Below are 114,969 nucleotides of genomic sequence, written 5' to 3' on the forward strand. Positions count from 1 at the left end.
GCCAGCGGCAGTTCGTGCGCGTTCCAGGGTGCCAGGCTGGCGGCCTGCAAGGCGTCTTGCAGTTTGCGCTGGCCCAAAGCGCTGTCAAACTGCCATGCAGGCCGCGCCGTCAAAAACACTGCGCTGCCATGGCGCAGCCGCGTGATACGGTCTTCGAACGCCGCTGTGACTTCGGCGCTGTAGGTCAATTCGCTGGGCGCGATGCGCGAGACCCAATCTGCCACCTCGTCAGGCGCGCACTCTGCCAAAAACACCACGCCTTGGGTCACCGACAACCAAGCCAGGCCGCAGCGGTTGCGCGGGCCTTGGTGCACCGCCATCAGCATGGACTCGCTTTTTTCGTTGAGCAGCTCGGCGTCCGTCAGTGTGCCGGGCGTCACCACCCGCACCACCTTGCGCTCCACCGGCCCCTTGCCGCCCACCTCGCCGACCTGCTCGCAAATCGCCACCGACTCACCGGAGCGGATCAGCTTGGCCAAGTAACCCTCCACCGCATGGAAGGGCACACCCGCCATCACCACTGGCTGGCCTGCCGACTGGCCGCGCTGCGTCAGGGTGATGTCCAGCAAGCGCGCCGCCTTCTCAGCATCGGCGTAAAACATCTCGTAGAAATCGCCCATCCGGTAGAACAGCAGCGTGTTCGGGTGGTCCGCTTTGAGGCGCAGGTACTGCTGCATCATAGGCGTGTGCTCCGCCAGCGCAGCCAAATCAGCAGGCTGGGGCGCTGTGTCGTGGACGGGTGGGGGTGCGGGCTCGGGGCGCGGATTTTTCACGGCGCCATTGTCCTGCATGGCGGGGGGGTGCATGCCGCTGCGCCTGTGCAGGTAGTGGCGCAGCTTTGGCGGGCAATTGGCTGGCTGGCGCAGGAACAGCGGGTCACAATCCGCGCGATTCACCGGCCCACCCAGTATGCAATAACCAATAAAGATGCCCGCCATGCCACAGCAAGCCATACCCCGTTGGAAAAGCATCGTCCTCACCTTTGTGGTGGTGTACCCCTTGCTATCTGTGTTGACCTACGGGCTTGCGCCGCATCTGGCATGGCTGCCCGGCTGGTTGCGTACGGCGTTGATGGTGGCGGTGATGTGTACTGCGCTGTCGTACTGCTTGCCCGCGCTGAACCACGCACTGCGCGGCTGGCTTCAACCTAAGGAAACCCAATGACACCACTGCGCACGGTACGGAGTACACACCGGGGCATCCAACACGGGCCCATATGGCGGCTGGTGGACCCCACCGGTTTGGGCCAAGCGCTCAAGCCCTTTGTTTTCCTCGATTTTTTTCATGCGACGGTTCAGCCCGGCTTCGGCTTTGGCATGCACCCGCATTCCGGCATTGCCACGCTGACCTGGCAACCGGACTGCGATGTGCGCTACCAAGACACCACCGGGCAAAGCGGCGTGCTCAAGGCCGGTGGGCTCGAATGGATGAACGCCGGTGGCGGCGCCTGGCACCAGGCCAGCTTCGAGACCGGCGGGTCGGCGACCGGTTTTCAGTTGTGGGTCGCCATGCCGCCGGGGGTGGAGGAGGGCGCATCGTTTGGGCAGTACGTGCCGCCTGGTGCCGTGCCCACTGCCGCCATCGACGGCGCTCGCTTGACGGTGTTGCTGGGGGAGTTGCAGGTCCGGGACACGGTGCTGCGCAGCCCCATTGAGTCGCACCACGCCATGCACTACTTCGTACTCGACTTGGCGGCGCACGCCCGTTGGCGTTACACCCCGCCTGCCGACCACACCGTGGCCTGGGCTTTTGTGTTTGGGGGTCTTGCGTCGCTGGGCGGAGCCACCGGCTCGCAGGCTCTGTGGATGCTCAGTGACGCGGGCGATATCGAGATCACCACGGCCGACGCACCGGCCCGGGTGCTGATCGGCTCGGCGCGCCCGCACCCGCACGATTTGGTTGTGGGCCCCAGCTCGGTGCATACCAGCGTAGAAGCCTTGCGCAAGGGGCATGCGCGCATCCGGGTAATCGGCGCTTCCCTGGCGCAACAGGGGCCCTAAGGCCGCTGCGCCGCCGGTCGGGGTGGCGGGTTTGCGCAAATGTCGGTTCGCGGACGGAGTGGCACGGGATTGTGGTGGGCTGATGAAACAGTCGCGCCGCTTCGGCACCTTTCGCTTCCCCATTTCCACTTACTTTGGAGTTCTCCCTTGCGCACCACCAACCACACCCAATTCAAGATCGACAACACCGCCCTGGTCTTGGTGGACCACCAGGTCGGCACCATAGGCTGGGCCGGCGAGCTGGCCGGACCCCACGAGCAGGAGCAACTCAAGATGTGGACCCGCGTCATCGCCCGCTTTGCCAAGAGTGCGGGCATGCCGGTGGTGCTTACTAGCAGCCTGGAGGCCGAAGCCCAAGGCCCCTTGCTGCCCGAATTCAAGGACATCTTGCCCAGCGAGTACGCCGCCCGAGTTCAGCGCACGGGCGTGATCAACGCGTGGGACGACCCGGCCTTTCGCGATGCAGTGCGTGCCACCGGCAAGACCAATCTGTTGATGGGCGGTCTCACCACCGACGTCTGTCTCGTGCCGCCCGCGCTGTCGGCGCAGGCCGGTGGCTTTTCGGTGGTGGCGCTGCTCGACATTTCGGCGGCTTGCACCAAGACCGCTGCACAAAACTCGCGCGACTTGCTGCAAAAAGCGGGTATCGAAATCATGGCCGTCACGCCGATGATCACCAGCCTCTTGGGCGATTACACCAGCCCGGCATCGGCCGGATTCTTTGAAGCCTTCGGCAAAGAAGGCGTGTTCGCGGCCTTCGCTAAGGGAAATCTGCGCTGACCTACACCGCGCGCTCGCCACCCCCCGGGGCTTGGCGAGGTGTGCCGCAGCGCGGTGTCCGTGGTGTTGCGTGCAATAGGTGGGTAGGTCGGACTCGGCGCATGTCATTTATCTGTCATTTCTTTGTGCAACATTTCAACAACTGTTTAACTATTGAATCGAGGTACAGCATGCGGGTTGGCATCAATGGCATGGGACGCATTGGCCGTTTGGCTTTGCGTTCGGCGTTCGGTGCGGCAGAGCGTCAGGCGGATGACCCGCGCGCTGCGAATCGTTTGGAGGTGGTGCACCTCAATGAAATCAAAGGCGGTGCGGGGGCCATTGCCCACTTGCTGGCATTTGACTCGGTGCAGGGCAAATGGCGCGAGCCCATCCAGGCCCAGGGTGAGCATGCCCTCGCCATTGGCGGCAAGCAGCTTTCCTACAGCGCCCATGCCGCGCCTGCCGAGATCCCATGGGGCGATCTGGGTGTGGATCTGGTGCTGGAATGCACCGGCAAATTCCTGACCCCCGAGACCTTGCAAGGCCACCTGGACCGTGGCGCCAAGCGCGTCATCGTGGCGGCACCAGTCAAAGTGGGCAATGTGCTTAACATCGTGGTGGGTGTCAACCACACCTTGTACGACCCGGCGCAGCACCGCATCGTGACCGCCGCGTCCTGCACCACCAACTGCCTGGCGCCCGTGGTCAAGGTGGTGCACGAGAGCTTGGGTATTCGTCATGGGCAGATCACCACCATCCACAACCCCACCAACACCAACCTCGTGGTGGACGCGCCGCACAAAGACCTGCGCCGCGCCCGCAGCGCCATGGAAAGCCTGGCACCCACGACCACCGGCAGCGCCACTGCCATTGCGATGATTTACCCGGAACTTAAGGGCAAGCTCAATGGCCACGCGGTGCGCGCGCCGGTGCTCAATGCCTCGCTGACCGACTGCGTGTTCGAGCTCCAACGCGAGACCACCGCCGAAGAGGTCAATGCCCTGTTCGCGGCCGCTGCCGCCGGTCCGCTGGCGGGTATTTTGGGTTATGAGACGCGCCCGCTGGTGAGCGCCGATTACGCCCGAGACACCCGCAGTTCCATCGTGGATGCGTTGTCCACCATGGTGACCGACGGCACCATGCTCAAGGTCTACGCTTGGTATGACAACGAGATGGCTTACGCTTGCCGGATGGTGGATTTGGCCTGCCACATGGACGCAGCAGGCCTCTGAGATGGAAGGCAGCACCCAGCCAGTGATCCCGTCGGGTAGCGGCGCGCGCAATTACGCCATCGTCACCAGCGCGTACTGGGGTTTCACCCTGACCGACGGCGCCCTGCGCATGCTGGTGCTGCTGCACTTTTACAAACTGGGTTACTCACCGTTTGCCTTGGCGTTTCTGTTTTTGCTGTACGAGGCAGCGGGCATTGTGGCCAACCTGGTGGGCGGCTGGCTGGCCACGCGTTACGGCATTGCGCGCATGTTGGCAGTAGGTCTGGCGACGCAAATCAGCGGCTTCTTGCTTTTGTCGGCCTTGTCGCCCAGCTGGGCAGCGGCCTCCGCCCTGGCCTGGGTGGTGGTGGCGCAAGGTGTGTGCGGTGTGGCCAAGGACTTGACCAAGACGGCCAGCAAATCGGCGATCAAGCTCACGGCGGGCGAGGCCTCGGGGCAGCTCTTCCGATGGGTGGCGTGGTTCACCGGCAGCAAGAACGCGATGAAGGGCATCGGCTTCTTTCTCGGTGGGGTCTTGTTGGAAGTGATGGGCTTTCAGCACGCACTGTGGAGCATGGCGGCGCTGCTGTCCGTGGTGCTGCTGGGCGTGTTGCGGTATGTGCCGCGCCTGATGGGTAAGAGCAAGGCGTCGAAGTCGGCCAAGGAGCTGTTCGCCAAGAACCGAGGTATCAACTTGCTGGCCGCTGCGCGCGTGGTGTTGTTTGGCGCACGGGACGTGTGGTTTGTGGTGGGCGTGCCGGTGTTCCTGTACGCATCGGGCTGGTCACAGCCCATGGTGGGTGCGTTCTTGGCCCTATGGACCATCGGTTACGGCGCGGTGCAGGCGTTTGCGCCGCAGCTGGTTCGCCGCAGTGACAACGGCTTGCGTACCGAGGTGCCTTCAGCGCGGCTGTGGTCGGCCTTGCTGGCGGTGGTCACCATCGCGTTGGCTTCGGCAGTAGCACTTGATGTTCCCCACATGGAGTGGGTGGTGGTGGGGGGCTTGGCGCTGTTTGGCTTTGCCTTTGCTGTGAACTCCTCGGTGCACTCCTACTTGGTGCTGGCCTACGCTGGTTCGGAAAAAGCCGCGGAAGACGTGGGCTTTTATTACGCCGCCAATGCGGTGGGACGATTCATTGGCACCTTGCTTTCGGGGCTGCTGTACCAATGGGGCGGTTTGTTGTACGCGCTGGTGGGCTCGGCCTGCATGCTGGTGGCCTGTTGGCTATGCACCTTGGCGTTGCCCACAGTGAAACCCGTAGAAAGGATGGCGCCATGACGGAATCGGACGTGGTGCGCGCACTCGGCGCTTTGGCGCAGCAATCGCGCTTGCAGATTTTCAGGGCGCTGGTGGTGGCGGGCGAGGGCGGCTTGACGCCAGGGCGGCTGTCGGAGTCTTTGGGCCTGCCCAGCACCGGCCTGTCGTTTCACCTCAAGGAATTGACGCACGCCGGGCTCATTACCCAAGAGCGCGATGGCCGCCACCTGATTTACCGCGCCGCCTTTTCCACCATGGACGAGGTGCTGGCCTACCTGACGCAGAACTGCTGCGCAGGTCAGCCCTGTGAACTGACAGACCGCACAGCGACCTGTGAGGGGTGCTGAGACACCCCCAAACGGTCACTTGCAAACCACACTTTTTCGTTCTTCTACTTCACCTTCTGAGGAGTGCTTTATGGCCAATGCGTTCATGAATGTCTTGTTTATCTGCACCGGTAACTCGGCCCGCAGCATCCTTGCCGAGTCCTTGTTAAACCAGTTGGGTGGCGGCAAGTTCCATGCTTACAGCGCGGGCAGCCACCCGGCGGGCTTTGTGCACCCCAAGGCGCTGGCGCTGCTGGAACGCAATCGGATGCGCACCACCGATTTGCGCAGCAAAAACTGGGATGAATTTGCCGCCAACGGCGCGCCCACCATGGACTTTGTGCTCACCGTGTGTGACAAGGCGGCCGGCGAAGTCTGTCCGGTGTGGCCCGGCCAGCCGATGTCGGCGCATTGGGGCGTGGCCGACCCTGCGGCCGTGGTCGGCACCGAGGCGCAGATAGACAAGGCGTTCAGCGATGCTTTCATCGTGTTGCAACGGCGCATTGCGCTGTTCCTCAACCTCCCGATCGACAAGCTAGAGAAGCTCTCCTTGCTGAAGGAACTCCAGGCCATTGGCAAAGTGCAGGCCGAATGAAGGACGCCGCCATGGGCCTGTTCGAGCGCTACCTGTCGCTGTGGATTGCGTTGGGCATCGCTGCGGGCGTGGGTCTGGGCCTGTGGTTTCCTGGCGCGTTTGAGGCCATCGCGGCCATCGAGTACGCCCATGTGAACTTGGTGGTGGCCGTGCTGGTATGGGCCATGATTTACCCCATGATGGTGCAGGTCGACTGGGCGGCCGTGCGCGATGTGGGCAAGCGCCCGCGCGGTTTGGCGCTGACCTTGGTGGTGAACTGGCTCATCAAACCCTTCACCATGGCCGCCTTGGGGGTGCTGTTTTTCAAGTATGCGTTTGCGCCGTGGGTGGATCCGCAAACCGCAAACGAGTACATCGCCGGAATGATTCTGCTGGGCGTGGCCCCCTGCACTGCCATGGTGTTTGTGTGGAGTCAACTGGTGAAGGGCGATGCCAGTTACACCCTGGTGCAGGTTTCGGTGAACGATCTCATCATGGTGGTGGCGTTCGCGCCGATTGCTGCGTTTTTGTTGGGCGTGAGCAGCATCGTTGTGCCCTGGCAGACCTTGATTCTGTCCACGGTGTTGTACGTGGTCTTGCCGCTGGTCGCAGGCATGGTCACCCGGCATGTTGTGCAGCGCCAGTCCCCCAGGGCGCTCGCCCACTGGGTGGCGGCTTTCAAGCCTTGGTCGGTCGTGGGTTTGGTGGCGACGGTGGTGCTGTTGTTTGGCTTTCAAGCCCAGACCATGGTGCAGCAACCGGCGGTCATTTTGATGGTGGCCGTGCCGTTGGTGTTGCAGTCGTACGGCATCTTTTTCATCGCATGGTGGGGCGCCAAGTGGCTGCGCTTGCCGCATAACATTGCAGGCCCGGCGTGCCTGATTGGCACATCCAATTTTTTTGAACTCGCTGTGGCGGTGGCCATTTCCTTGTTTGGCTTGAACTCGGGCGCCGCCTTGGCCACGGTGGTGGGGGTGTTGGTGGAGGTCCCGGTCATGCTGTCTCTGGTCGCATTGATCAATGCTTGGCGGCCGCGCGTGGCGCAATCCGACGAGGCCGGTTGAGCCTATAAGCGCTCGCGTTCTGCATGCGGCTTAGCCATCCCACCACCACGGTTCTCAAGCTGGGCAGCGCGCAGACGCTGGCCTGGGCCTCAAGCTACTACCTGCCCGCCATTCTTGGTGCTGCCATGGCACGCGACTTGGGGTTGGGGGTGGCCACGGTGTTTGCGGCGTTTTCGGTGGCTTTGGTGGTGTCGGCGATTTTGGGCCCGCGCGCGGGGCGGGCGATAGACGCTTGGGGAGGCAGGCCGGTGTTGGCGGTGAGCAACCTGGTGTTTGCTTTGGGCCTGGCCATGCTGGCGCTTGCGCAGGGCAGCGCCATGCTGTTTTTGGGTTGGGCGGTGGTGGGCGTGGCCATGGCCGGTGGCTTGTACGAGGCCGCGTTTGCCAGCTTGGTGCGCATTTACCGAAGCGACGCGCGCAGCGCGATCACAGGCATCACCTTGATCGCCGGCTTTGCCAGCACTGTGGGCTGGCCGATCTCAACGGCTCTGGAGAGCTGGATAGGTTGGCGCGGTACCTGCTGGGCTTGGGCTGGGCTGCACTTGTTGATCGGGCTGCCCTTGAACCTGTGGCTGCCCCAGCGCGACTTGGGTCGGACAACGCTGGAAGTCCAGGCGCCACAAGCCCCACCCGTATCGGGCCCGGCAACCCAGCCAGACATGTCTGCGACATCGCCGGTGCCGCGCAACACGGTGTACCTGCTGGCCTTGGTGTTCGCGATCACCTGGTTCATTAGTACCGCGATGGCGGCGCACTTGCCCGCCTTACTTGTGCACAGTGGGGCCGGGATGGCCACGGTGGTCTTGGCCGGTGCGCTGATGGGACCGGCGCAGGTGGCCGGGCGGCTTCTGGAGTTCGGCCTGCTGCGCCATGTACACCCGCTGCAGAGTGCGCGCCTGGCTGCTGCCTTGCACCCCGTGGGCGCGGTGGCATTGGCGCTGCTGGGTGCTCCGGCGGCGATTGGGTTTGCCTTGTTGCACGGCGCAGGCAATGGCGTGCTCACCATCGCCAAGGGGACGCTGCCTCTGGCTTTGTTTGGTCCCCAAGCCTATGGCGAACGCCAGGGCCTGTTGATGGTGCCCGCGCGCCTGGCGCAGGCTTTGGCACCGTGGCTGTTCGGGTTGGCCTTTGCGCGCTGGGGCGCCAATGCGCTGTGGCTATCGGTGGTGCTGGGCAGTGTGTCGTGTGTCGCGTTGTGGCGCATTGCGCCGTTGCAGCGGCGCTAGCGTGGCGCAGGTGCGGCTTGGGCGTGGCGGGGGTGCTTTGCAGTGCGGTCCGGTGCGGTCCGGCGCGGCGCAGTGGCCCCTGGTCGGACCCCGATATTCCCTGCATAGAATCGGACCCGCGTTGATTCCAATGAAAGAAAACCCATGACCACGATCCAGTTGGTGGGCGCCATCCTGTTCGGCATTGCCCTGGTCCACACTTTCTCGACCAAGTTCTTTGAGTGGCTGGCCCACCACCGGCCCAACCACTCTGGCCTGTGGCACCTCTTGGGCGAAGTCGAGGTGGTGTTCGGCTTTTGGGCGATGGTGCTGATGGTGTCCATGGTGGCCATATTGGGTACCACCGAGGCAGCCGCCTACCTGAACTCGCGCAACTTCACCGAGCCGATGTTTGTGTTTGCCATTGTGGTGGTGGCCGGCAGCCGCGCGGTGCTGACCTTGGCAGGCAAGTTCGTCACCGTAGTCGCCAATGTGCTGCCCTTGCAGGGGGGCATGGGCTTTTACTTTGTGGCGCTGTCGTTTTTGCCCTTGATGGGCTCGCTCATCACCGAACCAGCCGCCATGACGCTGGCCGCACTCATGTTGCGAGATCGCATTTACGGTGTCGGCGTGTCCACGCGCCTGAAGTACGCAACCTTGGGCGTGCTGTTTGTCAATATTTCAATTGGCGGCACGCTGACCTCCTTTGCTGCGCCTCCGGTGCTGATGGTCGCTGCCAAGTGGAACTGGGATAGCTGGTTCATGCTGACCCACTTTGGCTGGCGCGCCGCCATTGCGGTGTTTGTCAACGCTTTGGTGGTCACCGCGCTGTTCCGTACCGAATTGAGTGGGCTGCCAAAAAATGTGGCTTCCACTGGAACTTCCATGCCCGCTTGGGTGATGGCGGTGCATGTCGCGTTTTTGGCTGGTGTGGTGGCGTTTGCGCACCACCCGGCGGCGTTCATGGGTTTGCTCTTGTTCTTTATCGGCTTTGCCCAGGCCTACCCCAAGTTCCAGGACGACCGCTTGTTGCTGCGCGAGGGCTTGCTGGTGGCATTTTTCTTGGCAGGCTTGGTGGTGCTGGGCGGCCAGCAGCAGTGGTGGCTGGAGCCGCTGTTGCGGGGCATGGATGCGTCCACCGTGTACTACGGCGCCACCGCACTGACCGCAGTGACTGACAACGCAGCCTTGACCTACCTGGGCTCCCTTGTGGAAGGGTTGAGCGATGAGTTCAAGTACGCGTTGGTGGCCGGTGCGGTGACCGGCGGCGGCCTGACCGTGATTGCCAACGCACCCAACCCAGCGGGCTTTGCCATTTTGAAGGGCAGCTTCGAAGACGAGGCCATCCATCCCCTGGGTCTGTTTATCGCCGCGACGCCCCCCACGCTGATGGCAGTGGTGGCTTTTCGCATGCTTTGATCGAATACAGTTACCGCATTCCCATTTCACTTTCAGAACCTTTGCAGGAGCCCTGCCATGCCGGCCGAAAAATCCAAGATCATTTACACCCTGACCGACGAGGCGCCTTACCTGGCCACCGCCTCGTTCTTGCCCATCGTGCGCGCGTTTGCTGCACCGGCGGGCATCGATGTCGCGCAGGCCGACATCTCGGTGGCGGCGCGCATCTTGGGCGAGTTTTCGGACCATCTTGAAGAGTCGCAGAGGGTGCCGGACTACCTTGCCGAACTGGGGCGGCTGACCTTGCTGCCGTCGACCAACATCATCAAACTGCCGAACATCAGCGCCTCGGTGGGTCAGTTGACCGCCTGTATCAAGGAGCTGCAAAGCAAGGGCTATGCGGTGCCTGACTACCCCGAGTCACCCAAAACCGACGAAGAGAAAGCCATCCGTGCGCGCTACTCGCGCTGCATTGGCAGCGCGGTCAACCCGGTGTTGCGTGAGGGCAATTCGGACCGCCGCGCACCCAAGGCGGTGAAGGAATACGCCCGCAAGAACCCACACTCGATGGCCGAGTGGAGCCAGGCCTCGCGCTCGCATGTGTCGCACATGCACAGCGGGGACTTTTACCACGGCGAAAAGTCCATAACCCTGGACAAGCCACGCGAAGTGCGTATGGAGCTGATCACCAAGTCAGGCAAGACCATGGTGCTCAAGCCCAAGGTGGCGCTGCTGGACCGCGAGGTGATCGATAGCATGTTCATGAGCAAGCGCGCCTTGCTGGAGTTTTACGAGAAGGAAATCGAGGACGCGCACAAAACCGGCGTGATGTTCTCGCTGCACGTTAAGGCCACCATGATGAAGGTGTCGCACCCCATCGTGTTCGGCCACTGCGTCAAGATTTTTTACAAAGACGCGTTTGCCAAGCACGCCAAGCTGTTTGAGGAGCTGGGTGTCAACGTCAACAACGGCATGGCCGATCTGTACAACAAGATCGCCAACCTGCCGCAATCTAAGCGTGACGAAATCAAGCGCGACCTACACGCCTGCCACGAAGGGCGCCCCGAGTTGGCGATGGTGGACTCGGCCAAGGGCATCACCAACTTCCATTCCCCCAACGATGTGATCGTGGACGCCTCCATGCCTGCGATGATTCGCAACGGCGGCAAGATGTGGGGCGCTGACGGGCGGCTCAAGGACGTCAAGGCGGTGATGCCGGAGTCCACATTTGCCCGCATCTACCAAGAAATCATCAACTTCTGCAAATGGCACGGCGCGTTCGACCCGCGCACTATGGGCACGGTGCCCAATGTCGGCCTGATGGCGCAACAGGCCGAAGAGTACGGCTCGCATGACAAGACCTTCGAAATCAGCGAAGACGGCATCGCCAACATCACCGACATCAACACCGGTGAGGTGCTACTGAGCCAAAACGTCGAGCAAGGCGACATCTGGCGCATGTGCCAATGCAAGGACGCCGCGATCCGCGACTGGGTCAAGCTGGCGGTCACTCGGGCGCGCAACTCCGGCATGCCGGTGGTGTTCTGGCTTGACCAGTACCGACCGCACGAGGCGCAGCTCATCACCAAGGTGAAGATGTACCTGCACGAGCACAACACCGCAGGCCTGGACATCCAGATCATGAGCCAGGTGCGCGCCATGCGCTACACCTTGGAGCGCGTCATCCGTGGTCTGGACACCATCAGTGCCACCGGCAACATCTTGCGTGACTATTTGACCGACCTGTTCCCCATCATGGAACTGGGCACCAGCGCCAAGATGCTGTCCATCGTGCCGCTGATGGCCGGTGGCGGCATGTACGAAACCGGTGCTGGCGGCTCGGCCCCCAAGCATGTGCAGCAACTAGTGGAAGAAAACCACCTGCGCTGGGATTCGCTGGGCGAGTTTTTGGCGCTCGCGGTGAGCCTGGAAGACTTGGGCATCAAAACCGCGAACGAGAAGGCCAAGGTGTTGGCGCGTACCTTGGACGCAGCGACCGGCAAGCTGCTGGACAACAACAAGAACCCTTCCCCCAAGACCGGGCAGTTGGACAACCGCGGTAGCCAGTTTTACCTTGCGATGTACTGGGCCCAAGAGCTGGCAGCGCAGACCCAGGACGCCGAGTTGGCGGCGCGGTTCGCCCTTGTGGCCAAGGCATTGACCGAGAGCGAGAAGCAAATTGCCGACGAGCTGGCAGCCGTGCAAGGCCATCCGGTCGACATCGGCGGCTACTACATGCCTGACCCAGACAAGGTGCAGACCATCATGCGCCCGAGTAAAACGTTCAACACCATTGTGGGCAGTCTCGCGGCCTAGTTGTCGGTGCCATCGGCGCGGCCTGACAATGCTACGCATACAGTGCTCCGGCGTAACGGGCAGTGCCCTGTGTGGAGCGCACCGGTGTGCCGGCGTGCCCCGGTGGGCAGACCGTACCATCCGGGGCTATGCATATCCTTGACCAAAATGGCTGGCACCGCCGTGCCACCTTCCTGCATTTCCGGGCCTTTGAGCAGCCTTATTTCAACCTCTGCACCGAGCTTGATGTCACGGCGCTTAAGGGCTTCCTGGCGCCCCTGGCCGACAAGCGGTTTTTTCTTGCCTACCACTACCTGGCCCTGCGTGCCCTCAACAGCGTAGAGGAGTTTCGCCACCGCCTGCAAGGTGACGACGTGGTCGTCCATGACACCGTGCACGGCAGCACCACGGTCTTGCGCTCGGATGACAGCTTTGCATTTGCCGACCTGGTCTTGCATGACGCCTGGGAGGTGTTTGCCCTACACGCCGCCGCCGCCATTGCGCAGGCACAGGACACGCGCACTGGGTTCAGCCCGACCCAGGCGGAAACCAATGTGGTGCACTTCAGTACCTTGCCCTGGGTCCGGTTCACCGCCTTGAGCCACCCGCAGCGTACGACGGCGCCCACCGCGATTCCCAAGATCTCCTTTGGCAAGCTGTCTTGGGATGGCGATCGGTGGATGCTGCCGCTGTCGGTGGAAGTGCACCACGCATTGGTGGATGGGGTGCATGTCGGGCGCATGCTGGAGCGTTTGGAGGCGATGCTGTCGCAGCCACACGACCTTCTGGCGGCGCCACCCGCGCCTTTGGGTGCATAGCCTCGCTTCACCAGCCCACGCGCTTTTGCGTCGCGGGACCATCGCGGTCTAGCACCCCATGGTCCACCGCCTGAATCCCCATGGGCACAAAGGCTCTTGCAGCCCTCGGGTGTAGCGTCCCGCAGGGGACCCTACCATGGGCCACATTTACAGGAGTGCCACGATGAAATGCCCCACCTGCCCGGATGCGACCTTGGTGATGACCGACCGCCAGGGAATAGAGATTGATTACTGCCCCCAGTGCCGCGGCGTATGGCTGGACCGCGGCGAGCTTGACAAAATCATCGAGCGCGGCGCCCAAACTGCGCCACAGCGAGCTGCGCCACCCACCCAGCCGCCCCAGCAGCATTACCCACAGGCCACCCGCCATCCCGACTTTGAAGACTCTGACTTCAAACGGCGCAGCCCCTATGGCTACCGCAAGCCCAAGTCCTGGTTGAGCGACATCTTCGATTAAGCCGTCATCACCCGCTGTGTGGGGATGTGCCCTGCGCTAGGCAGGCCGCTAGCCGGGATACGCATGCATCTTCGTCGGCACCGTCGAACCAGTCCATCCACCCTGTTTCGCGCTGCTGTACCCAGGCCAAAAACGTGGCAACGCCATCGGGTTGCTGTGCCAAGTCGGCAAAGGTATCGAAGCCCGATTCTAGAAAACGTTGCAAGTTGCCCAAGCCCGACGCCAGCGCCGGTTTGCGCATGAGTTTGAGCATGAGCCGCAGGCCGGGCAAGCGGGTCAGGCGCTCCAGTTCTTTGCCGGTTTGCACCACCATTTGCAACTGGCGGGCCCGCTGGGCAGAGGCTGCCATCTGGCGCCACGCGCGCACGTAGCGCAGCGCCTGCGGCGTGTCGAACTCCAGCGGCTGCTCCATCCAGGCTCGGGCCAGCGCACAGTCCAACTCTTCGGTGAGCACATGCAACTGGGCCAGCGTCGTGGCAGTGGCGACCACCTGCTTTGGGAACAGGGTTTGCAAAGCGTCCGCGATGCGGGCGAACTGCGCGTCGCGCTCGGCAAAGTCGTGCGCGCCATACAACTCGCTCAGAAAAAACTGCGTCGCCGCGCCGTAAGGGCCTTGGTCCAGCAGGTCGGTGTAGGTGCCGGCAAATCGCTGTGCTTGCAATTGCTTCACGGCACGCAGCGCCTGGCCCAAGGCGGGCGAATTCTGCGCTTGGGCGCGCAGCGCCGTTACTCTCGCGATTGCATCCCGAATGGTGTGAGCAGCGTCCATAGCGCCGAACCGAAGGCGTCCTAGGTCAGCGGTAGAAGGCCTCGACAGCGCCCTTTATCTTGATCAGCAATGGGCGCCCGTTGCGGTCCCGTGTTTTGCCCGCTGGTACCTTGATCCAGCCTTCGCTGATGCAATACTCCTCCACGTCGTTGCGCTCCTTGCCGTTGAGGCGGATGCCAATCTCGTTCTCAAAGACCGCCGCTATATGGTGCGGGCTACGTGGGTCCACCGACAGGCGGTCGGGTAGTGTGGGGGGCGATGGGGGAAGGGGGGTAGGGGTGTCGCTCATTCGGTAGTTTCCAGTGCGGCGCAGGAGCCTGCGCGGTGGACGGAATTATGCGATGTCCCCAAAGATTTACTGGCGCGCCACGGGAAGTGGCGCGCCAGCATGGCGTGCGCTTACTTGCGGCGCGCCGGTGCTTTGACCGAGTTCAAAGCGGTGTCCACCACGGTGGCGGCTTGCTTTTCAGCCAGTTCAACGGCTTTCTTGGTGGCGGTCTTGGCGGATTCGACTGCGTGCTGGCCGGCGGCCACAGCGGTCTTGATCACGGCCACCACGGACTCGCTGCCAGCGGGTGCGTTCTTGGCCATGTCGTCCAGGGTGGAGACCATGGCTTTTTGGCTTTGCGCGGTCTTTGCCTCGACTGCTTCGGTCAGAGCGGCGCCGGTTTCGCTGGCGATGGCGTAGACCGAGCGGCTGTACGCCACCGAGCGCTCTGCCAGGGGCTTGACCCAGGCGGCCTGCACCGCCAGGGCGTCGGCGGGGGTCTTGGCGGCAAACACCGACATCAGGTCGGCGCTGCTGTCGAACACCACCGACTTGGTGGCGGCCATATTCAGTTCCACCAGCTTCTCAAAGCCGGCCATTGCGGTAGCGGCCAGGGTTTGCGCTTCGGCCAGTGCAGCTTTGTTGGCGGCCAAGAGGTTGTCGATATTGAGTGTGGTCATGTGATGCTCCTAAGGGTTGAAAGAACGACTTGGTGCACCGCTTGAACAGATTATGTTGCAGTGCAGCATGTCCGCGATGTTAGCGTGTTCGCCAAGCTTGGCAAGTGGTTTTTTGTTGCATTGCAGCAACTTAGAGGTGGTCGTCTAAATCCCAGGGTTTCGGCCGCGGTTTGACGGGCTACCGATCGCTGGCTTCCAAGGGTGCGGGCCTTTGGCAGCGTGCTACACGCAGCTGGTTCCAAGGCATGATTTGCGCACAGCGGATACAGAGATCTGACACAAGGAGGGTAGAGAATCGCTACCAGCGCACAGAGCGCGGGCCTTTGCCGATTGAGAATCTGCGTTGGCGTACCCTTGTCCCACCTCGACCTCACCACCTGAGCCCGCGCCATGACCCAGCCTACTCCCGTTGTTTCCCGCATCCCCCGCGTGCCTGACGAGCAACTCGCGCCCGACGATGTGGTGGCTGCCATTCGCAAGCGCCGTGGTGGCACGCTGCTGAACCTGGACCGCATGTTGCTCAACAGCCCAGCCTATGCCGTGGGCTGGAACACCTTCATGGGCGCGGTGCGCACCAGCCTGTCGCTGGACCCCAAGTTGCGCGAACTCGCAATCTGCGCGGTGGCGGTGCTCAACCGCGCAGACTACGAGTGGGTGCAGCACGCGCCCGAGCTGCTGCAAGCGGGTGGCACCCAGGCCCAATTGGACCGATTGGCCGATGTAGACGCCGCCGCCCAAGACAGCGCACTGTTTGACGCCGCCGAGCGCGCCACTCTGACGCTCACCATCGCCATGACCCGCCATGTGCAGGTCAGCGACGCCTGCTTTTCCCAGATCCAGGCGGCCTTGCCCACGCCGCAAAGCCAAGTGGAACTGGCAGGCGTGATTGCTGCTTACAACATGGTGTCGCGCTTTCTGGAGGCCTTGCAGGTGGCACCGGAATGAGGCATGGACCACCTCTAGGCGTGGTCTTGTGCTGATGGAGGCCACCTACCACCGAACACCATGGACAAACACTACCTCACACCCTTGTTTTCGCCGCAGTCGATCGTGGTTTTCGCCGGCAACGCCGATAAACCGCAGGGTCGAAGTGTGCAGGCACGCCAAGTTCATGCGGCGCTGAAGGCGCAAAGCTTCCAGGGCACGCTGGCGTTCCTAGACATCCACACCACTGGCACCCTGGCTGATCTGGCACAAAGCCGCGCTGACCTGGCCATCATCGCCTTGGCCCCGCACTTGGTAGCCGACGCGCTGGAGATTGCCGGGCGCATGGCCTGCCGATGCGCGCTGATCGTCTCCAGCGGCATTGGTGCGGAACCCGCTGCGCAGCTTAAGAAAATTGCCAAACGCGAGAACGTGTTGCTGCTGGGCCCCAATTCCATGGGCCTGCAAAACCCGCGCCTAGGGCTTAACGCCAGCACGCTGGGGCCGCTTGCAGCCCAAGGTACGCTGGCCTTGGTGTCACAGTCGGGCGCTTTGACCACCGCGATGCTGGATTGGGCGCACAGCAACGCCGTGGGTTTTTCAACGGTGGTGTCTTTGGGGGCCAACACGGCGGTGGACATTGCCCAGGTGCTGGATTACTTGGCCAATGACGGCAACACCCAAAGCATTTTGGTGTACCTGGAGGGCATTGCCAACGCGCGCCAGTTCATGAGCGCGCTGCGCAGTGCTGCCAATGCCAAGCCGGTGATCGTGCTCAAGTCCGGGCGCAAACCCGCCGGCAACGCGGCGGCGCAAACCCACAGCGGCGCCATTGTGGGCAGCGACGATGTGTTCGACGCTGCCCTTCGCCGTGCCGGTGCGGTGAGGGTCGGCTCGTTTGTGGAGCTGTTCTCGGCGGCCAAATGCCTGGCGTCCAGTTACCGGCCGGTCGGACAGCGCCTGGCCGTGATTACCAACGGCGGTGGTCCTGGCGTGCTGGCGGCCGATGCGCTCAACCACATCGGTTTGCAATTGGGCCAGCTATCGGCTGAGACCGTGAAGCGCCTCACGCCCTTGCTTGCCTCGCTGGCGACCTGCACTGACCTGGTGGATCTGTCGGAAGAGGCCACGCCCGAGCACTACCGCGCAGCCACTGAAGCCGCTGACAAAGATCGCACGGTGGATGGTGTTCTGGTGCTGTTTTCTCCCAAGTCCGGCACATCGGCCACAGCGGTGGCCCAGGCGGTGGTCCAAGTGAAGACGACCATGGTCAAGCCCTTGCTCACCTGCTGGATGGGAGACGCCACTGTCGCCGCCGCCCGCGCTGTGTTCAACCAGGCGGCGATCCCCACGTTTCGCACGCCCGAGGCGGCGGTGGGGGCCTTTGGCAACATCGCGACCTTCTACCAAAACCAGCGCCTTTTGCAGCAGACGCCACCGCCCTTAAGCGCCTTGGCCAAGCCCGACATCGAGGGCGCGCGCTTGGTCATCGAGACGGTGTTGGCGGAGCGGCGCAAGGTGCTCACCGAGATGGAAAGCAAGACCTTGCTGTCGTGTTTCCACATTCCGGTGACTAACACCATCCTTGCGCGCAGTGCCAATGAGGCCATGATGGTGGCCGCGCAACTGGGCTTTCCGGTGGCACTCAAGATCGCGTCGCCCGACATCAGCCACAAAAGTGATGTCATGGGCGTTGCGCTCAACATCACGAATGCCGCCAGCGCCCGCGACAACTACAACGACATGGTCGAACGGGTCAAGCGCTTGCAGCCCGACGCGACCATCAGCGGCGTCACCGTGCAGAAAATGGCCAACGCCCGGCGTGGCCGCGAGATTTACGTGGGACTGGTTACCGACGAGCCGTTTGGCCCGGTCATTGTGTTTGGCGCTGGTGGCTCCATGATCGAACTGTTCAACGACCGCGCGATGGAACTGCCGCCATTGAACCAGTTTCTGGGGCGTCGTTTGATTGACCGCTCGCGCGTCGCCGAAACTCTGGGCGCATGGCGCGGCGCCAGCGCGGTACGCATCGAGGCGTTGGAGCAGGTGCTGCTGCGCGTGTCGGAAATGGTGTGCGAACTACCCCAGCTGCGCGAGATGGACATCAACCCCATCATCGTGGACGAGAGCGGCGTGGTGGCTGTGGACGCGCGCATCGTCATCGACAGTGCGCCCCAGGCCAGCAGCGGCTTGGCCAGCCACTACAACCACCTCTCCATCCTGCCTTACCCAGCCCGCTACGAGCAAGAGCTGCCCTTGCGACGAGGCGGTGAATACACCATCCGCCCCATCCACCCCGACGACGCCGAGATGCTCAAGCGCCTGGTGCGCGAACTGTCACCGCAAAGCCGCTACTTTCGCTTCGTCTCGTCCATGGCCGAGTTGCCGCCGCCCTTGCTGGCGCGCTTTACCTTGATCGACTACGACCGTGAGATGGCGCTGGTGGCGGTGGTAAAGGAGCGCGTGTCCGACCCACAAGGCAATATCGAAGAGACCGAGCGCATCGTGGGCGTGTCTCGCTACGTCACCAACCCCGACCGCGCCAGCTGCGAGTTTGCACTGGTGGTGGCGGACGACTTCAACGGGCAAGGCCTGGGTTCGAGGTTGATGGAAAGCATCATGGAAGTGGCGCGCGAAAAAGGCCTGTCTGAAATCGAAGGCTTGGTGCTCACCGGCAACAGCGCCATGCTCAAACTGATGCGCGGCCTGGGGTTTACCGTCAAAGCGTATGCGGAAGACCCGGACTTCAAGCTGGTGTCGCACGCGCTTTAGGACTTTCTCAGCCCTAACTAGGTGGCTCAAATGCAGGCAACTGCAGAGCCCTAATTTCGATGTGTTTCGTATACGATATACGTAATACCAACGAGTCAACGATCTCCACGTCCCGCCCCATGTTCCCCTGGCCCACCGAACACCCCGCCGAGCAGTTGCACAGCCTGCGCACCACATCGCTGGCCAAGCTGGTGCGTGACGATGTGCTCGCGGCCATCTTGGATGGTGCCCTGGCGCCGGGCCAGCGCATCAACGAACCCGATGTGGCGGGGCGACTCAAAGTGTCACGGGTGCCGGTGCGCGAGGCGCTGCGCGAGTTGGAGAGTTCAGGGGTGGTCGTCTCGCGCAAGCACGCTGGGGTGTTCGTCCGCCAGCTCAGTGCCTCGGAGGTGCGTGACCTGTACCAGCTGCGCGCGCTGCTCGACGGATTTGCCGGGCGAGTGGCTGCCATGCTGCCCAAGGCCGCACGCGATGCGCTCATTGGCGTGCTCGATGGCGCCACGGCCGCGATGAAGTCCGCGCTGCAATCTGCTGACACCAAGCGCTACTACGCCGAGAACCTGCGCTTTCATTGGGCCATCGTGGAGGCCGCAGGCAACCCCCAGATGGCCGAGGTCTACCGCGGCATCGTGCAAAAGCTGCACATCTCGCGGCTCAAAAACTTGTCCGACGATGGTGGCAAAAAGGCATCGATTGCCGAGCACATCGCCATCGTCAAGTCGCTGCGCCAAGGCGATGCGCCGAACACCGAGGCGCGCATGGCCGCCCACGTGGAGGCGGCACTGGCACGATTGCAAAAGTCCATTTCACAAAAGTCAATTCAACCGGAGACCCCACCATGAAACGTCGCAACCTACTGCAAGCTGCTTCCGCCCTGGGCCTGATGCCGTCCCTGGCCGGCGCCCAGACCGCTTACCCCAATAAGCCCATTCGCTACATCGTGCCGGTGGCCGCTGGTGGTGGCAGTGACATGGTGGGCCGCACCGTGACCGAACGTTGGAGCGCGCTTCTAAGACAAAACTTTGTGGTGGACAACCAAGCCGGAGGCGGGGGTGTGATTGCCTGCCAGGCTACCGCACGCGCTGCGCCCGACGGTTACACCTTGTTGCAAGGCTACGTCGCCACCCATGGCACCAGCCCGGCCACCCGCAAAGTGCCTTATGACCCAGTGAAGGACTTCACCGCCATCGGCATGATCGGAGCCACGCCCAATGTGCTGGTGGTCAACGCCTCCTTGCCGGTGCGCAATCTCAAGGAGTTTGTGGACTACGTCAAAAGGAACCCGGCGCGTCTGAGCTACGGCTCGGCAGGGCAGGGGTCGCTCACGCACCTGACGATGGAGCTGTTCAAGCAGCAGATCGACTCGTTCATGGTCCACATTCCCTACCGGGGCGTGGCGCCTGCTTTTACCGATCTGATTGGTGGTCAGACGCAAGCCATGTTCCCGGGTCTGGCCGCCGCAGTGCCCCATATCAAGTCGGGCCGGGTGCGACCGCTGGCGGTGACTGGGCTGGCGCGCCACCCGCAGTACAGGGACATCCCCACGCTCGATGAGTCCGGCTTCAAAGGTTTTGATGCGCAGCAGTGGTACGGCGTCGTAGGCCCGGCCGGCATGCCTGCACCCATCGTGCGCCAGCTCAACGAAACTCTGGCTACCGTCCTCAAAAGTCCGGACCTGCGGGAGAAGCTCTCGATCGAAGCCATTGAACCCATGACCATGGCACCTGAGCAGTTTGCCGCCTTCATCAAGGCGGAAATCGTGCGCTGGACCGCACTTGCCAAGGCCCGCAACATCGAACTCGAAAGCTGATCCGATGGCCCGCAATACCCAGGTCGCAGCCGACCACAACGCACCGCCTGTCACGCAAACATTGGCGAACTTCGTTGCCAACCACCCGTCCAAGGGCTGGAGTGAGGCGGTCGAGCACGAAGCGCACCGCACCTTTTTCAACTGGCTGGGTTGTGCCGTGGGCGCAGCGCAGCATGAATCTGCGGACGCAGCCCTGGCAGCGGTGCAACTGCTGCAACCCGCGCCCCAGGCCAGTGTGCTGGGCCGTTCCACCCGGGTGGACATGGCCAGCGCGGCGTTGGTTAACGGCATCACCTCGCACACTTTTGACTTTGACGACACCCACCTCAAAACCATCATCCACCCGGCAGGTCCCGTGGCCTCGGCTGCGCTGGCCCTGGCAGAGCACCAGCAGCGCAGCGGGCGCGAGTTGATCGACGCTCTGGTCTTGGGCATTGATGTAGCCTGCCGTGTGGGCAATGCGATGTACCCCGATCACTACGACCGGGGTTGGCATATCACCGGTTCCACCGGCACCTTGGGTGCAGCCGCCGCCTGTGCGCGCCTCTTGCGGCTCAATGCCCACCAGACGGCCATGGCGCTGGGCATCGCGGCCTCGCAACCCATCGGCGTGCGTGAGCAGTTTGGCACCATGACCAAGCCTTTCCACCCCGGCGCTGCGGCCCGCGCCGGTCTGATGTCGGCTTTGTTGGCCCAACAAGGCTTCACCGCCAGCCCCAGGGCGCTGGAGGCCCCGCGCGGCATGATGCAAACCGTCTCCACCAAAAACGATTGGCGCGAAATCAGCGACCAATTGGGTGAGCGCTTTGAGATCGCGTTCAACACCTACAAGCCGTTTGCCTGCGGCATCGTGATTCATCCCAGCATCGACGCATGCAGCCAGCTGCGCGCGCGCGGTGTCCGTCCCGAGCAGGTGCAGCGTATCGACCTGCGGGTGCATTCGCTTGTGCTGGAACTCACTGGCAAAAAGGAGCCCGCCGACGGCCTGCAGGCCAAGTTCAGCGTGTACCACGGCTGCGCGGCGGGCTTGACCTTTGGCTGCGCCGCCGAAGAAGAGTTTGCCGACGCCATTGTCAACCGCGAAGACATGGTGGCGCTGCGCCGCAAGGTGGTCGCCACCGTGGACGACTCGATTGCCGAGGCCAGCGTCGATGTGACCGCCACACTGACCGATGGCAGCACCGTGCATGTGTTTGTTGAGCATGCGATTGGCTCCCTGCAAAACCCGATGACCGATGCCCTGCTGGAAGCCAAGTTCCACGGCCTGGCCGACCCGGTGCTGGGCGGCGCGCAAACCCAGTCGCTGGTGTCCGCGTGCTGGGCATTGGGCGGTGCTGCCAGTGTGCAAACTGTTGTTGGCTTGGCCAGGCCAGCCGCATGAGCGCGCGCGCTGCAACCGGCCTGCGCCCGCACATCGTGGTGCTGGGCGACGCCGAGCAGGCCTTGCGCCGCTTGGGCGATTGGTCCGCTATCGACGCGGTAGCCGATGTCACGGTGCACAGCCAGCCTTTGCAGGACGCGCCCTTGGTGGAGGCGCTGCGTGGTGCGGACGTGGTGGTGCTGGTGCGCGACCGCACGCCGTTTTCGGCCGAGCTGCTGGCGCAGTTGCCGCGGCTGCGTTACTTGGTGTTCACCGGCACGCGCAACACGACGCTCGACCAAGACGCTCTGGCGGCGCGCAACATCCCGGTGGACCATACGCAGTGGGGTCCATCCAAAGACAGCACCTGTGAAATGACCTGGGCGCTGATCCTGGCGGCCAAGCGCCAGATTGAGCAGCAGACGGCGATGCTGCGCAGCGGCCAATGGCGCAGTGCGCAGGCGCAGCCGCTCGCTGGTGTCTTGCACGGCGAGACCTTGGGCTTGGTGGGCTTGGGCGAAATTGGTTCCCGGGTGGCCAAAGTGGGGTTGGCCCTGGGCATGCACGTCGTCACCTGGAGTCCCAACATGACGGCCGAGCGTGCCTCTGCGCACGGTGTGCAGTCGGTCAGCCTCGAACATCTGTTGGCCAAGTCGGCGGTGGTGAGCTTGCATTTGGTGCCATCGGCTGCCACCCGCCAACTGATCAACGCCGAGCGGCTGGCCACCATGCGGCCAGACAGCCTGCTGGTCAACACCTCGCGCTCGGCCCTGGTCGATACTAACGCGCTGGTTGATGCACTGCGCGCAGGCCGTCCGGCCTTTGCCGCCCTGGACGTGTTCGATACCGAACCGCTGCCGCACGACGCGCCCTTGCGCAGCCTGCCCAACGTGCTGCTCACACCGCACCTGGGATTTGTCACCGAGCCGGTGTTTGCGCAGTTTGCCCGCGGTGTGGTGGAGCATCTGCAGCGGTGGCTGGGTGCCCAGGGACACTTGGCTCCATAGGACTCAACGCTTCGCACGGCCGTCCAGGGGAGGCGGGCAACGCTCTGGCTATAATGCTGGACTCACCGATCCTCTGGCTGGCCAGTGCAGGCCCGCAACATGCAACCTGTTGCGCCCAATCCCGGGCGCGGCGCGGCCAAGATCACGAAGGAAACCATGAACCTCATCCAAACCCTTGAGCAAGAAGAAATTGCTCGCATCGGAAAGAATATTCCGGAGTTTGCACCCGGCGACACCGTCGTGGTCAACGTCAGTGTGATCGAAGGCACGCGCAAGCGGGTCCAAGCCTATGAGGGTGTGGTCATTGCCAAGCGCAACCGCGGTCTCAACAGCGGCTTCATCGTGCGCAAGATCTCCAGCGGCGAAGGCGTGGAGCGTACGTTCCAAACGTACAGCCCCTTGATCGCCAGCATCGAAGTCAAGCGCCGTGGCGACGTGCGCCGTGCCAAGCTCTACTACCTGCGTGACCGCAGCGGTAAGTCGGCGCGTATCAAAGAAAAGCTGCCAGGCAAGAAGGCCGGCGTCTAACAGCGCGGCCAGCGCCCACCATCCTGAACCGCCCCAGCCTAAGCTGCGGCGGTTTTTTCATTGTTCCATGGCCGTTTTTGATCCTACTTTGGTGCCGGTGGTCGCTACCGACACGCACCTCGCGCCTGTCGACGCAAGTCGGCTGCAGCCCAGTGCGCTGCGCCAACGCTTTGCCGAGCCACCCATATGGGATCCCGAGGTGCGCACCGAGGCTCGGTTCTCTGGTGGCGCCTTGGCCGCTGCGGCAGTGCTCATTCCCTTGGTTCAGCGCGACGAGCTGTCGGTGCTGTTGACCCTGCGCACCACCGGCTTATCCAGCCATTCGGGCCAGGTCGCCTTCCCCGGCGGCAAGGTAGACCCCAGCGACGCAGATGCGGTAGCCACCGCATTGCGCGAGGCGCGCGAGGAGGTGGGCCTGGAGCCGCAGTTTTTAGAAGTGATGGGTTGCCTGCCCATCTACACGACCGGTAGCGCGTTTGTGGTTACGCCGGTCGTGGCCTTGGTGCGTCCAGGCTTTTCTATTGTGCCCAACCCCCATGAGGTGGCCGATGTATTCGAAGTACCGCTGCGCCACCTGATGGACCCGGCCAACCACCACCACCATGTGATGGACTGGGAGGGCGAGCAACGCGGCTGGTTGTCGATGCCCTACCAAGACGGCGGCACCCAACGCTTCATCTGGGGCGCCACCGCCGGCATGCTACGCAACCTTTACCGCTTTGTGCAGGCCTAGCCGCCTGGTGCTGTAGGGCGTCGGTATGATGCTTGCATGAGCTTTGTATCGATTCTCATTGCCTTGCTGCTGGAACAGGCCCGGCCCTTGGGCCAGGTCAATCCAGTCCACAACACGAACCGCGGTTGGGTGCGCTGGGTGGTCAGCAGTTTCGATGCCGGCCAGGTGCATCACGGTTGGCTGACCTGGTCGATTGCCGTGTTGGTACCGGCGCTGCTGGTCTGGGCAGTGCACTGGGCCGTGTCGTCCACCTTGGGTTGGGTGGCTGCTGCGGTTTGGAACGTGGCGATTTTGTATGTCACCTTGGGTTTTCGGCAGTTCAGCCACCACTTCACGCAAATCCGCGACGCGCTCTACTTGGGCGATGAGGCGCAGGCACGCACCCTGCTGGCCCAATGGATGCGCATCGATGCCAGTGAGCTGCCCCGCAGCGAAATCGTGCGCCACGTCATTGAGCACTCGGTGCTGTCTGCGCACCGCCATGTTTTTGGCGTGTTGGCGTGGTACTCGGTTCTGGCGGCTTTGGGCTTAGGGCCGGCAGGCGCGGTGGTTTACCGCGTTGCGGAGTATTTGGTGCGCTACGCCAACCGGCCATTGCGTGCTACCAGCGTGCCCATCAGCGCGCCTTTGCAGGCCTGTGCCAACCGCGCCTGGTATGTGATTGACTGGCTGCCGGCGCGCTTGACCGGTTTGGGTTTCGCCTGCGCTGGCAGCTTTGAGGAAGCAGTAGACAGTTGGCGCCAGCAGGTTGCTAAATTCCCTGGCGACAACGACCTGGTGGTCACTGCTGCCACGGCCGGTGCGGTGAACGTGAAGCTGGGTCCCCAAAGCAATGAAAGCACCGGCCAAACACCCCAGCCGATGCACCTGCGTGCGGTGGTGGGCTTGGTGTGGCGCACCGTGGTGATGTGGATGGTGCTGCTTGCGCTTTTGTCCGTGGCGCGCTTGGTGGGCTAGCGAGGCTCAGTACCGGGACTGTGAAAGCTCCGCAAACAAATCGCTGTAAATTTTGTGCCGCTGGCGGCTGATGGCGCCGCTCAATCCTGGTGCACTCAGCGCTGCCAACACGCCGCAACCGGGCTCGTGCAAATGGGTGCAGTTGTAGAACTTGCAGTGGTCCGCGTGTGCTTGCAGGTCCGGCATCAGTCCTGCCAAGTGCTTGGGCTCGATGTGGTGCAAGCCAAACTCCTGAAAACCTGGCGAGTCAATCACCGACGTAGTTTTGGCCGCATCCACCCAGTACCAGCGGGTGCTGGTGGTGGTGTGCCGTCCCGATTGCAGGGCGGTCGATATCTCGTTGGTCAGTGCCTGGGCATCGGGGCACATCCGGTTGATCAAGGTGCTTTTGCCCGCACCGGATGGGCCCAGAACCAGCGTCGTTTTCCCCTGCATGATGTCTATCAGACCTTGTACCTCGGTAGTCGCTGAGCCGGGGTCGCGCGGTTTGAGAGCCAGCGGCACCACGGTGTAGCCCATGTCGCGGTAGGGGCCCAGGCGCTCCCAGGCGCGCGCAAAAGGTCCGGCCAAGTCACTCTTGTTCAATGCAATGACTGGTGCAATTTTTTCGGCCTGCGCCGCAATCAGCGCGCGCGCAAGTTGCGACTCGGAGAACTCGGGCTCGGCGGCTAAGACGACCAGTACTTGGTCCAGGTTGGCTGCAAACGATTTGGTGCGTACTTCGTCCTGCCGGTACAGCAGGTTGCGCCGCGGCTGCACCTGTTCGATGGTGCCCTCGTCTTCGCTGGCTTGCCACCACACCACATCGCCCACTACTGTCTGGCTTTTTTTTCCTCGGGCATGGCAGATGAGGCGGCGCCCCTCTGGGGTTTCTATCCAAACATGGCGGCCGTGGCTTGCAACAACGCGGCCGGTTTGGAGAGGCATACTGGCCACAGAGGGGCTGCTTAAGGAGAGGGCGGTGGCGCCGCCAGCGCGTCCACCAGCGCCGCGCATTGCAGGTCCAAGGTCGAGATGCCCTGGACGTCGTGGGTGCGCCAGCGCACGCTGCAGCTGCTGTACTGCACCAACAGTTCGGGATGGTGGTCATGGCGTTCGGCCAAGTAGGCCACTGCATTGACAAAAGACAGGGTGCGCAAAAAGTTCTTGAACTGGAAGGTTTTTTCGATGGCGACGTCTGCGCCATCGCCAAACAGCTTCCAACCATCCAAGCTGGCCAAACCGGCAATCACTTGGGTGGCTGTCAGCGCGGCGGGTGGCCGCGCATTGCCCATCGCTGAGGTCGGTTGAACCATGACTCAGCCCCCCGCTGCCATGCTGCGCATGCGGCCCAGCCGCTCCGAGGCAGGCGGGTGCGAGTAGTAAAACCGCACATACACCGGGTCGGGGGTAAGGGTGGACGCGTTGTCTTGGTAGAGCTTGAGCAAGGCGTTGGCCAGGTCTACTCCATTGGCTTGCTGGACAGCGTAAGCGTCGGCTTCGAACTCGTGCTGGCGCGAGAACTGCGCAAGCAGCGGCGCAACAAAGGTGCTCAGCAGCGGTAGCACCAGCATGAACAGCACGAGCGCCAGCGCGCTGTTGCCGCCATCCATATTGGGCAACACCCCCAGACCGGTGTAGAACCAGACCTGTTGGGCTAACCAACCCAGCAGCGCAAAACCCACCAGGCTCAGCCCAAACATGGACAGCATCCGCTTGGGCACATGCCGGTGCTTGAAGTGCCCCAGCTCGTGTGCCAGCACCGCATCGACTTCCGCCTCGGACAGCTGGGCCAGCAATGTGTCGTAAAACACCACCCGCTTGGAGTTGCCAAAGCCGGTGAAGTAGGCGTTGGCGTGGGCGCTGCGCTTGCTGCCGTCCATCACATAAAAGCCTTGGGAGCGAAAGCCGCAACGCTGCATCAGCGCATCCACCCGCTGCTGCAGCGACGGGTTGTCCAGCGGCTTGAATTGGTTGAACCACGGCGCGATCCAACTGGGGTAGACCCACAACAACAGCAGGTTGAATGCCACCCATACGCACCAAGTCCACAGCCACCAGGATGCGCCCAGTGAGCCCATCATCCACACGATCAGGGTGACCAAGGGCAGGCCAATGACCAAGCCCAAAACGGTGGATTTGGCGAAATCTTGCAGCCACAGCCTGGGCGTGGTCTTGTTGAAGCCAAAACGCTGTTCGAGTACGAAGGTGCGGTACAGCGCAAAGGGTAGATCCAGCGCCGAGCCGACCACAAAAAAGCCGACCATCACAGCCACCTGTTGCGCAAGCCCGGGGTCCATCCACTGCAGCAGTTGGCGGTTGAGCAAGTGCAGGCCGCCTAGCAAGGTCCAGCCCAGTAACACCGCCGCGCCCCAGGCTAGCTCCAGCACGGACAAGCGGGACTGCGCGATGGTGTAGTCGGCAGCGCGCTGGTGGGCAGCGAGCGAAATGTGCTGCGCAAAAGCAGCAGGGACTGCGTCGCGGTGCGCGGCCACGTGCCGCATTTGGCGGCTGGCAAGCCAGAACTTCAGCACGACGCTGGCGCACAGGGCAAGGGCAAATCCAATTGAAAGGGTGGTGGAGTAATTCACGGGCAACAGTTCCTGCATGGGCGGGGAGTTTAGGCCATCGGTGACAATGCGCTGATGGCTGATACCCAACCCCTGCTGCCCAAATCCGACACCAACCTAGTCTGGCTGGACTGCGAAATGACTGGACTGGATCCAGAGCGCGACCGCATCATCGAGATTGCCGTCGTGGTCACCAGCTCCGACCTCAGTGTGCGCGTGGAGGGCCCGGTATTCGTGGTGCACCAAAGTGACGCTCTGCTTGACCAGATGGACGCCTGGAATAAGGGCACCCACGGCAAGAGCGGCCTCACAGATCGGGTCAAGGAATCCACCACCACAGAGGTGCAGGCAGAAGAGGCTTTGATTGCTTTCATCAGTCGCTACGTGTCTGCCAACGGATCGCCGATGTGCGGCAATACCATCGGACAGGACCGGCGCTTTTTGGTCAAGTACATGCCCCGCTTGGAGGCGTTTTTCCATTACCGCAACCTCGACGTCAGTACCCTCAAGGAGTTGGCCAAACGTTGGAGCCCGCAAGTGCATGCAGCGTTCAAAAAGCAGCAGCGCCACACCGCATTGGCCGATGTGCACGAGTCCATTGACGAACTGGACCACTACCGCCGTAATTTTTTGCGCATAGCCTAAGTACAAACCCGGATTCGTGCGATACTCGCTGGCTTCGCTGTCATCCGCAGCGTTGTTCCACATCTCCCTTCATTCACCGGGCCCGGCTACATGGGCCCCACGCGCTGAGTACACCCTTGACGGGTCAGCGCCGGCTCCGTTTGATGGTTGATGTTTTTTAACCATTGACGGAGCACCCGCTTTTGCGGCGCTCGCGTGTGAGAAAAAATATGACTGACGCATTCGATGCGGCTGGCGATACTGCGCCTGCCGACCACTTTTCCACGACTTCAGACGGGACCTTTGTAGCGCCAGCCGCCGCAACTGATGCGGGTTCTTCCGCCGCCGCCGCCGCCACACTCCAGGGGTCGAGTGCGGCCGACGCGAGCGAGGTGCCCGATGGCCCCCAAGCGCCCGAAGCCCCCAACGGTTTCGTCACCATGGGCCTCGCACCCGAGCTGGTACGCGCTTGCAAAGACCTGGGTTACACCCAGCCCACCACCGTGCAGTCCAAGGCCATTCCCATGGCGATGGCCGCCGTGGGCACCGACTTGAAAACCACCAAGTTTGTGGACCTGATGGTCTCCAGCCAGACTGGAAGCGGCAAAACCGCCGCGTTCTTGTTGCCGGTGCTGCACACGCTGTTGGCACAGCAAGCCGCTGCCGAAGCCGCTGAGCGCGCCGAGTACGAGCAATCGGTGGCCGATGCGGTGGCCAAGGGCGAGGCACCACCCAAGCGCGCCAAGCGCAAAGACCCCACCAACCCCCGCAACTTCAAGGCTGCAACGCCGGGCGCCCTGATCGTCTGCCCCACCCGCGAACTCGCGCAGCAAGTGGCGCACGACGCAATTGACCTGGTGCAACATTGCCGTGGCCTGCGTATTGCCAACATCGTGGGCGGCATGCCGTACCAGCTGCAAATTGCCAAGCTGCAAAACGCCAATTTGGTGGTGGCCACGCCAGGGCGCTTGCTGGACTTGCAGCGCTCCATGCAGATCAAGCTCGACCAAGTGCAGTTCCTGGTAGTCGACGAGGCCGACCGCATGCTCGATCTGGGCTTCTCGGACGATCTGGCCGAGATCAACCAGCTCACCATCTCCCGCAAGCAGACCATGATGTTCAGTGCCACCTTCGCGCCGCGCATCCAGCAACTCGCTGCCCGCGTCATGCGCGAGCCCCAGCGCGTGACCATCGACAATCCGCAGGAAAAGCACGTCAACATTCAGCAAGTGCTGTTTTGGGCGGACAACGCACAGCACAAGCGCAAGCTGCTCGACCACTGGCTGCGCGACACCAGTATCAATCAAGCCATTGTGTTTGCCAGCACCCAAATCGAGTGCGACGGTCTGGCCAACGACCTGCAGCAAGACGGTTTCTCGGCAGTGGCTTTGCACGGTGCCCTCAGCCAGGGCCTGCGCAACCGCCGCCTCATGGCATTGCGCCAAGGACAGGTGCAAATCTTGGTTGCCACCGACGTCGCCGCCCGAGGCATCGATGTGCCCACTATCAGCCACGTTTTCAACTTTGGCTTGCCCATGAAGGCCGAGGACTACACCCACCGCATTGGCCGCACCGGCCGCGCTGGTCGCGACGGCCTGGCAGTGACCTTTGCCGAGATGCGCGACCGCCGCAAGATTTTCGACATCGAAGCCTACAGCCGCCAGCCCCTCAAGGTAGACGTGATCCCCGGCTTGGAACCCCAGATGCGCGCGCCGCAAGAGCGTGCGGGTTTTGCTGGCCGTGGACGCTCTAGCGAGTTCCATTCGCGCGACCGCAAGTTTGGTGGCCCACGCGAAGGCGGATTTGGCGGTGGCAACCGTGGCTTTGCCGGCAAGCCCGAAGGTGGCAGCCGGGACTACAGCGGTGCGGCCCGCGAAGGCTTTAGCTACGAGCGCAAGGGCGGCTTCAACGACCGTTTCGCTGGCCAAGGCGCAGCGCGAGGCGATGCCCGTGCGCCGCGCGCTGACTTCGGCGCACCGCGCGGCGACTTTGCTCCTCGTGCTGGCTTTGCACCGCGTGGTGATGCTGCGGCGCCTCGCGGCGACTTTGCTGCACGCAAGCCCGCATTCGGCAAGCCGGCTGGCTTCGCCAAGCCCGGCAACGGTGGCAAGGTGTTTGTGCCCCGCGACGCTAAAAAGCGTCCAGTGCGCAACGCGGACTAAGCCTTTGCGAAGTGCCGCGCGGCACTGACAAAAAAGGCGGACCGGGTGTTTAACCCGGTCCGCCTTTTTCTTGGGAGTGTGTTCTCTTCGGGGGAGTTTTCACCTCCATACGTGGGCGCTGTAGGGTGGCACCGCCGGATAGGCGGTGGCCCCCACGGCCCGCTTCACATCAGCAAATGCTCGCCCGCGTTGTCGCCGCCCAGCGTGACGTAGTTGACCTTGCGGATGTCCATCAGTTTTTTGCCACCGGCGTAGCTGATCGAGCTTTGTACGTCTTGCTCCATCTCGATCAGGGTGTCGGCCAGCTTGCCCTTGATCGCCTCCAGAATGCGCTTGCCTTCCACGTGCTTGTACTCGCCTTTGTTGAAGTCACTGGCCGAGCCGTAGTACTCCTTGAATAGCTTGCCGTCGACCTCGACGGTCTGGCCCGGTGACTCCTCGTGGCCCGCAAAGAGCGAGCCGATCATCACCATCGAGGCGCCAAAGCGAACGCTCTTGGCGATGTCGCCGTGGTCGCGGATGCCACCGTCGGCGATGATGGGTTTGGTGGCCACCCGCGCGCACCACTTGAGCGCACTAAGCTGCCAGCCACCCGTGCCAAAACCTGTCTTCAGTTTGGTGATGCAAACCTTGCCTGGGCCGATACCCACTTTGGTCGCGTCAGCGCCCCAGTTTTCTAGATCAATGACCGCCTCGGGCGTGCCCACATTGCCGGCGATGACGAAGCTGCCGGGCAATTTTTCTTTGAGGTAGCCGATCATGTTTTTCACGCTATCGGCATGGCCGTGGGCGATGTCGATGGTGATGTATTCGGGCGTTAAACCTTCAGCTACCAGCTGGTCTACCGTTGCGTAGTCCGGCTTTTTGACGCCCAGCGAGATTGATGCGTACAGGCCCTTGGCGCGCATGTCTTTGGTGAACTGGACGTTGTCCAGGTCAAAGCGGTGCATCACGTAAAAGTAGCCACTCTGCGCCAGCCAGATACAGATGGATTCGTCCACCACGGTCTTCATATTGGCGGGCACCACCGGCAGGCGAAAGCGCCGACTTCCGAGTTCCACGCTGGCGTCGCATTCCGAGCGGCTTTCCACGCGGCATTTGCGTGGCAGCAGCAGGATGTTGTCGTAGTCAAAAATTTCCATCGCCCAAGCTCCATCAAGTTCAATCGGTACGGGGCGCTTGGAGTGGAGCCGGCAAAAAAATACCGGGCTGCACATGCTTGGGCCCGGTGATTGATTTTACGCACTGTTCCTACAATCGCCGCATGTTCCTTTTCACGGATGCGCCTGGCGATGCGCCGTCGCCCTTGCTGGCCACGCTCAACGCAGAGCAGCGCAGCGCTGTCACCCTGCCGGCCGAGCATGCGCTGATTCTGGCAGGCGCCGGTTCGGGCAAAACCCGCGTGCTGACTACCCGCATTGCCTGGTTGCTGCACCAAGGCCTGGCCACGCCGGGCGGCATCATGGCGGTGACGTTCACTAACAAGGCCGCCAAGGAGATGATGACGCGGCTCTCGGGCATGCTGCCAGTCAACGTGCGCGCCATGTGGATAGGCACTTTCCACGGGCTGTGCAACCGCTTTTTGCGCACGCACTGCAAGGCGGCTAATTTGCCTTTGACCTTCCAGATTCTGGATATGCAAGACCAGTTGTCGGCCATCAAGCGCTTGTGCAAGCAGTACGCCATCGACGACGAGCGCTTTCCACCCAAAGAGTTGCAGTGGTTCATCGCCGGCTGCAAGGAAGACGGCATGCGCCCCGCAGCGGTGCCAGTGCGCGATGCCTTGACACAAAAAAAGGTCGAGATCTACCAGCTCTACGAAGAGCAATGCCAACGCGAGGGCGTCGTGGATTTTGGTGAGCTGATGCTGCGCTCCTACGAGCTGCTGCGCGACAACGCACCCATCCGCGAGCACTACCAGCGGCGCTTTCGGCACATCCTGATTGACGAGTTCCAGGACACCAACAAGCTGCAGTACGCCTGGATCAAGATGCTGGCAGGCAAGGGCGTGGAGGGCGAGGACCACCACACAGGCGGTGCGGTGCTGGCCGTGGGCGACGACGACCAGAGCATTTACGCGTTTCGTGGCGCGCGTGTGGGCAATATGGCCGACTTTGTGCGCGAGTTCGCGGTGCAGCACCAGATCAAGCTGGAGCAAAACTACCGCAGCTACAGCAACATCCTGGATGCGGCCAACGCGCTGATTGGCCACAACAGCCGCCGCCTGGGCAAGAACCTGCGCACCGAGCAGGGGCCTGGCGAGCCGGTGCGGGTGTACGAGGCGCCCAGCGATTTCTCAGAGGCGCAATGGATGGTCGACGAGATGCGCCAGCTCGTGCGCGACGGTGTGGAACGCAAGGAAATTGCCGTGCTGTACCGCTCCAACGCGCAAAGCCGGGTGATCGAGACGGCGCTGTTCAATGCGGCCATTCCCTACCGTGTGTACGGCGGTTTGCGCTTTTTCGAGCGCGCTGAAATCAAGCATGCGCTGGCGTACTTGCGCCTGCTGGAGAACCCCAACGACGACACCAGCTTCATGCGTGTGGTCAATTTTCCAGCCCGCGGTATCGGCGCGCGCAGCACCGAACAGTTGCAAGACCTCGCCAAAGCCTCGGGTTGCTCTTTGCACCACGCAGTCAGCGCGCTCAGCGGGCGCGCTGGAGCCGCCATCGCGGGCTTTGTCGCCAAGATCGATGTGCTGCGCGAGCAAACCATAGGATTGAACCTGCGCACCATTGTTTCGTTGGTAATCAGCGAGAGTGGTTTGCTGGAGCACTACCGCACCGAGCGCGAAGGCGCCGACCGGGTGGAAAACCTGGAAGAGTTGGTCAATGCCGCCGAAAGCTTTGTCATGCAAGAGGGCTTTGGCCGCGACGCGTCCGGATTGGAAGCTGAACTTACTCAGAGCCCCGCCAGCCAGGGCCTGGGTTCTTTGGATCTGGTGGCGGATGCGTCCACACGTGCGTATGAAGACAACCTGGAAGCACCCGGCGAAACCGGCGAAACCCCTAGCCCCTTGGCCGCCTTTTTGGCCCACGCCGCGCTGGAGGCGGGCGACAACATGGCGCAAGCTGGCCAGGACGCCATCCAGCTGATGACGGTGCACTCCGCCAAGGGCCTGGAATTCGATTGCGTGTTCATCACCGGCATGGAAGAGGGCTTGTTCCCGCACGAGAACGCCATGAGTGACCGCGATGGGTTGGAGGAAGAGCGGCGACTGATGTACGTGGCCATCACCCGGGCGCGGGCGCGCCTGTACTTGTCGCACTCGCAGACCCGCATGCTGCACGGGCAAACCCGCTTCAACCTCAAGAGCCGTTTTTTTGACGAATTGCCCGAGGTTTGCCTCAAATGGCTCACACCCAAGCGCCAACCCGCTACCTCAGCCTATGCACTGGGTGGCGCCGGGCGGGCGTGGAGCGACGATGGGGGGTATGGCAGCGGCGGCTATGGAAGAAGTGGCGCTAGCCATGGCAGTGGGTACAGCTATGGCGGCGCAAGCAGCGCATACAACAGCGCGCGGGTGGGGCAGGGCGACAGCGCCTCGCCCAGTCAACGAAGCGCTGACGCGCCGGTGCCGCGCAAGGACGCTTCAAGCCACGGCTTGCAGGTCCGGCAAAAGGTCTTTCACGGCAAGTTTGGCGAGGGCACCGTCCTCACCCTCGAGGGCGCGGGCGATGATGCCAGGGCACAGATCAGTTTTGCCCGCCATGGCACCAAGTGGCTGGCCCTGAGCGTGGCCAAACTCACCCCGGTGCCTTGAGAACTCGGCAGCACAAGAACCGACATGCGACACCCTGCTGAAGGCGGAACTTTCGCGAGCTTCAGCTTTCACATGCGCTTGCCAGTGGCAGCGCTTGCCCGCCGCGCCAAGTTCGGACACTACGGAAGTTGGAACACTTGAACCGAGCGCGCCAGCGTGGCTGCGCTGCCGTTGAGTTCGTTGGACGAGGCCGCCGACTCTTCCACCAAGGCCGCGTTTTGCTGGGTGACTGCATCGAGTTGGGTCACCGCCTCGTTGACCTGGGCGATGCCGGTGGCCTGCTCTTTGGTGGCGCTGGTGATGAGTTGGATGAGCTCGCTGACCTCACGGACCGTGACGACCACCCGGTCAATGGTTTGGGTCGCTGTGTGCATCTGCTGCGTGCCCGAGGCGATGTGATTGGCAGATTCGGCAATGAGTTCGCGGATCTCCTTGGCCGCCACCGCGCTGCGCTGGGCCAGGGCGCGCACCTCGGAGGCCACCACCGCAAAGCCCCGGCCTTGCTCACCGGCGCGCGCTGCCTCGACTGCGGCGTTCAGTGCGAGTATGTTGGTCTGGAACGCAATACCCTCGATCACCCCAATGATTTCGCGCACCTTACTGGATGACACATCGATCGCCCGCATGGCCTCGCCCACTTTGTGGACGGCCGAGCCACCGTCGTTGACGATGTCGTTGCTCTCGGTGCTTTTCTCGGCGACCTGCGCCGCGGTGTCAGCGGTTTGGCGTACGGTGCTGGCGAGCTGCTCCATGGACGCCGCAGTCTCTTCCAAGCTGCTGGCCTGTGACTCGGTGCGGGCTGACAAGTCCAGGCCGCCTGAGGCGATCTCCGCCGCCGAGCGGGTGAAGCTGCTGATCTCTTGGCGTACATCGCCCACCACTGCCTGCAAATTGACCTGGATTTGGCGCAGGCTCTTGAGCAGTGGTCCTAACGGCGGCGGGTAGTTTGTTTGTACGCTGGAGCCCAGATTGCAGCCCGCTAGCGCGTCCGCAAACCCCTGCGCCTGGGTGAGGGCACCGACCACCCGCGATTGAAACCAGACCAGCACCGCACCCGCGCCTACCAGCAATGCCACCAGTTGCACCACCGCGTCGGTGACCGATGTCTGGCCCAATGCAAGCGGCGGCGCCATGCCCAGCAAAATCATGCCGCCCAGGGCCAGGCCCAGGCGCGTTCCCAGGGCCATGCGTGCCCAACGCCCCGCGAGGCCACGCAGTCCGCGGTAGTGCACCTCGCCACCCTGCAACTCAAAGGGGCACTTGGCACCGTCGGTGCTGGCGCGCATTTGGGCGTACAGCGCTTCGGCGGTGGCAACGTCTTGGCGGCTGGGCTTGATGCGCACCGACATATAGCCTGTAGGTTTGCCGTTTTTCAAGGTCGGTGTGACATTGGCTTGAACCCAGTAGTGGTCACCGTTCTTGCGGCGGTTTTTCACCATGCCCGTCCAGGGGTGGCCGCGGCCGATGGTGGCCCACATGTCTTTGTAGGCCTGCGGCGGCATGTCGGGGTGGCGCACCAGGTTGTGGTTTTGTCCGATCAGCTCGTCGTAGGTGAAGCCGCTGACCTCGACAAACGCGTGGTTGCAGTGGGTGATGACGCCTTTGGTGTCAGTCATGGACACCAGCATCTTGTCTGCAGGGTAGTCGTACTCGTGTTGCGTAATTGGCAAGTTGGTGCGCATATCAACCCCTATGTCGTTATGGACATTCTAGGCTTGGCCGCAGGGAAAAAATGCACAAAAAAAGGCAAAAAAAAGACCACGCCAAGGCGTGGTCTTCTGAGGCTGAACTATCTGGCTTTGCTTAGGTGCCGATGACGCCGCCGTCCTTCTTGCGAATCACCACCGTGGCCGAGCGGGGGCGGCCGCCGGGCTTTTTGTCAGGCCAGTTGGAGATGGCACCGGGCGCCTTGGGATCGCTGCGCTCGGTGGGGCTCTCGCCGGGGTGCTGCACGTTGATGAACATGGTTTTGCCGTCAGGCGTGCCGGTGGCGCCGGTGATTTCGCCTCCGGACGGGCCGGTCAGGAAGCGGCGAATTTCGCCGGTGCGTGGATCGGCAGCCAGCATCATGTTGTTGCCCAGGTTCTTGAGGTCGCCCTTGCCCATGGCCGAGGTGGACATGTCAGTCTGAATCCACAGCACGCCACGTGCGTCGGTCCACAGGCCGTCCGGGCAGGCAAACATGTCGCCCTTGACGTTGCCCTTCGCGTCGGCGCGCTCCAAGCTGGGGTCACCGGCCAACACAAAGTGGTTCCACACGAAAGTGGTGCCGTTGAAGTCGCCATCTTCCTTCCAGCGGATGATGTTGCCCATGGTGTTGTTGGCGCGGGGATTGGCAGCGTCCACTGCGGGCTGCTTGTCGCCACCGCGGTTGCTGTTGTTGGTCAGGGTGGTGTAGACCCAGCCTTGCTTGTCCACGTCGATCCACTCGGGGCGGTCCATTTTGGTGGCGCCCAACAGGTCGCTGGCCTGGCGCGACTTGATCAGGACTTCACCCTGGTCGGCAAAGCCGTTGGCAGCGGTCAGCGGGCCTTGGCCGTGGGTCAGGGCAATCCACTGGCCTTTGCCGTCGGAGTTGAACTTGGCCACAAACAAGGTGCCATGGTCGAGCAGGGTGGCGTTGGCGGTGGCGCCACCTGGTTTCATGGTGTCGCGGCTGACGAACTTGTAGATGTACTCAAAGCGGGCGTCTTCGCCCATGTACACCACGGCGCGGCCGTCTTTGGTCATGGCAACCGTCGCACCCTCGTGGGCGCCGCGGCCCAAGGCGGTGCGCTTGGCGGGGGTGGAGCTGGGGTTGAAGGGGTCGATTTCAACGATCCATCCAAAGCGGTTTGGCTCGTTGGGGTTTTTGACCGCGTCAAAGCGCGCATCATGCTCGTGCCAGCGGTAGCCGCCGGCGCCGCCCTTGCGCAGGCCCCAGCGCTTCTCATGGTCGCTCGGGGTGTCGCCACCGCTGAAGTAGTTGATGAAGTTTTCTTCCGCCGTCAGGTAGGTGCCCCAGGGGGTAATGCCGCTGGCGCAGTTGTTGAGCGTGCCCAACACACGGCGGCCGGCTTTGTCAGCGGCGGTTTGCATCAGGGGGTGACCGGCTGCTGGGCCGGTCACTTCGCACGGGGTGTTGGCGGTGATGCGACGTGCCCAGGGGGAGGGCTTGACCACTTCCCACTTGCCGCCTTTGTCTTCGATTTCCAGCACCGACACGCCATGGGCTGCTTGGGCCTTGCGCACTTTCTCAAGTGTCCAGGTGGCCATGCCGTCGGTGAACAGCAAGCCTTCGTCAGTGTATTCGTGGTTGATCACCAGCAGGCCGCTCTTGGAGCCGTCTTGCGAGAAAAAGTGCATGCCGTCGTGGTGCATGCCAATCTGGGTTTCTTGCTGGGCGGCGGTGTTGCTGCCGTCGTCCTTGAAGGCGTGGTTTTCGCCAGACAGGCCGGCCGGGTCACCCCAGGGCGCAAGCACTTGTGCGGTGTAGCCTTCTGGCACGACGATCATGTCGGCAGTTGACACAGGAACGCTCTTGAAGCCCAGCAGCGGGCCGCCCGACATGCCATTGGATGCGCAAGCTGTCAGTGCTGCCGCACCGCCCACAGCGCTCAAGGGAGCCAGCAAGCCACTGGTCAGGGCGCCCAGACTGCCGCGCAGCACCGTGCGGCGTGAGGGTCCGGATACGTCATGAATGCTGGGGTTGGAGGAGCGGTTGCTGTCCTCCATCTTGGAGAAGTCTTTTGCCATGAGTGCCTCTGCGGTACGGTTGGTTGCGTTCAACGGTTGTTCAACGTCGGAACGGTTTTTACCGCCGCGGTGTGTCAGAAATGTGACAACCACATGGCAAAGGTCCTAATAACCGGAATGGCTGCCGTTGCCCTTGCGCCCGCTAATCTGCCAGGCGGTGCGTTGCCCCACCAGTTGGGCCAGGAATTCGAGCTCTTCGTCGGTGTGGTTGACCGCTGGTGCGCGACGCAGCGCTGCGCCAGCGGGGGCGCTGGGGTCGACCCAGAAGGCGTCGTGGTACTCGGCCTGGCTGAGCTTGGTGCTTGCGCCGACCGACAGGTTCACCGTACCGTAGCAAGTGCAAAAGTACTCGCGTCCATCCTTTTCAGGCAGCACCTCGGTGTACACCCCGGTGCCGCGGATGCCAGCAGTCACCGTTGGAGTAAGCACCTTGCGCTCGGAGCCCCGGCCCCACACGCTGGCCACCGCGCCAGTGACCAAGCGCAAAACACCCACCGCATCGGGGGTGCTGCCGCGTTCGGTGGAAAGTTTGGTGTTCTGGCGGACCAAGATCGACGAGTTGCCCAATACCACCACCATGCTGCTTTTGGGGCCAGTGGCCACGGTGTCGCCAACTTGAATAATTTGGCCTGGCAGCAGCCGGGTGCCGTTGACCATTGCGTCGCCCTCCACACGGACGATGTTGCTGCGGCCCTGCGCCAAGGCTGCGCCATACCCGCCCAAAGCCGTCCATGCTGCTGCGGCTTGCAAAAACTGACGCCGCTTGAACCAGCCGAGTTCGTCTTCAGTGCGGCCCTGCAGGGTGTGCTGGCCCATCGTTGTCTCCTTCTGTGATCTCGAAACTTCCCAGGTAGCTGAAGTAAATCGAGGTAACGAACATGCTAGCCATCAGCATCGCGGTAGTAAGCATCAAAGCAGACGCCCAATCCGGGTTGCCGAAAATGAGCGCTATCACTGAGATGACCATACCCATGCCCATTAACACCGCCAGCCACACCGCCAGCCACGCCACGCCGTAGACCAAGTAAGCACCCAGGTTGCGCAGGCAGGCCACCAGGCTGAAAAACAGACTTTTGAGTGGACTCACGCCGTGCCAAAACACCAATGCGGGCGCGTGCCAGAACATCAGCGAAAGCGGCAGGTACAGCGCCATGGCCAGGATCAGCGCCACATCAAAGTTTGGATCTTGCAAACTCTCCATGGAGAGCACTTCGCCCAGCAGGTACAAGCGGGCAAACCTGCCGCCGTCTACCAGAGAGCATATGCCCAGCACCAGCAAGAATCCGAGCGCATACAGAAGACCGAGCAGGAGCATGGCGCGCAGCTTTTCTGGCCCTGCCCGAAACCCACTCAGGATGACCAGGGGCATCGGGAACTTGCCTGCGTGGGCCTGCTCGGTGGCAGCCATCAGGCCCAATGTGGCGCCGGGCAGTATCACCAACGCCAGCACACTGCCAAAGAAGGGGACCAAGCTGCGCACAGAAATGACCGCCATGAAGATAAAGAACAGACCCGCAAGGGCCAGGGGCTGGCGGAAAAAGGTTTTCATTCCGGTGGTGGCCCAGACCCAGCCTGCACTGGCAGGCGCTATGCGAAGTTTCATGCGGTGGCGCGTTCAAGTTGGTCCGTGCTTGCCAGCACAGACAAGGACAAGGGGTGCGCGATGCGCTGACGCAGCACCCGCTCGAAGTGGTTCGGGTCGTGCGCCTTGAGCATGCTGGCCTCGCGCGGCAAGTGCAAGTCCCACAGCCGTGACAACCAAAACCGCAACGCGGCCCCCCGGGCCAGCGCCGGTAGCAGTTGGCGCTCAGGTGCCTGCAGCGGCCGCACCGATTCGTAGGCTGACAGCAGCGCCTTGCACCGCGCCACATCTGCCGCGCCGCACGTCAGGTCAGTGCACCAATCGTTAAGGCACACCGCGATGTCGTACAGCCAGGTGTCCACGCCTGCAAAGTAAAAATCAAAAAAACCCGTGAGCCGGGGGCTGCCATCGTCCGAGGGTTGCGTGTCGAACATGGCGTTGTCGCGGAACAGGTCGCCGTGGATGGGGCCGCGTGGCAAAGCGCGGTACGCTGCTTGCGCGGCGACATGGTTTTGGTAGGCCAGTTCGCTGCGCATCAGGTTGGCTTGGGGCGCATCCAAGAAACCCAACACCGCAGGCGCCGTCTCGTTCCACCACGACAGGCCGCGCAAGTTAGGTTGGTCCATGGGGAAGTCCCGTCCGGCCAAGTGCATGCGCGCCAGCATGGCGCCGACCTGTGTGCAGTGCCCGGCTGTCGGTGCGAGTTCACTGCGGCCCGCCAAAAGATTGACCACCGCCGCCGGCTTGCCCCGCAGTTCGTGAACCACATCGCCATCGGCATTGGCGGCGGGGTCGGGCACCGGAATACCGTGCACCGCCAAGTGCTTCATCAGCCGCAAGTAAAACGGCAACTGGTCTGCACTTAAGCGTTCGAACAGCGTCAAAACATAGGGGGCTTGGTCGGTGGTGGCGAAGTAGTTGGTGTTTTCAATACCACCAGCGCAGCCCTGCAGCGTGTGCAGGGTTCCAAGGTTGAGCGAGAGCAAAAATGCTTTGGCTTCGTCAAACGGGACTTCTGTGTAAACCGCCATTCGCGAATTGTAGGCTCGCCCAACTGCCCCATCGGGCACAGGCAAAATGGGCTGTATGCAAGAACCCCGAAAAACCCTTTTGTTGATTGACGGCTCCAGTTACCTGTACCGCGCGTTCTTCGCCGGCGGCGACAGCATGAGCGTGAACTTGCCCGACGGCACAGTGCAAAAGACCGGGGCGATCCGCATCCTCATCAACATGCTCAGCAGCCTGCGCAAAGAGGTGCACGCCGAATACGTGGCCTGTGTGTTTGACGCCAAAGGACCGACCTTTCGCGATGCGATCTACCCCGAGTACAAGGCCCAGCGTGCACCCATGCCAGACGACTTGCGCTCCCAAATTGCCCCCATCCACGAGGTGGTGCGTTTGCTGGGCTGGCCGGTGCTCGATGTGCCTGGCGTCGAGGCCGATGACGTGATTGGCACCTTGGCCATCGCGGCGGCGGCCCAGGGCGTGGAGGTGGTGGTGAGCAGTGGCGACAAAGACCTGGCGCAGTTGGTCAACCCGCACATCACGATCATCGACACCATGAACGGCAAGCGCCGCGACCAAGCCGGGGTGGAGGCGGAGTTTGGTGTGCCAGCCCATTTGATGATCGACTACCAAACCTTGGTGGGCGATGCGGTGGACAACGTGCCCGGTGTCCACAAGGTGGGACCCAAGACCGCTGCCAAGTGGCTGCAGGAGTACGGCTCTTTGGAGAACCTGCTGGCGCACCAAGACGATATCAAGGGCGCTGCAGGCGATAACCTGCGCAAGGCGCTGGACTGGCTGCCCACGGCGCGCACCCTGCTCACCATCAAGACCGATTGCGATCTGCAAGACTATGTGCCCGACTTGCCCCAGTTGGAAGCTCTTCGCGTGCGGGAGCCATCGGTAGACGCCTTGCGGGCGTTTTACGAAAAGTACGGCTTCAAGGGCTTGGCCAAGTCCTTGGCTACTGCGGGCGAGGGTGCCACCGCAGCCTACCCCAGCAGAGCAGCCATCCAGCCGCGCACCGATACCCAAAACCCGGGCCTGTTTGATGCCCCTGTGCAATCCGTTCCCCTGCGGCCCCGTGATAGCGACACCCGCTACACCACGGTGCTCAGCTGGGACCTGCTGGAGCATTGGCTGGAACGCGTGCAGGCCGCCGAGTTGACCGCGCTGGACACCGAAACGACTTCGTTGGACGAAATGCGGGCCGAAATCGTAGGCATCAGCGTCAGCGTTGCGGCGGGCGAGGCGGCCTACATTCCGCTGGCCCACGATTACCCCGGCGCACCGGAGCAGCTGCCGCGCGAGGCGGTGCTGGCACGATTGAAGCCCTGGCTGGAGAACCCGCAGGCACACAAGCTGGGCCAGCATGTGAAGTACGACCGCCATGTGTTTGCCAACCACGGCATCGAGGTGCAGGGCTATGCCCACGACACCATGCTGCAAAGCTATGTGCTGGAAGTGCATAAGCCCCATGGCCTGACCAGCCTGGCCGAGCGGCACCTGGGCCGCAGCGGCATCACTTTCGAGGACCTGTGCGGAAAAGGCGTGAACCAGCTCACCATGAACCAGGTGGAGATTGACAAGGCCTCGGACTACGCCTGCGAGGATGCCGAGCAAACCCTGGCCGTGCACCAAGTTCTGTGGCCACAGCTCACGCAAGACGACAAACTGCGCTTTGTGTACGAACTGGAGATCGCCAGCAGCGAGGCGCTGTACCGCATGGAGCGCCACGGCGTGCTGATCGACGCGCCCACCTTGGCCGCGCAAAGTCAGGCCTTGGGCCAGCGCATCGTGCAACTCGAGACCGAAGCGCATGAACTCGCTGGACAGATATTCAACCTCAGCAGCCCCAAGCAAATTGGCGACATCTTCTTCACCAAACTCGGATTGCCGGTGGTCAAGAAGACCGCCACCGGCGCGCCTAGCACCGATGAAGAGGTGCTGGAAAAACTGGCCGAGGATTTCCCGCTGCCTGCCAAGATTTTGGAGCACCGTGGGCTTGCCAAACTCAAGGGCACCTACACCGACAAGCTGGCGCAGCTGGCGCTGCCCCGCACCGGTCGGGTCCACACCCATTACGCGCAGGCGGTAGCAGTCACCGGTCGGCTCTCGAGCAACGATCCCAATTTGCAGAACATTCCGATTCGTACGCCCGAGGGCCGCCGGGTGCGCGAGGCCTTTGTCGCCCCGCCAGGCTCGATGATCGCCAGTGCCGACTACAGTCAAATTGAGCTGCGCATCATGGCGCACATCAGCGGCGATGTGGCCCTGCTGCGGGCCTTCACCGAGGGGCTGGATGTGCACCGTGCCACCGCGGCCGAGGTGTTTGGCGTGGGACTGGACCAAGTCAGCAACGAGCAGCGCCGCTATGCCAAGGTGATCAACTTTGGCCTGATCTATGGCATGAGCGCGTTTGGTCTGGCCCGCAACCTGGGCATCGATAACACGGCGGCGAAAAACTACATCACCCGTTACTTTGAGCGCTACCCCGGCGTGAAGGACTACATGGACCGCACCCGCCAGGAGGCCAAGGAGCGGGGCTATGTGCAAACTGTGTTTGGCCGGCGCCTGTACCTGCCGGAGATCAACTCACCCAATGGCCCGCGCAAAGCCGGCGCCGAGCGCGCCGCCATCAACGCGCCCATGCAAGGTACTGCCGCCGACCTGATCAAGCTGAGCATGGTGAAGGTGCAGCAGGTGCTCGATGCAGAGCAGCGCGCCACCAAAATGATCATGCAGGTGCACGACGAATTGGTGTTCGAGGTGCCGGAAAGCGAGGTCGACTGGCTGCGCACCGAAGTGCCTCGTTTGATGGCTGGTGTGGCCGAACTGAAAGTGCCCCTGCTTGCAGAAGTGGGCGTTGGCCTCAATTGGGATTTGGCGCACTGACGATGCCGTGCGCGATTTACTTGAACTTTGTTTATGCCATCTGACTGCACCGCTGCGACCGTTTGCTCGCAGCAAGTTCGTTTTTTGCTGCCCGAGCTTCTGCCTGCTGCGGCACTGCCCTTGAGGACCCGGGTATGACCCTGCTTGCGATCGTCCTGGGCACGTTGACTGCTGGCATTGGCAGCGTCTGGCTGGCAGCCTTGCTGAGTTTTGGCGTATTGGCACGCTTTACCCAGCACATGCTCAGCTTGGCAGCGGGCGCGCTGCTGGCCACGGCATTCATGCATTTGCTGCCGGAGGCGTTCGAGAGCCAGTCCAGCGCACACGACCTCTTCCTGGCGCTGCTGGTGGGTTTGGTGTTCTTCTTCCTGCTAGACAAAGCCGAGCTGTGGCACCACGGGCACGAGCACGGACACGGACACGGACACGGCACACACCACCATGGCATGCACGGTGACGGCGCGCACCACCACCACGCTCTAAGTGCCGCTGATGCCAAGCCTCCAGCCAACCCATTGGCGGGCGGCAGTTGGGCGGTGTTGGCAGGCGACAGCGTGCACTGCTTTGGCGACGGCATCTTGATTGCCTCTGCTTTCATGGCCGACATGCGCTTGGGACTGATTGCCTCACTGGCGGTGCTGGCCCACGAGGTTCCGCATCACATGGGCGACTTGGTGGTGTTGCAGGCTGGCCCCCGCAACCGGCGTACTGCCTTGGTCAAAGTGTCCATGGCGGGTGCAGTGACCGCGCTGGGTGGTTTGATCGGTTACTGGCTGGTAGAGCAACTCAGCGACTATTTGCCCTTCTTTTTGGTGGTGGCCTCCAGCAGCTTTGTCTACGTGGCGCTGGCCGACTTGATCCCCCAACTGCAGAGGCGCTTGACCGCCCGCGAGACCGCGGCGCAGATCGGCTGGCTGCTGGTCGGAATCGCGCTGGTAACGGTCGTGAGCGGCTTGGCCCACGCACATTGAGCCGTGCGGCCAAGCGGTCAGGGTGAACCCTGTGCTTTAGCGAGCGAGGTGCGCCGCTTCAAGAGCGGCACGGCTGCACGGCTTATCAGCCCTGAGCAACCGGGCGGCTGGGGTCGCTGCACCAGTCGCTCCAGCTCCCGGCGTACAGCGCGCTAGGGCCGAAGCCCGCAATCTCCATGGCCAAAATGTTGGGCACGGCGCTGACACCGCTGCCGCAGTGGTGCACCACCTCTGCCGGGGAGCGTTGTCCTAGCAGCGCGGTGAACTCTGCGCGCAGCTCTGCCGCAGATTTAAACAGGCCATTGGGTCCCAAGTTCTGGGCAAATGGACGGTTCAAGGCGCCGGGAATGTGGCCTGCCACCGGGTCGATCGGTTCCATCTCGCCACGAAACCGGGGTGCCGCGCGGGCGTCCACCACCGTCTGGCCGGGCTGGCCCAAGCGACGCTGCACCGCCACCGCATCCACCAGCGTGACCAGCGCAGGCTGCAGCACAAATTGCCCTGGCATGCGAGGCGCCGGTGTGCCACTTTCGGTAGCCCCGCCGATGGCCTGCCACGCTTGCAAGCCACCATCGAGCACGGCTACTTGCGCATGGCCAGCCCACTTGAGCATCCACCACAGACGGCCGCAGTAGTTGGCGCCTTGGCGGTCGTAGACCACGGCTTGCAAGCCGTTGCCAAAGCCGCAGCTGGCGAGCCACGCGGCAAAGGTCTCGCGGGCTGGCAGCGGGTGGCGTCCGCCGGACTGGGCGCCGGTGGCAGCGGGGTCGCCCTTGGCGCTCAGTGCGGTGTCCAAGTGGGCGAATACCGCGCCAGCGATGTGCACTTCTTGGTACATGGCCGGTCCAAGCTGGGGCTGCATCAGGTCGGAGCTGCAGTCGAACACCATGCAGGGCAGTTGGCTGGCAAGCAGTGCCTGCAGTTGGGTGGCGGAGATCAAGGTGGTGTACATGGCAGGACGCTCCTAAGGGTGGTGGTTTGGCCGTTTGGCTGGTGGGCGCACGCCGGGTTCAATGCGCCTCGGCGGGCGTATTGGGTAGCGCTCGGGCGCGCAGCACGGTGGCTGCGATGCCACTGGCCACGATGGTGGCAATGCCCAGCAGTCCCACGGGGTCGATGTCGTCCCCAAACAGGACTAGGCTGTACACCACCGCAAACACGATGCCCGAGTACTGCATGCTGGCCACCACCAAGGTGGCGCCTTTGCGGTAGGCGCGCGTCATGCACCACTGGCCCATGGAGGCCAGCACGCCGATGGGCACCACCCAGGCCGCGTCTTGCCAGCGGACCTGGCTCCACGGCGTGATGCCGGTAATGCCAATGCCGACCACACCGATCAGCGCGGATCCAACCGAAAAGTAAAACACGGTGCGCTCGTCGGGCTCCCCCGCGCGGCCCAGCGCCGTGACTTGCATATAGGCCAGCGCCGCACTCATGCCCGAGAGCAGCCCAACGATGCCGGCAAACATCTGGTTGGCGTCCAGCGTGGGGCGCAAGGTAAGCACCACGCCGACAAAACCGAGCACCACGGTCAGCAGCAAGGGGCCTTGTTTCTCAGATCGCCCGTACAGCAGCGCACCGCCCACGATGAAGGCCGCAACCCAGATCCCGCTCATGTAGTTCAGCGTCATCGCTGTGGCCAGCGGGAGGTGGGCAATGGCGTAGAACCACGATCCGAGTGACAGCACCCCGATGGCGCTTCGGGTCAGGTGCATACCGGGCACCGGTGTGCGCCACGGGGTGCCGCGCGCGCGCATGATGATCGCCATGAAAACGATGCTCACCAGGCCCCGGTAGAAGACCAGCTCAAAGGTGTGAAAGCTCTGTGATGCGTACTTGATGCCTACGGCCATCGTCGCAAAAAAGAACGAGGCCCACACCATCCAGAGCGCTTGCATCAGTACCCCCGCGCCATCTGGTGTCGGTACCAGCGGTGGAAGTGCTGCATGCCGTCTTCCATCGGGCTTTGGTAGGGCCCCACTTCGTTATCACCGCGTGCGCGCAAAGCGGCCCGACCCGCGTCCATGCGCTGTGCTATTTCGTCGTCTTCGGCGCAGGTTTCCATGTACGCCGCTTGCTGGGCTTCGACGAACTCACGCTCAAACGCGGCGATTTCTTCGGGGTAGAAAAACTCCACCATATTCATGGTTTGGTCGATGCCCATCGGGTACAGCGTGGAGACGGTCAGCACATGCGGGTACCACTCCACCATGGTGTGCGGGTAGTAGGTGAGCCAGATGGCGCCTTGCTGGGGCGGCGCACCGTTGCGGTAGCGCAGCAGCGCCTCGTGCCAGCGCTCGTACACCGGGCTGCCTGCTTTGCCCAGGCGGTTGGCCACGCCCACCGTTTGCACCGAATAGTTATCTTGAAATTCCCATCGAAGGTCGTCGCACTGCACGAATTGGCCCAGGCCCGGGTGAAACGGGCCGACGTGGTAATCCTCCAAGTACACCTCGATGAAAGTCTTCCAGTTGTAGTTGCAGATGTGCATTTCGACCCGGTCGAGCACGTAGCCACCGAAGTCCAACTCGGCCCGGGGGCCAAGTTGCGCCAGGTCGTCGGCCACGCTGCGCCCGGCCTCGAACAGCAGGCCATTCCACTCTTGCAGCGGGTAATTGGCAAGGTCCAGGCAGGGGTCGCTGGCAAAGTGGGGAGCGCCTAGCAGGGTACCGCTGCGGCTGCCTGCCGTGCCGCTGTGTGCGCCGCTGTAGGTCCAGCGGTGCAAGGGGCAGACGATGTGGCCACTGGCGCTGTGCGCCGTGTTGCCTGGCCCGGCGTGCAGCAGCGATCCGCGACCGTTCAGAATGACCGCTTGCCGGTGGCGGCACACGTTGGAGATTAGCTCGATGCCGCCCGCATTGCGCACCAGCACACGACCGCCTTGTTCCTGGGGCAGTACATGGTAGTCCCCCAGCCGAGGCACGCTCGTCGTGTGGCCCACGTAGCGTGGGCGGCTCTGAAACAGGGTTTGCATTTCCTGCGCGTATACCGCTGGGTCGCCGTAGCTATCCACGGGCAATTGGTCCAGGTGGGCAGCGAGCGCGGGAGGTGAATCGGACATAGGTGGGCTTGCCAGAAGACGGTTTCCAAGGGGGGCGGGCATCCCGAAAAGCAGGGGCGGTGGCGGGGTCGCGGATTTTACCTGCGCCCTGTGCGTCGACCTGCGCAGGCTAGGCCCTACAATGAAACTCGACTTTTTCGACCCTATCCAGACCCCGTTATGCAACAGGAATCAGCCCTTTCTGGCCAGTCCGAGGCCGACCCACAGGACGCGCTGCCGGCCAGCTACGAGGCTGCCATCAGCGAGCTCGACCAGCTGGTGGTGCGCATGGAGTCCGGTGGTCTGCCACTGGACGAGTTGTTGTCGGGCTACCAGCGCGGCGCGGTGCTGCTGCAGTTCTGCCAAGAGCGGCTGCGCACCATTGAAGACCAAATCAAGGTGTTGGACGACGGAGTACTCAAGACGTGGAAGCCGCAGTGATGGGCTCGGATGTGCCTTTCGACAGGTGGATGCAGCAGCGACTGGCGCAGGTTGAGGAGGCCTTGGGGCAGTGGGTGGCGGTATCGCATACCAACGCATCCTCGCACGCGGCCCCTGCCGAATTGGTCCGGGCCATGCGCTACGCGGTGCTCGACGGCGGCAAACGCTTGCGTCCACTTCTGGTGCTGGCTGCCTACGAGGCGGCAGCATCAGCGTTGCCTGTCGATACCGCCGTTGAAGGGCAGATGGCGGCACTTCGGGCGGCTTGCGCGGTGGAACTAATCCACGCGTATTCCCTGGTACATGACGACATGCCCTGCATGGACAACGATGTGCTGCGCCGTGGCAAGCCTACTGTGCATGTTCAGTTTGGTGAAGCGGCGGCGCTGCTGGCGGGCGATGCCTTGCAGGCCTTGGCCTTTGAGCTGCTCACGCCGCAAGACGGCTCGGTTGCGCCTGCCACTCAGGCGCGTCTCTGCGCTCTGTTGGCCCGCGCTGCCGGTAGCGCCGGTATGGCCGGTGGGCAGGCGATTGACTTGGCCAGCGTGGGTCAGCCGCTGGATGAACTTGCGCTACGCCAGATGCACCAACAAAAAACCGGCGCACTGCTTTTGGCCAGCGTGGTCATGGGCGCGCAGTGCGGCGGGGCGAATGCGCAGGCCTTGGACGCTTTGCAGACCTATGGCAACGCCTTGGGCCTGGCGTTCCAGGTGGTAGATGACATTCTCGATGTGACGGCCGACTCCGCCACCTTAGGGAAAACTGCCGGCAAGGACGCCCAAAGCAACAAACCCACTTACGTGGCCCTCATGGGTTTGGAGCGCTGCAAGTCGCTTGCCCAGACCCTGCTGGAGGAGTCCCTGCAGGCGCTCAACCGCAGTGGCTTGCCCCAGACGCTGGCGCTGCGCCAACTGGCCGACATGGTGGTGTGCCGGACCCGCTAGTGCGGCATGACCTTAGATTTTGAAGACCGAGAACGCGATGCCCAACACGCTCTATCCCTTGCTGGAAACCATCAACAGCCCCTCCGATTTGCGACGGCTCTCGCGCAACCAACTGCCTGCGCTGGCGGAGCAGTTGCGTGCGTTCTTGCTGGACTCAGTGTCCAAAACCGGTGGGCACCTGAGTTCCAACTTGGGAACGGTTGAACTCACGGTGGCCCTGCATTACGTGTTCAACACGCCGCACGACCGTCTGGTGTGGGATGTGGGCCACCAAACCTACCCGCACAAGATACTGACCGGCCGGCGCGACCGAATGGGCACGCTGCGCCAGCTGGGCGGGCTCAGCGGCTTTCCACAGCGCACCGAAAGCGAGTTCGATACCTTTGGCACCGCCCACTCCAGCACTTCGATCTCGGCCGCACTGGGGATGGCCCAGGGTGCCAAGATTCGCGGTGAATCGCGCCATGCGGTGGCCATCATTGGCGACGGCGCGCTCACTGCGGGGATGGCCTTTGAAGCGCTCAACAATGGCGGGATCGCTGATTGCAATTTGCTGGTGGTACTCAACGACAACGACATGAGCATCAGCCCGCCGGTGGGCGCGCTCAACCGCTACCTGGCCCAGCTCATGAGCGGGCACTTTTACTCCGCCGCAAAAAATGTAGGCAAGACGGTGCTCAAGGGCGCGCCACCTTTGTTTGAGTTGGCCAAGCGACTTGAAGAGCAGGCCAAGGGCTTGGTGGTGCCAGCCACCTTGTTCGAGAAGTTCGGCTTTAACTACATCGGCCCGATCAATGGCCACGATCTTGAATCGCTGCTGCCGACGTTGGAGAACATCCGCCAGCTCAAGGGGCCGCAGTTCTTGCATGTGGTCACCAAAAAAGGCCAAGGCTACAAGAATGCCGAGGCCGATCCGGTCGCCTACCATGGCCCCGGCAAGTTCGACCCCCAGGTGGGTTTGCAAAAGCCGCTGGTCGCGCCCAAGACCACCTTCACCCAGGTGTTTGGACAGTGGCTGTGCGACATGGCGGCAGCCGACCCAAGGCTGGTCGGCATCACCCCCGCGATGCGCGAAGGCTCTGGGCTGGTCGAGTTCGAAAAGCGCTTTCCCGAGCGCTACTTTGATGTCGGCATTGCCGAACAGCACGCAGTGACATTTGCCGCCGGATTGGCCACCGAAGGGCTCAAGCCAGTGGTGGCGATCTACTCCACGTTTTTGCAGCGCGCCTACGACCAGTTGATTCACGACGTAGCTATTCAGAACCTGCCGGTGGTGTTTGCCCTGGACCGCGCCGGTTTGGTCGGCGCCGATGGAGCCACCCATGCCGGCGCCTACGACATTGCGTTTCTGCGCTGCATCCCGAATGTGAGCGTGGCTTGCCCTGCCGACGAAAACGAATGCCGCCAACTGCTCAGCACGGCGTTCGCCCAGAACCACCCGGTGGCCGTGCGCTATCCGCGCGGCGCGGGCACGGGGGTTGCCACTACGCCCGATTTGAACGTTCTCCCCTTCGGCAAGGGCGAAGTGCGTCTGCAGGGCAGCGGTGTCGCCATTTTTGCCTTTGGCACCTTGCTGTACCCGGCGCTGGAAACCGCCACCGCATTGGGCATCACCGTGGTCAATATGCGCTGGGCCAAGCCGCTGGACACCGAGTTACTCCTGCAAGTGGCCCAGACGCACGCCGCCTTGGTGACGCTGGAGGATGGCGCCAACATGGGCGGCGCAGGCAGTGCGGTGTGCGAGGCACTCAACGCCGCAGGTGTGGTCAAGCCCGTGTTGCAACTGGGCTTGAGCGACACCTTTATTGAACATGGCGACCCAGCCAAATTGATGGCAATGCAGGGCTTGGATGCGTCGGGTATCCAGGCGTCGATCGAAAAGCGGTTTGGTGACTTGCTGCGCGCGGCACGGGGCTAAGCGCCTGAGGCGCACTGACCTCATTTGGGGTCCACCCACCCACTTGCGCGATGGCTTAGATTTGGCCAACTTCAAAAGCATGGTGGAAACCATGTACCCGCGGGCCACGCCTGCCAACGCGTCCCCTGTGGCGGCATTGGAAAGCCCTGGTCCTTGGTGGGCCGTTTGACCAGCTATGGCTCTCGGCGCATCGCGACAACCCACCGTCAGGCCTATGCCGTGTCCTCAGTAGATGTCTATCTGTTCTTGGTTTCTGGGCTTCGCCGCTTCACGCAAACCCCAGAAACATCCTCACAGGTAAGCGCATTTTGCCTGCGTCCCCCCCAACTAAGTCAACAGCCAAAGTGAAGGGTTGGGTCGCACAGAGTCAGTTCAGGATCCGCAGACTTTCAGCGCCCACGCTAAATGTCGCAGCGGCCTGGCGGATCTTTTCTTCCGTCTCTGCTTCGCTAAGTACACCTTGCTCTTTCAGATACTCAAATTTTCTCTTCTCGCTGTCGAAATTGCTCTCCAGGTCGATCTCACCGTAAAGAGCTCGTAGCTGCGATTTACGGCGTTCCATTAGCTCCTTTAGCACACGGTCGTGTGTCTTGCCGTCTTGAATGACCCATACATTGCCGCCATCGAACCCAAGAACTGTGTACTTCACTCGAGTAAAACGGTAGATGGCTAAGCATGCCAATCCGAGTACCAACCAAAAGCCTCTTCCAGCTGCGCTTCCTCCGGCGGCAATGGCCGTTCCGATGTCGAAGACGCCTATGCCACACCAGATATAGCCAACGTTTCTCCACCAACTGTTATCCTCAATTTTGGTAGAGGTCTTCAGTGGCAGGTTGACGTAAGCGACATCAATGTCGCCGGAGCCGGACTTATCCCTGTATGCGAAGTTCAAGAACTTCTCTTTGAACTCGAATGTGTGCACATTCGAGAGCCGCTTTTGTTCAATCTTCATGATGTGATGCGAGTTTGTTGGATGTGAAGTATGGCGGGTTTTTGGCGTCAAAAAAAGAAGGGGACTTCTTGGTGCTGAACTCAATCTTCCGTTGAGGTCCGGTATCACACCACCTGCGCCGAAGGTGGATGCTGCAGTTTGAAATGTGCCATCTGGTCGGTTAAACACGACGCTCCAAACTCCGCTCTGCATTTGTCCCACCGCAGAGTGGGTTGGACCATACCGCTCAACGCGTAAATCACCGTCGCATCCATGTGCATCGCAAGAGTGCTCCCATTCCTTCGATTGAGGGGGAGTCCAAATACCCCATGCTCAATTGATCGGTCAATCGACGAACTCCACTTCATAAACCGAGACGGTTGCAGGTGAAAAGTCGATTGCGCGGGGATTGGTTGGTATCTGGCTCGCGAAAAAGACCAGCCAAACCTTTTTCGCTGTTGTCTTTTCGACGGGGACCCCGTCAATGAAACTGACAGCGTAAGCTGAACTTCGGACTGTTGTGGCGAAATTTGAAAAGTTTGATCCGCTTGTTATCACCCGCGAGCTGCCACCAAACTGGTCAATGACTTGTTGGAGACTTCGCGATCCTCCCTTTCCCGTGGAACGGCTATTGGAAACCAATAGTTCACTGGCCTTCACGATCTCAAGTGGCGACTTGTCAACGCATAGATTTTGCAGATCGCAAGCTATCCCGGTCCCTGGTGCCAAAAAGACGAACTTGGTGAGGCCGTCAGGCGGCCGCGTGTAGGCAGCAAAAACGGAAGGATTCGCATTGTGCAAGCCAAGTTCCAAGGTAAATGGTTTTCGCTTTGTCTTGATGGAACGTACAGGAGGAGGTGACGCTTCAACCAGCCGCATGAAGTTGCGCCGGACAACACTATTGGTAGCTGGATCTGGAGCACACTCCGCCCTGGCTGAAAGCCCGCTCAGGTCGATGGCAATATCCTTCTTCTGGTCGGACTCGGATTGCACTTTCACCGAGGCTTTCGCAAAGCAACTGCACATTGCGTGGAGTGGACGGGTGGCAGCCTCCAATCCGGTGCGAACGTCGGCGGGGATGCTTTCGGAACCAATGCCAGTCATCGTGCTGTAGTCAGCAACGGCCCTCTGGACTAGACCTTGAACGCAGCCAGCCTCAAGAGTACGACTGAAAAAATCTTGTAGGTCGTTGTCGTCTGCCAATGCAGTACCAGCCAACCAAAGTAGCGGAAGAATGAGCCTCTGTTTCGTTAAGGTAAGCATGGTCTAGAAAAATTGACCTATGGAGGCACCACGGCCAGCCCCTCCATCGCCCTTACTGCGGAGAAAACACCAACAGCATCGGATGGATGGTCAGTATCTCGATACTTGGCGTACCGGTTCTGTACTCTGCTTCGTCACGGCGCGCTTTGGTCAATACCGTCAAGGGGGTGAGGCCGAGTGCGTTGGACATGGGCCGAGTCGCAGTGATGCGCTTGAAAGTCGCGACTTTGCCTTGCGTTGCTTTCGCATCTAGGAGAAACGGCCAGAAGTTTCGGAAAGCTAGTATCTGCACCGGGCATCTGCCAAGCTCTTGGCACAGCTGTTCAATCTCGCGCGAGTGTTTGCCAAACAGCATCGAAAGCGTGTTGGCATCGGGTCGGATATCCATGTAGCTCCCGCTGAGCAGCACATCTTCCATCGGGTACCCCGCTCCACCCATGCCACTGGACGTGATGGCGAAGCGCTTGCTTGCAAGGTACAAGACATCGCTGACATCTCGCACGTTGCCGATGCTGGGTTTACAAGCTTCCGAGGACACCTCGATTTGAAAGGGTGCGCTGCGTAGCGAATACATGGGCGTCGCACCCATAAGCTGGGGCCGAATCTCAATGCCGTTTTGCAATATCTTGACCGTGCAGTTTGCGGTGGTTGCGGTCGTTGAAGCCGGTTCGGGGCGACTTGGACTGGCAGCCTTTTCGGTGGTGGTGCAAGCGCTCAAGCTTGCTATGCACGCCAAGCCTGCGGCGAGTATGCGATGCCTCGCGGTGTTTATCATCGTCGATCCCCTCGGTGTCTTTTGTTGTGCATACCGAATGCAGGCGGCTGATGGTGCTGCCCCGCTTCGCTTCGCGTGCCCGCTAGGCCAACTATATTCCTAGAGCCGAATCACCCACCATGACCGACCACCCCAACCCCATCACCATTACCGAAGCGCCGCCCGAGGCAGGGCACGAGATCGAGTCGCAGCTGTTGCGCGACCTGCGCAGCGAGTTACCGCAAGCCACCAACACCGGTTTTGTACTGACCGCCACCGACCCGCACGGCGCGTTGGTAGGGGGCATAGTGGCAGGCACCAGCTACGGGTGGCTGTTGACCAAGTGCCTGTGGGTGGCGCAGGGCCACCGCAACGCGGGTTTGGGGCGGTCCTTGATGGCGCGTGCCGAAGACAAGGGCCGGGCACTGGGCTGCCACGCCGCGTGGTTGGATACCTCCAGCCCGGCTGCGATGGCGTTCTACACCCAACTCGGCTACACACCGTTTGGGCGGCTGGCCAACCACGCCGGCCAGCGTCCCGCCACGCACTGCCGTTGGTTCATGCAGAAGGCGCTGTAGTGCACGCTTAGCGCTGCATGCAAAATCCATATGAGCTAAGCCCCATCATCAAGAAACGCTGGTGTGAGCCCCGTCTTTTTTGGAAGGCGCCCGATGTCTGAAATATCCATCAATGACCTGTCTTTGCGCGGTCTGAATAACGAGCTGCTTGCGAGTCGGCAGCGGCGTCTTCGCGCGGTCATGCGCAGCCGGGGCGTAGCCGCCGTGTTGACGGCAGACCCGATCAACATCCTCTACGGCTGCGGTGTTCGCAACATGACCGTTTTTGGAATGATGGGCCCTTCCAGGTTCTTGCTGTTGTTTGCGCAGGGCCCCTCCATACTGTTCGAGTTCGCTGGTTCTGAGCACCTTGCAAATGCGCATCCCACTGTGGATGAAGTGCGGCCAGCGCCCGGCATCACAGCGAACTCGGGGCCGGGCTATCGCAAAGCAGCGAAAGCGTTTGCCGCTGAAATTGCGCAGGCTTGCAGGACCCACCTGGGGCATCAACTGGGTTGGGGTGCTGCACTGGCGGTCGAGCGGGTTGAGCTTCTTCTGGCAGATAACCTGCGGCTCGAGGGCATCTCCTTGCTGGACGCTACCGAGGTGTTCTTGGAAGCCCGGCGAATCAAGCAAGCCCAGGAGATTGAGGTGTTGCGCGAGGCGGTCCAGCGCGTTGAACATGCGGTTGCTTGTGTGGAGCGGGCCCTTCAAGCCGACAAAACCGAAGTCGAGGTGTGGGCAGCCTTCCATCAGGACTTGATTGCTGGCGGCGGCGAGTACGTGTCAACCCGCTTGCTGCAAAGCGGCCCCAATACCTTCCCGTATTTTCAAGAAGCCGGGGAGCGGGTTGTTTGCGATGGTGACTTGCTGTGCATAGACACCGATGCCATCGGTTATGGCGGTTACGCAGTGGACTTGTCGCGGACATTTCTGTGCGGGGATCAAGAGCCGACAGTAGCCCAGCGCACGCTCTACCGTCGCGCCCATGAGCAGCTGAACCATAACGCCGCACTGCTGCAGCCTGGCCGCAGCTTTGAGGAGTTTGCAAAGCTGGCATGGGTGGTTCCCAAGGAGCATCGGCCCTACGGCTACTACTGCCTGCTTCACGGCCTGGGCCTATGTGGCGAACACCCGTATGTGCCGATTCACCAGGAAGGTGAACCGTATCCCATGCCGGGCACATTTGAGCCAGGCATGGTGGTGTGCATCGAAAGCTACATCGGTGAACCGGCCGCCGCGCAGGGTGTGAAACTTGAGGATCAATTTCTGATTACGTCTAACGGAGCCCAGCGCCTGACCACTTACCCGTTCGACCAACGATTCTTGCGCTAGCTCGGCCCGCCTGGCGAGGGCACGTGCCTCCTATTCGAGCGTCACACCCACACCGTACTCCAGCGCCGCATCCACCAGCGTGTGCAGCTGGTCGTAGGCGTAGGTGCTGAACACCAGCATGTCGAAGCTATCGGCGCCCAGGCGGTGCAGCACGCAGGGCACATGGTGGGTGCCGGTGAGGCGCACTTCGCCCACCGGGAAAGCATCGGCGCGCAAGTCCAGCGCAAACAGCTTGTTGAGCACGGTCTGGCACCGCGGGCCTTCGATGTGGATGCGGCAGCGCGCGTGGCTGAGGTCGGTCACTGCGCCAATGTCTGCGGCGATGGCCTGGCGCAGCTGCGCCGTCGGGTTGCCGGGCTCTGTGGACAGCAGCAAAAACTCTTCGGGGCCGGTGCGGGCCAGCAAGCCGAGCGGCGTGCTGGCGGTGAGACCGGTGCGTTGCGGCACGTTGCCAAAGACCGAGGCCAAAGCCGACAGCAGGCCGTTGATGCCGCTGATCCAGGTGCTAACCAGCACGACGCCGGGCAGCAGGCCTGCGTTGATGCGCACGCCGATCTCACCAGAGCGGTTAGGCCGCTCGCCATCAGCGTGGCCGGCAAACGGGCTGCGGGCGGCGCTGCGTACCAGCGCGGCGTTGGGTTGCGCGCCCACTGGGGTTGCTTGGGTATCAGCCACGGTAACGGGCTCCTTCTGGGTCGAGGAAACAGGGCTCCACCACTTTGAGTTTGTACTGGCGCCCGTGCACCGGCGAGGCCGCGATCACCGTCTGCCCGACGCGGCTTGTACCGCCTTGCAGCAGACCCAGCGCAATCGCTTTGCCCATGGATTTGCTATAGGTGGTGGAGGTGATATGCCCGCGGCCATGGCCCCGGATGGCGTCGTCGGCAAAAAACAAAATGGCACCGTTGTTGGGTGGCTCGTTGGCGTCCACCGCCTCCAGGCCCACCAACGTGGGGCGGTCCGGGCGCACCAGGTTCTCGCTGCGCTTGAGCGCGCCGCCCCAAAAGGGTTTTTGCGCGCTGGCCATCTTGCCTGCGCCCACATCGTCCAGCGTGGTGCGGCCGTCCATTTCGGAGCCAACCACATGGCCTTTCTCAATGCGCAGGGAGCCCAGCGCCTCCAAGCCGTAGGGCCGCAGCTTCCAGGGTTTGCCGGCTTCCATCAAGTGCGTCCAAACCGCGTTGCCGTAGTGCATGGGCGTGTACACCTCGTAGGCCATTTCGCCCGAGAAAGTCAGCCGAATGATGCGCACGCTGACGCCGTCTAGCGCACCGTAGGCTGCACCGCTCAGGCGGGCATCGAGCACGCCCATGAACGGGAAGTTGGTGTTGTCAAAGTCCAATGTGGGAAACGCGCTTTGCAACACCGCGCGCACCTGCGGCCCGGCCACGCTCATGGCCGCCCACTGGTCGGACACCGAGGCCACGGTCACGCGCAGCTCGGGCCACACCACCTGCAGCAAAAACTCCAGGTGGCTCATCACCCGCGCGGCCTGCGCGGTGGTGGTGGTCATGAAGAATTCGGTGTCGCTCAGGCGGCTGGTGGTGCCGTCGTCCATCACGATGCCGTCTTCGCGCAGCATGAAGCCGTAGCGGGCGCGGCCCACGGCCAGCTTGGCAAAACCGTTGACGTAGACGCGGTTCAAAAACTCGGCGGCGTCGGGGCCTTGCACGTCGATCTTGCCTAGGGTGGACACATCGGCCATGCCCACGCCCTCGCGCACGATCTCCATTTCGGCCTTGTAGGCGGAAGACAAATCGGCACCGTGGGTGTTGAACCACAGGGGGCGCATCCAGTAACCGGCCTCCATCATCTGGCCGCCGTGGGCCAGGTGCCAGTCGTGCATGCTGGTGCGCCGCACCGGCGCGAGGTGGCCGCGCACGCTGCGCCCAGCCAGGGTGCCGATGGTGGCGGGCGTGTAGGGCGGACGGAAAGTGGTGGTACCCACCTCGGGCAGGCCCAAACCGCGCCGCGCGGCCATGATGGACAGCGCGTTGAGGTTGGAGGTTTTTCCCTGGTCGGTGCCCATGCCCAGCGTGGTGTAGCGCTTGAGGTGCTCCACCGACTGGTAGCCCTCCAGGTGGGCCAGGTCGATGTCGTCCACCGACACATCGTTCTGAAAATCCACAAAGGTTTTGTCCACCGGTTTGGCGGTGCTGATGGGGCCTACGCTGACAAAGCCGGTGTGGGTGTCGTGCCCCTGCGGCCCGGCGGGCGCTTCGCCCACCAAAGATTTGCCGCATACCGCTGCTGCTTGCGCTGCGGCCTGCCAGCCGCTTTGGATGGCGTCTGCCACCGTTTGGGTGCCCACCATGCTGCCCGCGCCAAAGTGGCCACGGTCAAAGCCGCCGGGCACAAAGCTGGCAATTTCGGCGCGGTACACCGGGCGGATGTTGCGGTGGGATGTGAGGTGCACCGAAGGCGTCCAGCCGCCGCCCATGGCGACCAGGTCCACCTCGTGGTGCACCAGCGGCCCGGTGGTGGCGCCTGTGGCGGCATCCAACTGCGCCAGTGCGCAGCGGCGCACGCGCTGGCTGCCCTTTGCTTGTGCGATGGCGGTGCGCAGCAGCACCTCCACACCTGCCGCCTTGGCCTGCGCCATCAGCGCGGCGTCGGCACTGGCGCGCATGTCAGCCAGCGTGACTTGCGCACCGGCCCGGGCCAGCGCAATGGCATCGGCGTAAGGCGCGTCGTTGTTGGTACCAAACACGGCGCGCTTGCCCGCCATCACGGCATAGCGGTTGGCATAGGTGCCCACCGCGCCGGCCAGCATCACGCCGGGGCGGTCGTTGCCGGCAAACAGCAAAGGCCGCTCCAGCGCGCCTGCGGCCAGCACGACGCTGTTGGCGCGCAGCACATGCAAGCGTTGGCGCGGCACGCCGGCTGCCGCGTCGGCCATGCCGGGCGCGCTGCGCTCGATCACGCCCACGGTGTTGCCGTCGAACAGGCCAAAGGCGGTGGCGCGGGTGAGGAGGCGCACGCGGCCGGTGTCGGCCAGGTGGGCGAGCATTTGATCGCGCCATTGCGCTTGCGCGCTGTCGGTAGCGCTATTGAGCAGCGAGCCACCCAAGGCAAAGTCTTGTTCCACCAGGGTGACATCCAAGCCCGCGCGGGCCGCACCCAGCGCGGCGCTCAGACCAGCCGGGCCAGAGCCCACCACCAGCACATCGGGAAAGCCATGGTGCCAGTCGTAGCGGTCAGGGTCGGGCAACTGGGTGGCCTTGCCCAAGCCGGCGGCTTTGCGGATGAAGTGCTCAAAAAACATCCAGCCCTTGAGCGAGGGCATGAAGGTCTTGTAATAAAAGCCCGCCACAAACACATCGGAGAGCAGGTTGTTGACCGCCATCAGGTCAAAGTGCACCGAGGGCCAAGCGTTCTGGGTGCGCGTGACCAAGCCGGTGTGGGTTTCCAGCACGGTGGCGGCGATGTTGGGCTCGGTGTGCGCGCCGCTGCCAACGGTGAGCAAGGCGTTGGGCTCTTCCACGCCAGCGGCCAGAATGCCACGCGGGCGGTGGTACTTGAAGGAGCGCGCCACCAGGTGCTTGCCGTGCGCCAGCAAGGTGGCAGCCACGGTGTCGCCGTGCAAGCCGGTAAGTGCACTGCCGTCGAAGCTGAACTGCACCGGCTGCGCGCGGTCAATGCGGCCGCCAGTGGGAATGCGAAAGGCGCCTGCGTCGTTGGGTGCGCCGCTCATACCGATGCTCCGTTGGCGGCTGCGTTGGCTGTGGCATCAGCCACCGCGCCGGGCCGGTTGCAGCTTGCGCCCTGGGTGGCACCGATGGCGCGCTGGCGCGCGGGCAACACCTCCAAGATCTCGTGCGTCACGGTGTTGCGCCGTACCACCAGCCAACGGCGGCAGGCCAGCGTGTGCTGCCAGAACTCTTGGTGCACGCCCTTGGGGTTGTTGCGGGTGTAGACGGCATCGACCCAGCCCGCGTGGTTTTCTGCTTCCAGGCCGGGATAGGCTTTGGTGGCGTCGCCGAAGTAGGAAAACTCTTCGTGGTCGCGGATGCCGCAGTGGGGGCAGTGGATTCTTAGCATCGGTAAGTCGCCTGTAACTTGTGTTCTTGCGATGGCCCAGGGCCGGGGTTTCGGCCCGGCGGCCGACTCACTTTTCTTTGCTTCGCCAAAGGAAAGTAAGCAAAAGAAAGGCGAGCCGTGGAACGTGCCCCTGCGGGGGTGAAGGGGCGGGGGGGTAGGGGGGAAACCCCCACCGGGTCACTGCAAATGGTTATAAGGCCCATACCCCGCCTCATCGATATACCGCCCCTTCTCAAACCGGTCCATCGTGAAGCCAGCGTTGTAGGTGTGGGGCGCGTCGTTGGCAATCGTGTGGGCAAAGCACCAGCCTGAAGCTGGGGTGGCTTTGAAGCCGCCGTAGCACCACCCGCCGTTCAGGTAGAGCCCAGGCACCGGTGTGGTGGTGATGATGGGGCTGCCGTCGGGCGTCATGTCCATCACGCCGCCCCAACTGCGCAGCAGCCGCAGTCGTGCGGCAAATGGCACCAAGCTGACCAGGCCTTGCATGGTTTCGCCCCAGTTGGCCAGGTTGCCGCGCTGGGCGTAGGAGTTGTAGCGGTCAATGTGGCCGCCAAACACCAGCCCGCCTTTGTCCGACTGCGACACGTAGAAGTAGGTGGCGCTCCACACCACCACGTGGTTCACCACAGGTTTGATGGACTCGCTTACAAAGGCCTGTAGCACGTGGCTCTCGATGGGGAGCTGCAGCCCGGCTTTTTGGGCCAGCACCGAGGTGTGGCCGGCCACCGCAATGCCGACCTTGCCTGCGCCGATGTCGCCGCGCGTGGTCTTCACACCCACGATGCGTTCGCCCGACCATAGGTAGTCCAGCACCTCGCAGTTTTGGATGATGTCCACACCCATCTGGTCCGCTGCGCGGGCATAGCCCCAGGCAACTGCGTCGTGGCGGGCGGTGCCTGCGTCGGGCTGCAGCATGCCGCCGTAGATGGGAAAGCGCGCCTGGTCGGAGTAGTCCAGGTATGACGCTTCTTTCATCATCTCTTCGCGGGTCAGGATCTCGGAGCGGATCCCGTTCAAGCGCATGGTGTTGGCGCGGCGTACCAGTCCATCCAGCGAGGCCTGAGAGCAGGCGGCAAACAGGTAGCCGCGGGGCGAGAACATGACGTTGTAGTTCAGGTCCTCCGACATGCCGCGCCACAGCTCCATGCTGTGCTCGTAGAACGGGGTGTTCTCTTGCATCATGTAGTTGGAGCGCACGATGGTGGTGTTGCGCCCCACGTTGCCCGAGCCGACGTGGCCTTTTTCCAGAATGGCAATGTTTTTGATGCCGTGGTTCTTGGCAAGGTAATAGGCGGTGGCCAGCCCGTGGCCACCGGCGCCTACGATGATGACGTCGTAGTTCTTCTTGGGCTCGGGGTCGCGCCAGGCGCGTTCCCAGCCCTTGTGGCCGCCCATCGCATGCTTGAGCAGCGACCAGATGGAGTAGCGTTCACCCGAGCGTTCCACCATGGCTCACATCCGCATGCGTTTGGCTTCGGGGTCGAAGGGCGGGTCCATTTGCAGGCGTGCTGCGCGGCGCTCGCCCAGGATTTCAATCTCCAGTTGCATGTCGGGCTTGACCAGCTCGGTCGGAATGTAGCCCTGCGCCAGCGACTGGTTCACATAGTGGCCGAAGCCGCCGGAGGTGACCCAACCGACCACCTTGCCGTCCACCCAGATCGGCTCATCGCCCATCACGTCACAGTCGGTGGCGTCTACCACCATGAAGATGCGCGTTTTCTTGGGGCCGTTGGCCTTCTCTTGGATGGCAGCAGCTTTGCCGATGTATTCGTGCTTGTCGAGTTTGACGAAGCGGTCCAGACCGGCTTCGAACGGGCCGTAAATCGGGCGGAACTCGCGGAACCAGGTGCCGAAGTTTTTCTCCAGACGCAGGCACAGGAGCGCGCGCATACCGAAGTTTTTGAGCCCCAGGTCTTTGCCTGCCGCATGGATGCTCTCGAACAGGCGGCGCTGGTATTCCGGAGCCACCCAGATTTCGTAGCCCAGGTCGCCGGTGTAGGTCACGCGGTTGACGATGGCTTTCACGGTAGCCACTTCCATTTCGCGGTAGTCCATGAACTTGAAGGCTTCGTTGGACACATCGTCGTCGGTGAGGCGTTGCAGCAGTTCGCGCGACTTGGGGCCCGCAATCGACAGGCCGATCAGCTTCATGCCAAAGGGCGTGATCTTGACCGAGCCGTCCTTGGGCAGGTACTGCTCAAACCAGCGCATGTGGTAGACCTGCGCTTGGGAAGACCCCCACATCATGAAGCGGTTCTCAGCGGCCTTGGCGATGGTGAAGTCGCCGATGATCTTGCCGTTGTGGTTGAGCATGGGGCACAGCTGCAGGCGGCCCGTTTTGGGCAGCGTGTTGGTCATCAGGCCTTGCAGGAAAGCCTCGGCGCCGGTGCCGGTGATTTCGTACTTGGCGAAGTTGGCAATCTCTGTCACGCCCACGGCCTCGCGCACCGCTTTGCACTCGGCCTTGATGGGCTCAAAGTCGTTGGAGCGGTGGAAGGACACGATGTCTTTGGCCTCTGTTCCGGGTGGCGCAAACCACAGCGGTGTTTCCATCCCCCAGGAGTCGCCCATTACCGCGCCTTGCGCAATGAAGGTGTCGTACAGCGGGGTGGTTTGCAGCGGGCGTGCTGCGGGCAACTCTTCGTTGGGGAAGCGGATGCGAAAGCGGCGCGAGTAGTTTTCGCGCACTTTGGCGTTGGTGTAGGTGCGGGTGGCCCAGTCGCCATAGCGCGCCACGTCCATGCCCCAGATGTCAAAGCCGGGGTCGCCGTCGACCATCCAGTTCGACAGCGCCAAGCCCACGCCACCGCCTTGGCTGAAGCCGGCCATGACGCCGCAGGCGCTCCAGAAGTTGGTGCGGCCTTGCACCGGGCCGACCAGCGGGTTGCCGTCGGGCGCGAAGGTGAAGGGGCCGTTGATCACGCGCTTGATGCCTGCGTGTTCCAGCGTGGGGAAATGTTTGAACGCAATTTCCAGCGAGGGCGCAATGCGGTCCAGGTCCGGCTGCAGCAACTCTTGGCCGAAGCTCCAAGGCGTGGTTTTGGTGGACCAGGGCACACCGGCCTGTTCGTACACGCCCAGCACCATGCCTTTGCCCTCTTGGCGCAAATAGCTCTCGGCGCCGAAGTCGATCACATGGCCAATCTCCTTGCCCATGCTCTTGTTGAACTCCACCACCTCGGGGATATCGTCGGTCACCAGGTACATGTGCTCCATGGCCAGCACCGGCAACTCGATGCCCACCATGCGGCCCACCTCGCGCGCCCACAGGCCACCAGCGTTGACCACGTGCTCGCACTCGACCACGCCCTTGTTGGTGATGACGCGCCAGGTGCCGTCGGGCTTTTGCTCCAGGCTCTCCACCTTGGTTTGCACTTCGATGGTGGCGCCGCCAATGCGCGCCGCCTTGGCGTAGGCGTAGGTGGTGCCGCTGGGATCGAGGTGGCCTTCATTGGGGTCGAGCAGGGCGCCCAAAAAGTACTTCTCTTCGATGAAGGGGAAGTAGTTCTTGGCCTCCTTGACCGAGATGATTTCGGTCTCCATGCCCAGGTAGCGGCCACGCGCCACCGTCATCTTCAAAAACTCCATGCGCTCGGGCGTGTCGGCCAGCATGATGCCGGGGGACTTGTGCAAGCCGCAGCTCTGGCCCGAAATGCGCTCCAGCTCTTCGTACAGGCTCACCGTGTAGCTTTGCAGCATGGCCACATTGGGGTCGCCGTTGAGGGTGTGAAAACCACCGGCTGCATGCCAGGTGGAGCCGCTGGTGAGCTGGTCGCGCTCAATCAGCATGACATCGCTCCAACCCTTTTTGGTCAGGTGGTACAAAACCGAGCAGCCGACGACGCCGCCGCCAATAATTACTACGCGCGCGTGGGATTTCATTTGGTTGGAATTCCTTGTTAGACAGAAATGATAATTGAGAAAAAACTATGAAGAGCGCAAAATCGCAAGCAACGTTTGCTTCGATTGATCAGAAATCTTAGTTACGTCGGTGCCGTTTTTTACACGTAATAAAACTGTGTTTCTCCAACCTTCCCAGCCATTTTCGGGAGATTCATAAAATTCCAACATCCACTCATCTTTATTGGTGCAGGCAAGAATCAGGTATGTCTGAGTGACAGGTGGCGTGACGAGAAGCGGCCCCCAGTTTGTGCCCAGATTTTGAAACCAAACCTCAAGTTGCCGCAGTTGGTCAGAAGTGAGAAGTACAGTTTTGGGAGTTCCTGGAGTTCCTGGAGTTACCCTGAGGTCACGGTCTCGCTTAAAACCTTGGTCATAAAAATGACCGCCGCTGAAGCTAGCGGTTTTCAGATGGGGCACACTCGTACAGGCACTCGCCAAGCACGCGAAAACCAAAGCAAGGAGAACTCTGGCATTTAGAACTTGCAGTCCTCTTGACATAGAAATAGTTTTCATCGCTAAAGTGACCACTAAAGTAACTCAACGCTATTACAGGCGGCAACTCAACTAAAAATCAGTAGGCGCGCCACCTTCTTCGGTGCGCTTGGCCACAAAGGCCTCCAACTCCTCAGCGATCGCCGGGTCCATGGGAGGGCGCTCGTAGGCGGCCAGTTCCTTTTGCCAAATAGCGTTGGCTTTTTGGTAGGCGGTGGGGCTGCCGGCTTCTTGCCAGGTTTCGAAATTGCGCCAGTCGGAAATCAGCGGCGAGTAAAACGCGGTCTCGAAGCGCTCCAAGGTGTGCGCGGTGCCGAAGTAGTGGCCGCCGGGCTCCACCGAACCAATGGCGTCCAGGGCCAAGGCGGGCTCGCTGGTGTCCAGCGGTGTGAGGAACTCGGCCACCATTTGCAACAGGTCGCAGTCGAGGATGAACTTCTCAAACGAGGCCGTCAGACCGCCCTCCAGCCAGCCCGCGCTGTGCATGATGAAGTTGCCGCCGCCTTGGGTCAGCGCCCACAGCGAAAACACCGACTCGTAGGCCGCTTGTGCGTCCACCGTGTTGGCGGCGTTGACGTTGCTGGTGCGGTAGGGGACACCGTACTTGCGGCAGAGCTGGCCACCCAAGAGCACCGCCTTCATGTACTCGGGCGTGCCAAAGGCGGGTGCGCCGGTTTTCATGTCCACGTTGCTGGTAAAGCCGCCATACACCACGGGCGCGCCTTTGCGCACCATCTGCGTGAACGCAATGCCGGCCAGGGCTTCGGCGTTTTGCTGCACCACGGCGCCCGCGATGGTGACCGGGGCCATGGCACCGGCCAGCGTGAAGGGGGTGAGCATGATGATCTGGTTGCGCGAGGACATCTCGATGATGCCTTGCATCATGGGGATGTCGAGCTTGCGCGGCGAGTTGCTGTTGATGATGGAAAACAGCGAGGGCTCGCGCTCCAGTTGCTCGTGCGAAATGCCGCGGGCGATGCGCGCAATCTCGATGCCGTCTTGGTTGCGCTCTTTGCCCAGCGAGTACACATGAAAAGGCTTGTCGGTCAGCGTCGCAATGTCACGCAAACACTCGAGGTGTCGCACCGAGGCATGGATGTCAACCGGCTCGACGGGATAGCCGCCGGTGCAGTGGATGATGTCGTAACGCTGTGCCAGCTTGACCAGGTTGCGAAAGTCTTTCTGGTTGCCCGCGCGCCGGCCGCCTTGCATATCGCTGCAGTTAGGCGGGCTGGCCACCTGCGCAAAGGCGAGGTTTTTGCCGCCAATACGGATGTTGCGCTCGGGGTTGCGCCCATGCAGCGTGAACTCCGAGGGGCAGGTTTTGATGGTTTCCAGAATCAGGTTGCGGTCAAAACGCACCCGCTCGGAGCCATCTTTCACGTCGGCACCGGCCTGTTTCATGATGGCCCGTGCGCCTTCGTGCAGCACGTCGATGCCCAGCTCTTCGAGCACCCTCAGCGATGCGTTGTGGATGGATTCAAGTTCGTCTTCAGAGACCACCGGGGTGGGCGGAAAACGGTGTTGGAGCGACCGGTACTGCGCGGTTGAGAGTGCTGGGCGCACCGTGCCGCTGCCGCGACCCGCTCGCCGTCTTGGTGACGCACTGCGCGCGCCAACTTCACCCGAAATTTCGTCACTCATAGGGGGCACTCCAAGGGCTGGTTAGATATCGAAAACGATTATCTGGTCAAAGGAAAGCTGCCCCGAAGTGATGTTTTTGCAGTGTTCGCATGACTTTTTGTAATGCCGGCTGCGGGCGGCAAAAGCGGCTCAGGCCAGCTCGGCAATCATCTCGATTTCGACACAGGCGCCCATGGGAATTTGCGCCACACCAAACGCGCTGCGGGCGTGGGCACCACGCTGGCCAAACACCTGGCCGATGAGTTCGCTGGCGCCGTTGGTGACCAGGTGCTGCTCGGTGAAGCTGCTGGTGGAATTGACCAGTGACATCAGCTTGACGATGCGCTGCACGCGGTTGAGGTCGCCCACGGCGGCGTGCAGGGTGCCCAGCAGGTCGATGGCCACGGCGCGGGCGGCGAGTTTGGCCTCATCGGTGGCCATGGTGTTACCCAGTTGGCCGACCCAGACTTGGCCGTTCTTTTTGGCGATGTGGCCGCTCAGAAATACCAAGTTGCCGGTTTGCACAAACGGCACGTAGGCTGCGGCCGGTGTCGCAACGGGCGGTAAGGTGATGCCGAGCTGGTCTAGCGTGTCATAGACGTTCATCTGAGTCTCCGAGGGGTTGCGGTTGAAGTGGTTGCTGGGACGGTGTTTGCGACTGAGTTTGGGTTTGTGTTTGTGACTGCGAAACCACGAGGTCTTTCCCGGCGGCTGCATTGTCACCGACCGCAGACACGGTCACGCCAACTGTCAGGCGGTGACGTGCGCCGCCATGGATGACGCCGCGCAGCGGCGAGACATCACCAAAGTCGCGGCCCGTGGCCACGGTGACATAGTCGGGACCTGGTGCATGCCAGCCCCAGCGGTTGTTGGTGGGATCGAAGTCGCACCAGCGTTGGCTTTGGCGTTCACCCTGTGCGTTCATGAGGTCGGGTACATAGACGCTCACCCAGGCATGCGAGGCATCGCTGCCGATGAGCTTGACCTCGCCCGGCGCAGGCTGTGTCAGCAGATAACCGCTGACGTAGCGCGCGGGCAAACCGAGGGTGCGCAGGCACGCAATCATGATGTGGGAAAAGTCTTGGCACACGCCCTTGCGCTGCGCCAGCGCGTCCAACGCGGGTGTGTTGATCTGGGTGCTTTGGCTCTCGTAGCTGAAGTCGCTGTGGATGCGCTGCATCAGGTTGGCAACCGCTTGCAGTAGCGGCACGCCGGTGGTGAAACTGGGCCGTGCGTAGTCGGCAAATGCACCGTCGCGTGGCACATAGGCCGAGGCAAACACAAACTCCGAAGCGGCATCGAAGGATGTGCCAGCCTGGTAGCGAAAACTCTCGCGTACCTGTTCCCACGCCAGTTGGCCGTGGACGATACCGGAGGTTTGGGTGGACACCAGGCTGTGGGCGATCACGCTGAGCACCTCGTGCGCCTTTTGCAATGAGAAAAAGCAGCGTGTGTTGCCATACACGTCGGTCATGGCGCGCCGATGCGAAGGCTCGGGGTTGATGTGCAGGCTGTGGTCCAGCAGCGTTTGCGTGTCGTGCGCGCCGGGCTGGAGGTAGGCAATGTGCTGCGCATTCTCCACCGCAGGTGCGTAGTGGTACCGGGTGTCGTGGGTGATTTGAAGCAGCATCAGGCGCCCAGACTCTGGTTGGTCTGCCCCGAGTGGGTGAAGTAGGTGGCGCTGATGGCGTCGGATACGCGGTACGCAGCATCGCTTAATGCGCCCAGGAGTTGCTGCAAGGACACCGGCTCGACCAGCGCAGCGCTGGCATCTTGGGTCTGAGCGGGGTTGGAAAAGTTCCACCGATCCGGGTCGGGCACCTGCACCGCAATGGCGCTTTGTGCGGCGGATGCGCTGTCACACAGCTTGGCCAGTCGCGCCCGCAGGGTGTAGGCCACCCAGGCCAATGAGCGCGGGTTGTCTCGGTCGAGCACCACCAAGCTGACCAAGGCGGCCGTGTCGCGGCTTTGTTGGTATTGCGCTCGGAAAGTGATGGTGCTGTCAAACAGTGACAGCATGGCCTCAAAGCCACCGTCCATCTCCAGCAAATCGGTGGCCATTCCGCTGGAGAGGCCGTTTGCCAAAAAGGCCAGCCGCTCGATGTGGCGCCCGATGCTCAGCAGCCGCCAGCCGTCATCGCGGGTCATGCGGTCGGTTTGCGCACCCGTGATGGCGGCCAGATGGTCGCTGGCGGACTTCAGCACAGCCAGCGCTGAAGTGGCGGAGTAGTCGCCGCGCGCGCTGTGCTCACCGCATCGGGAAAAGAACTCTTGCTCGGACCGCACGATGACGCTCCACTGCTCTTGCGAGAGCCGCTCGCGCACCGCTGCTGCGGCCATTTTGAGTGCGCGCAGGTTGAAGCCCACGCTGGTGGCGCCGTCGGTGGCGCCCAGGCTCGAGATCAAGGCCCGCTCAAACACCCGCCGTGCTTGCACCGCAGAGGGCACGCCCGGCAGCACCAAGGTGTTGAACACCGCCATCCGCGTGAGCCATTGCTGCAGCGGCACCGCAGTTTGGTCTTCGCCGCCCAGGCATTCCAGCGTGAGCCTTGCCAAGCGAATGGTGTTCTCGGTGCGCTCGGTGTAGCGCCCCAGCCAGTAGAGATTTTCTGCCGCCCGGCTGGTGACCAGGCGTTTGCGGTGTACCAGCAAGCCGGTGGCGCCGGATGGGCCCATGTGGGCGGTGGTGTCGACCTCGCCATCGGTCAACACCCAGGCGTCGGCACTGCTGCCGCCACGTTGCATCGACGCGATGTCCACGCTGGTGGCGGCAATGCGCACCAGGCCACCAGGCAGAACCTTCCAGCGTGGCAGCCCACTGGCGTCCATGCCATCGGACAGGGCGAACACCCGCAGCATGGCGGACTTGGCTGCCATCTGACCCTGGCCGCCCGACCAGGTGGGAATCTGCGACAGCGGCATGAAGGCCTGCACAGTGTGTGCTTCGCCCTGGCGTGCTATGCGCCCCGCCCAAGCATCGAGTTCGGATGGGCTCAGACTGCGGCCCATCACCGACTCGAACGACTCGTACATCTCGGAGCCGGGGTAGGTCGGCTTGATGGTGTGCTCATGCAGTCTGGGCAACACCTCTTGCATGGCGCTGCGTTCGCCGCACCACCAGGTCGGCAGCGAAGGCAGCAGCAGCGATTCCTTCAGCACATGGCGCGACAGAGCGGGCAAGAAGCCCAGCAGGGCCGGGCTTTCCAGAAAGGCCGAGCCGGGCGCATTGGCCAGCATCACATGGCCGGCTCGCACCGCCTGCAACAGGCCCGCCACGCCCAAAGTGGAATCTGCGCGCAACTCCAGCGGATCCAGGTAGGCGTCGTCCACCCGCTTGAGCACGCCATGCACCGGCACCAGACCTTGCAGCGTTTTGAGGAACAGGTGCTCATCGCGCACGATCAGGTCGTTGCCTTCGACCAGGCTCAGCCCGAGGTAACGTGCCAAATAGGCGTGTTCAAAGTAGGTTTCGTTGTAGGGGCCCGGCGTCAGCAGCGCGATGTGGGCGGCGTCGCCCGCAGGGCTGGCACGTTTGAGGCTGGCCACCAGCCCCCGGTAGATCGCTGCCAGCCGCTGCACCCGCAGGGCTTGGAAGGCTTGTGGAAACTGCCGTGCCACTGCCAGGCGGTTTTCCAGCAGGTAGCCCAGCCCCGAGGGCGCTTGGCAGCGCTGGCCGATCAGCCACCATAGCCCATCAGGGCCCCGCGCCAAATCGAAAGCTGCCACATGCAGGTGCACGCCAGCTGCAGGGATTGCGCCATGCATTGAACGCAGATAACCAGGGTGACCGTGGACTAGCGCTGGTGGAAGCAGCCCTTGTTTGAGCAGGTCTTGTGGCCCGTAAACGTCGGCCATGACGGATTCGAGCAAGCGCATGCGTTGCAGCACGCCTGCTTCAATCTGTTGCCAGCTGGCTGCGTCGACAATCATCGGGAAGAGGTCCAATGACCAGGGGCGCTGTGGTCCTTCTTGGTCGGCGTAGACGTTGTAGGTCACGCCGTTGTCGCGGATCTGGCGTTGCAAGCTGGCGTAGCGACGGTCGAGTTCGCTGGGGTGTTGTGCCTCGGCATTGGCAAAAAACTGCGCCCACACAGCGTCCAGTGTGCTGTCCGAGGGGCCGACGCCATCCGAGCCGATCGAGCCATGTAGCTCATCAAAGTGACCTGCGGTCGCGACGCACGCTTGGGCTTGCGCAAGCAATGCCTGGCCGCCGGTTGTCGCTGCGAGAGAGGGTGGTTCGGTCTGGGCAGTCACAGTCAATGAGTATGCCAGCGCAGTGGCGCGGCATGGCTGCCAGCGCCGCGCGCCCGCAGGCAGCAGCGCTTTAGTCCAAAGGCAGGTCGTTGAATGCGGCGTAGGTGTTTTTGAGCCAGGTCTTGACGCGTTGGCGCTCTAGCATGCCCAGCGCATCGGGGCCGTCGGTTGTGTGGGTGGCGGCCCAAAAGCTGGCACTTTGCCGGTCTATCTTGCGCATGCTGGCCTCATGCAGGCTGGGCAGCGAGACCACTGTGCCACCAAGCGCCAGCACCTTCTTCATCGCTGCGCTGCCGTCGAGCTCGCGAAAGTCGCTCCCACGTCCCAAGTTCTTGACCACGATGTAGTTCGGGCCAACGCCATAGGTGGCAACCAGTTGGTCGAGCAACTGCACCGAGTCTTTTCCGGCATCGGCCAGGTGCCAAAAGTTGACTGTCACACCCATTTCCGCCATCAAGGACACCAAGTCTGAATCGCGTATCCAGCGCGAAAGGGGCTCGGCAGTTTGCGCTGCCAGGTCCACGATCACGCTGTCGGCGCGGCCCGTGGGTCCAGGGTTCTCGAACTGGGCGACGATGGCATCAAGCCCCTCGAAGCTGTCTACGACAACAGGCGATGCGTAGTCGCCGTAAAAGCGGCTAAACGAGGTGTGCGAGCGGTCGGTGTCAAAGCCGGTGAATGCGCGGCCTTTGTCGATGAAGTACTGCGCCAGCACCCTGGCTGTCACCGATTTACCTACGCCGCCCTTTTCACCGCCAATAAAGTTCAAAGAGGGCATGCGTTGGTTTCCTGTGTTGTGGTCGGGTTGGTGCGGGGCGGCTCGCGGGCAAGCGCAAGCACACGTGCTGCGAGGCATTGTGCATCAGGGCCACTGCGATACTTGGGTTCATGCAGCTTCAAGAAGTTTTGTACTCGCAAGGTTTTGGCACCCGCCGCGTGTGTGCTGGTCTGGTGCAACAGGGTTTGGTGCGGGTGTACGCCGCCGGGCACAGTGAGCCGGTGCTGTGCACCGACGCCGCCCAGGTGTTCGACCCCGCAGCGCTGCGTTTTCGGGTGCAGGGGGTGGACTGGCCGTACCAAGAACGCGCCTACCTCATGCTGCACAAGCCGGTCGGTACCGAGTGCTCGCAAAAGCCTTCCACCTACCCCAGCGTGTACACCTTGTTGCCTGCGCCTTTGCGCGCGCGCCCGCAAAAGGGCGCGGTCCAAGGCGTGCAGGCCGTGGGCCGCCTGGACCAGGACACCACCGGCCTCTTGCTGCTCACCGACGACGGCAAGTTCATTCATCGCATGGCCTCTCCGCGCCACCAGGTTCCCAAGGTGTACCAAGTGACGGTCAAGCACCCCCTTGACGATAAGCAGGTGGGACGTTTGCTGGCAGGCGTGGTGCTAGACGACGATCCGGCGCCAGTTCGGGCCTCGGCCTGCGAGGTGGTGCATGCGCACCTGCTGCACCTCACACTCACGCAGGGCAAGTACCACCAGGTTAAGCGCATGCTGGCGGCGGTGGGCAACCGGGTTGAGGCCTTGCACCGTTCGCAGATTGGCGCGTTGGTACTGCCAGCCAGCTTGGCGCCGGGGCAGTGGTGCTGGCTTGACGCTGGCGACCTCGCTCGGGCAATGCAGGTCGGAGGTCCGTAGGCGGTGGGATCACACGTGCGGGGCCAGCAGGACTCCGCGGGGCGTAGTCACGGCCTGGCTACTGGACTCCGCTGTGCGGATCGGGGGTTGTCTCAATGCCGCTGCACCGTCACCTCAGGGTCGACACATTGCCACCACCATGGCGCGTTATGCTTGTCCCATGCGACTCATTGCGGATTCATTTTGGCGCGCCGCCACCGATTGCCTGCGTCCGCGGGTAGTGCTTTTGTCCCTGCTTCCACTCGTACTTATGGTGGTGGTGACCGCGCTTCTGGGCTACTTTTTCTGGGAAGCGGCGCTTAACTGGGTGCGCGACGGCCTGGAGGCGCTGGCCTTCACCCAGGTGCTTTGGCAATGGCTGGAAGATGTCGGGCTGGGCACACTCAAATTGGTATTGGCACCCTTGCTGGTGATTTTTGCGGTGACACCGCTCATCGTGGTGTCGGTGCTGCTTGCAGTAGCCCTGCTGATCGCACCGGCGCTGGTGACTCTGGTTGCGCGCATGCGTTTCCCGCAGCTTGAGGCCAAGCAGGGTGCCTCGTTGCTGCGCAGCGTGGTGTGGTCCTTGGGTTCTGCGCTGGCGGCCCTCCTGGCTCTGGTGGTGTCCATGCCTTTGTGGGCAGTGCCGCCCTTGATTCTGGTGCTGCCGCCCCTGATTTGGGGCTGGCTGACTTACCGAGTGATGGCATTTGATGCGCTGTCGCTGCACGCTAACGATACAGAGCGGCGCCTGATCTTGCGGCGGCACCGTCTGGCTCTGCTTGCGATGGGCGTGGGTTGCGGCTTTCTGGGTGCTGCACCCAGCTTGGTGTGGGCGTCTGCCTTGGTGTTTGCAGCCGCATTTCCACTGCTGTTGCCGGTGGCGGTATGGATCTACACCTTGGTCTTTATCTTCTCTGCCCTGTGGTTTTCGCACTATTGCCTAGCCGCATTGCAGGCCTTGCGCGGTCAAGCCTCAGGCCCAGGGGACGCTGATGTGGTGTTGGACGCCGCCGCGGTGCGGCAAATTTCTTAGGGGATGTCATGAATTTCGGGGCCATCATCATTGGCGATGAGATCCTGTCGGGCAAGCGCCAAGACAAGCACTTGGCCCAGACGATTGCCATGCTGCGCTCGCGTGGCTTGTCTCTGGCCTATGCCGAGTACGTGGGCGACTCGCCAGTGCATATTGTTGCGGCCCTGCGTCGTGCCTTTGGATCGGGCGATGCGGTGTTCTCCTTTGGTGGCATTGGTTCGACGCCAGACGACCACACGCGCCAAAGTGCGGCTACGGCGCTGGGATGCGCGTTGGCCTTGCACCCGCAGGCTGCCGCGCTGATCCATGAACGTATGCAGGACCTCGCACGCGAGCGCGCCATCGTGATTGACCCCCAAAGCGAGGACTACCGCCAGCGCCTGGAGATGGCCGTGTTTCCGGTTGGGGCGAGCATCATCCCCAACCCCTACAACAAGATTGCGGGGTTCACCTGCGCCGGCGTTGGTGGCGGCGCGGTGCATTTCTTGCCCGGATTCCCCATCATGGCTTGGCCCATGGCAGAGCAGGTGCTCGACACCCACTACCGCCACTGCTTCACGACTGGCGCATGGCAGGAGCGGTCAGTCATCGTGTTCGGCGCGATGGAGGCGAGCTTGACGCCGCTGATGGTGCGCATCGAGCAGACGCACCCGGTCAAGGTATTCAGCCTGCCCAGCGTGGACCACCCGGAGTACGGTCGCCACATCGAGCTCGGTGTGAAGGGCGAACCGACAGCAGTGGGCCCGGCTTTTGAGGACATGCGCTCCGTGCTGGCCGCCCAAGCGCTTCGGCTTGGCCCCGAATTGGTGCGCTAATCGGCTGCACCAAAGTTGGGCATCAACGCGTATGCATTGCATTGGTGCACCAGGTGGTTGTCGATCTGCTTTGGCGCTCGGCGCGGGGTGGCCACCGTTCTTTTGGGGTGTTTTCTCGGTGCAAAATGCGGGCTTGTCTCAATCCGGTGCGCGCTGCATGCCACGCAGGTTCGTGGGCGCGGGCTGGCACAAATGCTGCATTGGGATGGTGACAAACCCTTTAACAACCGTGCATTTTTGCAATAGGAGTATCTGATGGCCAAGACCGTCGCAGACGTGATCAAGATGGTGAAAGAGAACGAGGTCAAGTTTGTTGACTTCCGTTTCACCGACACCCGCGGTAAGGAGCAGCACGTCACCGTGCCTGTGTCCCACTTTGACGAAGAGAAATTCACGTCGGGACACGCATTCGACGGCTCGTCTATCGCTGGCTGGAAGGGCATCGAAGCCTCTGACATGCAACTCATGCCAGACCCCAACACCGCCAACATCGACCCCTTCTTCGAAGAAACCACGATGTTTCTGCAGTGCGACGTGGTCGAGCCCAGCGATGGCAAGTCCTACGACCGCGACCCGCGCTCGATCGCCAAGCGCGCCGAAGCCTACCTGAAGGCCTCGGGCATGGGCGACACCGCCTACTTCGGCCCCGAACCCGAATTCTTCATTTTTGACGGCGTGCGCTGGAGCAACGAGCCTGGCAAGGTCGGTTTCGAGATCGAAGAGTACGAAGCACCCTGGAACACCGGTGCCAAGCTCGAAGGCGGCAACCGCGGCCACCGCCCCACCGTCAAGGGCGGCTACTTCCCCGTACCCCCGGTCGACAGCACCCAAGACATGCGCGCTGAGATGGCCTTGATTCTGGAATCCCTGGGCATTCCAGTCGAGGTGTTCCACCACGAGGTGGCCGGCGCTGGTCAGAACGAGATCGGCACCAAGTTCAGCACCTTGGTGCAGCGCGCCGACTGGACCCAGGTGCTCAAGTACGTGGTGTGGAACGTGGCCAACGCTTACGGCAAGACGGCCACCTTCATGCCCAAGCCCTACGCTGGTGACAACGGTTCCGGCATGCACGTGCACCAGTCCATCTGGAAAGACGGCAAAAACCTGTTTGCTGGTGACGGCTACGCAGGCCTGTCTGACTTTGCGCTGTACTACATCGGCGGCATCATCAAGCACGCGCGTGCACTCAACGCCATCACCAACCCTGGCACCAACAGCTACAAGCGTTTGGTGCCCGGTTTTGAAGCACCGGTCAAGCTGGCGTACTCGGCGCGCAACCGCTCGGCATCGATTCGCATTCCGTTTGTGGCCAACCCGAAGGGTCGCCGCATCGAAGCGCGTTTCCCCGATCCGTCTGCCAATCCTTACCTGGCTTTCTCTGCCCTGATGATGGCCGGCTTGGACGGTGTGGAAAACAAAATCCACCCCGGCGAAGCCGCCACCAAAGACCTCTACCATCTGCCGCCCGAGGAAGATGCCAAGGTCCCCACCGTGTGCCACAGCCTGGACCAGGCACTCGACTACCTCGACAAGGGTCGTGCGTTCCTGACCAAGGGTGGCGTTTTCACCGACTCCATGCTGGATGCTTACATTGAGCTGAAAATGACCGAAGTGACCCGCTTCCGTATGGCGCCGCACCCGGTGGAATACGACATGTACTACTCGCTGTAAGCGCTGTTTACAGGTGTTCACGCAAAGGGACGGCAGTTGCCGTCTCTTTTTTTTGGGGTGTGCTCCGGGCACCAGACCAATGCCCGTATCGCACATGGGAGTATCGTGTAGCACTTAGCGTCTGGCGCATACTGCGCGGACTTCGGTTTGCTTTCGGTGGTGGATCTATGAAACGTGTTGTTGTTCTTTTTTTCGTGCTGGGTGGGGCTGCGGTGCATGCAGCGGGCGAACGGATTTATCGGTGTGGCAATGAGTACACCAACACGGTTACCGAGGCGCAGATGAAAAACTGCAAGCTGATTTCGGGCGCCAACGTCTCGGTCGTACAGGCGGCGCGGCCTGCTGCAAAGCCCGCTGCCGCGCCACCATCACAGACCGAGCCGGTAGGCGGTGGCCTGGCACAGCGGGCCAAGGACCTCGAGGCCCGCTCCATTCTTGACGCGGAACTCAAGCGTTCTGAAGCGCGGCAGGCGGAGTTGCTCAAGGAGTTCAACAACGGCGAGCCCGACAAACTGGGCGCAGAGACCCGCAACCACCAAAAATACCTGGACCGCTTGGCTTCGTTAAAAGCCGCCATCTCCCGCAACGAGGCCGATATCGAGGGCATTCGGCGCGAGCTTGGTCGCATGCCGCCCGGCAGCGCCGCCCCTGCAGCAAAATGAGCGGCTTGACCCCGCCGCACCAACCTCACCGACCTCGGCCAGAACCTCCGCCAGAGTTGCACGCGCGCTTCCAGGCCTTTGACCTGCTGGCCACACTCGTGGCCGTGGTCGACAGGCGCGGCTGCGTGGTGTTCTCCAACGCGGCCCTGGAAGATACGCTGGGTATTTCGCGCCGGGCCATTGCGGGCTCGGAGTTCGCAGATGCGTTTACCGAGCGCAGCCAGCTGCAAAACGCGCTCGAGGGTGCCAGCGAGAACGAGTTCGCAGCCATGCGCTATGACGCCTGGCTCAAACGCGCTGGCAACGATGCGCTGCCAGTTCACGTCATCATCACCCGCACCGAGACCACCGACGACACCATTGTGGAAATGGTGCCGCTAGAGCAGCAAACCCGCCAGGATCGTGAGGAGCGCTTGGCCGAGCAGGCACAAACCAATAAGGAGCTGATTCGCAACCTAGCGCACGAAATCAAGAACCCTTTGGGCGGCATCCGTGGCGCTGCCCAGCTCCTGGAGCTGGAGATGGCATCGCCCGAGCTGACCGAGTACACCCAGGTCATCATTCACGAAGCCGACCGACTGCAAAGCTTGGTGGATCGGTTGCTAGCGCCGCATCGGCGTCCGCACACGGTAGGCGATGTCAACATCCACGAAGTCTGTGAGCGCGTGCGATCGCTGATCCTGGCGGAGTTTCCTAAAGGCCTGCGCGTGGTGCGGGACTACGACACCTCCATCCCCGAGTTTCGTGGTGACCGCGAGCACATGATTCAAACCGTACTCAACATCGCCCACAACGCGGCGCACGCACTGTGCGAACACATCCAAGAGGGTAGCGCGCTGCTTACCTTTCGCACGCGTGTCACGCGCCAAGTAACCTTCGGTAAGCAGCGCTACCGGTTGGCATTGGAATTGCATGTCATCGACAACGGACCTGGCGTGCCAGACTCCATCAAGGACCGCATCTTTTATCCCCTGGTATCGGGGAGGGAAGGCGGGTCTGGCCTGGGACTGACCTTGGCGCAGACCTTTGTGCAACAGCACCACGGCTTGATTGAAGTTGACAGCGTGCCCGGCCGTACCGATTTCAAGATATTGATTCCGCTACCGTGATGCCCAACCCTGGAACCTGCACAGCATGAAGCCCATCTGGATCGTTGACGATGACCAATCCATACGCTTTGTGCTGGAGAAGGCCTTGCTGCGGGAGCATATGCCAACACGCAGTTTCTCGAGCGCGCGCGATGTACTGGCGGCGCTGGGCACCGCCTCGGACGATGACCTGCCGCAAGTGATGGTCAGCGACATCCGCATGCCCGGAGGCTCTGGGCTGGATTTGCTCGAAAAGGTGAAGGCCAAGTTTCCTGGCCTGCCCATCATCATCATGACCGCCTTCTCTGACCTGGACAGCGCTGTGAGCGCGTTCCAGGGCGGGGCGTTCGAGTACCTTCCCAAGCCCTTCGATCTGCCCAAGGCGGTTGAGCTGATTCGCCGGGCGGTGGAAGAGAGTCAGCGCGAGGCGGTGCTGGAAGAGCGGCTGTCCGAGTCACCGGAAATGCTGGGCCAGGCCGGCGCGATGCAGGACGTGTTCCGCGCCATCGGGCGGCTTTCGCAAAGCAACGTCACGGTCATGATCACCGGCGAGTCGGGCTCGGGCAAAGAGCTGGTGGCCCGCGCCTTGCACAAACACTCACCGCGCGCGAACGGACCGTTTGTTGCAATTAACACCGCTGCTATCCCCAAGGATCTGCTGGAGAGCGAGCTGTTTGGCCACGAACGGGGCGCCTTCACGGGCGCGCAAACCATGCGCCGTGGCCGCTTCGAGCAGGCCGACGGCGGCACCTTGTTTCTGGATGAGATCGGCGATATGCCGTTTGAGTTGCAGACCCGCTTGCTGCGGGTGCTCAGCGACGGCCACTTTTACCGCGTGGGCGGCCACAGCGCGGTCAAGTCCAATGTGCGCGTGATCGCCGCAACCCACCAAAATCTGGAGCAACGCGTCAAGGATGGCGCCTTCCGCGAAGACCTGTTTCACCGCCTCAATGTGATCCGCTTGCGCCTGCCAGCGCTGCGCGAGCGCAAGGAAGACGTGCCCATGCTCACCCGGCACTTTCTGCAGCAAAGCGCGAAACAACTCGGGGTCGAGCCCAAGCGGATATCGGACACCGCGCTGGCCTGGCTGGAAGGATTCGCGTTTCCGGGCAATGTGCGGCAACTGGAAAACATCTGCCACTGGCTAACGGTGATGGCGCCAGCGCAGGTGATCGAGCCCAAAGACTTGCCACCAGAGGTCCATGCGCAACGCCTCGAGCCTGTGGCGGATTTGCCTGCAGGCGGTCCTGCCCCACAAGCCAGCCTGTCGGCGGCCTACCCGCAGGAGAGAGAAGATGCGCCAACCCAGCGCACAGGCGATGCTGTGCCCGTGCGGCTGCAGGTACCCCACGCGCTAGCGATGCGGGATGCGGCGGCACATGGCATGGGGGCAAATGGTGTGGCGTCAAACGCTGCCGAACCGACTGCCGCTGGCTGCGCCTGGGAGCAAGGCCTGGAGAGTGAGGCAGTGGCCTTGCTGGGGACCGGCAGCACCGATGTGTGGGACGTGCTGACCAAGCGCTTCGAGTCCCGGTTGATTCTGGCGGCCCTGGCCAATACCAAGGGCCGCCGCATCGAGGCCGCCCACAAACTGGGCATTGGCCGCAACACCATCACGCGCAAGATTCAGGAGCTGGGGCTGGAGTGATTTCCACCAGCACCGGCGCGTGGTCGCTGGGGCGTTCGTTTTTGCGCGGCGTGGTGTCAATCACGCAGGAGCGCACCCGGTCTTTAAGTACTTGACCCACCAGAATATGGTCGATGCGCAGCCCGCGGTTGCGCCGAAAACCAAAGTCCCGGTAGTCCCACCACGAGTAGCTTTTGGGCGCTTGGGCAAACAGGCGGTGGCTGTCGACCAAGCCCATGGCCAGCAGCGCGCGCAGGTGGTAGCGCTCCTCGTCGGTGCAATGGATTTGGTCCCGCATACCCTCGGGGTCCCACACATCGGCGTCGTCGAACGTGATGTTGAAGTCACCCATCAGCACCAGATTGGGGTGTGCGAGCAGCGAGTCTTTGATCCACCGGCGCAGCGCACCCAGCCACTCCATCTTGTACTCAAACTTGTCACTACCCGGCGCCTGGCCGTTAGGCACGTAGGCCCCCACCACGCGAATGCCGTCCACCGTACCCGAGATCACTCGCGCCATGTCGTCGTCAAAGCCGGGGATATTGCGCACCACGTCGGTAGCCTCCGTGCGACTCAGAAGTGCCACGCCGTTGTAGGTTTTTTGTCCAAAGCACTGCGCCGAATAGCCCGCATCTCGCAGCGCATCAAAGGGGAACCTGTCATCCGTCAGCTTCAGCTCTTGCAGCGCAAGCACATCCACGGGGTTGGCAGCCAGCCAGTCCAGCACCTGGGGGAGGCGCACGGCCAGAGAGTTCACGTTCCAGGTGGCAAGGCGCATAGATCGACTATCCATTGATTGAAAGAAAGGGGGCTCTCAATGACGCTTGTATTGCCCCTCATCGGTGCCGCGCCATCCGCTCGTCAGTCTCCAGCCGACACCCAAGCGCGGTGACCAATCCAGGGAACGTGCCAGCCTTGATCGGCGAGCTCGGTCATTGTGGCAGCAGTGGCAGTGGGGGGCGACCAGGTCGTCGTTGCGAGTGCCCTGTCGCCGCCAAGTTTAGCGGTCCGCTACGGCGTGGAGGGTTGGTCTGATGCGTTACCTTCCATCACCGGTCGAGTCGGGCTGCGCACGCGCGAGACAGTGGTACGAGTGGGCGATCAAAACAATCACGTACGGCCAGCTTTGCCACCACGGGACTGGGAAAGGCCATAGGCGCTAAGTACCTGCTTTGTTTGCAAGCTCTCGGTACCAATCGATCGTAGCGGCCAGCCCGCGGGCAGCATCCGTAGGTTGCAAACCGAGTGTCCGTTCGCTCAGACTTGAATCCACTACAAAAGCGTGTTCGTACTGGTACAACATTTCCATGTGGGCCCGAGCATCGGCATCGAGCAGGCCAACCAGCCGCAGCAACCATGGGCGAACAACGCTGAGTTTGGTTGGCATGCCGAGCAGCTCGCATGCCTGCGCGACCAGCGCATGCTGCGATTGCGCACGATCATGTGGGGCCAACCATGTTTGCCCCCAAGTGGCTGCGTCTGCATCCGCCGTACCCAAGACGGCCAAAGCGTGCCCGACATCACCAATGTAGGCAAAGCTGTGGGGACAGCTTGCACGCACCATCACTTGCGCTGCTTTCCCCTTTACCAAGTTTCCAAACACCCGCTCGCCCAATGCTGACATGGTCACGCCGGGGCCGTAGTAATCACTGGAGCGCAGAGCGCAGACCTGGAGGTCGCCGCTGGCAAACCGCTGCATCAGGTCATGGTGCATTTGCTGGCGTACCCGTCCTTTCCCCGAGCGTGGTGCTTCGGGGCTGCACTCGGTCATGGGGTGGCTGGTGTCCAACATGTACAGGTTTTCCAGCGCGACGTAGCGCGCTCTGGCTTGGATAGCCGCCTCTATGGTGTTGGCCTGCAAGAGAGGAAACAGCTCTGCCCATCGGGAGTACGCCGGCCCCAAGGCCTGGTACACCACGCTTGCGCCTCGCGTGATCTCCACGGTTTGCTGTAGCTGCGATAGGTCAGCCCGAATCACGGTGACATCGGCCGGCATCAGCGCGGGGCGTATGCCGCTGCGATTGACGGCCTTGACGGTGAACCCCTTCGCACGCAAGTGGCGTGCCGTCCAGCAGGCCGCGGGCCCGGTACCAAAAATCAGGTGAAAGCCGCAAGTCGTTTCGGTAGCCATGGTGGTAGAGGCGTTTCTTCGTCAAACGCTGCGTGCGCGCCGCAGGAGGTAGATGCCTGTACAGACCATCCACATCATGTACAGAACGCTCAAAGGCGCGATGAAGGTCGAAAGGTTCAGCCCGAATAGCTCAAGGGAGAGAAAGAACAAACCCAGCGCAGTGGCCCAAGCCATCCAACACAACCAGCGTGGCACCTCAGAGCGTCCCCAAAGTGCGGACGCCAACAGCGCTACGCTCGTCGCCGCCAGCAAGAACACGCCAAGCACTTCGCCCACGCCGCCAGCGTATGCATTGAAGGCCGTGTACACACTGGAAACCACCAACTTTCCTGTGGCGTCTGCAGCGTCATATTGGGTGGCCAGCGTCGGCATCACGGTGAGCCAGCGAACGATGCCCAAGCACCGCGCCAATGTCGATAGCAGCGCGAATCCCACAGCGAGTTTGAGCAACAAGGGGAGTTCATCTTGGCCGGCAATGGCCCGACTGATCAACAGAATCACCGGAAAGAACAAAAGCGAGTACAGCAAGTACACGCTGTAACCCAGCTTGACCATGGGCGCCTGGCTCAGGAGCAAGGGCAGGTTGTGGGAGGCTGGCAAATCCAGGTTGGCTGGCCAGCCGATGGCAGCCCCCAGGACGCCCAAGGGTATGAAGAACATCAGCGCATGGACGATGGCCAGGCTGCCGGCGCTGCGGTGAAGGGTAGAGGGCTGCATGCGTGAACTCCGTTGGGTGAAAAGATGCGCTGATTTTGAAATCCACGCATACCCTTGTGTGCATCTGTTAATGCATTGTTAAATTGCATAATTGCAAACAAGCGGCCCATCGACTCAAACGTCGAACCTTGCTTTAGCGTTTGCACTATGCAAGCGCAACCGAACCAGCGTCAGTCCAGCGGATGACACGTTCACCTTGTTAACCACAGAGGCACCGAACATGAAGCCAATACACACTGCGTCCTGGGACTGGATCAAAAGCTTTGTCGCAGTGGCGGAGCAAGGCTCGGTGCTCGCGGCGGCGCAGCGCCTGCAAACCAATCCGGCGACGGTGAGCCGGCAGATCGCGGCCTTGGAAAAGTCCTTGGGAATGGAGCTGTTTGTGCGCAGCCGCCAGGGCATGCAGCCCACCATGCCAGCCATGCAGTTCCTGGAGCCCGCTCGCGCGATGCACGCAGCAATGTACCAACTCAGTCTGGGTGCCGCAGGCAGAGATGCAAAGGTGCAAGGGGTGGTGCGTATCAGCGTGGGCGTGAGTCTGGCGCATTTTGTGATGCCCGAGCTGCTCGATGTGCTACGTGGCCAGCACCGTGGCATCCGCTTTGAAGTTGTGGCGACCGACTCGGTCAGCAACCTGTCCCAGCGCGAAGCGGATATTGCAATTCGTTTGATGCAACCGCAGCAGCAGGACCTGATTGCCAAGCGCCTGGGCTACCTATCCGCGGGGCTGTATGCCAGTCAGCGCTACATCGCGCGCCGGGGCATTCCAAAGATGGAGGCGGGCTCCCTGGCCCAACATGACTTCATTGATGTCGCACCGCACAACCCTTTGGGCAACGGGTTTGCAAAGGCCGGATTTGCGCACGTGGGCCAGCAAATTGTGTGTACCACCACGGACCATGCAAGTGCATGGCAGATGATTCGATCTGGCGTTGGTATTGGAACTGGTTTATCGGTCGTCGCCGAGCGCGAGGGCCAGATGGTTCCTGTGCTGACAGAGGCCAAGCTGCCCAAATTTCCAGTGTGGTTGGTAACGCACCGGGAGTTAAAAAACCAAGCGCGGCTGCGTTTGGTCATGGACTACTTGACGCTGGCGCTGAAGTCCTTGGTGGCCAGTGAGTCCAAGTGAAGTGCACTTAGCTTCGTGCATCAGTCCATGCACGCTGTTGGGGTACAGCGAAAAACTGCCCGCGCCCTGCGGTAAAGTCGCATCGGCAACAAAAACACAAACAACTGCGTGCGCTGGCAAGCACAACGATCCGGCTTTGGACCTGCTGGATACGGCTGCCGCAACCCAATCAAACGATGACGAAAAGCAAGATTCAAGCAAACACGTTGGATATCTACACCGGACGCTTGGTGCGCAACAGAAACATCACACATGTCCGCATAGCGATCATCCTATTCATACTTCTCCTCACAAGCTACTCGATGCTCAACGTTTACGTTTGGCATCACCTCGAGTCGCTTGGTCTTTTGCAGTTGGGCATCGTAGGTGTATGTCTGATTCCTGCACTGATTCTGAGTTACAGAACCAACGCGCTATGGCATTCGACGGTGTTGACGATGGTGGCGGCCTTGGCGTGTATGGTCACCTTGCTGGTACAGGGGGGTGCTGACGGCGTGGCGCTTTTTTGGATCTATGCGCTGCCTTTTTTGGCGTTCTTTATTTGTGGTCGTACGGTCGCCTGGGTGTTCAGTGGCGCGCTGGTGGCCATAGTCGCTGCGTTCTGGCTGTGGATCCAGCCGACCTTCGGTTTGGGTTATCGATTCAGCATGGATGTCAAGGGAACGTTCTTTGTCACCCTGTGTTTTTACACGCTGGTCGCTGCCACCATGACACGGCTGCACGGTGGTTTTCAACGCAAACTGCGTGAGTTGGTGATGGAAACCGCCACCAAAGGCGAGGAGGTATTGGGCACCCTCGATTTTCTGGCCACGCACGATAAGCTGACGGGGCTTCCCAACAAGATCAGCCTGCTGAGCAAGCTCTCGGCTTCTCTTGTACAGGCCAGTGTGTCAGAGCACCAAGTGGTTTTGTGTGTGATCCGAGTTGAACGCTTGGTCGAACTTGAAAACGTCGTTGGAAGTAGCAGCTTCGACGCGGTAATGATGGCTATCGTGTCCGATCTTCAATCGCGGTGCACCGAAGATGTGGTCTTGGCCAGGACCCGGCGGGACGAATTCATGATGGCGTTTGTGGAGCGTGGTGAAGGCAAGGTACCGGCAGCCCTGCAGCAACTCATCAACGAAAGGCACTTGTCAATTAGTCAGCAGCAGTACGATTTGCTCATTGAGTTGACGATCGGAATCGCATCTTTCCCGTTGGACGCCACCGACGCCGATCAATTGATTACCCGGGCTGAACAAGCGATGCTGAGCGCGAGCAGAAGGCGTCTGCAACTTGCATTCTTCGACCCGGAAGAAGAACAAAAATTCAGGTCGCACCAGCTCATGTTCGGCAAGCTGCGCGAGGCGTTGCGGCTGCAACAGTTAAGCGTTCACTACCAGCCACAGATCGCGATGGCAACCGGCCAGATCGTTGGCGCAGAGGCGCTCATGCGTTGGCGTGATTCCACCGGCAAGATGATTCCACCCAATGAATTCATCACCGTGGCCGAAGAGTCAGGGTTGATCTTTACGCTGACGGAATGGCTCATTCAAACTGTGACGCAAGATTGCACCAATTGGTGGGGCGATGGAATCAAGGTCGGTGTCTCGATCAATCTTTCGCCGCGTTGCCTGTTGGCGCCCGACCTCATTTCCCATCTCACAGAGGCGCTCGGAACGGCGAAGTTTTCGCCACAACATCTCACGATTGAAATCACGGAAAACTGTGTTTTGGGTGCTCCAGAGCAGTCCATCGACGTGTTGAACCAAATCAAGCGACTCGGTATCAAAGTTTCAATCGATGATTTTGGAACGGGTTACTCGTCCTTGGCTTACATGAAGAACATGCCACTCGATGAGTTGAAGATTGATCAGGTCTTCATCCGCAATCTGCTGTCCAGCCCTGACGACCAAGCCATCGTTTCCTCCACACTGGATCTGGCCCATAACTTTGGTTTGTCAGTTGTGGCTGAAGGTATTGAAGATGAGAACACCTTGAACTGGCTGCGCACCAAGGGGTGCGACGTTGGACAAGGCTATGCAGTGGGTCGGCCCATGCCACTCAACGATTTTCTTCGGATTGCAGGAGCGGCTACACCTCAACTGCAGGGCTGACATGGGCGTTGTTGTGGCCAATGCCCAACTCTGCAGCTGCGCCAAGCAGCCCCAAAACCCAGTGCGGGTTCATAGCTGCTTTACCCAGTGCGCCGACCTAGCGTAACCACCCGATAGCGCAGCCCGTTGGCGGCAACGTGGCTTTCGCTGGCAGCCTCAAACCAGCTGCTGTCAAAGCTGGGCGCAAACGCGTCACCGGCAACCGCAAGGTCAATTTCGGTCACGACCGCGCTGGTGGCCAGTGGCATGGCCAGCGCCCAGAGTTGGGCGCCGCCAATCACCCACACATCGGGCGCATCTCCACAAAGTTGCAAGGCATGCTCCAAGGAGTGGGCGCGCAGGGCGGTTCCCGTCTGGCTAGCATCTGCGCCGCCGCGCCAGTCCCTCTGGCGGGTGACGACCACGTTGGTGCGGCCGGGCAGGGGCCGGAACTTGGTTGGGATCGAGTCCCAGGTCTTGCGGCCCATGATGACCGGGCAGCCCAGGGTGGTGCGCTTGAAGTGCGCCAAGTCTTCGGGCAGGTGCCAGGGCAGGGTGTTGTTGGCGCCAACCACGCCGCCATGGGCGCGCGCAAAAATCAAATGGACTTGCATGGGTCTGCGCAGCTTGACCTTAAACCGCGACTGGGGCTTTGATGGCGGGGTGGCATTGGTAGTCCCGCACTTCAAAGTCCTCCAACGCGTAGTCGAAGATGCTCTCCGGCCTGCGCGCAATGTGCAGCGTGGGATAGGGCATCGGCGCCCGGCTGAGTTGCTCTTGCACTTGCGTGTGGTGGTTGCTGTAGATGTGGCAGTCGCCGCCGGTCCAGATGAATTCGCCCACCTCGAGGTCGCACTGCTGCGCCACCATGTGGGTCAAAAGCGCGTAGCTGGCGATATTGAATGGCACGCCCAAGAAGATGTCTGCGCTGCGCTGGTAGAGCTGGCAACTCAGGGTGCCTTTGCCGCCGGGCACGGCGCTGGGCGCCACATAAAACTGGAAGAAGGCGTGGCAGGGCATCAGCGCCATCTTGTCGAGGTCGGCCACGTTCCAGGCGCTCACGATGATGCGGCGCGAGTCGGGGTTGGTTTTAAGGGTGTGGATGACCTGCGCAATCTGGTCGATGTGGCCGCCATTTGCCGTGGGCCAGCTGCGCCACTGCACACCGTACACCGGGCCGAGGTCGCCGTCTTCTTGGGCCCATTCGTCCCAGATGGTGACGCCGCGCTCTTGCAGCCACTGGTTGTTGGACGAGCCCTTCAAAAACCACAGCAGTTCCAAGATGATGGAGCGCAGGTGCACCTTCTTGGTGGTGACCAAGGGGAAGCCCTCGGCCAAATCAAAGCGCATTTGGTAGCCGAACACGCTGCGGGTGCCGGTGCCGGTGCGGTCGGTTTTGGCAACGCCGTTAGTGAACACATGGCGCATGAAATCCTCGTACTGGGAGCGAACCGGTCGCGTGCCCAGGGGCGCATCAGTAGGGGTGGTCATGGTGGGGGAGGACTTGGGTGGTCGGGTTGGGATGGGTGGTGGGTGCGCTGCCGCTGGCGCTGCTGCAGTCAATCACCCGCCCGGGGTTCATCAGGTTGTGGGGGTCGAGTGCGCGTTTGATGGAGCGCATCAGGTCCAGCGCCACCGGCGATTTGTGCGCCAGCAGCTTTTCGCGTTTGAGGCTGCCAATGCCGTGCTCCGCCGAAATCGATCCGTCGTAGCGGTCCACCTGGGCGTATACCAGGGCGTTGATGGCGTCTTCCTGGGTTTGCAAAAAAACTTCGGCGTCGGTGTTAGCCGGGGCTTGCACGTTGTAGTGCAGGTTGCCATCGCCCAAGTGGCCGTAGTTGACCATGCGCACGCCTGGAAAGGCCTGCTGTAGCGCCGCGTCGGTTTCGGCCACAAAGGCTGGGATGTGCGAGACCGCAATCGAAATGTCGTGCTTGATGTTCAGCCCCTCTTGCGCCTGCGCCAGCGGAATGCTTTCGCGGATGTGCCAGAGCTGGCGCGCTTGGGCGGTGCTTTCGGCTACCACCGCGTCGGACACGCAGCCCGCTTCCATGGCCGCTTCTAACAGGGCTTCAAACTGCGTGCGGCCGTGTGCCTCGGAGTGGTGGTCTGAGTTCTCCAAGACCACGCAGTACGGGCTGCTGGCCTGGAAGGGCACCCGCATGTGCGCAAAGTGCTTGACCACCAGCCCCAGCGCAAACTGGCCCATCACCTCAAAACCGGTCAGGCCAGCATGCAAGTGCGCGTGCGCCAAGCCCAGCAGCTGCACCGCAGCCTCCAGCGAGGGGACGGCCGCGTAGGCGGTGAGGGTAGACACCGGCAGCGGGTACAGCTTGAGGGTGGCGGCGGTGATCACGCCCAGCGTGCCCTCGGAGCCTATGAACAGGTGGCGCAGGTCGTAGCCGGTGTTGTCTTTGCGCAGTCCCGCCAGCCCGCTCCAGATCTCGCCCTGGGCGGTCACCACCTCCAACCCCAGGCAGAGCTCGCGGGTGTTGCCGTAGCGCACCACCTGGGTCCCGCCGGCATTGGTTCCGAGGTTGCCGCCAATCGTGCAGCTGCCTTCGGCGGCCAAGCTCAAGGGAAACAAAAAACCGGCCTGCTCGCAGGCCTCTTGCAGGGTTTGCAGCACGCACCCCGCCTCGACGGTGACGGTCAGGTTGGCGGGGTCGAACTTGCGGATCTGTTGCATGCGCGTGAGGCTTAACACCACCTGCGTGCCCGAGGCGTCGGGCGTCGAGCCCACCACCATGCCGGTGTTGCCCCCTTGCGGCACGATGGCTACGCGGGCGGCCACGCAGGCGCGAACCACCTGTGCAACTTGCTCGGTGCTGGCGGGTCGCACCACTGCCAGCGCACGCCCACGCACACGCTTGCGCCAGTCCAATTCCCAGGCGCTGAGGTCGCCTTCGGTGAGCACATGGGCCGCGCCCACGACGGTGCGCAAATGGTCAAGCAGCTGAGCGGCTGTCATGTTGCAGCGGGGGTGTCGGCGACGGTGCTTCCGGGTGTGCCAGCGCTTTTGGTGGCGATCGCGGCGTACTTGAAGCGCAGGTGCACATGCAGGGCGCAGGCGGTGAACAAGCTCAGACACAGCAGCACCTCGACCATGGCCAGGTAGTTGCTTGGCGGCTTGTCGCTCCAGGCGCGCACCACGCCTTCGATGAAGTACAGCCATACCACCAGACTGACCCAGCGGTAGGTGTACATGCGGTTCTTGAGCAGGCCCGCCAGCGGAAAACACAGGGGCAAAACCTTGAGCGCCCACCACGAGCCGCCGGGCCGCAAGGGACTGATCACCAGCTCCCAGGCAAGGCCCAAAACGATCAGCCCCAGCACGCTGCCTACGGCCAGCCAGCGGGTGATAGCGACTGTGGTGGGGGTCGGGGCAGGGGAGCTTGGTGCGCTGTCACTGGGGAAGCCTGGGGCGCTTGCGCTGGGGGAGGGTGGGAAGTCGTCGGGCATGGCGGTGGCATGATAGCGGCATGCGAACCATTCAAGTCTTGCGGGCGTGGCTGCACGACGTAGCGCGCCTGCCCTGGCGCAGCGCGGCGCTCACCCTGCGCGAGCGCTTTCGCGAAGACCGATTGGGCCTGACCGCCAGCAGCCTGACATTTACCACCACGATCGCGCTGGTTCCCTTCTTTACCGTGGCGTTGGCGCTGTTTACCGCGTTTCCGATGTTCGCCAAGTTCCAGGATGTGCTGCAGAAGTGGCTGGTGGAGAGCCTGGTGCCGGACAACATTGCGCGCCAGGTGCTGGGGTCTTTGAACCAGTTCGCTGGCAAGGCCAGCAAGCTGGGCGCAGCAGGTTTGGCGGCATTGCTTGGCACCGCGCTGGCCCTGATTTTGACGATAGACCGCACGCTCAACAGCATCTGGCGGGTGCGCACCCGCAGGCCGCTGGCCCAGCGCGTGCTGATTTACTGGGCAGCCATCACCCTGGGTCCGCTGGTTTTGGGTGCCAGCTTGAGCGTGACCTCGTATGCGCTGTCCGCCTCTAAGGGCATGGTGGCGGGTTTGCCTGGGGGCGTGGGCTTCGTGCTCGATGTGTTGCAGTTTGTGCTGGTGGCCGGTGGCATGGCGGCCATGTTCCATTACGTGCCCAACACTGCGGTGCGTTGGGGCCACGCCTGGATGGGTGGCCTGTTCGTCGCCAGTGGGTTGGAGGTGGCCAAGCGCTTGCTGGCGCTCTATCTGGGCCAGGTGCCCAGCTACTCCGCCGTGTACGGCGCATTTGCGACGGTGCCGATCCTGCTGGTCTGGATTTACACCGTCTGGGTGATTGTGCTGTTGGGCGCAGCCTTGACCGCGCATGTGCCAAGTTTGCTGGCCGGCGTCGCGCGCAGGCCGCGTTCGCACGGTTGGGAGTTTCAGTTGGCACTGGAAGTGCTGGGTATCTTGGATGCCGCCCGCAGCGAAGCGCACAAAGGCCTGACCCTGGCGCAGCTGTGCACCCAGCTGCGGGTCGACCGGCAGCATTTGGAGCCGGTGGTGGAGTCGCTGGTCGCGCTCGATTGGCTGGGCCGTTTGGTTGAGTCCTCCGACCCGGCGGCGGGGGCCCGGCTGGTGCTGCTGGTAGACCCCGATGCCACTCCGCTGGAGCCGCTGCTTGCCGCCATGTTGCTTGCCGCCAGCCCCCAGGCCAGCAAGTTGTGGCACAGCGTCGATGGCGCTTCTCTGAACCTGAGATCGGTGCTTTGATGCCCCTATGAGCGGGGGTGGCGTTACACGCCCACGCCCGCAACGGGTGTGACCCTGCTCAGGCCGCTGGATTCAGGAAGGACTGCAGTGCCTGTAGCATGGGCTCGGGCGTTTCGGTCATCTGGTGGTGGCCGCCGGGCAGCATGACCACCTTGCCATGCGTGGCTTGGGATACCAGACGCTGGGCGGCTTTTGGGGGCGCCATCTGGTCGGCTGCGCCCAGTACGAACAGGGTCGGGCAACGCACCGCAGCCATCGCGGCATCACCATTGGTGTAGCGGTCGCAGGCCATAAAACCGGTGTGAAAAAGGTTGGTCTGAGGGTTGCTGGCCAACACCCGCCGACCCAGCGCCATGGACGCGCCATAGACCCAGGTTCCCGGCCCCAGCGCGGACGGTGGCGGTGCCAACGTGGCGCGCGAGAACACATTGACCATCTCTAGCGCACGCTGCGGTGCGTGCAGCGAGGCCTCCAGCAGCGCAGGCGTGACCGCCATCGGGTAGGCGGTGCCCACCATCACCAGTTGGCTCACGCGCTGCGGCGCACGTGCCGCCGTCTCTAACGCGATCAAGGAGCCCAGGCTGTGCCCGACCAGCGCGGCTCGCCCCACACCTGCCGCGTCCAACAGAGCCAGCACAAAATCGGCTGCTTGCTGCACTGTGGTGGCGGGTGTGCCTGCGCTGCGGCAGTGGCCTGGCAGGTCGGGCGCCAGCACGTTCCAGCCGTGGTGGGCGAAGTAGCGGCTTTGCAGAATCCAGACGCTGTGGTCGTTGAGCACCCCGTGGACAAAGACCACCGTGGGTTGCGCAGCATCCAGCGGCTTGCCGCCGGTATAGCAGTAGGTGCTGGCGCCTTGGACGTTGAGGATCATGCGGCCCCCTGCGCCTTGACAGCTGCTTTAAGAGCGCGCGTGAGGTCATCTACTAGGTCGTCGGCGTCCTCCAAACCGACGGACAAGCGGATCGTGCCTTGGGTGATGCCGCCCTGCGCGAGCGCTGCCTCGTCCATACGAAAGTGGGTGGTGCTGGCGGGGTGGATCACCAGGCTGCGGCAGTCGCCCACATTGGCCAGGTGGCTGAACACTTTGAGCGCTTCCACAAAGGCCTTGCCCTGTGCGCGGCTGCCCCGGATGTCGAAGCTGAACACCGAGCCGGCGCCCTTGGGCAAAAGCCGCTGCGCTAGCGCGTGGCTGGAGTGGTCGGCCAGCATGGGGTGGCCCACGCGCGACACCAAGGGATGCGCCGCCAAAAACTCCACCACCCGCGCGGTGTTGCGCATGTGCCGCTCCATGCGCAGGGACAGGGTCTCGATGCCTTGCAAGATGAGCCAGGCCGAATGTGGGCTCAGGCAGGCGCCAAAGTCGCGCAAGCCCTCGCGGCGGGCCCGCAGCAAAAACGCACCCACAGTGGACTCCTCGGAAAACACCATGTTATGGAAGCCGCCATAGGCTTGCGAGAGCTCCGGAAAGCGGCCCGAGCGGTCCCAATCGAAGCTGCCGCCGTCGACCACCACACCGCCAATCACCGTGCCGTGCCCGCTCAAAAACTTGGTGGCCGAGTGGTAGACCAAGTCAGCGCCTTGCGTGAACGGCTGGACCAGCCACGGCGAAGTCAGCGTGGAGTCCACCAACAGCGGCACGCCCGCTTCGTGCGCAATGGCCGCCACGGTGGGCGTGTCCAGCACATCGAGCCCGGGGTTGCCCACGGTCTCGCCAAAGAACAAGCGGGTGCTGGGCCGCACCGCGGCACGCCAGCCGTCGATGTCGCCGGGCTGTACAAAGGTGGTCTCGATGCCGAAGCGGCGCAGGGTGTAGTGCAGCAGGTTGTGTGAGCCACCATACAGCGCGCTGGAGGCCACGATGTGGCCGCCTGCACCCATCAGGGTGGCAATGCACAGGTGCAGCGCCGCTTGCCCGCTGGCGGTGCTGATGGCACCGATGCCGCCTTCCAAGGCGCTGATGCGCTGCTCGAGCACCGCGTTGGTGGGGTTGCTGATGCGCGAATAGACATGGCCTGCGCGCTCTAAATTGAACAGCGCGGCGGCGTGCTCGCTGGACTCGAACACGAACGAGGTGCTCAGGTGGATGGGCACGGCGCGCGCGCCCGTGGCGTCGGGCGCGGCACCAGCGTGCAGCGCAAGGGTGTCGAAACCGGGATCGGCGTAGCCTGCCATAGGGTGGTCTCTTCGGGTTGGGAGTGGCTGCGCTCAGTGGCCGGTACGCGCAGTTTGTGGGCTATATTAAAGCGCTCGCAGCAACCCCAGTCCCCAGGAAACCCCCCATGAAAGTCAGCGACATCCTCCGCGTCAAGGGCGGCACGCTCTACACCATCACCCCGGAAGACAGCCTGGCCGACGCTGCGGCCTTGATGGCCGAGCGCGACATTGGCTCCTTGGTGGTGATCTCGTACGGCAAAGTCGTGGGCATGCTTACTTTCCGCGAGGTGATTTTGGCGGTGGTCAAAAACGGCGGTGCGTTTGGCACCACCACGGTCTACCGCGCGATGGACCCGGGCCCTTTGACCTGCACCATGGAAACCGACATGGACGAGGTGCGCCGCATGATGCTGGAGCGCCATGCGCGCTACATGCCAGTGATCGACAACCGCATGCTGATGGGCGTGATCAGCTTCTACGACGTTGCCAAGGCGGTGGTGGATAGCCAGAACTTTGAGAACAAGATGCTTAAGGCCTACATCCGCGACTGGCCCGAGGGCAAAGACCCCTCCGAGGCCGCCTGAGCCGCAGCGCGGCTCGGGGATAATTCAGCCCCATGAGCGGAAACACCTTCGGACATAGCTTCACCGTCACCAATTTTGGTGAATCCCACGGCCCAGCCATTGGCTGCGTGATTGACGGTTGCCCGCCAGGCATGGAGCTAAGCGAGGCCGACATCCAAGGCGACTTGGACCGCCGCCGCCCTGGCACCAGCCGCCACGTCACCCAACGCAACGAGCCCGATGCTGTGCAGATCCTCAGCGGCGTGTACCAGGGCAAGACCACCGGCACACCCATTGCGCTCTTGATCCACAACACCGACCAGCGCAGCAAAGACTACGGCAACATTCTGGAAACCTTCCGCCCGGGCCATGCGGACTACACCTATTTGCAAAAGTACGGCCTGCGCGACCCGCGCGGCGGAGGCCGCTCCAGCGCGCGCCTGACCGCACCCATGGTGGCGGCCGGCGCGGTTGCAAAGAAATGGCTTCGAGAGAAGTTTGGCACCGAGTTTCGCGGCTGCATGACACAGATCGGCGAAATGCCGATTGGTTTTGAAGCCTGGGAGCACGTGCCGCACAACCCGTTTTTTGCACCAGTTGCCGATGTTGCTGCGCTGGAGGATTACATGGACGCGCTGCGCAAGTCCGGTGACTCTTGCGGTGCCCGCATCCGGGTGTGTGCGTCGGGCGTGCCGGTGGGTTTGGGCGAGCCTTTGTTTGACCGGCTCGACGCCGACATCGCTTACGCGATGATGGGCATCAACGCAGTCAAGGGCGTAGAAATTGGCGCGGGCTTCGCCAGCGTGGCGCAGCGCGGCTCCACCCACGGCGACTCGCTCAAGCCTACGGGCTTTGCCAGCAACAACGCGGGTGGTGTGCTAGGCGGCATCAGCACCGGTCAAGACTTGGAGGTGGCCATTGCCATCAAGCCCACCAGTTCCATCACCACGCCGCGCGACTCCATCGATGTATTGGGGCAACCCACCCAGGTGGTGACCAAGGGCCGCCACGACCCGTGTGTGGGCATACGCGCTACGCCGATTGCCGAGGCCATGCTGGCCTTGGTGGTGATGGACCACGCGCTGCGTCACCGCGCCCAGTGCGGCGATGTGCAACCGCCGCTGCGGCCCATTACCGGATAACGCGTCGTGCTGCGGCCACTCACCAGACGGTGAAGCGCCGCCCCAGCTGCACAAACACATTGCGGTTGCCCGCGCTGCCCTGCGCAATGCCGAAAAAGACGTCGCCAATCTTGCTATCCACGGCGATGAACACCGTGCCGCTGTAGTTGTGTGACATGGCTTGGTTGTGCATCCAGGCGTCGCCTTTTTCTGCCACTAGGCCGATGTAGGTGGGCTGGCGCGTCAGGCCACCGTCCAATAGGCGCAGCATGTAAGTCGCCTGCATGTGCAATAGGCGGTCGCCATTGAGCTGGCCAAAATGGTAGGCCCCCATGGTCTGAAAGCCGCCTAAGAACAAGGGCGCAATCGGCGCACCGCCTTGGCAGCCCTCGCACTCAAACACCTGGTCCGCGGCCACGTCCAGGCCGAGGTTGAGCGAATGCGGCCCTACGCTCTTGGCCCAAAGTGCAGTGAAGCGGTAGTTGGCATAGGGCGATCCGCTGCGCTCGATGCGGGAGGTCAAAAAGTTGATGTAGTAGCCCTGGGTGGGAAAGGAGGGCGAGTCCAGTAAATCGGCGGTGAGTTCCAGGTTCAGTCCAGTGAAGCGCTCGCTGGCGTTCTCCAGGTGGTAGCTGACCAGCTGGCCATTGGGGGATACAAAACTCACGCGGTTGGCGGTGTCCACGTCGATGCTGCTGAGGTTGGTGGACACCCCCATGCGTGCGGTGAACTTGTTGTTGAAGTCGTAAGTGAGGTCCAGGCCGAGTTCCTGTCGCCGCACGGTGGCATTGGCCATGCGCTCTGCGGTGGCCACATCTGGCCGATACAGCGGCAACTCAGAACTTTTGTAGGCCATGAAGCCGCTAAGCCCCCAGCCTTGGCCGAAGGGCTGGAACAGGCTGGCCGAGACCAGGTTTTGTGAGCCCACCCGCAGGTCTGCTTGCGCCTCCAGGCCGCTGGGTGTCAACCATGGGCGCCGGTAGCCTAGGCCCACCGAGAACATGTTGACACCGCCGGACTCGGAAAAAAAGCCAAGGTTGGTCTTGAAAAAGTGTGGGCCGTAGGGCTTCTCATTGACGTCGACTTCCAGGGCGTAGCGGCCGCCTTCGATCAGGACCAACTGGTAGGTCAGGCGCTCAAAATAGCCCGAGGTGTAGAGGCTGTCGAGCTGCTGTGCGACCTGGTTGGGATCGTACTCGCGGCCCAGCAGGGGCGCCAGTGCGCGCTCGATGTAGTCGGAGGGCACGTCGGCGTTGCCAGTGACGGTGATCTTGGTGACCGTGATCTCGCGCCGGGTGAATGAGACAGGCTGCTTGTCGGGCCCCAGCTCGGCGCGCCCTACCGTGCTTGCCAGTGCCGCAAACTGTGCCTCTTGGGCGGCCACGGCCTGCTGGCCCACGGCGATGATCTCTGTAGCCTTGTTGAAGTCGCCAAAGCGAAAGCCCTGCAGCTGCGGGCGCACCAGGATGTCATCGGGACGCAGCAGGCCGATGTTGCGGCGCTCGTTTTGGCGCATCAGGATGGTGAGCATCTGGTTAGCCACTTCCAAGGCGTTGCCGGCACCGCTGCCCTCGGGCGGCGCGTCGTCGCCCAGGTAGGACGCCACAATCAGGTCGGCACCTTCGCGCAACGCCACTTCGATGGGCAGGTTGGCGACCAGACCGCCGTCCACATAGGTCTCGCCGTCGATCTCGACCGGCGCAAACACTGCCGGTGCCGCCATGCTGGCGCGCATGGCCAGGGGCAAACTGCCGCGGTCGAAGGCGACCAGTTCGCCGTCGCGGTAACGGGTAGCCACGGCACGAAACGGAATTTTGAGCGCGTCAAAACTACTGTGGGGCGGCACATGCGCGGTGAGCTCTTGCAGCAGCGTGAGCATGCGCTGGCCGTCGCTGACGCCACGGGCGAAGCTGACCCGCCCGTTTTTGAACCCTAGCTCGATGTCCACCGGGTACTGCTGCTGGTAGGCGCGGGTACGGTGCGGCAGGTCTTGCCGGTCGAAGTGGTCCAACGCCATCTTGGCGGGATCGTTGTTGCCAATCGTCTGCTCGATTTGCTGCGTGGTCATGCCACTGGCGTACAGGCCGCCCACGACGGCACCCATGCTGGTGCCAATGATTTTGGAGATTTTGATGTGGTCTTGCTCCAGCCTACGCAGGACGGCCAGATGGGCAAAGCCCTTGGCTCCGCCGCCTGCCAACACCACGGTCACGCTGCGCTGCGGTGAGCCAGCTACCGTTTGGGCATGGGCTGGCTGGCCCCAGGCCGCCAACCACCCCACCCAAACCAGCGCACACCAGCCTAGGCGGTTTGCCCAGCGCTGTGCAGTAACAAAGCGGGGCATGGCGCGCACGGCAAGCCCCGGGGTCATTCAGGACGAGAACGTGCGGTAGGCCGCGGCGTCCATCAGCGCATCGAGCTCGGTAGGGTCGAGCAAACGGACTTTGAAAAACCAACCCGCGTCCAGCGGCGCGGAATTGGCAAGTGAGGGGTCGTCGCGCAGCGCTGCATTGCATTCGATCACTTCGCCTGACACCGGAACGATGACGTCGGCAGCTGCTTTGACCGACTCCACGGTGGCTGCGACATCACCTTTGGCAAAACGCGCGCCCACCGCTGGCAGCTCCACGAACACCACGTCGCCCAAGGCGTCTTGTGCGTGCACCGTGATGCCTACTGCGGCTTCACCATCGCCAAGCGGCGTCACCCACACATGGTCGGACGAGTACTTTTGTGCCATGGTGGAACCTTTCACATGCCAGCGTAGTTGGGGCCACCGCCGCCCTCGGGCGTGACCCAGACGATGTTTTGCGTCGGGTCTTTGATGTCGCAGGTTTTGCAGTGGACGCAGTTCTGCGCGTTGATTTGCAAGCGGTCGGTCTGGTCGTCGTTCTTCACGTACTCGTACACACCGGCAGGGCAGTAGCGGGCTTCGGGGCCTGCGTACTTGGCCAGGTTAATCGCCACCGGAACGCTGGCGTCCTTGAGCGTGAGGTGCGCGGGCTGTTGCTCTTCGTGGTTGGTGTTGCTGATGAACACGCTGCTCAAGCGGTCGAAGGTGAGCTTGCCGTCGGGCTTGGGGTAGTCGATCGGCTTGCATTGCGCTGCGGGCTTGAGATAGGCATGGTCTGGCTTGTCGCGGCCCAGGGTCCAGGGGATATGGCCGCGCAGTACGAACTGCTCAAATCCGTTCATCAGGGTGGCGGTGGTCAGGCCGTACTTGAACCAGTTTTTGAAGTTGCGGTCTTTGTTGAGCTCGGTGTGCAGCCAGCTCGCTTCGAAGGCCTCGGGGTAGGCGCTGAGCTCGTCGTGCTGGCGGCCGGCCACCACCGCGTCAAAGGCGGCTTCGGCGGCGAGCATGCCGGTTTTGATGGCGGCGTGGCTGCCCTTGATGCGGCCCACATTCAAGTAGCCCGCGTTGCAGCCAATGAGCGCGCCGCCTGGAAACACGGTTTTTGGCAGCGCATTGATGCCGCTGGCGTTGATGGCCCGCGCACCGTAGGACAGGCGCTTGGCGGTGACCTCGCCCTGTGCATTCTCGAAGTAGTAGCGCACGTTGGGGTGGGTTTTCCAGCGTTGGAACTCCTCGAAGGGGCTGAGGTAGGGGTTGGTGTAGCCCAGGCCGGTGACGAAGCCGACGGCCACTTTGTTGCCTTCGAGGTGGTAGAGGAAGGCGCCGCCGTAGGTATCAGATTCCATGGGCCACCCGGCCGTGTGCATCACAAAGCCTGGCTTGTGGCGGCTGGGGTCGATCTCCCACAGCTCTTTGATACCGATACCAAAGCTCTGCGGGTCGCGACCCTTGTCCAGCGCAAATCTGGCGATCACTTGCTTGCCTAGGTGTCCGCGCGCGCCCTCTGCCAGCACGGTGTATTTGCCCAGCAGCTCCATACCGAGCTGGAAGTTATCGGTGGGTTGTCCGTCTTTGCCCACACCCAGGTTGCCAGTAGCCACGCCTTTAACCGATCCGTCCTCGTTGTAGAGCAGCTCAGCTGCAGAGAAGCCAGGGAATATCTCGACACCCAGGGCCTCGGCCTGCTGCGCCATCCAACGTGTTACTGCGCCCAGGCTGACGATGTAATTGCCATGGTTGTGTGCGAAAGGTGGCAACAAAAAGTTTGGCACCCGCAGGCCTGACTTCTCGCCCAAAAAAACGTAGGCATCGTCGGTTACGGGCTGGTGCAGTGGCGCGCCGCGTGCCTTCCAGTCGGGGATCAATTCGGTCAGTGCGATCGGGTCCATGATGGCCCCTGACAAAATATGCGCGCCAGGTTCGGAACCCTTCTCCAGGACCACCACCGAGACCTCTTTGCCATGCTGGGCGGCAAGTTGTTTGATGCGGATGGCGGTCGCCAAGCCACCCGGGCCCGCGCCTACGACGACCACGTCGTATTCCATCGATTCGCGGGGGCCATACTGGGCCAGAATTTCCTGGTTTGTCATGGGAAGTCTCATTCGATAATCGAAGCATCCGGGCGGCGCTTGTGGCGCGGATTTTATTCCCGGAACGTCACCCGACGTTCGCGTGGTGGGCATGGTTTTTAGGGAGATCGCTTCAATGGCATACAGCATCGATTTATCGGGACGCGTCGCACTGGTCACAGGAGCCAGCAGTGGACTGGGTGCACAGTTTGCGCGCACCTTGGCAGCGGCAGGCGCGGCCGTGGTGTTGGCCAGCCGCCGGGTGGACAAGCTTAAGGAGTTGCGCGCGCAGATTGAAGGCGAGGGAGGGGACGCCCATGTGGTGGAGCTCGACGTGACCAATCACGACTCCATCAAATCGGCGGTGGCGCATGCCGAGACCGAAGTCGGCTCCATCGACATTTTGGTGAACAACTCGGGCGTGAGTACCACCCAGCGTCTGCAAGATATTGCGCCCGAGGACTACGACTTCATGTTCAACACCAACGTCAAGGGTGCTTTTTTTGTGGCGCAAGAGGTGGGGCGGCGCATGCTGGCCCGCGCCAAAGGGGCGGCACCGGGGAACTACACCGGCGGGCGCATTGTCAACATCGCTTCGATGGCGGGCTTGCGGGTGCTGCCGCAAATCGGGGTGTACTGCATGAGCAAGGCCGCGGTGATTCAAATGACCAAAGCCATGGCCCTGGAGTGGGGCAAGCACGGAATCAATGTCAATGCGATTTGCCCCGGCTACATCGACACCGAAATCAACCACCACCACTGGCAAACCGAGGCCGGTCAGAAGCTGGTGCAGATGCTGCCGCGCAAGCGGGTCGGGCACGCCAAAGATTTGGATGTGCTGCTGGTCACGCTGTGCTCGGACCAAAGCCACTTCATCAACGGCGCCGTCATTGCCGCCGACGACGGCTTTGGTGTGTAAGTAGCTGGAACGCGAAGGAAGTTACCAGAACCGACACAGGACTTAGGCCGCAAGGAAAAGCGGCCTGGCGTACGACGGGCTAGCGCGGCGCCAGCCGGATGGCGCCGTCGAGCCGGATCACCTCGCCATTGAGCATGTCGTTTTCGATAATGTGCTTGGCCAGCTTGGCGTAATCCTGCGGCGTGCCCAAGCGAGAGGGGAAGGGCACACTCGCGGCCAGCGCGTCTTGCACCTCTTGTGGCATGCCAAACAGCATCGGCGTGCCGAAAATGCCGGGCGCAATTGTCATGTTGCGAATGCCGTTGCGCGCCAGATCGCGGGCAATGGGCAAGGTCATGCCCACAATGCCGCCTTTGGATGCGCTGTACGCAGCCTGCCCCATTTGTCCGTCGTAGGCGGCGACCGATGCAGTGGAGATCAAGACACCGCGCTCACCCGTGGGTTCCGGCGCGTTCTGGGACATGGCCTGCGCTGCCAAGCGGATCATGTTGAAGCTGCCAATGAGGTTGACGTTGATACAGCGAACAAAGGCATCGAGCTGGTGCGCGCCATTCTTGCCGACCGTCTTCTCTGCCGGCGCGATGCCTGCGCAGTTGACCAGTCCCATGAGCTTGCCCATGGACACCGCCCGCGCCACCACGGCTTGGCCGTCCGCCTCGCTGCTGACATCGCAGCGCACGAATGCGCCACCAATGGCATCGGCCACAGCCTGACCTTTCTCGGCTTGCATGTCGGCAACTACCACCTTGCCGCCGTTGTCGGCCAGCATGCGCGCTGTGCCTTCTCCCAGCCCGGATGCGCCACCGGTGACGATGAATACCTTGTTTGCAATTTCCATGAGCAACTCCTTGTGTGAACCGGTGCTGTGAGCACCTGCGGCTTGAAATAGGTTTGGGATTTGGGCCCTGGCTTTTGGCCGTGGAGCGGCCGCTATTTGCCTAACGGCTGGTCGGTCTCTAGGCCATTTGCCCTGATTATCGACCACGCGGGAGCCCCGGCAGCGGGGCTGCGGGCCTTCAAAACAACGCTGCTATACTCGCTGGCTTCGACTCAGGCGCATAGCTCAGCTGGTTAGAGCACCACCTTGACATGGTGGGGGTCGTTGGTTCGAGTCCAATTGCGCCTACCAATAACATCCAAACTTCCCCTCGGGGTTGGACATCATAAGCCCGCTTTTCACTCGAGAAGCGGGCTTTTTTTTCGGCGCAGAGTGTCTCTGGATGTGTCAGGAAGTTTCACCCCGCGTGGGGTAAAGCAGTGGGGTAAAACGGCCATCCCCATAAGGGCTGAAATTTTTTACCCCACGCTGAACGAGATGGGCACCCTTCTGATGGGTCGGGATGCGCAACACATCTTTACATGTCCCAGCGATCGAGCCCACAATTTGCTTGCCGTTTGCGATAACGCTCGCCCGGCTGCGGCTGCATTGCCGCCTTATCTTTGGCGCAGGATTTGTAGCAATCCCGTGCCGCTAATGTTGAACAGCAACTGGCGCTGCTCAACATTCCCCACCCAGGGATCCCGTCCCGCCATTTGCTTTTGTGCTTGGCACAGGCAGTGACATCTCGCCCCGATATCTTCTGCGCGTCGCGCGGATAGGGCCGTACTTTGTTCCCTCTACGCAGGCAGGGAAATTTGTCGCATCTACGCGCGGGAACGTGTAGGTGGCGAGCCAGTCCTATTCCAGACTTTGTCTGGGTAAGGCATCCAATGAAAAGGCGCGTTTCTTCGTTTCAGGCAGACCGGCTCCTCCTTACCACCGCGGAGGTCATGGACCTCCTTCGCGTTTCACGTTCGACGCTTTACAGGGGGGTAAGAAAAGGGATCTACCCCCAACCGCTTCTTATGGGGCATCGCGCCATCAGATGGCGCAGCCATGCGATTCAAGATTTGGTCGAGCGGGGTGTCAAATGAGCGCGAGGCTATTGGTCGAGCTGCACCGGGTCCAGGATTCACTGCCACTTGCGCTATCAACAATCTACTCTCAGACATCCAGGGGCAACTGGAATTGGGCCACGCGCATCGGCCCAGATGGGCGCCGTGGGCGTCGACTTTGGGTCGATGTTGATGCGCTTGAGGCCTGGATGCGTATTCGGGGTTGGCAGCACACTTTGCGACGTACTTCCAAAGTCACGCGACGTTGATTGGTAGCGACCAATAAGCAGGGTGCCTTCGAAGCACTCTTGCGTGAGTCATTCCCGCCAGCCCTTCCGTCTTTCAGTCATTGGTATGGATGCTGGAGGTGCGGTATGCGCGAGGGCTTCGTTCGTAATGTTTCGATGACGACCACCGTCGTTCTGGTTGCGATCGTTTGGTGGGTGTTGGCGACCCAGGCCATACCCGTCGCACAGATCGACATGGGGAAGCACGGTTTGGCTCGGTACGCTTTGCGCGTCGAGGCAGGGGAGTTGCCCTGGCTTATCCCTGACGGCCTTCGGGCCTTGGGGCATTTCAATGCACTGCCCTACACGTTGTTGGCTTGGACGATTCTGGGTTCTGTTGCCCTCGTGATCGCATTGCGCCATCGCGGCGAGTCCTGGGGTTTCTGGTCGATCATCGGTCTGTCCTTGCTGGCTGCGGCGGCCTCGCAGACGTATGGCATTCGGCTGCACTGCTGGTTGATGGGCGCCGCTTTGGCGGGCCTCACAGCCCTTTGGTTTCGCTTCCGTTCTAATGCCCCAAACGCGGCTCATCAGCAGACTTCAGCAGTTCCGTGGGTCACCGTCTTTCTGACATGGTCCCTCTGGATGCTGCTGGTGGGGCAAGGCGTCCTCTGGTTGTCCGATCTGGCCGCGCGAGGGCCCGTCAGCCTGAGCTATATCGGTCTTCGCCAGCTGGATGCCGTGTGGGCAGCAGCCTTGCTGGTTTTGCCTGTTGTTGCGTGGGGCGCGCAGCACTTTTTAGTCGTGCTGGTGAGTTTCACTGCATTGTTGGAGCGTCGCAGGGGGCCTCGGGTGCTGTTTGCTCTTTATTTTTTGACCCTTATCCTGCTGGTGATTGTCGGTTCTGAACTGCGTATCGGCGCACAGAGGGGCTATCCCCACCTCAGTTCCGAAGCGGTTCGACTGTTATGTGCACTGTCCGCGGCTTGGTTGATGGCGCGCCACTTCGAGTGGAACGGTCGCTCGGGGTTGACTTCGAAGGCCGGCGCAATGGTGCTCGTCATCTTCACCGGATGCCTGGCAGTGTTGGTGATCACCAAGGATCTGGGGCCGTTTCTCGCGATCGCTGTTGCGTTTGTACCGCTTCTTCTGGTGGTGCTCGCGTCTCGCGAATCCGGGTCTCACGTATTCACGAAGGTCCTGATCTTCAGCTTGACGTGGTTGTGTATGGCGATCGCGGTAAGATTTTTGCTGACCGATTGGCTTCCAGCACAAAGCTGGGCACCCGAGCGGCTCGTGCTGCGTGACGAGGCCTTGAAATCTCCCTTCACGTCTCGTCTGGATTACGCGAGTCAGATTGTCTGGATCCTCGACGCGGCGGGTTCCCAAGGCTTCGGTTTGGGTGGGGTGCCGTGGTGCGGGGCAAAAGCGCTGGTCGGGCTCGCTGCTTGTACCAAGAGCAGCGGTGTCCCGGTTCAATTTGGCAGTGACTACGTTTACACCGCTACTGCTGCCGTTTGGGGCGTTGCTGTGGCGGTGCTGCTGGTTGTGTTGACCCTCTCGCTCCTGGCGATCACGGTATGGGCTGCGTCTCGTCAACACAGGAGCAGCGGGCTCGAGCAGAACAGTGCCCGCCTGCATGCCTGGATTGTTGTGCTAGGCGCAACCATGCTCATGGGCCAGGTCCTGGTCAGCGTCGCCGGGAATGTCGGGCTCATTCCGTTGTCAGGGGTGACCCAGCCGTTCCTGGGTCTGGGAACGGCTGCGCTGTTGTCTTCAGCCGTGTGGCTGGGCTTTGCGCTGGGCGGACTGCGTGCTGAAGTGCAGGCCAGCGGTTGGCTTTCTCAACCCTTGAGGCGTTACTTTTTGGCCACGGTGGCGGGGATGGTTTGCTTTGTAGCGCTTACCTGGGGATGGCGTCTGGCAAACAGCCAGCCGGTTCAAGACCGCTTGACGCCCCAGATCGTGCTCGACGGGTTGGAGGAGATCCGTGCTCGTGTCGTCGAGTCCGGTGGGGGCAGTGCCGGTGGGACCGATGACGCTCCCGTGCCCGTGACCATTACCGATCTGACCTGTCATGTGTCAGCAGCCTCCCTGGAGTTTTATCTTGGTCGTCTTTCACGACATGTTGATCGAGAACTCTTGTCCTTCGCAGTCTCATGCGCCGAGTCCGAGTCCGCTTTGGCTGCCGCCAAGTGGGCCATCGGCCGACCGAAGGAGCAGGCCCTGCGCCTTCTCGGAAAGCCCTCGTCGTCCTTGATCGGCGTGAGTAACCCTTACCGTCTCAACGGCTGCGTGCATTTCACCGGCGAGACTACAGACGGTCAGGCTGGCACCCAGAACGTCGGTCCTTGCTCCCCAACTCCAGATGTCGCCGCACAACTGATGCGCTCTTCACCTGCCCTGGAAGAGGCTCTTGGGGTGGCGACGAGCTTGGTTCGGAAAGATGCGTCCAAGCAAATGGCCTACTACTGGCACGTGACTCCTCAGGCGGTTGCCAGCACCGCAACTACTCCACCATGGGCGGGTGCAGTCGGTCTGAATTTGGCACTGGGTGATCTGCTGGTTCATCGCGAACCGATCAAGACTCGCATTGGCCAAGGCGACAGCGTGAAACTGTCGGTAGATCTGCGCACCCAGGCCGCAGCTCAAGGCATCATCGACTGCTATGTCGGTCCGTGTGAACGCCTATCGGCGGCGCAAACGCAAGGTGGGCCCATGCTGGAGGGCGCCCGTGCCCGCATGGCATCGGTGCTGGTGGTGGATGTGCCGACAGGAAAGGTGCAAGCCGCCGCATCTGGACACACCCCATGTTTCGAGGCACATCACCAAGGTAAATCGCGTGATGGCTGCTTGCTGTTGCCACAACCCCCTGCGGTCCGCCCATGGATGGTGGTTAATCAGGCCTTGCACGGCGAGGCCATGTGCGGATCGCTTTGCAAGCTGCAAGCCTCGTTGGCCTTGCTCCGGACCTCGGCGCCCTTGGCTCAGGATGCGGTGACCTTCAAGAAGGCTATCCGTGAAAGTTTGACCGATCGCTTCATCGACAACTTTCTGTGTGCTGACAAGGGGTTCAACAGCGCCTGCACTCAAAGACGTCTGCTGTCCTTGGTTCAGGCCACACGAGACCTCGGCGGCAGCGCGGCTTGCCCAGTAGGGGAGGGCAGTTGTCGAAGCATGGATCTCTTTGGGGGAGCCGCTTATGCCAGTCTGCCTGTGGCCCGACTGCGCCTGATGACAGACCCATCCACTCAGAGCCGTTCGTTGCTTGATCTCTACCCGCCCGGTGGCAAGACCTTCACCGCGGAAGCCGCAGAAGCCTGCTACTCGAAAGGGTATCCGAATCGCTGGCGCGGATGCCGTGGTGAAGGCCTGGTGGCTAACATCGCAGAGCTGTTCGGCCAGGGCAATGCGCGCACCTCTCCGGCTGGTGTGGCCCAGGCACTATTGACCCTCGCTCAAGCTGCTGAAGCGCAGCCCCGACCCACGCAACTCCATTTGTCGTTGCTTCAAGATGGTGCCGTTGCCACCGATGTAGGTTCTTCGGCTGTTTCCATGCAGCACGCCCGGCAGCTGCTCGAAGCCCTGCAGGAGCCGCTTAAGTCCGGGGGCACGGCGCATGTCTCCTGCCTCAAGTCGATCACGGCCGACGCTTCGCTGAACTGCAATAACTCCGGCCAATGGGTGGTGGCTGGCAAGACTGGTACCCCCTTGTTCCCGCACGACGCCATGACCTACACGGCTCGCAAACAGGCTTGCGACCGCATCAGAGACCGGCCTGACACGGTGTCCCGCCGTCACGATTTGGCGCGTTGCGTGGTGCCTCCCACCAAGTGGTTCGCTTACCTGCTTGGACAACGCGAAAACGGTCAGATCCGCTGGAAGACGGCCGTTGTCGTGCTGGCCGAACGCAACTGGAACGCTCAGACGGGCTTGATCGACACGCCGCTCGACCGCGGCGGCAACGTTGCCGCCGAACTGGGCTTGCGTATGGCCCGCAGCCTCGTCGAACAGGCGCAAAACAAAATTGCCAAACAGGGGAACATCCATGCATCGAAGCCCTGAAATTTTCAGCCTGCGCCGCCAAATCGACGCCCAAAGCGTAGAGGCGCTGCAACACGCCGTGCAAAGCGTGCTGGCCGATGCATGGCATTCCCCCGCCGGCGTTCTTTCGGCCTCGCAGCCTGGCCAAGTCCGCACCCGCATCGGCATTGCCCTCGACCCGCGCCTGCTCCGCCGTCTGCACGCAAGTGACGCCGCGCACTTTACCCACGACCTGTGCCGCTGGATGCGGAGCCTGCATGTTGAATACACCGTCGGCTACTCACCACACAGCACCTCGCTGCCTTTCGGCCGAGTCGAGCACCGCCTTACCGTTGAGCTTTTCCGCTCAAGCTTGTGAGTCGTTTGCGCTGCCTAGTCCGTCTGACCAGTACCGAAACTTAATCCCCTCTGAAAGGATATCGTGAACTTCTCCCAATACCCCCAAAAAGGCTGGACGCAGCGTTTGGTCGACTGGATCTTTGGCGCGCCCACCGAGCACCAGCGTGCAGAGGCCGACTCGGGCCAGAGCGTGCTCCCCAACACCCAGATGCCCCCCGAGTCGACTTTTGCCGAGCCGGAGACCCTGCCGGTCTGGGTCGACCAAAGCGCCCGCTCGCCACTGGAAGCTTTTAAGGACGCCATCACCGACGCCACGCGCCTTTTCTGCGAGCAGTACGTCTATCCCCTCTACGGCCTCGACCAGCGCACCAAGTACCGTATCACCGGTATCCAGATGTATGTCCCACTGAACAAGTCCTCGTTTCTGCAGGTGCTCGAAAAGTTGCCGATCGACGTGCGCAACCGCATGACCCGCATCCTAGTCATGGCCGCTCCCGGAGCCCAAGACCAACTCGTGATCGACGACGGCTTTTTCGGTCTTAGCCTCGATGTCGAACCGGTTGTGGTCGACGGCAACACGATCCGCCTGATTGCGGCCTGGAGCCGCGACAGCGCCGAAGTCAAGTTTGTTTTTTCGGGTAACTACACCTCGGTCGATCCCAAGCCTCTGAAGTCCGAAGCGGTACCCGACCGGGTCGCTGCGCCGGTACCCGCTGCTGCGAGCGATGCACGGGCGGTTGACAATGAGCCCGAAGTGATCAGCGCCGTGCTCGTACGCCAGCCCGAGGCTGAACCGACGGCCATCACGCAGGTACCGCCCGTTGTACCAGCGTTTCCGGCTCGCCAAAGCATCGAAACGCCGCTTGGCCCGCCCCGGGTTAAGCCAGCGTCCGGCAAAGACACCCCGCTGACCAAACCCAGCTCCCGCCAGATCGCGCAGCTGCGCATCCAATACTCGGGGCAGGATCAGGAAACCACCGTTGCCATCACGGCGGACATGCTGCCCTTCGTCATCGGCCGCGAACACACCAGCACGGGGCGCTTCCGGCACGGCATCAGCCTGGCCGACCCCACCGACGACAACAAAGCCCTGTTGGTCTCCCGCGAACACCTGGAACTCAACCAGTTTCATGCCGAGACCAGCAACTTCTATTTCATCAACCACGGGTTCGCACGCAACGGCTCTTACCACCAAGGCATTGCGCTGCCTGAGCGGTTCATGCTCAAGGCCATGGCGCCCGGCGACATCATTCTGCTCGGTGGGAGCAGCGGCGTAGGTACGGTTCGCATCACCATCAAGGCCGTTTGACATGGCCATTGAAACACCGTATGGCAAACCTGCGTTGATGTCTGGTATGCAATCCAAAACGCAACGCAGGTCACAAGAAGACGCGCCGGCAGCCCGGCAATGGGTCTTTCCTCCTTTGCAAGATGCCCCTCAAAGCCTGCATGGGCAACTCATGCTCAACACTGGGGAGTTGCAGCGCGGAGGTTGGGAAATCGGTTGGGCGCAAGTTGTCGGCAAGCGCCATCGCCTGTGCGAAGACAGCATGGGCATCGCCTGGTCCGGTGCCAGTGCTGGCATTGCCCCCCATGAACCCGCTGTAAAGGCACTCAAACTCATCCTGGCTGACGGCGTGGGCGGTGGCGCACGCGGAGAGGTCGCGAGTCACGCGCTGGTGCAGCACTGCCTGGGTTTGCCGCACCCTGCAGATGGCGCCATAGGCCCGACCCGCCTGCTGGCGGGGCTCTGTCTGGCCGACGCCGCAGTCAACAAGTCCCTGGCCACCCTCACCACCATGCCTGGCGCTGCCACGCTGGCCGCGGCCTGGCTCGACGGATCGGGTCGAGGCTGGATCAGCCGTGTCGGCGATGCCCGTCTGAGCATCTTGCGGCTCGGGGCTGGCAGCTGGCAGCCCCTCATGGCTGACCAAAGCTACGCCAACCTGGGTGAGTCACCGCCCTTGCTCGAACAACTCCATGCACCCGCCCGCATGGTGGGTGCGGGTCTGATGGGTACACCCGAACTGGCGCCATTCACTTTGTGTGCAGGTGAAATGCTGATGCTCAGTTCCGACGGATTGCACGAGTGGCTGGGCGATTCCACGGGCTTGCTCACACAAACCACACCCGCTACCCCCACCCTAGGTGACCTTGCCCGGCGCTTAGCACTCCTTGCTCGCGAAAACGGCAGCGACGACGATATCTCGGTGCTCTTGGCGCGGAAAACCCCACATTGAATTACACTGGTTTCGAGGGAAAAAATGTGTAAAGAAAACATCTCCTGGGAGGAGTTGATTCGTCTGCTGGATCCACATAAGCCGATTCCCAAGCAGACCAAAGCCGAGGGTGCCATCGAGTTCTGGCGCGATTGGGATGCCGAACGGCAACGGGCCGTCTGGGGCAAACGCTACATCGCCAATGAAAAATTCGATCTTAGGGCCTTCAACAGCGCCGAAATTGAATGGCTGATGCAGCTGTCCGACGCGGGAGTAAGCAATACCTACCGGCGCGCCAGCTTTGAGCAGCAGGGCACGAAGCTGGCCCAGCCCGCCAGCACCACCATCAAGACGTTCGACTGCGGCCCCACGCTGGACGACTGGTTGCGCACGACCGTCGTCCTGAGCGGGCGCCCTCAGCGGCACTGTTTTGTTCAGCCTGAGTCTTTTTTGCGCTTGGCGCAACGCATCCTGCTCGCGCTGGATCGTCTGCACGCCTGTCAGTTCGTTCACTGCGACCTCCACCCAGGCAACATCACTCTACCGATGTGGATGCTGGACACCGAGGCCGACAGGGCGAGACTGGTGCCCCAGTGGGACAACATCACCCTCATTGATTTCGGTTACTCGGTAGATACCCGCAGGCCGCCAAAGACCACCCTGCCCATCCAGCATGAAGGGCAGGGGGTACGCATATCAGGGCATCTTCAGGGCATTTTGCGTGATGTAGAGGCAGGCGCCAAAAAGCTGCTGAAAGCGGGCGAGTTCTGGGTAGACGTATACCTGGACCCGCAGTGGTGGCAGCCTCTGGATGTGTCGCCCCTTGATGCGTTTAGGCGCCTGGACTGGCGTGAAGACCTCTACCAGCTAGGACGCATGTTGGCCGATATCCGCGACGGGGTGGGCCACGCCCAGCACTTGGAAGGCCGCACCATCCGCACGGCTCAGGCTGTGAAGGGCATCGATGAGATGGTCAATGAGCTGCCTGAACACCTCATGCAGTTCGGTCTGCGCGCCGAAAAGCCTCCCCACCGCCCCCACTTGTCCATCGTGCAGTCCATCGAGAGGTTGCTGATCGAAGCAAGCGGCCGGGGCACGGGGTGTCCGAACGGATTTCTGCTGCTCAAGTCCACATTCGACTCGAACAGTGGTGTCATGCCAACGCCAAAGCTGAGCCCGGACCCAAAGCAGCCCGACAAGCCTGCAGCCGCAGAGATGCCGCTGGGCAAAAACCGCAAGCCAGTGCCCGCGCCACAGTGGGCCATATACATCCCCGACCTGCCGCTGCCAGCCATGAAGCCATTGCGTGTGGCCTCTCCTACCGGCTGGCAGTTTGTCGTGGCGGCCACACCGGTGACCTGGCGCCAGTGGCACGCCGCCAGCCAGCACAACCCAGACCTGCTCCGTCCCGGCCCGCTGGGCAAGCCGGGCGAGCTGCCCGAGACCATGCTCGACTGCGCCATCACCCGCGTCAGCCACGCGGACTGCTTGGCCTACCTGGACACCATCAATCACCTCAGCGGCGCCTACGCGTCGAGCGAACTTGCCCAATTCAGGCTGCCCACCCCGGCCGAATGGGCCCTGCTCATGGCCAGCGACCACGACGCGCCGCCCCATGGGCAGAACATCGACGTGGCGAGTGCACCTGTGAACCGCTGGGCGCCGAACGCCCAAGGCATTGCCGGCCTGCGGCACCACTTGTGGCAATGGTCCGCAGCGCCTGTGAGCGGTGGCTGGGCCCAGGTGCGTGGTGGCTGCGCTGCGCAGGCTGGCTCTCAACCAGGCGCCGACCCGGTGGACGATTACCCCGCCGACCACCGTAGCCCCTTCATCACCCTGCGGCTGGTCAGACACATTCCCTTGGCAGGAGCTCCTGACATTCGAGGCAACTGAGTCTGCGAGCCTGTTCTCTGTAAAGATTTTCAAGAAGGTAAGCCAAAGATGGCCATCGTAGAAGTCAAAGTTCCGCAACTTTCTGGGTCAGTGGCAGAAGCCACCTTGCTGCAGTGGAAGAAAAGAATTGGTATGCGTGTCGCGATGGATGAAATCCTGATCGAGTTTGAAACGGACAAAGTGGTTCTGGAAGTTCCGGCGCCAGTATCGGGCGTGCTGTCTTCAATCTTGGTGGGCGATGGCGGGACTGTCACTGCCGATCAACTGATCGCGCGGATAGACACTCAAGCAACGGCTGGTTTCATGTGGATGTCGCCCATAACAGCTACTACCACCCTCGTGACCAATTTGATTCACTGCTTGATCAACCAAGAAGCCTGCAAGCGAGAAGCTAGCAACCCTGTTTGCCCCAAATGCGGGATGGACGAGCGGGTGGTGTACCCGGGTGAAGCCGACCGCGAAGCGGCGCAGGAGCGGGCCGAAGGGCGCTACTGGAAAGCGCACGCAGCACTCCTTGCCGCGCAGTTGGCATCGCTGGAGAGCAGGTCGACATCTACACCCGAGGTCACGGGCGCGGGCATTGAATGTCGGGTGCCCGACATTGGCGACTTCACTGACCTCGCGGTCATCGAACTGTTGGTCAAACCCGGTGAACACGTTAAACGGGAGCAGTCTTTGATCTCGGTGGAGAGCGATAAGGCAAGCATGGAGATTCCCGCTTCGCGCTCCGGCACCATTCATTCATTGCATGTCAAGATCGGCGACAAGGTGAGCGAGGGTTCATTGATTGCCTCGTATGTAGCATTCGTCGACGGCCAAGTCTTCCGAGACGCGCCGTGGTCGCCGGAGATGTTGGTACTGCCCCGCGGGCGGTTCTTGATGGGCAGCCCGGCGGGGGAGCCGGGGCGGTCAGACGATGAAGGTCCGCAACATGAGGTGACGATAGGGTACGGGCTGGCCATGGGCCGATACCCAGTGACGTTTGATGAGTGGGACACGTGCGTGGCCGACGGCGGCACGCAGCACAAACCAGAGGACCAAGGCTGGGGCCGAGGCAGGAGGCCGGTGATCGACGTGAGTTGGCAGCATGCTCAGGAGTACGTGACATGGCTGAACGAGAAGCTGGGCATCGCGATGGACGACCCGGGCAGGTTCCGCCTGCCCAGCGAAGCCGAGTGGGAATATGCGTGTAGAGCGGGAACGAAGGGCCTGTACAGCACGCCCGACGGATTGATGAGCGAAGACCGGGCCAACTACGACGCCAGCTACACCTATGAAGGTGCCCCCACAGCGGGACGCAAGTCAGACAAGACCACGCCGGTGGGCATCTACCCGGCCAACGGCTGGGGCTTATACGACATGCACGGCAACGTGTTGGAGTGGGTGCAAGACGGGTTTGAGGAGAGCTACCGTGGTGCCCCAACAGACGGCAGAGCTTGGGAGAGTGGCAGCAGTCGCCGCGTGATCCGGGGCGGTCCGTGGAGCGGCTACCCGAAGTTCTTGCGGTCTGCTTATCTCAGCGGGTACACCCTCGGCGACCGGGGCGTCTACATTGGGTTCCGGCTTGCCAGGACCGTTTCGTGAGAACCGGCTTGCCCCTTGCGGCTTGGTTGCTTTACCCCTTGGGGGTCTTGGGGGCTTGCCCCCCAGCGTTTTGACCTATTGTTCCTTTCGATCTTTGATTCAACACCACCACCACCATGAGCAAAATCGGCATCGACCTGGGCACTACTTACACCACAGTGTGTTACGTCAACGAACGCAAGCAGCCACTGGAGGATGGCTATATCGAGGTCTATCGCCCGGTCGATACGGGGTCGGTTCCCAGTGCGGTGGCCTATCACAAGAAGTCGGGCAAGCGCACCTATGGCGCGGCGGCCCGGGACCGGGTGGGTGACGAAGACTACTGGGTGTATCAGCATTTCAAGATGCTGCTGGCTCTGGAGGACACCCCAAAGCTCGAAGAGTTTGTTGCGGCCCATCCTGAGTACGAGCCTTATCGCCAGCGAAAGCCCAGCGAGGTGGCCAAAGACTTTTTCACCGATCTGCTCAGTGCGTTCAAGCAAGACCAGGCCGCCAGCAAGCTCGAAAAAGTGGTGGTCACCATGCCGCTTGTCTGGCGCGGGTTGGGGCAGCAACTCGATGGCAACACCGGCAGCGCGCGCCACAAGCTGGTGGGCGCCATCAAGGCGGCGTGTCAGGTCTTGAATCCGCCGGGCGTTCAAGCCCGCATTGAAGTGAAAAGCGAACCCGAAGCCGCGGCGGGCTACTTTGCACACGAATACCTTCGCAAACACAACAAACCCTTTGTGGGCAAGATGCTGGTGGTGGATTACGGGGGCGGCACGCTGGACCTCACCCTGGCGGAGGTGGCCTGGAACGACAAAGGCATGATCGAGCTGTCCACCCTGGAAAACAGCGGCAAAGGCAAGCCGCTGGACTTCGCGCTGGGCGCTGCGGGGGTGGCTTATGACCGTGCCTTGCTCAAGCACATGCTGGACAAGAAGAACAGCACACTTAGCGCCGAGGACACCGCCTACTACCTCAACGAGCTGGAGCGGGCAAAGCGCCAGTCCACCGTGCGCACCTCTCTCAACGAGTGGGTGGTCAAAGGCGACGGCGAAGAGCAGTCGTTCAACTTCCAGCGCATCAAGGTCTATCCTGAAGATTGTGAGAAGGCCTTCCAGACTGTGAACGCGGCGGCGCTGGAAGAGGCCATGGACGAAGTGTTTGCCGCCTACCCGGCGTTGCCCCAGTCGCCGGAGCTCATGGCCGTGCTGGCGGGCGGCTTTAGTAACCTGGCCTTTGTGGAACATGCAGTGCGACGGCGCATGGGCATCAGCGAAGACATTGAGGACCAAAGCGACGCACGCCTTTCGCTCAACCGCAAGGAAGACCGGCAATTTGCCATTGCCATGGGCGCGGCGCTCGTGTCGGCCCAACTGCTGGATATAGACGACAGCAAGACAGATTTCCAGATCGGATTTTGGGCGCAGGCGAATCTGACAACGGGGTGGGGTTGGCGGTATTTCCAGATCATCGAGCGCAACACCCCTTACCCTCAACTCGTCAATCCCTGCTGGGCGCAAAGCGCTACGGGCGATGTCATCCAGCTCTCTGGAGGTGGCGGGGTTCTCAATCTGGGCTACAGCGAGACAGGCAACCCAAAAGTGATGCCCAGGCGGATTCCACTGGACGCCGCCAAGCTCAACGGCACCGGCAAGACAACCAATCTGAGCAATCTGGTGCCGGGCTGGCAGAACAAGGACACCAAGTGGACGCTGGGCTTTTCAGTTCGCCCTGACGAAGACGATGTGTCGGGCGAAGCGCAGATCCTTGTTCATTTCCAGAACCTGCAGTCACAAGAGATCCGGGCTTACCCCATCAACCAACTCAAGCAGCTGGCCGACGTGCTGTTGGTGCACGACCCCGTGGTCGAAGCACCCTACGACGAAGCGTTCAAAGCCTTCATGGCTAGTCGACAGCCCTCCAAGCTCAAGGGCAAATCCGGCAAGTGAGCACCCAGGGACTGAACGATGAAACCAGACACCCTTGCTATTCCAGCCTCTACGGTGCAGCACCTGCTCACCTCCGCGCAGGATGCCAGTGCCTTGGCCTCTGCGAACACGGGGCTTTGGCCCGTCTTGCTGCAACAGCGCATCAACTGGCTGAGCAAGTGGGATGAAACACTGGCGCCTTTGTTCCAAACAGAAAGCGGCCCACAAACCGAGTTCGCGCTCAAACCTCAACAAGTGACCGACCTGTTGCGGGCCTGGGCGCACGGCTTGTCTGCCGATGCGCATAATGTCCCGCCCAACAGCGTAGCCCTGATGCTCATGGGCTATGGGGGCAGCCCGATGTTGCTGGACGCATCGCGCCACTGGGCCCAGGGCTTGTTGGCCAGTGCAGCGGACGGCACCACGCACGACACTATCGACCAAGGCCTGGCGCTGGCCAGGTGGTTCCGCCGCTGGGGGCGGCAGGCCGCCGAGCTGGTGGTGCTGGAAGCGCTGCAATCGGTGTCCACATTAGCACCTCAGGAGCAAGAGCGTCTGGTGCAGTTGGGCGGTGAACGCTGGAAAGGGCAGCGCATGCAAGTCAGCGCCGAGCGCCCGCGCATTGCACAGCGTGACCGGGCCGACGCGCACAGCCTGGAGCGGTATTTCAAAGAACGCCCGGAGGCTTCACAAACCTTGCTGGCTTTGCGCGCCAAAGCCGTCAGCGCCGCCAACGAGCGCCTGTCGCTGGGGAACGGCAGCGCCCATCAGTTTTTCGCCGCGCTGCAGCAACAGGCGCTGGGACCGAGCTTGCAGGCTCAGAGCCTGCAAATGCATCGTCAGGCCATCAACGTGGTGGATGCCAACGGCGAAACGCCCAGCGAGGCGGCCTTGTTTCGTTCGACCCGTAATGCCATGACACTTTTGCTCATGGTCACGGAAAGCGGCGGCATCGCCGACATCCGCCTGGCCACACTGGTGCTGGCCGACGACTTGTCGCTGGACGCCTACTGTCGCCGTGTAGTGCAAGTCAACGACGACGGTGAGTCACCCACCGAACTGATCGCGCGCAGCGCGGTGATCGAGGCTGTGCAGGCCGCACTTCAAAGCGTCAAAACCAACCGCAAGCCCGACTCCAGTTCGCTGGCCGGGTGACATCGACAAGGCAGCACAAAGACATGTCCACCGACACGCTGATCGTCAACCCCCACCCCGACCCTGTGCTGGCGCAACAGAGCGCGCAGTTCCCAAACTTTGCGGCCTTTCTGGCCTGGGTCAGTCACCACTGGCACGACCCGCAAGTGCTGCAGCACGCGCAGTGGCTCATCAGCCCCTTTGTGGCGATGGCGCAGCGCAACCCCAAAAGCGCAGAAGCGTGGCGCACAGCCGCCTGGCGCGTGCCCGAGAGCTACGGCACTTTGAGCAGCCCAGAGCAACCACCATTGACCTTGCGCTGGCTGGATGCATCGGGAGCGAAGCGCCTGCTCAGCGAGACTGACCCGGAAAGTGAACTCCAGCTCAGCGGCTTGACCGAGCTGGACGCTGACACCGCGCAGGTGATTTCCGCCCACAAGGGCGCTCTTGATCTTTCCGGTCTGCGGCAACTGACGCGAGCGGTGGTCACAGCGCTTGAAGCGCACACGGGCCTCATTCGGCTGGACGCTCTGCAAAACCTTGGCGGGAGCCTGGTGCCGCTGGTGCGTCGAAGAACAACCCCCCGGGGCAGCACGCAACCTGGCCTTAGCCTGGGCGGGTTGACTCGCATCAATGCGCACGATGCCTACTTGCTGGCGCAGGTGCAGGGCGACCTCCTGCTCAATGGCCTGAAAGAAATCAACACTGAGCAGGCCACCTGGCTGACGCAGCGGCAGGGCGACGGCGACAAGAAGCTTGGGACCTTGCACCTGGACGGCTGGCAGCACCCCAGCCCTGCGGCATTACAGGCGCTCGCTGCCTACCGGGGGTCCTTGTCCCTGGGCGCATGGTTTCCACCGAAAGAAGGAGCCCCCGACCATTGGAAAGCCCTGGCCAGCGAAGCGCGCGACGGGCTTTCCTTGGGCGCGATTGCATCGCTGACCGAAGCCAACGCACAGGCGCTTGCAAAACTCCAGCTCAAGCGCCTGTACTTGCCGGGAGTCACATCGCTGGATACCACGCTGGTGGAGCACCTGGGCAGCATGGTGTTGCTGGCCCTGGTATTGGACAACGTGGAACACGCCACGGCGCAGCAGATTCGGCGCCTGGTGCAACTGCAGCACAAAGACAGCAGCACCTCCGGTCTTTCCATGGCTCGCCTGGTGCTGACGCCTGAAGTCCGAGCCGAGCTCACGAGGCACAAGAAGCTGTTGGATCCGCTGTACGAGCGGGTTTACGAGGAGCGCTAGGTACTTTGTGTAGCGCGTGAGTCGATTTTCAAGCCCCATCCGTCTTCAGTCCTGCAATGAGTCAAAACCAACACTGCCTGATC

At 62.1% G+C, this 114,969-nt stretch carries 99 protein-coding genes and 1 tRNA gene (1 of these 100 only partly in view); 57 read left to right on the forward strand and 43 right to left on the reverse strand.

The annotated features are described in order from the left end of the window. Nucleotides 1–680: the start of a DNA mismatch repair protein MutS gene (gene mutS, locus ACILRC_RS04405; RefSeq protein WP_395668241.1), read on the reverse strand. The gene continues 1,900 nt to the left of window position 1, outside the view; only the first 680 of its 2,580 coding nucleotides appear in the window; its start codon is at nt 678–680; its stop codon lies off the left edge, out of view. A gap of 256 nt (nt 681–936) precedes the next feature. Between mutS and ACILRC_RS04410 the strand changes: the two genes are divergently transcribed. The 13 genes from ACILRC_RS04410 to ACILRC_RS04470 all read left to right on the forward strand — a co-directional run bounded on the left by ACILRC_RS04410 (nt 937) and on the right by ACILRC_RS04470 (nt 13,368). Continuing rightward, on the forward strand, nt 937–1,164 hold the full coding sequence (locus ACILRC_RS04410; RefSeq protein ID WP_395668140.1) for a hypothetical protein: 228 nt from the start codon (nt 937–939) through the stop codon (nt 1,162–1,164). Beyond that, nucleotides 1,161–2,000, forward strand: coding sequence for a pirin family protein (locus ACILRC_RS04415; protein ID WP_395668141.1), 840 nt, complete (start codon nt 1,161–1,163; stop codon nt 1,998–2,000). The genes ACILRC_RS04410 and ACILRC_RS04415 overlap by 4 nt, the downstream gene beginning before the upstream one ends. Nucleotides 2,001–2,147: 147 nt before the next feature. Then, complete coding sequence (locus tag ACILRC_RS04420; protein WP_395668142.1) at nt 2,148–2,780, forward strand: isochorismatase family protein; 633 nt, start codon at nt 2,148–2,150, stop codon at nt 2,778–2,780. A gap of 170 nt (nt 2,781–2,950) precedes the next feature. Further along, nucleotides 2,951–3,994, forward strand: coding sequence for an ArsJ-associated glyceraldehyde-3-phosphate dehydrogenase (locus ACILRC_RS04425; protein ID WP_395668143.1), 1,044 nt, complete (start codon nt 2,951–2,953; stop codon nt 3,992–3,994). 1 nt (nt 3,995) lies between these two features. Continuing rightward, nucleotides 3,996–5,252: an organoarsenical effux MFS transporter ArsJ gene (gene arsJ / locus ACILRC_RS04430; protein ID WP_395668144.1), complete on the forward strand. Its 1,257-nt coding sequence runs from the start codon at nt 3,996–3,998 to the stop codon at nt 5,250–5,252. Next, entirely contained in the window at nt 5,249–5,578 is a 330-nt protein-coding gene (locus ACILRC_RS04435; protein WP_395668145.1) for an ArsR/SmtB family transcription factor, read from the forward strand. Before arsJ ends, ACILRC_RS04435 begins: the two co-directional genes overlap by 4 nt. Before the next feature lie 70 nt (nt 5,579–5,648). Next, nucleotides 5,649–6,152 carry an arsenate reductase ArsC gene (locus tag ACILRC_RS04440; RefSeq protein WP_395668146.1) on the forward strand — a complete coding sequence of 168 codons (504 nt, stop codon included), beginning with the start codon at nt 5,649–5,651 and terminating at the stop codon, nt 6,150–6,152. An 11-nt stretch (nt 6,153–6,163) separates the two neighbouring features. Next, nucleotides 6,164–7,195: an ACR3 family arsenite efflux transporter gene (gene arsB / locus ACILRC_RS04445; protein WP_395668242.1), complete on the forward strand. Its 1,032-nt coding sequence runs from the start codon at nt 6,164–6,166 to the stop codon at nt 7,193–7,195. A 23-nt stretch (nt 7,196–7,218) separates the two neighbouring features. Further along, nucleotides 7,219–8,421 carry an MFS transporter gene (locus ACILRC_RS04450; RefSeq protein WP_395668147.1) on the forward strand — a complete coding sequence of 401 codons (1,203 nt, stop codon included), beginning with the start codon at nt 7,219–7,221 and terminating at the stop codon, nt 8,419–8,421. Nucleotides 8,422–8,565: 144 nt separating this feature from the next. Beyond that, complete coding sequence (locus tag ACILRC_RS04455) at nt 8,566–9,819, forward strand: putative Na+/H+ antiporter (protein ID WP_395668148.1); 1,254 nt, start codon at nt 8,566–8,568, stop codon at nt 9,817–9,819. 57 nt (nt 9,820–9,876) lie between these two features. After that, complete coding sequence (locus ACILRC_RS04460; protein ID WP_395668149.1) at nt 9,877–12,114, forward strand: NADP-dependent isocitrate dehydrogenase; 2,238 nt, start codon at nt 9,877–9,879, stop codon at nt 12,112–12,114. A gap of 128 nt (nt 12,115–12,242) precedes the next feature. Further along, nucleotides 12,243–12,911: a CatA-like O-acetyltransferase gene (locus ACILRC_RS04465; protein ID WP_395668150.1), complete on the forward strand. Its 669-nt coding sequence runs from the start codon at nt 12,243–12,245 to the stop codon at nt 12,909–12,911. Nucleotides 12,912–13,074: 163 nt separating this feature from the next. Then, nucleotides 13,075–13,368, forward strand: coding sequence for a zf-TFIIB domain-containing protein (locus ACILRC_RS04470; protein WP_395668151.1), 294 nt, complete (start codon nt 13,075–13,077; stop codon nt 13,366–13,368). Nucleotides 13,369–13,375: 7 nt separating this feature from the next. On the opposite strand, the gene ACILRC_RS04475 is transcribed toward ACILRC_RS04470, so the two are convergent. From ACILRC_RS04475 to phaP, 3 genes are all read right to left on the reverse strand, one after another. Further along, complete coding sequence (locus ACILRC_RS04475) at nt 13,376–14,137, reverse strand: FFLEELY motif protein (protein ID WP_395668152.1); 762 nt, start codon at nt 14,135–14,137, stop codon at nt 13,376–13,378. 25 nt (nt 14,138–14,162) lie between these two features. Beyond that, nucleotides 14,163–14,426 carry a DUF3297 family protein gene (locus tag ACILRC_RS04480; protein WP_395668153.1) on the reverse strand — a complete coding sequence of 88 codons (264 nt, stop codon included), beginning with the start codon at nt 14,424–14,426 and terminating at the stop codon, nt 14,163–14,165. A 110-nt stretch (nt 14,427–14,536) separates the two neighbouring features. Next, on the reverse strand, nt 14,537–15,085 hold the full coding sequence (gene phaP, locus ACILRC_RS04485) for a TIGR01841 family phasin (protein WP_395668154.1): 549 nt from the start codon (nt 15,083–15,085) through the stop codon (nt 14,537–14,539). Between the two features lie 390 nt (nt 15,086–15,475). Between phaP and ACILRC_RS04490 the strand changes: the two genes are divergently transcribed. The 9 genes from ACILRC_RS04490 (at nt 15,476) to ACILRC_RS04530 (ending at nt 25,176) form a co-directional block, all read left to right on the forward strand. Continuing rightward, nucleotides 15,476–16,030: a carboxymuconolactone decarboxylase family protein gene (locus ACILRC_RS04490; protein WP_395668155.1), complete on the forward strand. Its 555-nt coding sequence runs from the start codon at nt 15,476–15,478 to the stop codon at nt 16,028–16,030. A 60-nt stretch (nt 16,031–16,090) separates the two neighbouring features. Continuing rightward, nucleotides 16,091–18,781 (forward strand): GNAT family N-acetyltransferase, encoded by a 2,691-nt coding sequence (locus tag ACILRC_RS04495; protein WP_395668156.1) that lies wholly within the window; start codon nt 16,091–16,093, stop codon nt 18,779–18,781. 119 nt (nt 18,782–18,900) lie between these two features. Beyond that, the gene (locus ACILRC_RS04500; RefSeq protein ID WP_395668157.1) at nt 18,901–19,623 is read left to right on the forward strand and encodes a GntR family transcriptional regulator; all 723 of its coding nucleotides are present in this window, start codon (nt 18,901–18,903) and stop codon (nt 19,621–19,623) included. Then, complete coding sequence (locus tag ACILRC_RS04505; protein WP_395668158.1) at nt 19,620–20,591, forward strand: Bug family tripartite tricarboxylate transporter substrate binding protein; 972 nt, start codon at nt 19,620–19,622, stop codon at nt 20,589–20,591. Before ACILRC_RS04500 ends, ACILRC_RS04505 begins: the two co-directional genes overlap by 4 nt. A gap of 4 nt (nt 20,592–20,595) precedes the next feature. Beyond that, nucleotides 20,596–21,972 (forward strand): MmgE/PrpD family protein, encoded by a 1,377-nt coding sequence (locus ACILRC_RS04510; RefSeq protein ID WP_395668159.1) that lies wholly within the window; start codon nt 20,596–20,598, stop codon nt 21,970–21,972. Next, entirely contained in the window at nt 21,969–22,958 is a 990-nt protein-coding gene (locus tag ACILRC_RS04515; RefSeq protein ID WP_395668160.1) for a D-2-hydroxyacid dehydrogenase family protein, read from the forward strand. The genes ACILRC_RS04510 and ACILRC_RS04515 overlap by 4 nt, the downstream gene beginning before the upstream one ends. 156 nt (nt 22,959–23,114) lie before the next feature. Further along, entirely contained in the window at nt 23,115–23,486 is a 372-nt protein-coding gene (gene rplS, locus ACILRC_RS04520; protein WP_395668243.1) for a 50S ribosomal protein L19, read from the forward strand. A gap of 67 nt (nt 23,487–23,553) precedes the next feature. Beyond that, nucleotides 23,554–24,219: a CoA pyrophosphatase gene (locus ACILRC_RS04525; protein WP_395668161.1), complete on the forward strand. Its 666-nt coding sequence runs from the start codon at nt 23,554–23,556 to the stop codon at nt 24,217–24,219. Between the two features lie 36 nt (nt 24,220–24,255). Continuing rightward, complete coding sequence (locus ACILRC_RS04530) at nt 24,256–25,176, forward strand: CobD/CbiB family protein (protein ID WP_395668162.1); 921 nt, start codon at nt 24,256–24,258, stop codon at nt 25,174–25,176. A gap of 6 nt (nt 25,177–25,182) precedes the next feature. On the opposite strand, the gene rsgA is transcribed toward ACILRC_RS04530, so the two are convergent. Genes rsgA through ACILRC_RS04545 form a run of 3 tightly spaced genes read right to left on the reverse strand, consistent with a single transcriptional unit; the run spans nt 25,183 to nt 27,764 of the window. Continuing rightward, nucleotides 25,183–26,103 carry a ribosome small subunit-dependent GTPase A gene (gene rsgA / locus ACILRC_RS04535; protein WP_395668163.1) on the reverse strand — a complete coding sequence of 307 codons (921 nt, stop codon included), beginning with the start codon at nt 26,101–26,103 and terminating at the stop codon, nt 25,183–25,185. Between the two features lie 20 nt (nt 26,104–26,123). Then, nucleotides 26,124–26,471, reverse strand: coding sequence for a 4a-hydroxytetrahydrobiopterin dehydratase (locus ACILRC_RS04540; protein WP_395668164.1), 348 nt, complete (start codon nt 26,469–26,471; stop codon nt 26,124–26,126). Nucleotides 26,472–26,474: 3 nt separating this feature from the next. Next, on the reverse strand, nt 26,475–27,764 hold the full coding sequence (locus ACILRC_RS04545) for a M48 family metallopeptidase (protein WP_395668165.1): 1,290 nt from the start codon (nt 27,762–27,764) through the stop codon (nt 26,475–26,477). Between the two features lie 36 nt (nt 27,765–27,800). Here ACILRC_RS04545 and orn point away from each other — a divergent pair, with 36 nt between their 5' ends. Next, nucleotides 27,801–28,370, forward strand: a complete 570-nt coding sequence (orn, locus tag ACILRC_RS04550) for an oligoribonuclease (protein WP_395668166.1) — start codon at nt 27,801–27,803, stop codon at nt 28,368–28,370. 209 nt (nt 28,371–28,579) lie between these two features. Then, a complete protein-coding gene (locus ACILRC_RS04555; RefSeq protein WP_395668167.1) occupies nt 28,580–30,511 on the forward strand; it encodes a DEAD/DEAH box helicase in 1,932 nt (643 codons plus the stop codon). Nucleotides 30,512–30,675: 164 nt separating this feature from the next. On the opposite strand, the gene ACILRC_RS04560 is transcribed toward ACILRC_RS04555, so the two are convergent. After that, a complete protein-coding gene (locus ACILRC_RS04560; protein WP_395668168.1) occupies nt 30,676–31,653 on the reverse strand; it encodes a GMP reductase in 978 nt (325 codons plus the stop codon). 122 nt (nt 31,654–31,775) lie between these two features. Between ACILRC_RS04560 and ACILRC_RS04565 the strand changes: the two genes are divergently transcribed. Beyond that, nucleotides 31,776–34,274: a UvrD-helicase domain-containing protein gene (locus ACILRC_RS04565; RefSeq protein ID WP_395668169.1), complete on the forward strand. Its 2,499-nt coding sequence runs from the start codon at nt 31,776–31,778 to the stop codon at nt 34,272–34,274. Between the two features lie 119 nt (nt 34,275–34,393). Here the strand turns inward: ACILRC_RS04565 and ACILRC_RS04570 are convergent, their stop codons facing one another. The 5 genes from ACILRC_RS04570 to ACILRC_RS04590 all read right to left on the reverse strand — a co-directional run bounded on the left by ACILRC_RS04570 (nt 34,394) and on the right by ACILRC_RS04590 (nt 40,622). Then, nucleotides 34,394–35,956, reverse strand: coding sequence for a methyl-accepting chemotaxis protein (locus tag ACILRC_RS04570; protein WP_395668170.1), 1,563 nt, complete (start codon nt 35,954–35,956; stop codon nt 34,394–34,396). A gap of 121 nt (nt 35,957–36,077) precedes the next feature. Further along, a complete protein-coding gene (locus ACILRC_RS04575; protein WP_395668171.1) occupies nt 36,078–38,009 on the reverse strand; it encodes a PhoX family protein in 1,932 nt (643 codons plus the stop codon). A gap of 105 nt (nt 38,010–38,114) precedes the next feature. After that, the gene (locus tag ACILRC_RS04580) at nt 38,115–38,825 is read right to left on the reverse strand and encodes a FecR domain-containing protein (protein WP_395668172.1); all 711 of its coding nucleotides are present in this window, start codon (nt 38,823–38,825) and stop codon (nt 38,115–38,117) included. Then, the gene (locus tag ACILRC_RS04585; RefSeq protein ID WP_395668173.1) at nt 38,794–39,612 is read right to left on the reverse strand and encodes a BPSS1780 family membrane protein; all 819 of its coding nucleotides are present in this window, start codon (nt 39,610–39,612) and stop codon (nt 38,794–38,796) included. The genes ACILRC_RS04580 and ACILRC_RS04585 overlap by 32 nt, the downstream gene beginning before the upstream one ends. After that, nucleotides 39,609–40,622 carry a homoserine kinase gene (locus ACILRC_RS04590; RefSeq protein WP_395668174.1) on the reverse strand — a complete coding sequence of 338 codons (1,014 nt, stop codon included), beginning with the start codon at nt 40,620–40,622 and terminating at the stop codon, nt 39,609–39,611. The genes ACILRC_RS04585 and ACILRC_RS04590 overlap by 4 nt, the downstream gene beginning before the upstream one ends. Before the next feature lie 55 nt (nt 40,623–40,677). On the opposite strand from ACILRC_RS04590, the gene polA reads away from it, so the two are divergent. Together polA and ACILRC_RS04600 are read left to right on the forward strand one after the other, a co-directional pair. Next, nucleotides 40,678–43,491, forward strand: a complete 2,814-nt coding sequence (gene polA, locus ACILRC_RS04595) for a DNA polymerase I (RefSeq protein ID WP_395668175.1) — start codon at nt 40,678–40,680, stop codon at nt 43,489–43,491. A 134-nt stretch (nt 43,492–43,625) separates the two neighbouring features. Then, nucleotides 43,626–44,462: a ZIP family metal transporter gene (locus ACILRC_RS04600; RefSeq protein ID WP_395668176.1), complete on the forward strand. Its 837-nt coding sequence runs from the start codon at nt 43,626–43,628 to the stop codon at nt 44,460–44,462. A gap of 85 nt (nt 44,463–44,547) precedes the next feature. Here ACILRC_RS04600 and ACILRC_RS04605 read toward each other — a convergent pair whose 3' ends face one another. The 3 genes from ACILRC_RS04605 to ACILRC_RS04615 are packed head-to-tail and all read right to left on the reverse strand — an operon-like array spanning nt 44,548 to nt 47,523. Then, a complete protein-coding gene (locus ACILRC_RS04605) occupies nt 44,548–45,414 on the reverse strand; it encodes a sulfurtransferase (RefSeq protein WP_395668177.1) in 867 nt (288 codons plus the stop codon). Nucleotides 45,415–45,472: 58 nt separating this feature from the next. Continuing rightward, nucleotides 45,473–46,360, reverse strand: a complete 888-nt coding sequence (locus ACILRC_RS04610; RefSeq protein ID WP_395668178.1) for a DMT family transporter — start codon at nt 46,358–46,360, stop codon at nt 45,473–45,475. Beyond that, complete coding sequence (locus tag ACILRC_RS04615; protein ID WP_395668179.1) at nt 46,360–47,523, reverse strand: aromatic ring-hydroxylating dioxygenase subunit alpha; 1,164 nt, start codon at nt 47,521–47,523, stop codon at nt 46,360–46,362. Before ACILRC_RS04615 ends, ACILRC_RS04610 begins: the two co-directional genes overlap by 1 nt. A gap of 159 nt (nt 47,524–47,682) precedes the next feature. Here ACILRC_RS04615 and xseB point away from each other — a divergent pair, with 159 nt between their 5' ends. Genes xseB through ACILRC_RS04635 form a run of 4 tightly spaced genes read left to right on the forward strand, consistent with a single transcriptional unit; the run spans nt 47,683 to nt 51,153 of the window. Next, complete coding sequence (gene xseB / locus ACILRC_RS04620; RefSeq protein WP_395668180.1) at nt 47,683–47,943, forward strand: exodeoxyribonuclease VII small subunit; 261 nt, start codon at nt 47,683–47,685, stop codon at nt 47,941–47,943. Then, the gene (locus ACILRC_RS04625) at nt 47,943–48,887 is read left to right on the forward strand and encodes a polyprenyl synthetase family protein (RefSeq protein ID WP_395668244.1); all 945 of its coding nucleotides are present in this window, start codon (nt 47,943–47,945) and stop codon (nt 48,885–48,887) included. Before xseB ends, ACILRC_RS04625 begins: the two co-directional genes overlap by 1 nt. Nucleotides 48,888–48,924: 37 nt before the next feature. Then, nucleotides 48,925–50,805, forward strand: coding sequence for a 1-deoxy-D-xylulose-5-phosphate synthase (gene dxs, locus ACILRC_RS04630; protein WP_395668181.1), 1,881 nt, complete (start codon nt 48,925–48,927; stop codon nt 50,803–50,805). 24 nt (nt 50,806–50,829) lie between these two features. Further along, the gene (locus ACILRC_RS04635; RefSeq protein ID WP_395668182.1) at nt 50,830–51,153 is read left to right on the forward strand and encodes a type II toxin-antitoxin system YoeB family toxin; all 324 of its coding nucleotides are present in this window, start codon (nt 50,830–50,832) and stop codon (nt 51,151–51,153) included. Between the two features lie 19 nt (nt 51,154–51,172). Here ACILRC_RS04635 and ACILRC_RS04640 read toward each other — a convergent pair whose 3' ends face one another. From ACILRC_RS04640 to ACILRC_RS04650, 3 genes are all read right to left on the reverse strand, one after another. Next, the gene (locus ACILRC_RS04640) at nt 51,173–51,757 is read right to left on the reverse strand and encodes a hypothetical protein (protein ID WP_395668183.1); all 585 of its coding nucleotides are present in this window, start codon (nt 51,755–51,757) and stop codon (nt 51,173–51,175) included. 324 nt (nt 51,758–52,081) lie between these two features. Continuing rightward, nucleotides 52,082–52,939: a hypothetical protein gene (locus ACILRC_RS04645; protein ID WP_395668184.1), complete on the reverse strand. Its 858-nt coding sequence runs from the start codon at nt 52,937–52,939 to the stop codon at nt 52,082–52,084. A gap of 112 nt (nt 52,940–53,051) precedes the next feature. Next, nucleotides 53,052–53,573 carry a hypothetical protein gene (locus ACILRC_RS04650; protein WP_395668185.1) on the reverse strand — a complete coding sequence of 174 codons (522 nt, stop codon included), beginning with the start codon at nt 53,571–53,573 and terminating at the stop codon, nt 53,052–53,054. Between the two features lie 320 nt (nt 53,574–53,893). Between ACILRC_RS04650 and ACILRC_RS04655 the strand changes: the two genes are divergently transcribed. Together ACILRC_RS04655 and ACILRC_RS04660 are read left to right on the forward strand one after the other, a co-directional pair. After that, nucleotides 53,894–54,331 (forward strand): GNAT family N-acetyltransferase, encoded by a 438-nt coding sequence (locus ACILRC_RS04655; protein ID WP_395668186.1) that lies wholly within the window; start codon nt 53,894–53,896, stop codon nt 54,329–54,331. A gap of 93 nt (nt 54,332–54,424) precedes the next feature. Then, complete coding sequence (locus ACILRC_RS04660) at nt 54,425–55,645, forward strand: M24 family metallopeptidase (protein WP_395668187.1); 1,221 nt, start codon at nt 54,425–54,427, stop codon at nt 55,643–55,645. A 30-nt stretch (nt 55,646–55,675) separates the two neighbouring features. Here the strand turns inward: ACILRC_RS04660 and ACILRC_RS04665 are convergent, their stop codons facing one another. From ACILRC_RS04665 to ACILRC_RS04715, 11 genes are all read right to left on the reverse strand, one after another. Then, nucleotides 55,676–56,320 carry a sarcosine oxidase subunit gamma gene (locus tag ACILRC_RS04665; protein WP_395668188.1) on the reverse strand — a complete coding sequence of 215 codons (645 nt, stop codon included), beginning with the start codon at nt 56,318–56,320 and terminating at the stop codon, nt 55,676–55,678. After that, nucleotides 56,313–59,339 carry a sarcosine oxidase subunit alpha family protein gene (locus tag ACILRC_RS04670; protein WP_395668189.1) on the reverse strand — a complete coding sequence of 1,009 codons (3,027 nt, stop codon included), beginning with the start codon at nt 59,337–59,339 and terminating at the stop codon, nt 56,313–56,315. Before ACILRC_RS04670 ends, ACILRC_RS04665 begins: the two co-directional genes overlap by 8 nt. Beyond that, nucleotides 59,336–59,686, reverse strand: coding sequence for a sarcosine oxidase subunit delta (locus tag ACILRC_RS04675; RefSeq protein ID WP_395668190.1), 351 nt, complete (start codon nt 59,684–59,686; stop codon nt 59,336–59,338). Before ACILRC_RS04675 ends, ACILRC_RS04670 begins: the two co-directional genes overlap by 4 nt. A 177-nt stretch (nt 59,687–59,863) precedes the next feature. Further along, nucleotides 59,864–61,135, reverse strand: coding sequence for a sarcosine oxidase subunit beta family protein (locus ACILRC_RS04680; protein WP_395668191.1), 1,272 nt, complete (start codon nt 61,133–61,135; stop codon nt 59,864–59,866). Between the two features lie 3 nt (nt 61,136–61,138). Then, complete coding sequence (locus ACILRC_RS04685) at nt 61,139–63,568, reverse strand: FAD-dependent oxidoreductase (RefSeq protein ID WP_395668192.1); 2,430 nt, start codon at nt 63,566–63,568, stop codon at nt 61,139–61,141. A 45-nt stretch (nt 63,569–63,613) separates the two neighbouring features. Beyond that, nucleotides 63,614–64,006 carry a hypothetical protein gene (locus tag ACILRC_RS04690; protein ID WP_395668193.1) on the reverse strand — a complete coding sequence of 131 codons (393 nt, stop codon included), beginning with the start codon at nt 64,004–64,006 and terminating at the stop codon, nt 63,614–63,616. A gap of 147 nt (nt 64,007–64,153) precedes the next feature. Next, complete coding sequence (locus ACILRC_RS04695) at nt 64,154–65,725, reverse strand: trimethylamine methyltransferase family protein (protein WP_395668194.1); 1,572 nt, start codon at nt 65,723–65,725, stop codon at nt 64,154–64,156. Nucleotides 65,726–65,854: 129 nt separating this feature from the next. Further along, nucleotides 65,855–66,310, reverse strand: coding sequence for a RidA family protein (locus ACILRC_RS04700; RefSeq protein WP_395668195.1), 456 nt, complete (start codon nt 66,308–66,310; stop codon nt 65,855–65,857). After that, the gene (locus ACILRC_RS04705) at nt 66,297–67,334 is read right to left on the reverse strand and encodes a transglutaminase domain-containing protein (RefSeq protein ID WP_395668196.1); all 1,038 of its coding nucleotides are present in this window, start codon (nt 67,332–67,334) and stop codon (nt 66,297–66,299) included. The genes ACILRC_RS04700 and ACILRC_RS04705 overlap by 14 nt, the downstream gene beginning before the upstream one ends. Then, nucleotides 67,334–69,958, reverse strand: coding sequence for a circularly permuted type 2 ATP-grasp protein (locus ACILRC_RS04710; protein ID WP_395668197.1), 2,625 nt, complete (start codon nt 69,956–69,958; stop codon nt 67,334–67,336). The genes ACILRC_RS04705 and ACILRC_RS04710 overlap by 1 nt, the downstream gene beginning before the upstream one ends. Before the next feature lie 70 nt (nt 69,959–70,028). Beyond that, nucleotides 70,029–70,736, reverse strand: a complete 708-nt coding sequence (locus ACILRC_RS04715) for a mobilization protein (protein WP_395668198.1) — start codon at nt 70,734–70,736, stop codon at nt 70,029–70,031. 110 nt (nt 70,737–70,846) lie between these two features. On the opposite strand from ACILRC_RS04715, the gene ACILRC_RS04720 reads away from it, so the two are divergent. The 7 genes from ACILRC_RS04720 to ntrC all read left to right on the forward strand — a co-directional run bounded on the left by ACILRC_RS04720 (nt 70,847) and on the right by ntrC (nt 78,498). Next, the gene (locus ACILRC_RS04720) at nt 70,847–71,599 is read left to right on the forward strand and encodes a pseudouridine synthase (RefSeq protein WP_395668199.1); all 753 of its coding nucleotides are present in this window, start codon (nt 70,847–70,849) and stop codon (nt 71,597–71,599) included. A 160-nt stretch (nt 71,600–71,759) separates the two neighbouring features. Further along, nucleotides 71,760–72,614 carry an EI24 domain-containing protein gene (locus ACILRC_RS04725; protein WP_395668200.1) on the forward strand — a complete coding sequence of 285 codons (855 nt, stop codon included), beginning with the start codon at nt 71,760–71,762 and terminating at the stop codon, nt 72,612–72,614. An 8-nt stretch (nt 72,615–72,622) separates the two neighbouring features. After that, nucleotides 72,623–73,429, forward strand: a complete 807-nt coding sequence (locus ACILRC_RS04730) for a competence/damage-inducible protein A (RefSeq protein WP_395668201.1) — start codon at nt 72,623–72,625, stop codon at nt 73,427–73,429. Nucleotides 73,430–73,684: 255 nt separating this feature from the next. Continuing rightward, a complete protein-coding gene (gene glnA / locus ACILRC_RS04735; protein WP_395668202.1) occupies nt 73,685–75,100 on the forward strand; it encodes a type I glutamate--ammonia ligase in 1,416 nt (471 codons plus the stop codon). A 167-nt stretch (nt 75,101–75,267) separates the two neighbouring features. Further along, the gene (locus ACILRC_RS04740) at nt 75,268–75,762 is read left to right on the forward strand and encodes a hypothetical protein (RefSeq protein ID WP_395668203.1); all 495 of its coding nucleotides are present in this window, start codon (nt 75,268–75,270) and stop codon (nt 75,760–75,762) included. Beyond that, nucleotides 75,759–76,871, forward strand: a complete 1,113-nt coding sequence (gene glnL, locus ACILRC_RS04745; protein WP_395668204.1) for a nitrogen regulation protein NR(II) — start codon at nt 75,759–75,761, stop codon at nt 76,869–76,871. Before ACILRC_RS04740 ends, glnL begins: the two co-directional genes overlap by 4 nt. 25 nt (nt 76,872–76,896) lie before the next feature. Beyond that, nucleotides 76,897–78,498, forward strand: coding sequence for a nitrogen regulation protein NR(I) (gene ntrC, locus ACILRC_RS04750; RefSeq protein ID WP_395668205.1), 1,602 nt, complete (start codon nt 76,897–76,899; stop codon nt 78,496–78,498). Here ntrC and xth read toward each other — a convergent pair. The 3 genes from xth to ACILRC_RS04765 form a co-directional block, all read right to left on the reverse strand. Next, complete coding sequence (gene xth, locus ACILRC_RS04755) at nt 78,464–79,255, reverse strand: exodeoxyribonuclease III (RefSeq protein WP_395668206.1); 792 nt, start codon at nt 79,253–79,255, stop codon at nt 78,464–78,466. The two genes, ntrC and xth, sit on opposite strands and share 35 nt — an antisense overlap. A 381-nt stretch (nt 79,256–79,636) precedes the next feature. Beyond that, nucleotides 79,637–80,608 carry a hypothetical protein gene (locus ACILRC_RS04760; RefSeq protein ID WP_395668207.1) on the reverse strand — a complete coding sequence of 324 codons (972 nt, stop codon included), beginning with the start codon at nt 80,606–80,608 and terminating at the stop codon, nt 79,637–79,639. Between the two features lie 21 nt (nt 80,609–80,629). Further along, the gene (locus ACILRC_RS04765) at nt 80,630–81,325 is read right to left on the reverse strand and encodes a hypothetical protein (protein ID WP_395668208.1); all 696 of its coding nucleotides are present in this window, start codon (nt 81,323–81,325) and stop codon (nt 80,630–80,632) included. 220 nt (nt 81,326–81,545) lie between these two features. On the opposite strand from ACILRC_RS04765, the gene ACILRC_RS04770 reads away from it, so the two are divergent. Next, the gene (locus tag ACILRC_RS04770; RefSeq protein WP_395668209.1) at nt 81,546–82,454 is read left to right on the forward strand and encodes a LysR family transcriptional regulator; all 909 of its coding nucleotides are present in this window, start codon (nt 81,546–81,548) and stop codon (nt 82,452–82,454) included. Between the two features lie 176 nt (nt 82,455–82,630). Next, nucleotides 82,631–84,550 (forward strand): putative bifunctional diguanylate cyclase/phosphodiesterase, encoded by a 1,920-nt coding sequence (locus tag ACILRC_RS04775; RefSeq protein WP_395668210.1) that lies wholly within the window; start codon nt 82,631–82,633, stop codon nt 84,548–84,550. An 80-nt stretch (nt 84,551–84,630) separates the two neighbouring features. Here the strand turns inward: ACILRC_RS04775 and ACILRC_RS04780 are convergent, their stop codons facing one another. From ACILRC_RS04780 to ACILRC_RS04795, 4 genes are read right to left on the reverse strand one after another with little or no spacing between them, the layout of a single operon-like run. After that, complete coding sequence (locus ACILRC_RS04780) at nt 84,631–85,143, reverse strand: dihydrofolate reductase (RefSeq protein WP_395668211.1); 513 nt, start codon at nt 85,141–85,143, stop codon at nt 84,631–84,633. Between the two features lie 19 nt (nt 85,144–85,162). After that, on the reverse strand, nt 85,163–86,020 hold the full coding sequence (locus tag ACILRC_RS04785) for a thymidylate synthase (RefSeq protein ID WP_395668212.1): 858 nt from the start codon (nt 86,018–86,020) through the stop codon (nt 85,163–85,165). Next, nucleotides 86,004–87,500, reverse strand: coding sequence for an FAD-binding oxidoreductase (locus ACILRC_RS04790; protein WP_395668213.1), 1,497 nt, complete (start codon nt 87,498–87,500; stop codon nt 86,004–86,006). Before ACILRC_RS04790 ends, ACILRC_RS04785 begins: the two co-directional genes overlap by 17 nt. Continuing rightward, nucleotides 87,497–87,991, reverse strand: coding sequence for a DUF2069 domain-containing protein (locus tag ACILRC_RS04795; protein WP_395668214.1), 495 nt, complete (start codon nt 87,989–87,991; stop codon nt 87,497–87,499). Before ACILRC_RS04795 ends, ACILRC_RS04790 begins: the two co-directional genes overlap by 4 nt. Before the next feature lie 20 nt (nt 87,992–88,011). Here ACILRC_RS04795 and ACILRC_RS04800 point away from each other — a divergent pair, with 20 nt between their 5' ends. After that, nucleotides 88,012–89,229, forward strand: a complete 1,218-nt coding sequence (locus ACILRC_RS04800) for a YihY family inner membrane protein (RefSeq protein WP_395668215.1) — start codon at nt 88,012–88,014, stop codon at nt 89,227–89,229. Nucleotides 89,230–89,287: 58 nt separating this feature from the next. Here the strand turns inward: ACILRC_RS04800 and ACILRC_RS04805 are convergent, their stop codons facing one another. Beyond that, nucleotides 89,288–90,100, reverse strand: coding sequence for an alpha/beta fold hydrolase (locus ACILRC_RS04805; protein ID WP_395668216.1), 813 nt, complete (start codon nt 90,098–90,100; stop codon nt 89,288–89,290). Beyond that, nucleotides 90,097–91,401 carry an O-acetylhomoserine aminocarboxypropyltransferase gene (locus ACILRC_RS04810; RefSeq protein WP_395668217.1) on the reverse strand — a complete coding sequence of 435 codons (1,305 nt, stop codon included), beginning with the start codon at nt 91,399–91,401 and terminating at the stop codon, nt 90,097–90,099. Before ACILRC_RS04810 ends, ACILRC_RS04805 begins: the two co-directional genes overlap by 4 nt. A gap of 107 nt (nt 91,402–91,508) precedes the next feature. On the opposite strand from ACILRC_RS04810, the gene ACILRC_RS04815 reads away from it, so the two are divergent. Together ACILRC_RS04815 and aroC are read left to right on the forward strand one after the other, a co-directional pair. Then, nucleotides 91,509–91,967 (forward strand): CBS domain-containing protein, encoded by a 459-nt coding sequence (locus tag ACILRC_RS04815; protein ID WP_395668218.1) that lies wholly within the window; start codon nt 91,509–91,511, stop codon nt 91,965–91,967. A gap of 32 nt (nt 91,968–91,999) precedes the next feature. Beyond that, nucleotides 92,000–93,088, forward strand: a complete 1,089-nt coding sequence (gene aroC, locus ACILRC_RS04820; protein ID WP_395668219.1) for a chorismate synthase — start codon at nt 92,000–92,002, stop codon at nt 93,086–93,088. 19 nt (nt 93,089–93,107) lie between these two features. Here aroC and ACILRC_RS04825 read toward each other — a convergent pair whose 3' ends face one another. From ACILRC_RS04825 to ACILRC_RS04835, 3 genes are read right to left on the reverse strand one after another with little or no spacing between them, the layout of a single operon-like run. Next, the gene (locus ACILRC_RS04825; protein WP_395668220.1) at nt 93,108–95,411 is read right to left on the reverse strand and encodes a patatin-like phospholipase family protein; all 2,304 of its coding nucleotides are present in this window, start codon (nt 95,409–95,411) and stop codon (nt 93,108–93,110) included. A 27-nt stretch (nt 95,412–95,438) separates the two neighbouring features. Continuing rightward, nucleotides 95,439–95,807 (reverse strand): glycine cleavage system protein GcvH, encoded by a 369-nt coding sequence (gcvH, locus tag ACILRC_RS04830; protein ID WP_395668221.1) that lies wholly within the window; start codon nt 95,805–95,807, stop codon nt 95,439–95,441. A gap of 11 nt (nt 95,808–95,818) precedes the next feature. Next, entirely contained in the window at nt 95,819–97,510 is a 1,692-nt protein-coding gene (locus ACILRC_RS04835; protein WP_395668222.1) for an electron transfer flavoprotein-ubiquinone oxidoreductase, read from the reverse strand. 115 nt (nt 97,511–97,625) lie between these two features. Here ACILRC_RS04835 and ACILRC_RS04840 point away from each other — a divergent pair, with 115 nt between their 5' ends. Beyond that, entirely contained in the window at nt 97,626–98,408 is a 783-nt protein-coding gene (locus tag ACILRC_RS04840; RefSeq protein WP_395668223.1) for an SDR family oxidoreductase, read from the forward strand. A gap of 79 nt (nt 98,409–98,487) precedes the next feature. Here the strand turns inward: ACILRC_RS04840 and ACILRC_RS04845 are convergent, their stop codons facing one another. Next, nucleotides 98,488–99,246 (reverse strand): 3-hydroxyacyl-CoA dehydrogenase, encoded by a 759-nt coding sequence (locus ACILRC_RS04845; protein WP_395668224.1) that lies wholly within the window; start codon nt 99,244–99,246, stop codon nt 98,488–98,490. A 214-nt stretch (nt 99,247–99,460) separates the two neighbouring features. Here ACILRC_RS04845 and ACILRC_RS04850 point away from each other — a divergent pair. The 11 genes from ACILRC_RS04850 (at nt 99,461) to ACILRC_RS04900 (ending at nt 114,886) form a co-directional block, all read left to right on the forward strand. Continuing rightward, a tRNA-Val gene (locus tag ACILRC_RS04850) sits at nt 99,461–99,537 on the forward strand. Nucleotides 99,538–100,118: 581 nt separating this feature from the next. After that, complete coding sequence (locus ACILRC_RS04855) at nt 100,119–100,322, forward strand: helix-turn-helix transcriptional regulator (RefSeq protein ID WP_395668225.1); 204 nt, start codon at nt 100,119–100,121, stop codon at nt 100,320–100,322. A 335-nt stretch (nt 100,323–100,657) separates the two neighbouring features. Then, nucleotides 100,658–104,575, forward strand: coding sequence for a hypothetical protein (locus ACILRC_RS04860; RefSeq protein WP_395668226.1), 3,918 nt, complete (start codon nt 100,658–100,660; stop codon nt 104,573–104,575). Next, nucleotides 104,559–104,912 (forward strand): hypothetical protein, encoded by a 354-nt coding sequence (locus ACILRC_RS04865; RefSeq protein ID WP_395668227.1) that lies wholly within the window; start codon nt 104,559–104,561, stop codon nt 104,910–104,912. Before ACILRC_RS04860 ends, ACILRC_RS04865 begins: the two co-directional genes overlap by 17 nt. 63 nt (nt 104,913–104,975) lie before the next feature. After that, on the forward strand, nt 104,976–106,202 hold the full coding sequence (locus tag ACILRC_RS04870; RefSeq protein ID WP_395668228.1) for a hypothetical protein: 1,227 nt from the start codon (nt 104,976–104,978) through the stop codon (nt 106,200–106,202). A 1-nt stretch (nt 106,203) separates the two neighbouring features. Next, nucleotides 106,204–107,133 (forward strand): PP2C family protein-serine/threonine phosphatase, encoded by a 930-nt coding sequence (locus ACILRC_RS04875; protein ID WP_395668229.1) that lies wholly within the window; start codon nt 106,204–106,206, stop codon nt 107,131–107,133. Nucleotides 107,134–107,157: 24 nt separating this feature from the next. Next, entirely contained in the window at nt 107,158–109,005 is a 1,848-nt protein-coding gene (locus tag ACILRC_RS04880; protein WP_395668230.1) for a hypothetical protein, read from the forward strand. 48 nt (nt 109,006–109,053) lie between these two features. Next, nucleotides 109,054–110,589: an SUMF1/EgtB/PvdO family nonheme iron enzyme gene (locus ACILRC_RS04885; protein WP_395668231.1), complete on the forward strand. Its 1,536-nt coding sequence runs from the start codon at nt 109,054–109,056 to the stop codon at nt 110,587–110,589. A 116-nt stretch (nt 110,590–110,705) separates the two neighbouring features. Continuing rightward, on the forward strand, nt 110,706–112,523 hold the full coding sequence (locus tag ACILRC_RS04890) for an Hsp70 family protein (RefSeq protein WP_395668232.1): 1,818 nt from the start codon (nt 110,706–110,708) through the stop codon (nt 112,521–112,523). Nucleotides 112,524–112,541: 18 nt separating this feature from the next. Then, nucleotides 112,542–113,657, forward strand: coding sequence for a hypothetical protein (locus tag ACILRC_RS04895; RefSeq protein WP_395668233.1), 1,116 nt, complete (start codon nt 112,542–112,544; stop codon nt 113,655–113,657). Nucleotides 113,658–113,680: 23 nt separating this feature from the next. Next, nucleotides 113,681–114,886 (forward strand): hypothetical protein, encoded by a 1,206-nt coding sequence (locus ACILRC_RS04900; RefSeq protein WP_395668234.1) that lies wholly within the window; start codon nt 113,681–113,683, stop codon nt 114,884–114,886. The last annotated feature ends 83 nt before the right edge of the window (nt 114,887–114,969 follow it).

Origin of the sequence: Rhodoferax sp. (assembly GCF_044236835.1) — a bacterium.
Taxonomy (GTDB): domain Bacteria; phylum Pseudomonadota; class Gammaproteobacteria; order Burkholderiales; family Burkholderiaceae_C; genus Allorhodoferax.

Coding starts and splice junctions, on each gene's coding strand:
- ACILRC_RS04785 (WP_395668212.1), bottom strand. CDS start 86,020: ATGACCACCCCTACTGATGCGCCCCTGGGCACGCGACCGGTTCGCTCC.
- ACILRC_RS04425 (WP_395668143.1), top strand. CDS start 2,951: ATGCGGGTTGGCATCAATGGCATGGGACGCATTGGCCGTTTGGCTTTG.
- glnL (WP_395668204.1), top strand. CDS start 75,759: ATGAGCGGCTTGACCCCGCCGCACCAACCTCACCGACCTCGGCCAGAA.
- ACILRC_RS04590 (WP_395668174.1), bottom strand. CDS start 40,622: ATGGCGGTTTACACAGAAGTCCCGTTTGACGAAGCCAAAGCATTTTTG.
- ACILRC_RS04540 (WP_395668164.1), bottom strand. CDS start 26,471: ATGGTTCAACCGACCTCAGCGATGGGCAATGCGCGGCCACCCGCCGCG.
- ACILRC_RS04530 (WP_395668162.1), top strand. CDS start 24,256: ATGAGCTTTGTATCGATTCTCATTGCCTTGCTGCTGGAACAGGCCCGG.
- ACILRC_RS04890 (WP_395668232.1), top strand. CDS start 110,706: ATGAGCAAAATCGGCATCGACCTGGGCACTACTTACACCACAGTGTGT.
- dxs (WP_395668181.1), top strand. CDS start 48,925: ATGCCCAACACGCTCTATCCCTTGCTGGAAACCATCAACAGCCCCTCC.
- ACILRC_RS04810 (WP_395668217.1), bottom strand. CDS start 91,401: ATGGCAGGCTACGCCGATCCCGGTTTCGACACCCTTGCGCTGCACGCT.
- ACILRC_RS04455 (WP_395668148.1), top strand. CDS start 8,566: ATGACCACGATCCAGTTGGTGGGCGCCATCCTGTTCGGCATTGCCCTG.
- ACILRC_RS04770 (WP_395668209.1), top strand. CDS start 81,546: ATGAAGCCAATACACACTGCGTCCTGGGACTGGATCAAAAGCTTTGTC.
- ACILRC_RS04845 (WP_395668224.1), bottom strand. CDS start 99,246: ATGGAAATTGCAAACAAGGTATTCATCGTCACCGGTGGCGCATCCGGG.
- ACILRC_RS04795 (WP_395668214.1), bottom strand. CDS start 87,991: ATGCCCGACGACTTCCCACCCTCCCCCAGCGCAAGCGCCCCAGGCTTC.
- ACILRC_RS04730 (WP_395668201.1), top strand. CDS start 72,623: ATGAATTTCGGGGCCATCATCATTGGCGATGAGATCCTGTCGGGCAAG.
- rsgA (WP_395668163.1), bottom strand. CDS start 26,103: ATGCCTCTCCAAACCGGCCGCGTTGTTGCAAGCCACGGCCGCCATGTT.
- arsJ (WP_395668144.1), top strand. CDS start 3,996: ATGGAAGGCAGCACCCAGCCAGTGATCCCGTCGGGTAGCGGCGCGCGC.
- ACILRC_RS04765 (WP_395668208.1), bottom strand. CDS start 81,325: ATGCAGCCCTCTACCCTTCACCGCAGCGCCGGCAGCCTGGCCATCGTC.
- ACILRC_RS04410 (WP_395668140.1), top strand. CDS start 937: ATGCCACAGCAAGCCATACCCCGTTGGAAAAGCATCGTCCTCACCTTT.
- ACILRC_RS04460 (WP_395668149.1), top strand. CDS start 9,877: ATGCCGGCCGAAAAATCCAAGATCATTTACACCCTGACCGACGAGGCG.
- ACILRC_RS04865 (WP_395668227.1), top strand. CDS start 104,559: ATGCATCGAAGCCCTGAAATTTTCAGCCTGCGCCGCCAAATCGACGCC.
- ACILRC_RS04700 (WP_395668195.1), bottom strand. CDS start 66,310: ATGAACGTCTATGACACGCTAGACCAGCTCGGCATCACCTTACCGCCC.
- xseB (WP_395668180.1), top strand. CDS start 47,683: ATGCAACAGGAATCAGCCCTTTCTGGCCAGTCCGAGGCCGACCCACAG.
- ACILRC_RS04835 (WP_395668222.1), bottom strand. CDS start 97,510: ATGACAAACCAGGAAATTCTGGCCCAGTATGGCCCCCGCGAATCGATG.
- ACILRC_RS04880 (WP_395668230.1), top strand. CDS start 107,158: ATGTGTAAAGAAAACATCTCCTGGGAGGAGTTGATTCGTCTGCTGGAT.
- ACILRC_RS04760 (WP_395668207.1), bottom strand. CDS start 80,608: ATGGCTACCGAAACGACTTGCGGCTTTCACCTGATTTTTGGTACCGGG.
- ACILRC_RS04855 (WP_395668225.1), top strand. CDS start 100,119: ATGAAAAGGCGCGTTTCTTCGTTTCAGGCAGACCGGCTCCTCCTTACC.
- ACILRC_RS04775 (WP_395668210.1), top strand. CDS start 82,631: ATGACGAAAAGCAAGATTCAAGCAAACACGTTGGATATCTACACCGGA.
- ACILRC_RS04565 (WP_395668169.1), top strand. CDS start 31,776: ATGTTCCTTTTCACGGATGCGCCTGGCGATGCGCCGTCGCCCTTGCTG.
- ACILRC_RS04605 (WP_395668177.1), bottom strand. CDS start 45,414: ATGTACACCACCTTGATCTCCGCCACCCAACTGCAGGCACTGCTTGCC.
- ACILRC_RS04600 (WP_395668176.1), top strand. CDS start 43,626: ATGACCCTGCTTGCGATCGTCCTGGGCACGTTGACTGCTGGCATTGGC.
- ACILRC_RS04610 (WP_395668178.1), bottom strand. CDS start 46,360: ATGCAAGCGCTCTGGATGGTGTGGGCCTCGTTCTTTTTTGCGACGATG.
- xth (WP_395668206.1), bottom strand. CDS start 79,255: ATGCGCCTTGCCACCTGGAACGTGAACTCTCTGGCCGTGCGCCTCCCC.
- ACILRC_RS04680 (WP_395668191.1), bottom strand. CDS start 61,135: ATGGTGGAACGCTCGGGTGAACGCTACTCCATCTGGTCGCTGCTCAAG.
- ACILRC_RS04495 (WP_395668156.1), top strand. CDS start 16,091: ATGGACAAACACTACCTCACACCCTTGTTTTCGCCGCAGTCGATCGTG.
- ACILRC_RS04815 (WP_395668218.1), top strand. CDS start 91,509: ATGAAAGTCAGCGACATCCTCCGCGTCAAGGGCGGCACGCTCTACACC.
- ACILRC_RS04725 (WP_395668200.1), top strand. CDS start 71,760: ATGCGACTCATTGCGGATTCATTTTGGCGCGCCGCCACCGATTGCCTG.
- ACILRC_RS04650 (WP_395668185.1), bottom strand. CDS start 53,573: ATGTATTCGCTACGCAGCGCACCCTTTCAAATCGAGGTGTCCTCGGAA.
- ACILRC_RS04570 (WP_395668170.1), bottom strand. CDS start 35,956: ATGCGCACCAACTTGCCAATTACGCAACACGAGTACGACTACCCTGCA.
- rplS (WP_395668243.1), top strand. CDS start 23,115: ATGAACCTCATCCAAACCCTTGAGCAAGAAGAAATTGCTCGCATCGGA.
- ACILRC_RS04585 (WP_395668173.1), bottom strand. CDS start 39,612: ATGAAACTTCGCATAGCGCCTGCCAGTGCAGGCTGGGTCTGGGCCACC.
- ACILRC_RS04660 (WP_395668187.1), top strand. CDS start 54,425: ATGTCTGAAATATCCATCAATGACCTGTCTTTGCGCGGTCTGAATAAC.
- ACILRC_RS04575 (WP_395668171.1), bottom strand. CDS start 38,009: ATGGCAAAAGACTTCTCCAAGATGGAGGACAGCAACCGCTCCTCCAAC.
- ACILRC_RS04840 (WP_395668223.1), top strand. CDS start 97,626: ATGGCATACAGCATCGATTTATCGGGACGCGTCGCACTGGTCACAGGA.
- ACILRC_RS04720 (WP_395668199.1), top strand. CDS start 70,847: ATGCAGCTTCAAGAAGTTTTGTACTCGCAAGGTTTTGGCACCCGCCGC.
- ACILRC_RS04505 (WP_395668158.1), top strand. CDS start 19,620: ATGAAACGTCGCAACCTACTGCAAGCTGCTTCCGCCCTGGGCCTGATG.
- ACILRC_RS04515 (WP_395668160.1), top strand. CDS start 21,969: ATGAGCGCGCGCGCTGCAACCGGCCTGCGCCCGCACATCGTGGTGCTG.
- ACILRC_RS04435 (WP_395668145.1), top strand. CDS start 5,249: ATGACGGAATCGGACGTGGTGCGCGCACTCGGCGCTTTGGCGCAGCAA.
- ACILRC_RS04545 (WP_395668165.1), bottom strand. CDS start 27,764: ATGCAGGAACTGTTGCCCGTGAATTACTCCACCACCCTTTCAATTGGA.
- ACILRC_RS04465 (WP_395668150.1), top strand. CDS start 12,243: ATGCATATCCTTGACCAAAATGGCTGGCACCGCCGTGCCACCTTCCTG.
- ACILRC_RS04790 (WP_395668213.1), bottom strand. CDS start 87,500: ATGACAGCCGCTCAGCTGCTTGACCATTTGCGCACCGTCGTGGGCGCG.
- ACILRC_RS04500 (WP_395668157.1), top strand. CDS start 18,901: ATGTTCCCCTGGCCCACCGAACACCCCGCCGAGCAGTTGCACAGCCTG.
- ACILRC_RS04895 (WP_395668233.1), top strand. CDS start 112,542: ATGAAACCAGACACCCTTGCTATTCCAGCCTCTACGGTGCAGCACCTG.
- ACILRC_RS04480 (WP_395668153.1), bottom strand. CDS start 14,426: ATGAGCGACACCCCTACCCCCCTTCCCCCATCGCCCCCCACACTACCC.
- ACILRC_RS04885 (WP_395668231.1), top strand. CDS start 109,054: ATGGCCATCGTAGAAGTCAAAGTTCCGCAACTTTCTGGGTCAGTGGCA.
- ACILRC_RS04560 (WP_395668168.1), bottom strand. CDS start 31,653: ATGGAAATTTTTGACTACGACAACATCCTGCTGCTGCCACGCAAATGC.
- ACILRC_RS04695 (WP_395668194.1), bottom strand. CDS start 65,725: ATGAGTGACGAAATTTCGGGTGAAGTTGGCGCGCGCAGTGCGTCACCA.
- ACILRC_RS04525 (WP_395668161.1), top strand. CDS start 23,554: ATGGCCGTTTTTGATCCTACTTTGGTGCCGGTGGTCGCTACCGACACG.
- ACILRC_RS04450 (WP_395668147.1), top strand. CDS start 7,219: ATGCGGCTTAGCCATCCCACCACCACGGTTCTCAAGCTGGGCAGCGCG.
- ACILRC_RS04490 (WP_395668155.1), top strand. CDS start 15,476: ATGACCCAGCCTACTCCCGTTGTTTCCCGCATCCCCCGCGTGCCTGAC.
- ACILRC_RS04825 (WP_395668220.1), bottom strand. CDS start 95,411: ATGCCCCGCTTTGTTACTGCACAGCGCTGGGCAAACCGCCTAGGCTGG.
- glnA (WP_395668202.1), top strand. CDS start 73,685: ATGGCCAAGACCGTCGCAGACGTGATCAAGATGGTGAAAGAGAACGAG.
- ACILRC_RS04715 (WP_395668198.1), bottom strand. CDS start 70,736: ATGCCCTCTTTGAACTTTATTGGCGGTGAAAAGGGCGGCGTAGGTAAA.
- ntrC (WP_395668205.1), top strand. CDS start 76,897: ATGAAGCCCATCTGGATCGTTGACGATGACCAATCCATACGCTTTGTG.
- ACILRC_RS04555 (WP_395668167.1), top strand. CDS start 28,580: ATGACTGACGCATTCGATGCGGCTGGCGATACTGCGCCTGCCGACCAC.
- ACILRC_RS04685 (WP_395668192.1), bottom strand. CDS start 63,568: ATGAAATCCCACGCGCGCGTAGTAATTATTGGCGGCGGCGTCGTCGGC.
- orn (WP_395668166.1), top strand. CDS start 27,801: ATGGCTGATACCCAACCCCTGCTGCCCAAATCCGACACCAACCTAGTC.
- ACILRC_RS04740 (WP_395668203.1), top strand. CDS start 75,268: ATGAAACGTGTTGTTGTTCTTTTTTTCGTGCTGGGTGGGGCTGCGGTG.
- ACILRC_RS04640 (WP_395668183.1), bottom strand. CDS start 51,757: ATGAAGATTGAACAAAAGCGGCTCTCGAATGTGCACACATTCGAGTTC.
- ACILRC_RS04875 (WP_395668229.1), top strand. CDS start 106,204: ATGGCCATTGAAACACCGTATGGCAAACCTGCGTTGATGTCTGGTATG.
- aroC (WP_395668219.1), top strand. CDS start 92,000: ATGAGCGGAAACACCTTCGGACATAGCTTCACCGTCACCAATTTTGGT.
- ACILRC_RS04800 (WP_395668215.1), top strand. CDS start 88,012: ATGCGAACCATTCAAGTCTTGCGGGCGTGGCTGCACGACGTAGCGCGC.
- ACILRC_RS04470 (WP_395668151.1), top strand. CDS start 13,075: ATGAAATGCCCCACCTGCCCGGATGCGACCTTGGTGATGACCGACCGC.
- ACILRC_RS04670 (WP_395668189.1), bottom strand. CDS start 59,339: ATGAGCGGCGCACCCAACGACGCAGGCGCCTTTCGCATTCCCACTGGC.
- ACILRC_RS04780 (WP_395668211.1), bottom strand. CDS start 85,143: ATGCAAGTCCATTTGATTTTTGCGCGCGCCCATGGCGGCGTGGTTGGC.
- ACILRC_RS04580 (WP_395668172.1), bottom strand. CDS start 38,825: ATGGGCCAGCACACCCTGCAGGGCCGCACTGAAGACGAACTCGGCTGG.
- ACILRC_RS04805 (WP_395668216.1), bottom strand. CDS start 90,100: ATGATCCTCAACGTCCAAGGCGCCAGCACCTACTGCTATACCGGCGGC.
- ACILRC_RS04900 (WP_395668234.1), top strand. CDS start 113,681: ATGTCCACCGACACGCTGATCGTCAACCCCCACCCCGACCCTGTGCTG.
- ACILRC_RS04615 (WP_395668179.1), bottom strand. CDS start 47,523: ATGTCCGATTCACCTCCCGCGCTCGCTGCCCACCTGGACCAATTGCCC.
- ACILRC_RS04705 (WP_395668196.1), bottom strand. CDS start 67,334: ATGCTGCTTCAAATCACCCACGACACCCGGTACCACTACGCACCTGCG.
- ACILRC_RS04440 (WP_395668146.1), top strand. CDS start 5,649: ATGGCCAATGCGTTCATGAATGTCTTGTTTATCTGCACCGGTAACTCG.
- ACILRC_RS04655 (WP_395668186.1), top strand. CDS start 53,894: ATGACCGACCACCCCAACCCCATCACCATTACCGAAGCGCCGCCCGAG.
- polA (WP_395668175.1), top strand. CDS start 40,678: ATGCAAGAACCCCGAAAAACCCTTTTGTTGATTGACGGCTCCAGTTAC.
- ACILRC_RS04625 (WP_395668244.1), top strand. CDS start 47,943: ATGGGCTCGGATGTGCCTTTCGACAGGTGGATGCAGCAGCGACTGGCG.
- ACILRC_RS04860 (WP_395668226.1), top strand. CDS start 100,658: ATGCGCGAGGGCTTCGTTCGTAATGTTTCGATGACGACCACCGTCGTT.
- ACILRC_RS04510 (WP_395668159.1), top strand. CDS start 20,596: ATGGCCCGCAATACCCAGGTCGCAGCCGACCACAACGCACCGCCTGTC.
- ACILRC_RS04675 (WP_395668190.1), bottom strand. CDS start 59,686: ATGCTAAGAATCCACTGCCCCCACTGCGGCATCCGCGACCACGAAGAG.
- phaP (WP_395668154.1), bottom strand. CDS start 15,085: ATGACCACACTCAATATCGACAACCTCTTGGCCGCCAACAAAGCTGCA.
- gcvH (WP_395668221.1), bottom strand. CDS start 95,807: ATGGCACAAAAGTACTCGTCCGACCATGTGTGGGTGACGCCGCTTGGC.
- arsB (WP_395668242.1), top strand. CDS start 6,164: ATGGGCCTGTTCGAGCGCTACCTGTCGCTGTGGATTGCGTTGGGCATC.
- ACILRC_RS04475 (WP_395668152.1), bottom strand. CDS start 14,137: ATGGACGCTGCTCACACCATTCGGGATGCAATCGCGAGAGTAACGGCG.
- ACILRC_RS04415 (WP_395668141.1), top strand. CDS start 1,161: ATGACACCACTGCGCACGGTACGGAGTACACACCGGGGCATCCAACAC.